General features: G+C 64.0%; 77 protein-coding genes and 1 pseudogene (1 of these 78 only partly in view). 58 read left to right on the top strand and 20 right to left on the bottom strand.

All coding sequences use genetic code 11. The annotated features are described in order from the left end of the window. From P9228_RS19285 to P9228_RS19245, 9 genes are all read left to right on the top strand, one after another. A partial coding sequence (locus P9228_RS19285) for a VCBS domain-containing protein (protein WP_278054929.1) occupies window positions 1-2,484 on the top strand: 2,484 nt, incomplete at its 5' end. Between the two features lie 79 nt (window positions 2,485-2,563). Further along, on the top strand, window positions 2,564-4,258 hold the full coding sequence (locus tag P9228_RS19280; RefSeq protein WP_278054927.1) for a type I secretion system permease/ATPase: 1,695 nt from the start codon (window positions 2,564-2,566) through the stop codon (window positions 4,256-4,258). Beyond that, window positions 4,255-5,595, top strand: coding sequence for an HlyD family type I secretion periplasmic adaptor subunit (locus P9228_RS19275; protein WP_095801169.1), 1,341 nt, complete (start codon window positions 4,255-4,257; stop codon window positions 5,593-5,595). The genes P9228_RS19280 and P9228_RS19275 overlap by 4 nt, the downstream gene beginning before the upstream one ends. A gap of 493 nt (window positions 5,596-6,088) precedes the next feature. Next, on the top strand, window positions 6,089-8,530 hold the full coding sequence (locus P9228_RS19270) for an ATP-binding protein (protein WP_278054924.1): 2,442 nt from the start codon (window positions 6,089-6,091) through the stop codon (window positions 8,528-8,530). Between the two features lie 5 nt (window positions 8,531-8,535). After that, window positions 8,536-8,922, top strand: coding sequence for a response regulator (locus P9228_RS19265; protein ID WP_082980640.1), 387 nt, complete (start codon window positions 8,536-8,538; stop codon window positions 8,920-8,922). Window positions 8,923-9,105: 183 nt separating this feature from the next. Next, entirely contained in the window at window positions 9,106-9,498 is a 393-nt protein-coding gene (locus tag P9228_RS19260) for a response regulator (RefSeq protein WP_127215110.1), read from the top strand. Then, window positions 9,498-11,246: a YaiO family outer membrane beta-barrel protein gene (locus P9228_RS19255; RefSeq protein WP_278054921.1), complete on the top strand. Its 1,749-nt coding sequence runs from the start codon at window positions 9,498-9,500 to the stop codon at window positions 11,244-11,246. The genes P9228_RS19260 and P9228_RS19255 overlap by 1 nt, the downstream gene beginning before the upstream one ends. A gap of 2 nt (window positions 11,247-11,248) precedes the next feature. Beyond that, window positions 11,249-12,286, top strand: a complete 1,038-nt coding sequence (locus P9228_RS19250) for a HEAT repeat domain-containing protein (RefSeq protein WP_278054920.1) — start codon at window positions 11,249-11,251, stop codon at window positions 12,284-12,286. Then, on the top strand, window positions 12,283-13,710 hold the full coding sequence (locus P9228_RS19245) for a glycosyltransferase family 2 protein (protein WP_278054919.1): 1,428 nt from the start codon (window positions 12,283-12,285) through the stop codon (window positions 13,708-13,710). The genes P9228_RS19250 and P9228_RS19245 overlap by 4 nt, the downstream gene beginning before the upstream one ends. A gap of 15 nt (window positions 13,711-13,725) precedes the next feature. Here P9228_RS19245 and P9228_RS19240 read toward each other — a convergent pair whose 3' ends face one another. Next, a complete protein-coding gene (locus P9228_RS19240) occupies window positions 13,726-14,001 on the bottom strand; it encodes an Hpt domain-containing protein (protein ID WP_278054966.1) in 276 nt (91 codons plus the stop codon). 92 nt (window positions 14,002-14,093) lie between these two features. Between P9228_RS19240 and P9228_RS19235 the strand changes: the two genes are divergently transcribed. Both P9228_RS19235 and P9228_RS19230 read left to right on the top strand, forming a co-directional pair. Continuing rightward, window positions 14,094-14,825, top strand: a complete 732-nt coding sequence (locus P9228_RS19235; RefSeq protein WP_278054918.1) for a class I SAM-dependent methyltransferase — start codon at window positions 14,094-14,096, stop codon at window positions 14,823-14,825. 156 nt (window positions 14,826-14,981) lie between these two features. Then, window positions 14,982-16,754, top strand: a complete 1,773-nt coding sequence (locus tag P9228_RS19230) for an SLC13 family permease (RefSeq protein ID WP_278054917.1) — start codon at window positions 14,982-14,984, stop codon at window positions 16,752-16,754. 51 nt (window positions 16,755-16,805) lie between these two features. Here the strand turns inward: P9228_RS19230 and P9228_RS19225 are convergent, their stop codons facing one another. Further along, a complete protein-coding gene (locus tag P9228_RS19225) occupies window positions 16,806-17,885 on the bottom strand; it encodes a mechanosensitive ion channel family protein (RefSeq protein WP_278054915.1) in 1,080 nt (359 codons plus the stop codon). 668 nt (window positions 17,886-18,553) lie between these two features. On the opposite strand from P9228_RS19225, the pseudogene P9228_RS19220 reads away from it, so the two are divergent. From P9228_RS19220 to P9228_RS19195, 6 genes and pseudogenes are all read left to right on the top strand, one after another. Beyond that, window positions 18,554-19,329: pseudogene (locus P9228_RS19220) on the top strand (amino acid ABC transporter ATP-binding protein). A 41-nt stretch (window positions 19,330-19,370) separates the two neighbouring features. Further along, on the top strand, window positions 19,371-20,189 hold the full coding sequence (locus P9228_RS19215) for a transporter substrate-binding domain-containing protein (RefSeq protein WP_278054965.1): 819 nt from the start codon (window positions 19,371-19,373) through the stop codon (window positions 20,187-20,189). Between the two features lie 54 nt (window positions 20,190-20,243). Next, on the top strand, window positions 20,244-20,957 hold the full coding sequence (locus P9228_RS19210; RefSeq protein ID WP_067329694.1) for an ABC transporter permease subunit: 714 nt from the start codon (window positions 20,244-20,246) through the stop codon (window positions 20,955-20,957). A 1-nt stretch (window position 20,958) separates the two neighbouring features. After that, the gene (locus tag P9228_RS19205) at window positions 20,959-21,678 is read left to right on the top strand and encodes an ABC transporter permease subunit (RefSeq protein ID WP_067329696.1); all 720 of its coding nucleotides are present in this window, start codon (window positions 20,959-20,961) and stop codon (window positions 21,676-21,678) included. Further along, window positions 21,666-22,019, top strand: a complete 354-nt coding sequence (locus tag P9228_RS19200) for a cupin domain-containing protein (RefSeq protein ID WP_095824814.1) — start codon at window positions 21,666-21,668, stop codon at window positions 22,017-22,019. The genes P9228_RS19205 and P9228_RS19200 overlap by 13 nt, the downstream gene beginning before the upstream one ends. Before the next feature lie 47 nt (window positions 22,020-22,066). Beyond that, on the top strand, window positions 22,067-23,398 hold the full coding sequence (locus tag P9228_RS19195) for an FAD-binding oxidoreductase (protein ID WP_278054911.1): 1,332 nt from the start codon (window positions 22,067-22,069) through the stop codon (window positions 23,396-23,398). A gap of 186 nt (window positions 23,399-23,584) precedes the next feature. Here P9228_RS19195 and P9228_RS19190 read toward each other — a convergent pair whose 3' ends face one another. Beyond that, a complete protein-coding gene (locus tag P9228_RS19190) occupies window positions 23,585-24,259 on the bottom strand; it encodes an FCD domain-containing protein (RefSeq protein WP_095783156.1) in 675 nt (224 codons plus the stop codon). A 137-nt stretch (window positions 24,260-24,396) separates the two neighbouring features. On the opposite strand from P9228_RS19190, the gene P9228_RS19185 reads away from it, so the two are divergent. The 6 genes from P9228_RS19185 (at window position 24,397) to P9228_RS19160 (ending at window position 32,789) form a co-directional block, all read left to right on the top strand. Continuing rightward, complete coding sequence (locus tag P9228_RS19185; protein WP_278054908.1) at window positions 24,397-25,893, top strand: NAD-dependent succinate-semialdehyde dehydrogenase; 1,497 nt, start codon at window positions 24,397-24,399, stop codon at window positions 25,891-25,893. Window positions 25,894-26,217: 324 nt separating this feature from the next. Next, on the top strand, window positions 26,218-27,273 hold the full coding sequence (locus P9228_RS19180; RefSeq protein WP_278054907.1) for a LacI family DNA-binding transcriptional regulator: 1,056 nt from the start codon (window positions 26,218-26,220) through the stop codon (window positions 27,271-27,273). A gap of 65 nt (window positions 27,274-27,338) precedes the next feature. Beyond that, entirely contained in the window at window positions 27,339-28,586 is a 1,248-nt protein-coding gene (locus P9228_RS19175; RefSeq protein ID WP_278054905.1) for a sugar ABC transporter substrate-binding protein, read from the top strand. Window positions 28,587-28,983: 397 nt separating this feature from the next. Next, window positions 28,984-29,907 (top strand): sugar ABC transporter permease, encoded by a 924-nt coding sequence (locus P9228_RS19170; RefSeq protein WP_067329718.1) that lies wholly within the window; start codon window positions 28,984-28,986, stop codon window positions 29,905-29,907. Continuing rightward, entirely contained in the window at window positions 29,907-30,764 is an 858-nt protein-coding gene (locus P9228_RS19165) for a carbohydrate ABC transporter permease (protein ID WP_067000383.1), read from the top strand. The genes P9228_RS19170 and P9228_RS19165 overlap by 1 nt, the downstream gene beginning before the upstream one ends. 27 nt (window positions 30,765-30,791) lie before the next feature. Then, on the top strand, window positions 30,792-32,789 hold the full coding sequence (locus P9228_RS19160; RefSeq protein WP_278054903.1) for a glycoside hydrolase family 127 protein: 1,998 nt from the start codon (window positions 30,792-30,794) through the stop codon (window positions 32,787-32,789). Window positions 32,790-32,803: 14 nt separating this feature from the next. On the opposite strand, the gene P9228_RS19155 is transcribed toward P9228_RS19160, so the two are convergent. Next, entirely contained in the window at window positions 32,804-33,604 is an 801-nt protein-coding gene (locus P9228_RS19155) for an endonuclease/exonuclease/phosphatase family protein (RefSeq protein ID WP_278054901.1), read from the bottom strand. 25 nt (window positions 33,605-33,629) lie between these two features. Beyond that, window positions 33,630-35,090 carry a phospholipase D-like domain-containing protein gene (locus P9228_RS19150; RefSeq protein ID WP_278054899.1) on the bottom strand — a complete coding sequence of 487 codons (1,461 nt, stop codon included), beginning with the start codon at window positions 35,088-35,090 and terminating at the stop codon, window positions 33,630-33,632. 276 nt (window positions 35,091-35,366) lie between these two features. Between P9228_RS19150 and P9228_RS19145 the strand changes: the two genes are divergently transcribed. Then, window positions 35,367-38,045 carry a PAS domain S-box protein gene (locus tag P9228_RS19145; RefSeq protein ID WP_278054898.1) on the top strand — a complete coding sequence of 893 codons (2,679 nt, stop codon included), beginning with the start codon at window positions 35,367-35,369 and terminating at the stop codon, window positions 38,043-38,045. Window positions 38,046-38,085: 40 nt separating this feature from the next. Continuing rightward, complete coding sequence (locus P9228_RS19140; RefSeq protein ID WP_082954105.1) at window positions 38,086-38,547, top strand: response regulator; 462 nt, start codon at window positions 38,086-38,088, stop codon at window positions 38,545-38,547. Here the strand turns inward: P9228_RS19140 and P9228_RS19135 are convergent. Both P9228_RS19135 and P9228_RS19130 read right to left on the bottom strand, forming a co-directional pair. Beyond that, a complete protein-coding gene (locus P9228_RS19135; RefSeq protein WP_245322385.1) occupies window positions 38,478-38,807 on the bottom strand; it encodes a hypothetical protein in 330 nt (109 codons plus the stop codon). The two genes, P9228_RS19140 and P9228_RS19135, sit on opposite strands and share 70 nt — an antisense overlap. 76 nt (window positions 38,808-38,883) lie before the next feature. Next, on the bottom strand, window positions 38,884-39,633 hold the full coding sequence (locus P9228_RS19130) for a DUF899 family protein (protein ID WP_067329733.1): 750 nt from the start codon (window positions 39,631-39,633) through the stop codon (window positions 38,884-38,886). Between the two features lie 134 nt (window positions 39,634-39,767). On the opposite strand from P9228_RS19130, the gene P9228_RS19125 reads away from it, so the two are divergent. From P9228_RS19125 to P9228_RS19115, 3 genes are all read left to right on the top strand, one after another. Further along, the gene (locus P9228_RS19125) at window positions 39,768-40,988 is read left to right on the top strand and encodes a helix-turn-helix domain-containing protein (RefSeq protein ID WP_278054895.1); all 1,221 of its coding nucleotides are present in this window, start codon (window positions 39,768-39,770) and stop codon (window positions 40,986-40,988) included. A 31-nt stretch (window positions 40,989-41,019) separates the two neighbouring features. After that, window positions 41,020-41,679 carry a DUF5074 domain-containing protein gene (locus P9228_RS19120; RefSeq protein ID WP_127246875.1) on the top strand — a complete coding sequence of 220 codons (660 nt, stop codon included), beginning with the start codon at window positions 41,020-41,022 and terminating at the stop codon, window positions 41,677-41,679. Between the two features lie 102 nt (window positions 41,680-41,781). Then, window positions 41,782-41,970: a DUF1059 domain-containing protein gene (locus P9228_RS19115; RefSeq protein WP_278054892.1), complete on the top strand. Its 189-nt coding sequence runs from the start codon at window positions 41,782-41,784 to the stop codon at window positions 41,968-41,970. Between the two features lie 13 nt (window positions 41,971-41,983). Here P9228_RS19115 and P9228_RS19110 read toward each other — a convergent pair whose 3' ends face one another. From P9228_RS19110 to P9228_RS19100, 3 genes are all read right to left on the bottom strand, one after another. Continuing rightward, the gene (locus P9228_RS19110; protein ID WP_278054891.1) at window positions 41,984-43,072 is read right to left on the bottom strand and encodes an acyltransferase family protein; all 1,089 of its coding nucleotides are present in this window, start codon (window positions 43,070-43,072) and stop codon (window positions 41,984-41,986) included. Between the two features lie 113 nt (window positions 43,073-43,185). Further along, window positions 43,186-44,427: an MFS transporter gene (locus P9228_RS19105; protein WP_278054964.1), complete on the bottom strand. Its 1,242-nt coding sequence runs from the start codon at window positions 44,425-44,427 to the stop codon at window positions 43,186-43,188. Further along, window positions 44,415-45,146 carry an MBL fold metallo-hydrolase gene (locus P9228_RS19100; protein ID WP_278054889.1) on the bottom strand — a complete coding sequence of 244 codons (732 nt, stop codon included), beginning with the start codon at window positions 45,144-45,146 and terminating at the stop codon, window positions 44,415-44,417. Before P9228_RS19100 ends, P9228_RS19105 begins: the two co-directional genes overlap by 13 nt. 99 nt (window positions 45,147-45,245) lie before the next feature. Between P9228_RS19100 and P9228_RS19095 the strand changes: the two genes are divergently transcribed. The 7 genes from P9228_RS19095 to P9228_RS19065 all read left to right on the top strand — a co-directional run bounded on the left by P9228_RS19095 (window position 45,246) and on the right by P9228_RS19065 (window position 53,240). Further along, the gene (locus tag P9228_RS19095) at window positions 45,246-45,911 is read left to right on the top strand and encodes a metalloregulator ArsR/SmtB family transcription factor (RefSeq protein ID WP_067329752.1); all 666 of its coding nucleotides are present in this window, start codon (window positions 45,246-45,248) and stop codon (window positions 45,909-45,911) included. A 530-nt stretch (window positions 45,912-46,441) separates the two neighbouring features. Further along, window positions 46,442-47,461 (top strand): ABC transporter substrate-binding protein, encoded by a 1,020-nt coding sequence (locus P9228_RS19090; protein WP_245307706.1) that lies wholly within the window; start codon window positions 46,442-46,444, stop codon window positions 47,459-47,461. A gap of 46 nt (window positions 47,462-47,507) precedes the next feature. After that, window positions 47,508-48,515 carry an ABC transporter substrate-binding protein gene (locus P9228_RS19085; protein ID WP_082954119.1) on the top strand — a complete coding sequence of 336 codons (1,008 nt, stop codon included), beginning with the start codon at window positions 47,508-47,510 and terminating at the stop codon, window positions 48,513-48,515. A 20-nt stretch (window positions 48,516-48,535) separates the two neighbouring features. Next, window positions 48,536-49,096: an SCO family protein gene (locus tag P9228_RS19080; RefSeq protein WP_278054885.1), complete on the top strand. Its 561-nt coding sequence runs from the start codon at window positions 48,536-48,538 to the stop codon at window positions 49,094-49,096. Beyond that, a complete protein-coding gene (locus P9228_RS19075; protein WP_278054883.1) occupies window positions 49,062-51,716 on the top strand; it encodes a GAF domain-containing protein in 2,655 nt (884 codons plus the stop codon). The genes P9228_RS19080 and P9228_RS19075 overlap by 35 nt, the downstream gene beginning before the upstream one ends. Further along, the gene (locus tag P9228_RS19070) at window positions 51,713-52,078 is read left to right on the top strand and encodes a response regulator (RefSeq protein WP_095783172.1); all 366 of its coding nucleotides are present in this window, start codon (window positions 51,713-51,715) and stop codon (window positions 52,076-52,078) included. The genes P9228_RS19075 and P9228_RS19070 overlap by 4 nt, the downstream gene beginning before the upstream one ends. Continuing rightward, window positions 51,996-53,240, top strand: a complete 1,245-nt coding sequence (locus tag P9228_RS19065) for a response regulator (RefSeq protein WP_278054880.1) — start codon at window positions 51,996-51,998, stop codon at window positions 53,238-53,240. Before P9228_RS19070 ends, P9228_RS19065 begins: the two co-directional genes overlap by 83 nt. Before the next feature lie 201 nt (window positions 53,241-53,441). Here P9228_RS19065 and efp read toward each other — a convergent pair whose 3' ends face one another. Then, window positions 53,442-54,011: an elongation factor P gene (gene efp / locus P9228_RS19060; protein WP_067000944.1), complete on the bottom strand. Its 570-nt coding sequence runs from the start codon at window positions 54,009-54,011 to the stop codon at window positions 53,442-53,444. Between the two features lie 129 nt (window positions 54,012-54,140). On the opposite strand from efp, the gene epmA reads away from it, so the two are divergent. The 7 genes from epmA to lpxK all read left to right on the top strand — a co-directional run bounded on the left by epmA (window position 54,141) and on the right by lpxK (window position 61,059). Next, window positions 54,141-55,184 carry an EF-P lysine aminoacylase EpmA gene (gene epmA / locus P9228_RS19055; protein ID WP_067329773.1) on the top strand — a complete coding sequence of 348 codons (1,044 nt, stop codon included), beginning with the start codon at window positions 54,141-54,143 and terminating at the stop codon, window positions 55,182-55,184. 219 nt (window positions 55,185-55,403) lie between these two features. Beyond that, the gene (locus P9228_RS19050) at window positions 55,404-56,747 is read left to right on the top strand and encodes a TldD/PmbA family protein (RefSeq protein ID WP_278054876.1); all 1,344 of its coding nucleotides are present in this window, start codon (window positions 55,404-55,406) and stop codon (window positions 56,745-56,747) included. A 1-nt stretch (window position 56,748) separates the two neighbouring features. After that, window positions 56,749-57,543 (top strand): 3'(2'),5'-bisphosphate nucleotidase CysQ, encoded by a 795-nt coding sequence (locus P9228_RS19045; protein ID WP_278054874.1) that lies wholly within the window; start codon window positions 56,749-56,751, stop codon window positions 57,541-57,543. Window positions 57,544-57,618: 75 nt separating this feature from the next. Continuing rightward, the gene (locus P9228_RS19040) at window positions 57,619-57,864 is read left to right on the top strand and encodes a DUF4170 domain-containing protein (RefSeq protein ID WP_040973997.1); all 246 of its coding nucleotides are present in this window, start codon (window positions 57,619-57,621) and stop codon (window positions 57,862-57,864) included. 5 nt (window positions 57,865-57,869) lie between these two features. Then, window positions 57,870-58,646 carry a lysophospholipid acyltransferase family protein gene (locus tag P9228_RS19035; RefSeq protein WP_067000444.1) on the top strand — a complete coding sequence of 259 codons (777 nt, stop codon included), beginning with the start codon at window positions 57,870-57,872 and terminating at the stop codon, window positions 58,644-58,646. Then, a complete protein-coding gene (gene waaA, locus P9228_RS19030) occupies window positions 58,643-59,959 on the top strand; it encodes a lipid IV(A) 3-deoxy-D-manno-octulosonic acid transferase (protein WP_127217314.1) in 1,317 nt (438 codons plus the stop codon). Before P9228_RS19035 ends, waaA begins: the two co-directional genes overlap by 4 nt. A gap of 62 nt (window positions 59,960-60,021) precedes the next feature. Continuing rightward, window positions 60,022-61,059, top strand: a complete 1,038-nt coding sequence (gene lpxK / locus P9228_RS19025) for a tetraacyldisaccharide 4'-kinase (RefSeq protein WP_278054870.1) — start codon at window positions 60,022-60,024, stop codon at window positions 61,057-61,059. 186 nt (window positions 61,060-61,245) lie between these two features. On the opposite strand, the gene P9228_RS19020 is transcribed toward lpxK, so the two are convergent. Next, window positions 61,246-61,479: a DUF2093 domain-containing protein gene (locus P9228_RS19020; protein ID WP_067000947.1), complete on the bottom strand. Its 234-nt coding sequence runs from the start codon at window positions 61,477-61,479 to the stop codon at window positions 61,246-61,248. 113 nt (window positions 61,480-61,592) lie between these two features. Here P9228_RS19020 and P9228_RS19015 point away from each other — a divergent pair, with 113 nt between their 5' ends. Then, window positions 61,593-62,177 carry a hypothetical protein gene (locus tag P9228_RS19015; RefSeq protein ID WP_278054866.1) on the top strand — a complete coding sequence of 195 codons (585 nt, stop codon included), beginning with the start codon at window positions 61,593-61,595 and terminating at the stop codon, window positions 62,175-62,177. Between the two features lie 10 nt (window positions 62,178-62,187). Here P9228_RS19015 and P9228_RS19010 read toward each other — a convergent pair whose 3' ends face one another. Continuing rightward, on the bottom strand, window positions 62,188-63,114 hold the full coding sequence (locus P9228_RS19010) for a LysR substrate-binding domain-containing protein (RefSeq protein ID WP_278054864.1): 927 nt from the start codon (window positions 63,112-63,114) through the stop codon (window positions 62,188-62,190). Window positions 63,115-63,204: 90 nt separating this feature from the next. On the opposite strand from P9228_RS19010, the gene P9228_RS19005 reads away from it, so the two are divergent. Further along, complete coding sequence (locus P9228_RS19005) at window positions 63,205-64,098, top strand: DMT family transporter (protein ID WP_278054862.1); 894 nt, start codon at window positions 63,205-63,207, stop codon at window positions 64,096-64,098. Between the two features lie 191 nt (window positions 64,099-64,289). Here the strand turns inward: P9228_RS19005 and mutL are convergent, their stop codons facing one another. Both mutL and P9228_RS18995 read right to left on the bottom strand, forming a co-directional pair. After that, on the bottom strand, window positions 64,290-66,167 hold the full coding sequence (gene mutL, locus P9228_RS19000; RefSeq protein ID WP_278054861.1) for a DNA mismatch repair endonuclease MutL: 1,878 nt from the start codon (window positions 66,165-66,167) through the stop codon (window positions 64,290-64,292). Window positions 66,168-66,212: 45 nt separating this feature from the next. Next, window positions 66,213-67,115, bottom strand: a complete 903-nt coding sequence (locus tag P9228_RS18995) for a LysR substrate-binding domain-containing protein (RefSeq protein WP_278054859.1) — start codon at window positions 67,113-67,115, stop codon at window positions 66,213-66,215. Between the two features lie 90 nt (window positions 67,116-67,205). On the opposite strand from P9228_RS18995, the gene P9228_RS18990 reads away from it, so the two are divergent. Further along, window positions 67,206-68,756, top strand: a complete 1,551-nt coding sequence (locus tag P9228_RS18990) for a trimethylamine methyltransferase family protein (protein WP_278054857.1) — start codon at window positions 67,206-67,208, stop codon at window positions 68,754-68,756. A gap of 51 nt (window positions 68,757-68,807) precedes the next feature. On the opposite strand, the gene P9228_RS18985 is transcribed toward P9228_RS18990, so the two are convergent. Next, window positions 68,808-69,491, bottom strand: coding sequence for a GntR family transcriptional regulator (locus tag P9228_RS18985; protein ID WP_278054855.1), 684 nt, complete (start codon window positions 69,489-69,491; stop codon window positions 68,808-68,810). Window positions 69,492-69,738: 247 nt separating this feature from the next. Between P9228_RS18985 and P9228_RS18980 the strand changes: the two genes are divergently transcribed. The 5 genes from P9228_RS18980 to P9228_RS18960 all read left to right on the top strand — a co-directional run bounded on the left by P9228_RS18980 (window position 69,739) and on the right by P9228_RS18960 (window position 74,702). Further along, window positions 69,739-70,779, top strand: coding sequence for a proline racemase family protein (locus P9228_RS18980; RefSeq protein ID WP_095831414.1), 1,041 nt, complete (start codon window positions 69,739-69,741; stop codon window positions 70,777-70,779). Window positions 70,780-70,997: 218 nt separating this feature from the next. Then, complete coding sequence (locus P9228_RS18975; RefSeq protein WP_278054854.1) at window positions 70,998-72,647, top strand: ABC transporter substrate-binding protein; 1,650 nt, start codon at window positions 70,998-71,000, stop codon at window positions 72,645-72,647. Between the two features lie 100 nt (window positions 72,648-72,747). Then, a complete protein-coding gene (locus tag P9228_RS18970) occupies window positions 72,748-73,221 on the top strand; it encodes a DUF3828 domain-containing protein (RefSeq protein WP_067000473.1) in 474 nt (157 codons plus the stop codon). Window positions 73,222-73,225: 4 nt separating this feature from the next. Then, window positions 73,226-73,813, top strand: a complete 588-nt coding sequence (locus P9228_RS18965) for a hypothetical protein (protein ID WP_127241729.1) — start codon at window positions 73,226-73,228, stop codon at window positions 73,811-73,813. A 124-nt stretch (window positions 73,814-73,937) separates the two neighbouring features. Further along, a complete protein-coding gene (locus tag P9228_RS18960) occupies window positions 73,938-74,702 on the top strand; it encodes an alpha/beta fold hydrolase (protein ID WP_170950312.1) in 765 nt (254 codons plus the stop codon). 16 nt (window positions 74,703-74,718) lie between these two features. On the opposite strand, the gene queF is transcribed toward P9228_RS18960, so the two are convergent. Beyond that, window positions 74,719-75,180, bottom strand: a complete 462-nt coding sequence (gene queF / locus P9228_RS18955; protein WP_067330169.1) for a preQ(1) synthase — start codon at window positions 75,178-75,180, stop codon at window positions 74,719-74,721. A gap of 199 nt (window positions 75,181-75,379) precedes the next feature. On the opposite strand from queF, the gene P9228_RS18950 reads away from it, so the two are divergent. Together P9228_RS18950 and P9228_RS18945 are read left to right on the top strand one after the other, a co-directional pair. Further along, window positions 75,380-77,425, top strand: coding sequence for an NADH:flavin oxidoreductase (locus P9228_RS18950; RefSeq protein WP_127403961.1), 2,046 nt, complete (start codon window positions 75,380-75,382; stop codon window positions 77,423-77,425). A gap of 104 nt (window positions 77,426-77,529) precedes the next feature. Next, window positions 77,530-78,267 carry an HD domain-containing protein gene (locus tag P9228_RS18945; RefSeq protein WP_127215363.1) on the top strand — a complete coding sequence of 246 codons (738 nt, stop codon included), beginning with the start codon at window positions 77,530-77,532 and terminating at the stop codon, window positions 78,265-78,267. A gap of 123 nt (window positions 78,268-78,390) precedes the next feature. On the opposite strand, the gene P9228_RS18940 is transcribed toward P9228_RS18945, so the two are convergent. Then, a complete protein-coding gene (locus tag P9228_RS18940) occupies window positions 78,391-78,798 on the bottom strand; it encodes a hypothetical protein (RefSeq protein ID WP_127215364.1) in 408 nt (135 codons plus the stop codon). Between the two features lie 169 nt (window positions 78,799-78,967). On the opposite strand from P9228_RS18940, the gene P9228_RS18935 reads away from it, so the two are divergent. Then, window positions 78,968-79,396 carry a MarR family winged helix-turn-helix transcriptional regulator gene (locus P9228_RS18935; RefSeq protein ID WP_095783187.1) on the top strand — a complete coding sequence of 143 codons (429 nt, stop codon included), beginning with the start codon at window positions 78,968-78,970 and terminating at the stop codon, window positions 79,394-79,396. Here the strand turns inward: P9228_RS18935 and P9228_RS18930 are convergent. Further along, a complete protein-coding gene (locus P9228_RS18930; protein WP_095801219.1) occupies window positions 79,393-81,462 on the bottom strand; it encodes an EAL domain-containing protein in 2,070 nt (689 codons plus the stop codon). The two genes, P9228_RS18935 and P9228_RS18930, sit on opposite strands and share 4 nt — an antisense overlap. 300 nt (window positions 81,463-81,762) lie before the next feature. Here P9228_RS18930 and P9228_RS18925 point away from each other — a divergent pair, with 300 nt between their 5' ends. The 3 genes from P9228_RS18925 to tdh are packed head-to-tail and all read left to right on the top strand — an operon-like array spanning window position 81,763 to window position 84,496. After that, window positions 81,763-82,950, top strand: a complete 1,188-nt coding sequence (locus tag P9228_RS18925; RefSeq protein WP_127215366.1) for a glycine C-acetyltransferase — start codon at window positions 81,763-81,765, stop codon at window positions 82,948-82,950. Between the two features lie 27 nt (window positions 82,951-82,977). Beyond that, complete coding sequence (locus P9228_RS18920) at window positions 82,978-83,421, top strand: SRPBCC family protein (protein ID WP_127215367.1); 444 nt, start codon at window positions 82,978-82,980, stop codon at window positions 83,419-83,421. A 40-nt stretch (window positions 83,422-83,461) separates the two neighbouring features. After that, window positions 83,462-84,496 carry an L-threonine 3-dehydrogenase gene (gene tdh, locus P9228_RS18915; protein ID WP_067000502.1) on the top strand — a complete coding sequence of 345 codons (1,035 nt, stop codon included), beginning with the start codon at window positions 83,462-83,464 and terminating at the stop codon, window positions 84,494-84,496. Window positions 84,497-84,578: 82 nt separating this feature from the next. On the opposite strand, the gene P9228_RS18910 is transcribed toward tdh, so the two are convergent. Beyond that, window positions 84,579-85,022, bottom strand: a complete 444-nt coding sequence (locus P9228_RS18910) for a MarR family transcriptional regulator (protein ID WP_164746692.1) — start codon at window positions 85,020-85,022, stop codon at window positions 84,579-84,581. A 135-nt stretch (window positions 85,023-85,157) separates the two neighbouring features. On the opposite strand from P9228_RS18910, the gene hmgA reads away from it, so the two are divergent. Both hmgA and P9228_RS18900 read left to right on the top strand, forming a co-directional pair. Next, window positions 85,158-86,471 carry a homogentisate 1,2-dioxygenase gene (gene hmgA / locus P9228_RS18905; protein WP_278054846.1) on the top strand — a complete coding sequence of 438 codons (1,314 nt, stop codon included), beginning with the start codon at window positions 85,158-85,160 and terminating at the stop codon, window positions 86,469-86,471. A 106-nt stretch (window positions 86,472-86,577) separates the two neighbouring features. After that, on the top strand, window positions 86,578-87,027 hold the beginning of the coding sequence (locus P9228_RS18900; protein WP_095824778.1) for a fumarylacetoacetate hydrolase family protein. It continues 576 nt past the right edge of the window; only the first 450 of its 1,026 coding nucleotides appear in the window; it begins with the start codon at window positions 86,578-86,580; its stop codon lies off the right edge, out of view.

Here is an 87,027-nt window from a genome sequence, read left to right as displayed (position 1 = left end):
TCGAAGTCGGTGACCGAGGGCAACACGGCAGCGGCGCTGAACGCCAGCGGCCAGCTGACGATCACCGACCCCGACACCGGCGAAGCGCATGTGGTGGCGCAGACCAATGCGGCCGGCGTCTATGGCGACTTCTCGATCGACGCCGACGGCGCCTGGACCTACACCGGCAACGACGCGCACAACGAACTGACCGCCGGCCAGGTGGTGAGCGACACCTTCACGGTGACGAGCCAGGACGGCACGGCGACGGGCACGGTGACGGTGACCATCACCGGCACCAACGACAACCCCGATATTCATCTTGTGGGAACCGGAACTCCCGATACTGCGTCGGCTACTTTGACGGAGACAAACGCCGGCCTGACGGCCAACGGTACCTTGACGGTAACCGACGCTGATGTTGCAGACACGGTCAATTCCTCGGTCACGGCTGTCGTGGCCTCGGGAACGACGGCCGGTCTCGGCCTGACCAACGCCCAGCTTCTGGCAATGCTGGCAGTCTCGCCAACATCAGGCTTGGCCGCCAACCCGACAGACATCCACAACCTCAGCTGGACTTTCAATTCTGGCACGCAGGCTTTCGATTACCTTGCTGCCGGCCAGTCCCTAACACTTACCTATACGGTCCAAAGCACGGACAACCACGGCGCATCGGACACTCAAACCGTCACGATTACGGTGAATGGCACCGCCGACGTCAGCTCAACGCTGATCTCCTCTGTCGTAGATGGCAAGCAGGGAAACAACTCAACGCCAAGTACCGTCACGATAACGTTCACCTCGGCAGTCAACGCAAATTTCGTGAACCTCTCCGACGTGATGCACGTTTCCGGCCTGGCCAATGTCAGCGTCATAGCCGGGTCGGGAAGCTTCAATGCAGCCCATACTCAATACACGTTCCAGGTGGACAAAGGCGCCGGGAGTAACAACGGCTCATCCTATACTCTTTTGATCGACAGCGGGGCTTTCTCGGATTCGGCTGGTAACACAAACGCCTCGACAACCAAAACCGGCCTCAAGCCCGCCGGCACCGCCGGCGAGCCGATCAACCTTGCACTCACCGACCCGTCGGATGGTCAGGCCGTCACTGTCATAGTGAAGGATCTGCCTTCCGGCTGGACCATCGACGGGGCCACGCAGAATGCCGACGGCTCCTGGACGGTGCAGTCCTCCGCCGTGCACGAGCTGACGGTAACAACGCCTGCCGATTTCGTGGGCGCGGCGGTGCTCGACGTCCAGATGACCTGGACCAATGCCGACGGCACCACGGGCAGCGTGTTCATCGCCGACAACGTCGAGGCCTACGCGCCAGGTTCGCCGATCTTTGCCTGGTCGGGCGACGACGTGCTCACCGGCTCGAGCGGCAACGATCTCTTCGTCTTCTCGCAGCCGATCGGCAACGATACCGTGCACAGCTTCGATGCTGCCGCCGACCAGATCGACCTCATCGGCTACTCCGGCTTCCAGACCTTCGCCGACGTCCAGGCGCATACCGCGGACAACGCGAGCGGCAATGCGGTGATCACGCTCGCCGACGGCCAGTCGATCACGCTGGAAGGCGTGCACTCCTCCGCGCTCGGCGCCGGCAATTTTGTCTTCGACCAGACACCGGGAGTGAACAACGCCGGCACCATGACGATTGGCGACGGCGCCCTGCTGCCGCTGAGCGGCACGGTCAACAACAGCGGCATCATTGCGCTGAACTCGACCGGCGCCGAGACCCTGCTGCAGATCATCCAGCATGGCGTGACCCTTGAGGGCGGCGGGCAGGTCGTCCTGTCCGACAGCGCGGCCAACGTCATCTCCGGCACCGGCCCGGACGTTACGCTCGTCAATGTCGACAACACGATCTCGGGTGCCGGCCAACTGGGCGATGGCATGCTCGGCCTCGACAACAGGGGCACCATCATCGCCTCTGGCTCGAATGCCCTGGTCATCGACACCGGCGGCAGCGTCGTCACCAACTCCGGCACGCTGGAAGCGACCGGTTCAGGCGGCCTGGTCGTCGCCGGCGGGCTGGCGAATTCCGGCATGCTGTCGGCCAATGGCGGCAACATCGTCATCCACGGCGAAGTCACTGGCGACGGCGATGCCACGATCGGCAACCTGTCGAAGCTGGAATTCGGCGCAGCCTCGTCGACGGATGTCACCTTTGCGCAGAATGCGGCCGGCACGCTGGAGCTCGACGACTCCTTCGACTACAGCGGACGGATCGGCGGCATCACCAACGACGACAAGCTGGACCTCAATGACATCCTATTCGGTGCCGGAACGACCGTCGCCTATCAGGCGAGCCAGGATGGCAGTGGCGGCACGTTGACGGTCTCGGACGGCGCACACAATGCCACGCTGCATTTGCTCGGCACCTACGATGCCAACGGCTTCAAACTCGCCGATGACGGCGAGGGCCATACGGTCGTGACCTACAATCCGGCGGAGTTCACGCTGACGGGCATCGGCAGCGGATCGAGCGAGCTGGTGTGAACCGACAGGCGGGCCGCCGGCAGCGGCGGCTCGCCCCTCTGAAAACTCGGCCTGAGGTGTATCGAGTGGGGTTTTGGAATTGAACGGCAAGCCTAAAATCATCAGGGAAGCGCTTCGCGCCTGCCGCCGCTATTTCCTGTTTGCGGCGGTGTTCAGCCTGGCCATCAACCTGCTTTACCTCGCATCGCCGCTCTACATGCTGCAGATTTACGACCGGGTGGTCACCAGCGGCAGCGAGACGACGCTGGTGATGCTGACGCTGGTGCTGCTTGCGGCGTTCCTGGCGCTCGCCGGTCTGGACCTCGTGCGCGCCGCGATCCTGACGCGCGCCAGCGCGCGGCTCGACCGGCTGCTTTCGGCCAGGATCCTGGCGGCTTCCGTCGAGACCCCGTCGCAGGGTGCCTCGCCAAGCCAGCCGATCCGCGATTTCGACACCTTCCGGCAGGTGATCACCGGCAGCGGTATCCATGCCCTGTTCGACCTGCCCTGGTCGCCGATCTATATCGGCATCATCTTCCTCCTGCATCCCTGGCTCGGCTTCTTCGCGTTGGGCTCCTCGCTGCTTCTCATCGCCATGGCGGTGCTCAACGAATATATCGTGCGGGCGCCGCTGAAGCAGGCCAACGACCTTGCCACGGCCAACTACAATTTCACCGAAATGAGCCTCAGGAACGCGGAAGTCATCCGCGCCATGGGCATGATCGACGGCCTCGTCCGGCGCTGGGGGCGCGATCGCGGCCTGGCGCTCGGCCAGCAGGGGCGGGCGAGCGACCGGGCAGCGGTCATGTCCGGGCTGATCCGCTTCCTGCGCCTCACCATGCAGTCGCTTATCCTCGGCCTCGGCGCCTATCTGGTGATCGAGCGACAGATCACCGGCGGCTCGATGTTTGCGGCCAGCCTGCTGCTGGGAAGGGGGCTGCAGCCGGTCGAGCAGATCGTCGGCCTCTGGCGCAGCCTGATCCTGGCGCGGGCCGCCCTTGGCAGGGTCGAGAGGCTGCTGGACGGCGGCGCGCAGGGCGAACGCTCGTTCAACCTGCCGAAGCCCTCCGGCAAGGTCGCCGTCGAGCAGTTGAGCTTCGCCATTCCCAGCCTGCAGAAGGTGCTGCTGCGCGATGTGTCGTTCCGGCTCGAAGCAGGCGAGGCGCTCGGCATCGTCGGCCCTTCCGGCGCCGGCAAGTCGACGCTGGCGCGTCACCTAGCCGGCATCATGCAGCCGAGCCGCGGCACGGTCAGGCTCGATGGCGCCGACATGACGCAGTGGGGAAGGGAGGCGCTCGGCGACCATATCGGCTACCTGCCGCAGGACATCGAGCTGTTTTCAGATACGGTGGCCGCCAATATCGGCCGCTTCAAGACCGATGTCGACCGCGAGGTGATCGAGGCGGCACGGCTCGCCGGCGTGCATGAGATGATTATCCGGCTGCCGCAAGGCTACGAGACGCAGATCGGCGAGGGCGGGGCGGTGCTGTCCGGCGGCTACCGGCAGCGCATCGCGCTTGCCCGCGCCGTCTTCGGCCTGCCGAACCTCATCGTGCTCGACGAGCCGAGCTCCAATCTCGATGCCGACGGCGATCGCGCCCTGGCCGAATGCGCGCTGGAGCTGAAGCGTCGCGGCAGCACGGTGATAATCGTCTCGCACCGGCCCTCGACTTTGGCCAATGTCGACAAGATCCTGCTCTTGCGGGATGGCGCGGTCGAAGCCTTCGGCATGAGAAACGAGATCGTGGCGCTGCTCAACCAGCGCGCGGCACCGATTACGATGGCGGCCCAATGACCGATATCGCCGCTTCCTATAGCAACCTCTCCGGCACCGAAGATGCGGGCGCCAATGCGGATTCGATCCGGGCACCGGTGTGGATCGGCCTGCTCATCATCGCTGCCTTCTTCGGCGTGTTCGGCGGCTGGGCCGCGGTCGCGCCGCTCAATGGCGCGGTGCTTGCCGATGCGGTGGTGAAGGTCGAGGGCAACCGCAAGAGCGTCCAGCATTTCGATGGCGGCACGGTGAAGGAAATCCGGGTCAAGGATGGCGACATCGTCAAGGCCGGCGATGTGCTGGTGCTGCTCGACGACACCCGCGCCCGGTCGGAATTCAACCTCTATTCCCAGCAATATGCGCTGCTGCGCGCCACCGATGCCCGCATCCGCGCCGAGCTCGACGGCCATGAGGCGGTTGCCTTCCCGAACGACATCACCGCCGAGCACCAGGCCTATCTGCAGGACGCCATGGCCAACCAGATTGCCGACCTCGAGAGCCAGCGCGCCTCGATGGCCGGCGCCAGGCAGATCCTGCAGAAGCGCATCGCCGAGCTCGACGAGCAGATCGATGGCAAGCAGGCGCGCGTCGAATCCTTTCGCGCGCAGCTCAAGTCGACGATCGACGAAAAGGCAAGCCTCAACAAGCTGCTGAAGGCGGGACTGACGACGAAGCCGCGTATCCTGGAGCTCGACCGCTCGGCCTCCGATCTGCAGGGCCTGATCGACCAGGCGCTCGGCGAGATCGCCGGAAATCGCCAGAGCAAGGCCGAACTCGAAAGCCAGATCGCGCAGCTCACCAACGAGCGTCGCGCAAAACTTTCGGCCATGCTGATCGACACCCAGTCGAACCTTGCCGATCTGGTGCCGAAGATGTTTGCCGCACAGGCCACGGTGGACCGCGCCGAAGTGCGCGCGCCCTATGACGGCCAGGTGATGGACTTGACCGTCTTTTCGACCGGCGCGATCGTCGCGCCCGGCCAGACCATTTTGGATATCGTGCCGACCAGGAATTCGCTGATCGTTCAAGCGCAGGTCAAGGTCGAGGACATATCCAGCCTGCGCGCCGATATGACTGCCGAGGTCCGCTTCACCTCGTACAAGCAGCGCACGACGCCGGTCATCCACGGCCGCGTCACCCGCGTCTCGGCGGATCGCGTCACCGATGCCAAGACCGGCTTTCCCTATTACGTTGCCGACGTGGCGGTGAATCAGCAGGAACTCGCCGCCGCGCCGCAGATCCAGCTCTATCCCGGCATGCCGGCGCAGGTCATGATCGTCACCGAGGAACGCACCGCGCTGGACTACATTCTGGGGCCGCTGACCACGTCGCTGCATACGGCCTTCCGGCAGAAGTAGCGCGCGGACTGAAATCCTCGGGTCAGCTCTTCGGCTCTGTGCGTCGGTACTCCAGCGCCACTACGCCGTTGCTGAACGGCACAGCAAAAACCAGCTTCAGTGCAAGCGGCTTGTAGACGGAAACAGCGGCTTGCCGCGGCCCGCAGCCGCAGGCCGTCGCCGAGGCCCGAATCTGCATGTCGTTGTGGCAGTTTGCCCGCTGATGTGGCCCACCTGGCAGCCGGCGGCAAGCTCACCGGCCTACTGCCCGAAGCGGTCGCCAGTGTAAAGCAACAAAACGTCGGCAACCTCGATGTGGAGCGCAGCTTGAGCATTGCCCGACAATGCTCGGCCACGGGCGATGCAGGCCAGACACGATCAGGCCACTTTGACGGTCGATCGCTGCCCTTCGCCAAGCGCTCACCACCCCGCAAACTAGGCCGGTTCCGCTCCCTCTTTAGACCTCGGATAGGTTTTGCCGGTATTTGTCGGAAAAAACCGAGCCGGAAAAGTCATGACCGAGATCTGGCACTCACTGCTGGCCAATCTTGCCCTGGTCTCCATCCTTATCGTCGCCTGGGACCTTGTGGCGGATTTCACCGGGCGTCTCTCGCGGCGGGCACAGTCGCTGCTTTTGGGCGTGGTCATGTGCGCGGGCGCGGTCATTTCCATGGCGACGGCCTTGTCCGTCTCCGGCTTCATCGTCGACCTGCGTGCCGCGTTTATCGGCGCGGCCGCGTTCTTCGGCGGATGGCCGGCGATGCTCATCGCCGCTGCCGGCTCCATCGCCTATCGTCTTCATCTGGGCGGTCAGGGCGCCGAAGTCGGCGTCATGAGCATCCTGATCACCGCCGTCGTCGGCCTGGCCTGGCACCACATCGTCGCGGTCCGTTCGCGCACCATGTTCGACATACTCGGCCTCGGCCTGTCGGTCGCGCTGGCCGGGCTGATCACGCTTCTTGTCATTCCCTCGCAGGTCGTGACCGGCTTCGTGCAGCAGAGCACGCTGCCGTCGCTCCTGTTCCGCTTCCTGAGCACCTTCATCATTGCCGTGCTGCTCGACCGGCAGCAGCGGCGACGCGATCTGGCCATGTCCAACATGATATTCCGTGCCATGGTTCGCGAGCTGCCGGACAGTCTCAACGTGAAGGATGCTCAGGGGCGCTTCATCGCGGCCAATCCAGCCACCGCCGAACTGGTGCGCGCCGCCTCCGTCGAGGACCTCATCGGAAAGACGGATTTCGATTTCTATCCCAAGGACGTGGCCGAGCGCTTCAGGCAGGATGAAATGGGCGCGCTGGAGGCCGGGCAGACGTTGCGCATCGATCAGCCCGCGCTCCTGCCTGACGGCAGGCAGGGCTGGCTTTACACGCTGAAGGCGCCGTTCCGCGACGAGGCCGGCAAGATCGTCGGCGTCATCACCTACAATCGCGACATCACCGAGCAGAAGCGAAACGCCCAGCTCAAGAACGACTTCATTTCCACGGTCAGCCACGAATTGCGAACGCCGCTGACATCCATCCGCGGCTCGCTTGGCCTGATCGCAGCCGGCGTCGCGGGCGAGCTGCCGCCCAAGGCCGCCAACCTCGTCAACATCGCCCACAACAACAGCGAAAGGCTGGTTCTTCTCATCAACGACATTCTCGACATGGAGAAGATCGAGTCGGGCGTCATCACCTTCAAAATCAAGCAGATGCCCGTGCGTGCGGTGCTGGAGCAGGCCATCGCCGCCAGTTCCAATTACATGGCCGATAGCGGGATCCGCATCGTCCTGGTCGACGATGCCCCGCGCGCCGAAGCCAATATCGACCCCGATCGCCTGCACCAGGTGATGGCGAACCTGCTGTCGAACGCGATCAAGTTCTCCGATCCCGGCGGCACTGTCATGGTGAAGCTCCAGCGTCGCGAGCGCGACATGCTGCGCATCTCCGTTATCGATGAAGGCGCCGGCATCCCGGAAGCATTCCGCAGCCGCATATTCGGCAAGTTCGAGCAGGCCGATGCCTCCAGCACCCGCAAGAAGGGGGGCACCGGACTGGGCCTGAGCATCGTCAAGACCATCGTCGAAAAGCTCGGCGGCGCCATTTCCTTCGAAAGCGAGGAAGGCAAGGGGACCTCGTTTCACGTCGATCTTGCCGAAGCGCAGAGAAGTGTCGAGAAGCCGGTTTTGGTCGAGCGCCGGTCGCGAAAGCGCGATGGCCGCCTGCGCGTCCTCATCTGCGAGGACGAGCCCGACATCGCTGCGGTGATCGCCGCACTTCTCGAGGCCGACGGCTTCTCCAGCGATGTCGCCCCCGATATCGGTACCGCAAAAGCGCTCCTGAACACCCGCGACTATGTGGCGCTGACGCTCGACATCAAGCTGGCCGGAGAATCCGGCATCAAGCTCTTCCACGACATCAGGCTCTCACCGGTGAATTCCGAGATTTCGGTCATCGTCATCTCCGCCATCGCCGACGAAGCCAGGCGCTCGCTGAACGGAACCGCCATCGGCATCGTCGACTGGCTGGAGAAGCCGGTGGATTCGGCGCGCCTTCACGCCGCTCTCGCCAAGATCCTCGCCAGCAAGGTCGAGCGGAGGCCGAGGATCCTCCACGTCGAGGACGACGAGGGCGTCCTTGCCGTGATGTCAGCTGGCTTGGGTCCAGGCGTCTTGATCGCTTCCGCCAAAACGCTGCAGGAGGCGCGGAAGGCGGTCGCAAAGCATCGCTTCGACCTGGTCATCCTGGACATACTGCTTCCCGACGGATCGGGACTGGATCTGCTCATCGATCTGCCGCTGGAAACCCAAGTCATCGTGTTCTCGGCGGCCGAGTTGGATCAGAACCTCGGTGACCGGGTGCAGGCGATGATGACCAAGACCAAGGCGTCGGAGATCGATGTCGCCAGGCTGGTCAGGAGCATGTTGGTCTCATCGCTCGATAGCGCCAGACCCGCCTCCAGTGCCAAGGAGTGATGATTATGCCGGCAAGGATCCTCTATGTGGACGACGAGGACGACATCCGCGAAATCGCCCAGATGTCGCTGGAACTTGAGCCGGAATTCGAGGTGCGGTCCAGCGCCTCGGGCATCGCAGCGCTGACCGATGCCGCCGATTGGCGCCCTGACCTCATCCTGCTCGACGTGATGATGCCGGACATGGACGGGCCGGAAACACTGAGGCGCCTGGCCGATTCGCCGCTGACCGCCGCGATTCCGGTGGCGTTCATCACGGCGCGCACCCAGACGCATGAGGTGGAGCGTTATCTCGCCATGGGAGCCGTGGGAGTGATCGCCAAGCCGTTCGACCCGCTGGCGCTTGCGGGCGAGGTGAGAAGGCTGCTTTCGGGGCGTTCCGGCCCGGTTTAGCCGGCGAGAAAGCCGCGCAAAAGATGCCGGTCGGCAAAGTCGGTTTTGCGTTTGCCGCTCCTATACCATGGCCCAATATTCATCTAGTGATTGTGTCGAAATGCGGCCGCCGCGAATCGGCTTTATCTAAGATCGCGCGGCGTCATCACTCCGGGGGGCGACGGAACCGGAGCAGGACTGGTGGTGGATGGAGCGAAGGCAAGAGTTCTGATTTGCGATGATGATCCCTTGTTGCTCGAGCTGATCGAATTCAGGCTAAGGGCGAAGGGATACGAGGTCATCAAAGCGGTGGACGGCGCCGAGGCGCTGGCGAAGGCGGAGCAGGACGGCCCCGACATCATCGTGCTCGACGCGATGATGCCCAAGGCCGACGGCATCGAGGTGCTGGCGCGCATCAAGGGCGACCCGGTGCTGTCGAAGACTCCGGTGGTGATGCTGACCGCCCGCAAGGCCGAGAAGGACATCGTTTCGGCGCTTGAGAAGGGCGCCGACGATTATCTGGTGAAGCCGTTCATTCCCGAGGAGCTACTGGCCCGGCTGGCGCGTCTCATCGCCCGCAAGGGCGGGAAGCGCTGATGCGGCGCGGCCGGCACTCAGCCTTTGCCGCATGCCTGATCCTGGCGATCGCCGCCGCTCCCGGCGCGGCGCTGGCGCAGACTGTCGACGAGCTCTACGCATCCGGCGTCAAGGCCAGGCAGGCGCAGCATTTCGACGATGCCGCCGATCTTTTCCGGCGCGCGCTGGCGTTGAAAGCTGACAATGCCGACGCTCTTGTGCAGCTTGGCTTCGCCGAGCTCGGCCGCAACGATCTGCCGGCGGCGCGCGACGCCTTTTCCAGGGCGCTTTCCCTTGCCCCGGCCTATCGCGATGCGAGCTTCGGCATGGCCCAGGTCGAATTCCGCTCCGGCAATCTGGATGCGGCGCTGCCGCTCGCCGAGAAGGTCGCTGAGGCAGAGCCCGGCAATGCCGACGCGGCAGCGCTTCTAGAGAACATCCGCAAGGCCAAGCAGGCCAGCCAGGCGAAGCCGGTTCCGGCTGCCGCGGCGCCGGCGAAGAAGCCGCCCCACCGGCGGCCCGATCCCGTCGCCATCCAGTTGGAGCAGGGCAGGCGGTTGCGGGCGGCGGGAAAGCTGCCCGAGGCCGAGACCGCCTATCGCCGCGCGCTCAAGCTGTCGCCCAGGAACACCGACACCCTGGTCGCGCTCGGCCTCGTTGTCGGCTCCACCCAGCGCTTCGACGAGGCCGGGCGGTTCTTCGACCGGGCGCTTGCGATCAGGCCCGGCCTTCTCGACGCGCGGTTGGGCAAGGTGCGCCTGGCGATCTGGCAGGGCGACGCGCCGCGCGCCCGCGCCCTGGTCGGTGATGTGCTGGCCTCGGCGCCGGACAATGTCGAGGCGCTCAGCCTTGATGCGAGAATCGCCTTGCTCGAGGCCGACTACCAGCGGGCCGGGCAATCGTTGCAGCGCGCGCTGGCGCTCGATCCGCGCAATGCCGAGGCGCTGGTCGGGCTCGGCGATGTGCGCCGTGCCGAGGGCGACGACGAGGCCGCGCGGCAGGCCTACGGCCAGGCGCTCGCCATCGAGCCGGCTTCGGCCGATATCGAGCAAAGGCTGGCCGCGCCGCCGCCGCGCAAATGGCGGCTCGACCTCGGCAGCGAGGTGAGCGATCTCACCGACGGGCTTGGCGACTGGACCGACAGTTCGGCCGGCCTTTCCTATCCGCTATCGCCCCAAACGACGATCTCCGGCCGCACGCGGCTCGCCACCCGCTTCGGCAACACCGACGTCCAGATCGAGGGCCGCGTCGACCAGGCCTTCTCGCCGGCCTTCTCCGCCTATGCGCTGGCCGCGGCGACGCCGGATGCCGACTTTCTGGCGCGCTATTCGCTGGGCGCCGGCGCTTCGTGGCAGGTCGTGGCGCCGGCGAAGGTCTTCGGCCCGCTGTCGCTCAATGTCGACGCCCGCTACGACAATTTCGCCGACGCCGACGTCACCAGCATCCAGCCCTGGCTGCAGGGCTATCTCCTTGACGGCCGTCTGGGGCTTTCCGCCCGCTGGGTGCATGCCGAGGACGATATCGGGACGCGCGCGGACGGCTATGTGCTTCGCGCCGACCTCGCGGTGACACCGCATGTCAATCTCTTCGGCGGCTATGCCGACGCCCCCGAAATCTCCGACGGCACGCTGGTGCCGACACGCACCGTCTTTGGCGGCTTCTCCGTCGACGTCAGCGATCCGCTGACGCTGCGCGCCAGCATCGCGCATGAACAACGCCCGACATTCGACCGAAGCATATTCGGGCTCGGGCTGACCGCGCGGTTCTGACCATGTGGTACGTGTGGAATCTCTCCATACTGCTCAGCGCGCTCTCCCTGGTGATCATGCTGTTTTTGATCGTGCGCCGTTTGTTGCGAGAGCGCCGGGACGCCGCCAGAGCCGGACAGCGGCGCCAGCTTCTGACGGCGCTGATCGCCTTCACCGAAGACCGCGACCGCCAGACGCTGAAAACGGCCATTCTTTCGGTGCCGCCGGGCGTGGCGATCGAGGCCGGCTTCGAGTTCGTTTCGCTGCTGCGCGGCGAGGAGCGTGATGACGTCCTTGTCGCCTTCAACGAATGCGGCCTGCCGGCCCTCGTCGGCAGGCAGCTGGAACGGGGCAATGTGGCCGAACGCATCCACGCGGCCGAGATGCTGGCGGCGCTGGGGTCGCAGAATGCGACGGCAAGCCTGCTTTCGGCGCTGGACCAGGACCGCTCGCGCGAAGTCAGGATCGCCGCCGCCATCGCGCTCTGCGATCTCGGCAGCCTGCCCCTGCTCGGCGTCGCGCTGGACAAGATCGGCGTGGCGGGACAGCGCTCGCGACGCCTGATCGAACTGTTCAGGCGCTTTCCGCGCACGCGCTTCAACGAGCTTGCGATCCATGCATCGCGCGTCGACGCCGTGCCCTTCATCAGGGCGGCCGCGATCGACGCGCTCGCCCGCGCCGGCGGCTTCGGCTTTGCCGCCTTCTTCGCCGGCTTGACCGGCGATGCCTCACCCGAGGTTGTCGCCGCGGCTCTGCGCGCGCTGGGCCTCACCGGACACGCCGATGCACCGGCGATCCTGACGAGCGCGATGGCAAACGACGACTGGGACGTGCGCGCCGCCGCCGCCGAGTCCGCGCGACGCCTCGGCCTTCCCGAACTTGCCCCGCCGCTGTCCAGGCTGCTGGACGACGAGGTCTGGAGCGTGCGCTATGCCGCCGCCAAAGCGCTGCGCTCCTTCGGCCAGCCGGGCGAGCGGCTGCTGCGCCAGATTGCCGACAGCGAGGTCTCGCGCAGCCAGCGCACCGCCTCGCTCATTCTTGCCGAGGGGCCGGCCGCATGATTGCCGATTGGAGCGACGAGATCGTCCTTGCCGCCACCATCCTGTCCTGGTTCATCATCGCGGCGGGGCTGGCGCAGACGACAATCTATCTGCTGCAGCTCGTCCTCGCCGGCTATGCGCTGTCCAAGCGCCCGCCGGTGGCGCGCTCGGCGCTGCTCTGGCAGCGCTACGGCGAGGTCGCGCCGCCAATCGCGCTTCTGGTGCCGGCCTATAACGAGGAAGTGAATGTGGTGGAGAGCGTCCATTCGATGCTGGCGCTCGAATATCCGAATTTCGAGGTCATCGTCGTCAATGACGGCTCGAAGGACCAGACCTTGCAACGCCTGATCGAGGGCTTCAAGCTGGTGAAGTTCCATCGTCCCTGCGAGGACGCGCTGGCGCACAAGCCGATCCGCGGGCTCTATTCCTCGCCGATGACCGAGCGGCTGTTCGTGGTCGACAAGGAGAATGGCGGCAAGGCGGACGCGCAGAATGCCGGCATCAATGTCTGCCGCGCGCCGCTCTTCTGTGTGATCGACGGCGATTCCATCCTCGAGCCCGACGCGCTGATGCGCGCCGCCCAGCCCTTCATCGACGATCCCGAGCGCACCATCGCCGTCGGAGGCACGATCCGCATCGCCAACGGCTCGAAGATCGAGGCCGGCAGGGTGCGCGAGGTCCATTTGCCGAGCCGCCTGCTGCCGCTCTTCCAGGTCGTCGAATATCTGCGCGCCTTCCTGATGGCCAGGCTTGCCTGGAGCAGCGTCAACACGCTGATGCTGGTTTCCGGCGCCTTCGGCATGTTCCGCCGTGCCGAAGTGGTGGCGGTGGGCGGCTTCACCAAGGGCTCGATGGGCGAGGACCTCGACCTTGTGATCAAGCTGCACCGCCACATGCGCGACAAGAAGCGCAAATACCGCGTTCAGTTCATTCCCGAGCCGGTGTGCTGGACCGAGGCGCCGGAAACGCTGAGCGTTCTGGCGAGGCAGCGCACGCGCTGGCAGCGCGGAGCGCTCGAATGCTTCTTCCGCTACCGCGCCATGTTCTTGAACCCGCGCTATGGCCGCGTCGGCTTCCTCGGCTTCGGCCACATCTTCATCGTCGATGTGATGGGGCCGGTGGCGGAGGTGCTGGGCTATATCCTGATCCCGGCCTTCTGGCTGCTCGGCATCCTGTCGGCCGAATATCTCCTGGCCTTCACCTCGCTGATCTTCACCTATGGCGTCTGTGTCAGCGTCTGCTCGCTCATCCTGGAAGAGGCCGAGCTGCAGCGCTTTCCGCGCGCCAGGGATCTCGCCGTGCTGACGGCGGCCGCCGTGGTCGAGAATTTCGGCTACCGCCAGCTCAACAATTTCTGGCGCGTGAAGGGCTGGTGGCAATTCTTGCGCGGCAACCAGGGCTGGGGCGAGATGACCAGGACCGGCCTCGGCGCCGCCAAGAAGTGAGCCCGGCGGGTGCCGTCAGGCCAGCGTCCGCTCGATCTCCCGGATTAAGGCATCGAGCGCCGCGCGGACATCGCCGCCTTCCGCCTGCTCGATGAGCAGCGTTTCCAGCTCTGAGGCCCGCACGCTGATCTCCGCAAAGCCGAAAGTGCCGGCCGCGCCGGCGAGCGAATGCGCGAGCTTGGTCACGTCGGAGCCGGGCAGCGCCTCGCGCGCCGCCTGCAGCTCCGCGAGCTGACCGGCGCAGCGGGTGAGGAAACGTTCGCGAAGAGGGGCGAAGGGATCGGTTGAGATGGAGATTCTCCCGAGAATGAGGAGATATTGAAACAGAAAGCGGGGCGAAGCGGAATGGCGAATGGGGCTTATCGCTCATCTGTCGCGCTTGCTTGGCTGCGTCGCCGGCCCCGCCGGTTACGCTGCGTTTAGCGCCGCCGTATAAGGAAAGGGGGAATCCGGAGGGCAGCACGCTGATGTTGGACAATTACGAGGTGGACCGATTTGGCGTGATCCATCAAATCGATTTCACGCCGATCAAATACGACAAGCAATATATCTCCTATTACGAGGACCTGAGCGACCGGACGATCAAGCTCGGATATCAGCGGCTTGGCTGGGTGCTGGGATTGACCGGCGCGATCCCCCGCTCGGTGCTGGAAATTGGATACGGCACCGGCACATTCATCGAAGCCGCGAAGATAACCGGGGTCGCCGATTGCGCCGGCTACGATATCGCCGAGTTCCCGCTGCCCGCGGGGGTCCGCTTTGTCGGTTGGGACGAGGCGCTGGCCAGTTCGTGGGATCTGGTCGCCATGTTCGACGTGCTCGAACACATCCCGGATCTGGGTTTCCTCGGCCGCCTGCAGACCCGGCACCTCGCCGTCGCCGTCCCTTATTGCCGCTGGCGCGAGCTCGGCGCCGACGGCGACGCCTGGTTCCGAACCTGGCGTATGCGTCTCCCCAACGAGCATTTGCACCACTTCGACCGCGACTCGCTGGTGGCGTTGCTCGCCCACAGCGGCTTCGAATGCGTGACGCTGAACTGCTTCGAGGACGGCATCAGGCTGCGGCCCGGCGAAGCCGGCCCGAACATTCTGTCCGGCTTCTTCAGCAAGCGATAGGCGAGGTTCCATCCGCGCGCGAGGTCAGAGCCGGGCGAGGGGCCGCTCCCATGCGCGATGGCCTTCAGCTCCGCCAGCAGCCCAAGACCGTCGGGCCAAAGCAACAAAGGAGCAGTCTGGGCGTTCTGATCAGCCGCTTGCGGAGCAGCCGAAGACATGACCATGCCGCAAATCCTGTCGTTTGCCGTCACCTTCGTGATGATGGCAGCGTTCGTATGGGGTCGCTATCGCTATGATCTCGTCGCTGCCGCGGCGCTGCTGCTCGCCCTCGCCGTTGGGATTGTGCCGTTCGACAAAGCCTTCAGCGGGTTTAGCGACGATATCGTGATCATTGTCGGCAGTGCTCTGCTGGTGAGCGCAGGCATAGCGCGATCGGGCATCATGGAACTCGCCATCGCGCGCTTTGCTCCCAAATTGTCGGGAGTTCGCTCGCAACTGGCGCTGCTGGTGATCGTGGTGACGTGCCTGTCTGCCTTCGTCAAGAATATCGGCGCGCTGGCGATCATGATCCCGATCGCCTTTCAGTTCGCCCGCCGGTCCGGCACCTCGCCATCGATATTTCTGATGCCCATGGCGTTCGGGTCATTGCTCGGCGGTCTCATGACGCAGGTGGGCACTTCCCCGAATATCGTTGTCTCCCGCGTGCGAGAGCAGCTGACCGGAACGGCGTTCACAATGTTCGACTTCGCGCCCGTCGGAGCGGCTGTCGCCGCCGCCGGAATGATCTTCCTGCTGTCCTTCTATTGGCTGTTGCCAGCGCGCGAAAAGCTCGGCGGGGCGCTGAATGAAGCCCTCGACATCAAGGACTACCTCACCGAGGCGCGCGTTGTCGGCGATTCCACCGTGCTTGGGAAAACCGTCGCCGACGTCATGAAGCTTGCCGGCGGCGATGCCGTCGTGACCTCGATCCTGCGCAATCGGACGATGCGGATGACGCCGCTGCCCGATGCTGTCCTGAAGGTGAACGACATCCTGTTGCTCGAAGGCGACCCGGCGGCGCTCGATCGCCTTGTCTCGCAAGGCAAGCTCAGCGTCACGGGCGATCGGGTGAATGAAGAGGTCACCACCAGCGAGATGGTCGCTATCGAGGCCGTCATTGGCGAAAGCTCGCCCTTGATCGGCTGGACGGCTCAGCGACTTGCCCTCTACGATCGCTTCAACGTCAACCTCCTGGCTGTCAGCCGTCGCGGCCAGCGCCTCGACCGCAGGCTCGCCAAGGTCGAGCTAAGGCTCGGCGACGTCGTCGTGTTGCAGGGCAATGCAACCACAATGCCCGAGACACTGCGCGGACTCGGCTGCCTGCCGCTGGCGGAAAGGCCTATCCTTCTTGGCAGCGTGCGCAAGGGTATCGTGCCCGTGGTAATCCTCGCCCTTGCCATGCTCACGACTGCCGTGGGTCTGCTCCCTGTTCCCGTCGCTTTCTTTGCGGCCGCGGTCGGGATCGTGCTGTTCAAGGTCATCCCGCTCCGCGACGTCTACCAGTCGCTGGATGGCCCAATCCTGGTGATGCTCGCCGTTCTCATCCCGGTGAGCGATTCGCTGCGCACTACGGGGGCGACCGCGCTGGTCGCCGCGGAGCTTGCCAGGTTCGGGACCGTTCTTCCGGCGCCCGGCGCCCTGACGCTGATCCTCGTTGCCGCCATGGCCGTGACGCCATTCCTCAACAATGCCGCGACCGTGCTAGTCATGGCGCCCGTCGCGTCGGAATTCGCCGCCGATCTGGGCTACAGGCCGGAAGCCTTTCTGATGGCTGTCGCCATTGGCGCCGGCTGCGACTTCCTCACGCCGATCGGGCACCAATGCAACACGCTTGTCATGGGGCCGGGAGGCTATCGTTTCAGCGACTATCCGCGTCTGGGGCTGCCGCTGTCGTTCCTTGTCGTCATTGTTGCCGTGCCGATGCTGGCGATCGTCTGGCCAATGAACTGACAAGCCATAGAGGGACGCGAACGACCTCGCTCTACCAAGCTGCCGGGATGTTCACCGCAAATTGCTCTTTGGAAACAGCACGCGATCGGGTTCTGCATTCATTCGCGCCAGCATTTCCTTGATCAAGCGTGTCTTGGTGCGGCCCGCTTCCTTCGGCGGCACGAGGTAGCGCACGATGGCTTCGAGCCAGGTATTTTCACTGACGCGAAAATGAACCACCGGATGCTCCTTCACTTGCAGCTCGTCCACCGGCGTTTTCGACAGGATGTCCTTATAGACCTTCACCTTCTGGCTCATGATGTCGCCGATCTGCTCGTCGACGACCTCCCGCATGGTTTTCGCCACGAATTCCAGATCGCTGTCGTAGGCGAGCTGGAACTTGATTTCGTTCCAGACATAAGGAAACAGCGGCCAGGAATAGTTGAAGACCGGCGTGTCGAACACGGTGGAGTTCGGGAACTTGATGACGCGTCCGCTCGGATGATCGGTCCAAAGATGTTCGCCGCCGAATTCCCACAACGTCGTGTCGAGATAGCTGACGTCGATGACATCGCCATGGGCATCGCCGATGCGAATCCGGTCGCCGACGCGATAAGGCGCCCTGGCCAGTATATAGATCCAGGCGATGAAACTGGAGATCGGCATCTGCAGCGCAAAGCCGAGCGTCAGCGAAATCAGGCCGAGCGAAACGACGGCGGCGTACCAGTTCACGAACAGAACCGAGATGGCCACGAAGACGACGGCGACCACGACGACCAACCGGAAAATTCGCTTCAGGTTGAAACGCGAAACGCGATTGGGAATTCGGCCGATGAGAAAGACTTCGACGATGTTCGCTATCGTCAGCATGACGAAAATGAGAAGGCCGCCCCAGACATAATTCAGCACGCGAGCGCGCAAAGGCGCCTCAAACCATTCCAAGTGCCAATTGATGAGAAGTTGGACGGCAAAGAGCAGCAAGGCAGCGGCAGCGAAGCCAGCCGTCAACCAGAGGTCTTCCTTGCGGAAGCTGAAGCGGAACTTTTCCGCGGGCTTTTTCGCCTGCTGCTGGATCGTTTTCGGATCGGCAGTCCGCTGCGCGGCCCGTTCCAGCCGGGAAAGGTTCTCCTGTTCCTTGTCGCGCCGTTCCATGGATTCGCCATCCGATGTCGCATCAACATCGAGCAGCGGCTAATCGTTCCGCAACGGCGGCGTTGGAATGAGGCGTTTGCCGGCGCGTGGGATCTCGTCGCTATGTGGACGTGCTCGAACCGGATCGGGTTCCCCGACCGCTGCCGACCCGTCACCTGGCCGCCGCCGTCCCTTATTGCCGCTGGCGCGGGCTCGGCGCCGGCGGCGACGCGTGGGCGGCCCGGCGGAGCGGGCCCGAACATTCTGCTTAGGAAGCGATAGGCGAGTCTATGTTCGCCTGAGGCCGGGCGAGGGGCGGCTTATCTGCGATGGTCTTTATTCCGCGAATTGGATCCGACGTGCCAAATGTAAGCTGTTCCTGCAGATTTTTCTCGCAACCAATTTGATCTATCTTGACACCGGTTGCGATACCAATGTCATATTGGTCCTAAGAATCCCGAGATTGGTTTCAAATAGTTGCTAGAGGCAGCGAGCCGATGAACGTGACTGACAGCAAGGGATATCGAACCGTTTCGAGGAGGAGCGCCATAGACGGCGCCGTCACCGACGAAAGTGGGAGCGATGGTCACAGTCGCCTAACACTTAACGAACTCGCGCAGACGATGGACAGCCGGGGCCAGCCCCATGTTGAGAAGGTGCGATCTGAATGGAACCGAAGACGCCATGACATGGCCCCGGTTCTAAAGGTCCATGAACTCAGTAAGAATTTCGGCGCGGTCAGGATCCTTAACGACGTCACTTTCCAGATGGCGGAAGGGGAGGTCATATCCCTTATCGGCGCGTCTGGCTCGGGAAAGAGCACGTTGTTGCGCTGCATAAATTTTCTGGAGACGCCGACCTCAGGGAGGATCGAGGTGATGGGCGACGCAATCTCCATCACCACCAATCGACCGGGCAAGAGCGAAATCACCAACCGCGCGAAGATCCGGCTCTTTCGCCAGCGGACTGGCATGGTGTTCCAGAACTTCAATCTCTGGCCGCACCGGACCGTGATCGGCAACGTGACAGAGGCGCTCGTCTACGTGCTCGGGAAAGGAAGGCGGGAGGCCGAGGATATGGCGCTTTCGGCGCTTTCCAAGGTGGGGATGGCCGAATTCCGCAACCGCTATCCCAGTCAGCTTTCAGGCGGTCAACAACAGCGCGTGGCGATCGCACGGGTGCTGGCGATGCGACCAAAGATCATGCTTTTTGACGAGCCCACATCCGCGCTCGATCCGGAACTCGTGGGCGAGGTGCTGAAGGTGATCCGCACGCTGGCCGAAGAGGGGCGACCATCCTTCTCGTCACCCATGAAATGCGGTTTGCGCGCGACGTGTCGAGCCGAATGATATTCCTGCGCAAAGGTATCCTTGAGCAGGACGATGCGCCGGAAGAGTTGTTTCGCAACCCTGCCTCGGAGGCGGTGAAACGGTTTCTCTCCAGCGTCATGCCAGCCGCCGCGTGATCGCGGTTTTCTTCAGCAGAACAAGAAAAGGGGTAACACTCATGCTTTCAGTTCAAACGTTTCGTTCGATTTTCGTATCCGGTTTCATGCTCGCCGCCGCAGCCGGTGCCGCGCGCGCCGAGGAAGGCGTCCTACGCGTCGGCACGGAAGGGGACGCGCCGCTGTTCAGCATGGCCGACGCCAACGGAAACGTCACCGGCTTCGACGCCGACGTTGCCAACGGTATCTGCGCCGAACTCAAGATGAAGTGCAAATTCGTGGTGCAGGCTTTCAGTTCGCTGGTTCCCTCCATGGATAGCGACCGCTTCGACGTGATCATTTCCGGCCTTGGCATCACTGCCGAGCGCCAGAAGAAGATCGACTACTCCATCCCGTACGCCACCACGCCGCTCTATTTCGTGGTCCCCAAAGATTCCGCTCTTGCCGGGCTCAAGAGTCTCGAGGAGATCGAAAAGGCGCTCGCGGGAAAGAGTGTCGGCGTCGTGACAGGCACGACCTATGCCAAATTCATCGGCAAGCGGGCGACCAGCGCCGATCTCAAGACTTATGATGCCACCACTCAGCAGACCGCTGATCTTGCGGCTGGCCGCCTGGATGCCGCTTTCGGCGACTCCCCGACCTGGATGGATTTCCTCGCTACGCCGGACGGCGCCAACTTCACGAAGATCGATGTGAAGATTACGGCGATGAGCGATCCTGAAACCCTCGGCCACGGCATGGGTGTCGGCATGCGCAAGGGGAATGCCGAACTCAAGGCTAAGGTAGATGCCGCGCTCTGCAACATGATCGATGGAGGTAAGATCAAGGAGTCTTCCCTCAAGTGGTTCAAGGACGACTACACCATTCCGTGCAAGAAGTGATCCTCTCGCAACAACTGGCCGTCGCAGCCCGCGGCGGCCCGACGGGTGTCATCCATGTTTGAAACTATCTGGTTGCTGGTTGTGGAGCAGGGCTGGGGACTCGCTTTGCTGCGCGGCGCCTTCGTGACGATCTGCATCGGGCTGGTCGGCATGATGATCGGGTTGATCGCAGCCGTCCCGTTTGCCATAGCGCGCTGGCAGCGGGTCCCGGTGCTGTCCCAGATGATCGATGTCTACAGCATCGTCGTCCGCGGCGTGCCGGGTCTTCTTGTGATCTATCTCCTGTTCTTTGGCTCTGTCGACTGGGTGCAGAAGATAGCCGTTGCCTTCGGCTACCGAGACATGGCTGAAAGTGCCTACCCGTCCATTATCGGCATCCTCGCCATCGCGACCATTTCCTGCGCCTATTCGATCGAGGTGATGCGAGGCGCTTTGGAAGCCGTTCCCAACGGTCTTCTTGAAGCCGCGAAATCTTTGGCGTTGCCTCGATCGGTCGCCTTTTTCAGAATCACGTTGCCGCTCGCGTTGAGACTTGCTCTCGGCGGGATCAACAATGTCTGGCAGATGACGATCAAGGATACTTCACTCGTTTCCATCGTCGGCATGCAGGAACTCATGCGTATGGCGGCTATCGCGGCGGGCATCACGCGCTCGCCACTTCTCTTTTACTGCATCGCTGCCTCGCTGTTCTTCGCCATGACAGCAGTCAGCCAGACCCTGTTCGGCCTGGCTGAGCGCCATATCAATCGCGGCTTCAGCGGAGGTTAGAATGGATTTCACCATTATTGCCTATGCGATTCCGTTCCTTCTCACCGGCGCAAAGACAACGCTTCTGATCTCGGTGTTCGGCGTGGGCTTAGGACTGCCATTCGGCATCCTGGTGGCGCTCGCGCGCACTTCGCGCAATCGCTTGGTTTGCACGGCGGCCGACGCCTATTGCGCCGTCTTTCGCGGCACGCCCATGCTGGTGCAGATATTCGTGATCTACTACGGATTAGGGCAGGTCGGGTTCTTTCGCTCCAACCCGGTGATTTGGTGGCTGATCGGCGACGGCCTGCACGCAGCCATTCTCGCGGTCCTGTTGAACACCGGTGCCTACACAGCCGAAATCTTTCGAACCGCGTTTTTATCCCTGCCGCGCGGGCTGATCGAGGCGGCGGAAGCCTGCGGCATGTCGCCTTGGATTATCTTGCGCCGGATCAAGTTCCCGCTGGCTTTGCGACAAGCGCTGCCATCCTACAGCAGTGAGGTTGCCATCATCGTCAAAGAATCCAGCCTCGCTTCGACCATCGCTGTGCTCGAAATCACCGGTTGGGCCAAACGCCTGATGAGCGAAACCTTCGCCATTATGGACATTTTCATCATCACCTCCGTCTTCTACCTCACCCTCAATGTCGTCGGACTGACTGCCTTGAAGCTTTTGGAGCGGCAACTTTGGTTCGAACGGCGTTCAACGCGCAGAAAGGCCACATCCCTATGTCCAAGTTGACGTTCATCGACCAGAATGTTCTTCCGCGCCCACGCGAAGGGCAGCCTCTGCCCGACCGCCTTGTGGAGGGCGATCCACGTTTTCTGAGCTGGGATATCGCCCAGACCGCAGACGGCGCCGTGAAGACAGGGGTCTGGGAGGTCACGCCTGGCGCCTATCGTTCGATTAAGGGCGAGACGTTCGAGTTCTGCTACATCCTTTCGGGTGTCTCCGAACTCACTGAGGATGGCTGCCCGCCGCGCCGCATCGCGGCTGGCGACGCCTTCGTCATGCATCCGGGATTCACCGGCGTATGGCGTGCCATCGAAACCACGCGCAAACTCTGGGTCTCACGCGATTGACCGGTTTGCGCTTGCCCGCCGATCCGACCAAAAGCTGGTATGTTCCCATGACCGCCGATTCCGCTGGCCCCTTCAAATCCACGCCCTATTGGTGGGAGGATTGCACCTTCTCTCCCCTCCCAGTCCGCCGGGTCGCCTCCAAATGCGACGTGGCGATCGTTGGGGGAGGCTATGCAGGACTTTCGGCGGCCATCGAGCTTGCTCGTGCCGGTCGCAGTGTTCAGCTTTTCGATCGCCAGTCGCTGGGGCAGGCGGCTTCCAGTCGTAATGGCGGCATGGCGAGCGGGAGCATTCGACCCGGGCGCAAGGAATTGATCAGAAGATTCGGCGAGGCCCGCGCCACCGAGATCCTGATGGAGGGAAAGGCCGCACGGGAAGACCTGTGGGCCTTTCTGAAGGAGGAGAAGGTGGAGTGTGACTTCCATCTCTCCGGCCTGTTCGTCGGCGCGATCAACGCTGATGAATGCGACGAACTCAGCCGCTCCGCCGATCTACTGCGGCGCTTTCTGGGCATCGAGGCTCATCCCGTTGGCCGGTTGGACGTGCCGACCTATATCGGGACGGATTTCTACACGAGTGGATTCGTGCGGATGGATACCGGTGGCCTGCATCCGGCCAAGCTGCTTGCGGGTATTATACGGGTGGCAATGGCAACCGGAGCGGTAATCCATGAGAACACAGCCGTTACGGGAACCATCGCCGAGGCCGGCGGGGTCCGTGTGAGAACGTCGCGCGGTGACGTTCTCGCCAGGAAGGTGCTGATCTGCACGGATGCCTATACCGACGGCTTCGATCCTTGGCTGCGACGCCGTATTGTGCCGGTGCGCAGCCGCATCATCGCTACCGAGCCATTGGCAGAAGGCGTCATGGACCGGTTGATGCCGAAGCGCATGATGTATGGCGATATGCGCCAGCTTAGCTATTACTATCGCCCTTCGGCGGACGGATCGCGCATCCTCTTCGGCGGCAGGGACGGCACCACGGCGGGTGACGCGCTGGCGCCGACCACCCATTTGCGCAGCGAACTTGGCCGAATTTTCCCCGAACTGAGGGGCGTCGGCCTGACGCATAGTTGGTTTGGCCAGGTCGCCATGCATCGCGACATGGTGCCTCGGATTTTCACCTCGGGTGATACGGTTTACGCCACCGGCTTCTGCGGCTCCGGAGTGGTCTGGGCCCGCTGGCTGGGCAAGAAGGCCGCCTTCAAGATCCTCGGCGAAACCGAAAAGGCGCAGTCCGCCTTCGATTTCGACCCCGCTCCGAAGGCGGTGCCGTTTTACCGCGGCAAGCCATGGTTCATCCCGCTTGTCTATTCCCTTTACGAATGGCGGGATAAGCGTGCGATGCGCCGTCGCCAGCCCGAAGCAAAGAGGCGATGACGTTGCTCTTCCTTGGGGACGGGCCCGCCGGGTACAGGAACCTCATCTTGTCTGGATGGCGCGCACCGCGTCCGTCGTGAAAACAGTGTCAGATGCCCCGCCTTGAATAGAACGACAGGCGATTAGCGTTCGAACGCGCCATTCCGCTCGGTTCGGCAATCTCAAAATTTTGGCGATGAGGCCTACTCACCCCATTGTCTCCGATCCGAGTATGTTGGCTCTCGCGGTCAAGATATGGCTATGCATTCTTTGTTCGGCCTGCCCACCATCGCGGTCAGTGATCGCCTGTAAGATCGCGCGATGATGAGCCGTATACTCCTGCATACGCTCTTTCGTCAGAGACAGCTCTTTCATGCGCCCCCAAAGACGCCCCGCCCGAAGCGAGTGAATACCTTCGTAGAGCGAGGCCAGCAATCCATTCCGGGCCGCGACCACTACCAGTTGATGGAACGCGGCGTCCCAACGCTCGAACTCCGCCAGCGTCGCGGCGGTACTGCCATGCTGGATGACCTTGTGCATCTCTTCAGTTTCATAGGGGGTCGCCCGCAACGCCGCGAGCGCCGCCACCTTCGGCTCGATGATTAATCGTGCTTCGAAGACCTCAGCGGGATAGGTCCACAGTTCCTTCCGGGAGGCGTCGTGTGCGCGATACGGAGCGCTGGCAGTTGCCCCTCGCTCGGCGACGAAAGTGCCACGCCCGACATGGCGAAGCAGGCGCCCCTCTTGCTCCATCTCGGCCAGCATGCGCCGGAGGGCCGTGCGGGGTAAACCTAGCTTGAGCGCCAGATCGCGCTCGGGTGGCAGCCGGTCGCCTGGCTGCAGTCCGGCCGCCTCGATGAAATCCCTCAAAACGACGGTCATGCGGCCACTCCACTAAGAAACGGGCGGATTTCTCCGCAACCAATTTGATCTATATTGACACCGGTTGCAATACCAATTTCATATTGGTTCCAGCGATCGACCGACTGGTTGCGCATGTTTTCTAAAGCCGCGAGAGGATGGGTGTGAGTCAGACAGCAAGGGATATCGAACCTTTTTGCGTGGATGCTGCGGCTATCATTGCAAGCGCTCCTGTGGATCTGCTGGTGGGCGGCAAATGGACAAGTGCAACCGGCGGCAATCGGTTTGATGTCGCCGATCCATCCAACGGGCGCACGATCGCATCTGTCGCAGACGGCGCAGTCGCCGACGCAATCCGGGCGATCGATGCTGCGGAGGCTTCTGCGACGATGTGGAGGCAAACACCCTCACGCCGGCGATCGGACATCCTGATGCGCTGCCACCAGCTCATGCGCGATCGTGCCGAATGGCTGGCGCAACTGATATCTCTGGAGAACGGCAAGGCCCTCCCGGACGCTCGCGCGGAGGTAACGTATGCCGCGGAGTTCTTCCGATGGTACGCCGAGGAGGGGGTGCGTACTCTCGGCGACATCGGCCACGCGCCGGGCGGTGCAAACCGAATCCTGGTTCAATACCAGCCGATTGGCATCGCCGTTCTCGTCACGCCCTGGAATTTCCCTGCGGCCATGGCGACCCGCAAAATCGCCCCGGCGCTCGCGGCGGGTTGCACGTGCGTACTGAAGCCGGCGGCTGAGACTCCACTGACCGCGTTGGCGATCGGTGCGATCCTCATGGAAGCCGGTTTGCCCGAAGGTGCCCTCAACATCGTGACGACCACGGCCGCGGGGCCTGTGGTGAGCGCGATGCTGCACGACAATCGGGTGCGCAAACTGTCATTCACGGGTTCGACCGCCGTTGGGCGCATCCTGTTGCGTGAGGCCGCCAACCGGGTCATCAGCTGTTCCATGGAACTCGGCGGCAACGCTCCTTTCATCGTGTTCGATGATGCGGATCTGGACGATGCCGTGGCCGGCGCCATGGTCGCCAAGATGCGCAACGGCGGAGAAGCCTGCACTGCGGCGAATCGCTTCTATGTGCAGCGCGGCATTTACGACGCTTTTGTCCGCCGGCTTACCCAGGAAATGTCGTCGCTTTCAGTGGGGCCGGGTCTTCAAGCGACGACCCAGCTCGGGCCCCTTATTACCGCGACGGCCGTGGAGAAGGTTGATCGCTTGCTGAAGGATGCCGTTGCCCGTGGGGCGCGTATCGAAACGGGCGGCAAACCGCGGCCTGGCGAGGGCTTCTTCTATCCTCCGACAGTCCTAGCTGACGTTTCCCCCGATTCCGACATCGCGAAGGAAGAGATCTTTGGGCCGGTCGCAGCGGTCACGCCGTTCGATACGGAAGACGAGGCTGTCCGGCTGGCGAACGACACGGAGTATGGCCTCATATCCTACGTCTACAGTAGTGATCTCAGACGCGCCCTGAGGGTCGCCGAACGCATCGAAAGTGGAATGGTCGGCGTCAATCGTGGCCTAGTTTCGGACCCGGCAGCGCCGTTCGGGGGGATGAAGCAAAGCGGGCTCGGCCGCGAGGGAGGGCATCACGGCCTGCTTGAATATCTCCAACCAAAATACATCGCGACCAACTGGTAAAACCGCAAAATCGCTTCTCCGCCGAGTTGCGCCACATATCGGTCGTGCAGGTTACGCTAGCTACTTCTGGGAAACCGACAAGCCTGCTTGCGGGCCCATCCGGTCCTTCGAGACTGGAACTTAAGATGTCCTCGCGCACGTCAACCATTAGGCGAAAAGCCGCGTCGCAGTTCCTGACCCCTTGCCAACCCCTCCCGCTTCCCCTAATCTCCCTTTTGAGAAAACCTTTTCCCAAATCGCCTCCCGGCTGCTGACCTCACCCGTCATCTTCGCGCAGGACGATAAGGGAAAACCTTTTCCCAACTTAGGGATGCGCCTCGAACTATGTCTTCCGACGCAGAGCCAGCGCCAGTTTCCGCCAAGCCGCCGGTGACGCTGCGCGAGGTGGCGGCTGCGGCCGGCGTCAGCGTGGCGACGGCGTCGAAGGCGCTGAACGGGCAGGGGCGGATGACCGCCGAGACGCGCGAGCGCATTCGTGAGGTGGCGCAGCGTCTCGGCTTCCGGCCGAACCACCTGGCGCAGAGCCTGCTGCGCAAGCGCTCCTTCACCGTCGGCCTGCTTACCAACGATACCTATGGCCGCTTCTCGCTGCCGCTGATGGCCGGCGTTTCGGATGCGCTGGTCGACAATGGCGTCTCGGTGTTCCTGTGCAATGTCGAGGACGACACGCGGCTCGGCCAGTTGCATGTCGAGGCCATGCTCGACAAGCGCGTCGACGGCATCATCGCCACGGGAAAGCGCATCGACCGCCATCTGCCGATCGATCTCTCCAATTTGCGTATTCCGGTCGTCTATGCCTTCACTCAGCCGGATGCCGGCGCGGTCGGCCTGGTCTCCGACGATGCCGGCGGCGCGCGGCTGGCGGTCGAGCATTTTTTGCGGCTCGGGCGCCGCCGCATCGCCCATGTCACCGGACCGGCGGGCTTCGCGGTGGTGCACGCGCGGGCCGAGGCTTACCGGGAAGTGCTCGAGGCGCATGGCCTGCCGGTCGGCGAGCCGCTGCTCGGCGCCTGGTCGGAAGGCTGGGGCCATGATGCGGTGGCGAAACTGTTCGGCAACGGCGGGGGCAGGGAAGGCTGGCCGGATGCCGTCTTTTGCGGCAACGACCAGATCGCCCGCGGCGTCATCGACGCGTTGCGCGAGCGCGGCATCCGCGTGCCCGACGATGTCGGCGTCATCGGCTTCGACAATTGGGAGATCGTGGCCGAGGCGACGCGCCCGCCGCTGACCTCGGTCGACATGAACCTTTCAGCGCTCGGCCGCGAGGCCGGGCTTGCTCTGCTTTCGCTCGTGGGCGGCCAGCCGGCCGCGCCGGGCATCAGGAAACTGCCGTGCCGGCTGGTGGTGCGTCAGTCATGCGGCCGTCTGCCGGGCGGCTGAGGCATCGAACGAAACGGCCGTCGCGCAACGGCCAAATTGGGAGGAGAACCATGAGGAGGAATACCGTGACAACCATGTTTGCCGAGCTGGCCTTGGCCGCGGCCGTGATCGGCAGCGGCCTGCAGGCGGCGTCCGCCGAGACCGCCAACATCTGGGTGCGCGCCGACGGCTCGAATTTCATGCCGCGCATCGTCGAGGCCTTCAACAAGGCGCATAAGGACCAGATCAAGCTCGACATCATCCCGAACGCCGAGATCATCCCGAAATATGGCGCCGCCGCCGCCGGCGGCACCGCGCCCGATGCGCTGTCGCTCGACCTGATCTACACCCCGTCCTTCGCCGCCGCCGGCCAGCTGGAAGACATCACCGACTGGGCGAAATCCTTGCCCTATTTTTCCAGCCTCTCGCCGGCGCATGTGAAGACCGGCACCTATAAGGGCCGCATCTACGGCCTGCCGTTCTCGGCCGATTCTTCGGTGCTGATCTGGAACAAGAAGCTGTTCAAGCAGGCCGGGCTCGATCCCGAAAAGGGGCCGAAGACCTGGGCCGAGATCGAGGCCGACGCCGAGAAGGTCAACGCGCTCGGCGGCGACATCAAGGGCTTCTACTTCTCCGGCAATTGCGGCGGCTGCAACATCTTCACCTTCACGCCGCTGGTCTGGGCGTCGGGCGGCGACATCCTCTCCGAGGACGGCTCGAAGGCGACGCTCGACAGCCCGCAGCTGCGCGGCGCGATCGACCTCTACCGCTCGATGGTCAAGAAAGGGCTGGTGCCCGAGGGCGCGCAGACCGACACCGGCGCCAACTTCTTCGCGGCCTTTGCCGGCGGCAAGATCGGCCTCTCGCCGTCCGGCGCCTTCGCCATCGGCGCGCTCAACACCCAGTATCCCGACATCGACTACGGCATCACCTTCCTGCCGGGCAAGGATGGCGGCTGGTCGTCCTTCGCCGGCGGCGACAATTTCGTCGTCACCAAGGGCACCAAGAAGATCGCCGTGGTGAAGGAGTTTTTGGACTTCGCCTACTCGCTCGAGGGCCAGACCATCCTCGCCAAATATGGTAGCCTTCCGGTGCGCGGCGACATCGCCAAGGAGGCGCTGAAGGACCTCGATCCGCGCTACCAGGTGGCGGCCGAGGCGATGGCCAAGGGCAAGACGCCCTATTCGGTGGTGTTCAACGACCTGATCAACTCAGCCAACGGGCCGTGGACGCAGATGGTCAACGAGGTCTTCTTCGGCGACGATGTCGACGGCGCGATTTCGAACGCGCAGGAGACCATGCAGTCGATCATCGACCAGGCGCCGCAGAAGTAAAGCGCGGCCCTAAACCTCCCCCTCGAGGGGAGGGCGGACCGCAGGTCCGGGTGGGGGTCGCCCGCGAAGTACGCCGACGCTATCTCCCGTAGGCGCACTTCATAGAGGACCTCACCCCCGGCCTTCGGCCGGACCCTCCCCTCAAGGGGGAGGGGGACGCCGCGCTAAATGGCAGGATTATCGCGTTGAGAAAGCTCACTCATCATCATCGCCAAGTTGAGGCGCCGCGAGGTTCGCTCCCTCTTCTCCTCTTGTGGGAGAAGGTGGATCGGCGCGCAGCGCCGAGACGGATGAGGGGTGTTCCAGGGAACACCAGCATCTCACTCCGCTGGAACACCCCGCATCCGTCGCCTTCGGCGACACCTTCTCCCACAAGGGGAGAAGGGGGAGCTCAGCCATGACCACCCTCACTGCAACCTCCGCGCCCGCCCGCGCCAGACGCATCGGCGTCAGCCGCCGGCAATGGGTGGGCCTGCTCTATGTCCTGCCGGCCGTCGCCTTCGTCACCGTCTTCTTCGTCATCCCGCTCGGCATGACGGCGTGGATGTCGCTGCACAACTGGCCGCTGATGGGCGAGCACGCTTTCATCGGCCTCGACAATTACTTTGCCATCCTGCGCGACACGCGCTTCTGGAACGCGCTCAAATTCACCTTCTACTACACGCTGATCGTCACCATCGCGATCTTCGCCGTCGCCTTCCCGCTGGCGATCTTCATCGAGCGGCCGCGCCCGCTCACCAATCTCTACCGCACAGCCTTCTTCATGCCGGCGGTGGTGGGCTTTGCTTCCGCAAGCCTGCTGTGGTCGTGGCTGCTGAACGTCGATTCCGGCCTGTTCAGCCCGGCCGCTTACGACCTCGGCCTGACCGAGAGGAAGGTCAATCTTCTCGCCACCTTCCAGCCGGCCTTCTGGTCGATCATCGCCATGGTGGTCTGGAAAGTGGCCGGCTTCACCATGATCATCCTGATGACCGGCCTGCAGTCGATCCCGCAGGACCTGCAGGAGGCCGCCGTCATCGATGGGGCAGGGCCGTTCGCCCGCTTCAGGGCGATCACCCTGCCGCTGATGCGCCGCACCTTGGCGCTGGCGCTGATCCTGTCGGTCGCGGGCTCGATCCTCGCCTTCGACCAGTTCTACATCATCCTGCGCGGCGGCCCGCGCAACCAGACGCTGACGGCGGTCTACTGGATCTTCAACCAGTCCTTCGTCTCGTTCAAGCTCGGCTACGGCGCGGCACTTTCCATGGTGCTGCTGGTCATCCTGGTGGCGCTCAGCCTCATCCAGCTCTGGCTGCTGCGCAAGCCCGAGGGGCTCGACTGATGGCCGAGGCGATGTCGCAGCACCGCAAGGCGGCCTTCAGCCTGGCCAGGCATTCCACCGGCATCATCGCCTCGGTGCTGTTTTTGGCGCCGATCGTGTGGACGGTGCTCTCCACCTTCAAGCCCGCGCAGGAAGCGCGCCAGCCGCCGCTGCCGCCCTGGCCGACCACCGGCTTCTCGGTCGAGAACTATCAGACGCTGAACACCTTCGGCGACGGGCTTTGGGCCTCGGCGCAGAACAGCATCTATGTCTCGGTGATGACGGTGTTGCTCTCGGTGCTGGTCAGCGTGCTCGCCGGCTACGGCTTCTCGCGTTTCCGCTTCCCGTTCCGGGACTTCTTCTTCATCCTCATCCTGTCGACGATCATGATCCCGTTCCAGTCGATCCTGACGCCGATCTTCCTGGTGCTGACGAAACTCGGTCTGCACAACACGCTGACCGGCCTGGTCTGCGTCTATGTCACGCTGCAGCTTCCCTTCTCGATCTTCATGATGCGCAACGCCTTCGACGCCGTGCCGCGCGAGATCGAGGAGGCGGCGCGCATGGATGGCGCCAACAATGTCACCATGCTGGTCAAGGTGATGCTGCCGCTGGTCTGGCCGGGCGTCGTCACCATCGCGCTTTTCGCCTTCCTCGGCGCCTGGAACGAGTTCCTGGCCGCGCTGGTGCTGATGACCGACCAGTCGAAATTCACCCTGCCGGTGATGATGACCGCGCTCCAGTCCGGCCGCTTCGGCGCCATCGATTGGGGCGCGGTGCAGGCGGGCGTCACGGTGATGATGGTGCCCTGCCTGATCTTGTTCCTCGCGCTGCAGCGCTTCTACATCCGCGGCCTGATGGCCGGGGCCGTCAAATGATTTCCCGCATTCGAATGGAGTGACGTTATGAACGCAGCACAATCCGCCACCGCAGCTCAGGCAGCCGCGACCGCGAAGCCGAAGCTTGCCTTCCGGCCGCTGCCCGTGCCGCAGGTCGAGGTCCGCGGCTTCTGGGGCGACCGTGTCGACGCGGTCGCCGCCAAGACCGCCGGCATCCTCTACGACCGCTGCGTCGAGGCGCGCATGCTGGAGCAGATCGATCACGACCGGCCGTCGCCCGGCGTCGTCATTCCGTTCCATTCGCCGTCGCCGGACGAGGCCGACGCGCAGGGCGCCGAGTTCACCGGCTCGACGGTGACGACCCAGATGTTCTGGGATTCCGACTGGGGCAAGACCATCGAGACGGCCGCCTACTCGCTCTACCGGCGCCGCAATCCGGAGCTGGAGAAGAAGATCGACGCGGTCATCGACATGTACGGCAAGCTGCAGCAGGAGGACGGTTATCTCTCCAGCTGGTACCAGCGCATCCAGCCGGGTCTCCGCTGGACCAACCTGCGCGACTGCCACGAGCTCTACTGCGCCGGCCATCTGATCGAGGGCGCCGTCGCCTACTTTCAGGCGACGGGCAAGCGCAAGCTGCTCGACATCATGAGCCGCTACGCCGACCACATCGCCTCGATGTTCGGCCCGGAGCCCGGCAAGAAAAAGGGCTATTGCGGCCATGAGGAGATCGAGCTGGCGCTGGTGAAGCTCGCGCGGGCGACGGGCGAGAAGAAGTACATGGATCTGGCGAAGTACTTCATCGACCAGCGCGGCCAGCAGCCGCATTATTTCGACGAGGAGGCGCGCGCCCGCGGCGCCGACCCGAAGGCCTATCATTTCAAGACCTACGAATACAATCAGTCGCACAAGCCGGTGCGCGAGCAGGACAAGGTCGTCGGCCACGCTGTGCGGGCGATGTACCTCTTCTCCGGCATGGCCGACATTGCCACCGAATATGGCGACGACAGCTTGCGCGCGGCGCTCGACAGGCTGTGGGACGATCTGACCACCAAGAGCCTCTATGTCACCGGCGGCCTCGGGCCGTCGGCTCACAATGAGGGTTTCACCAGCGACTACGACCTGCCCAACGAAACCGCCTATGCCGAGACCTGCGCCTCGGTCGGCCTGGTGTTCTGGGCGAGCCGGATGCTCGGCATGGGGCCGAACCGCCGCTATGCCGACATGATGGAGCGGGCGCTCTACAACGGCTCGATCTCGGGCCTGTCGCTCGACGGCTCGCTGTTCTTCTACGAGAACCCGCTGGAAAGCCGCGGCGGCCACCACCGCTGGAAATGGCACCGCTGCCCCTGCTGCCCGCCTAATATCGGCCGCATGGTGGCCTCCATCGGCAGCTATTTCTACGGCCTCGCCGACGATGCGCTGGCCGTGCATCTCTATGGCGACTCCACCGCACGCTTCGAGATCGCCGGCCGGCCGGTCAGCCTGGTCCAGACCAGCAATTATCCCTGGGACGGCGCGGTCTCGATCGAGTTCGAGGCACAGACCCCGGTCGAATTCACGCTTTACCTGCGCGTGCCCGCCTGGTGCCGCAACGCGGCGCTGAAGCTGAACGGCAACATGCTAGATCTCGATGCGGTCACGGTCGACGGCTATGCCGCGATCCGCCGCGAATGGCAAAAGGGCGACCGCGTCGAGCTCGACCTCGAAATGTCGATGGCGCGCCTCTTCGCCAATCCGGAAGTGCGGCAGGACATCGGCCGCGTCGCGCTGTCGCGCGGCCCGCTGCTCTACTGCGTCGAGGAAACCGACAATGGCGGTGGCCTGCACCGCATTGCGCTGCCGCGCACGGCCAGGCTGGAGGCGCACAAAGAGCCGAACCTGCTCGGCGGTATCGTCACGCTTTCGGCGATCGGCAGCCGGGCCGAGGCGAAGACCTGGGGCGGCGATCTCTACCGCCCCGAGCCGCCGGAAACCGAAGAGACGACGCTCAAGGCAATTCCTTACTTCGCCTGGGACAACCGCGATCCCGGCGAGATGCTGGTCTGGCTCAGGGAAGGGTAGGGCGATCGCTGGATCTACAGATGCACGAAGGCGGTCAGCGGCAGGTGGTCGGACGCCACGCGCGACAGCGGCGTGTCATGCGCTTCCACCGCCGACACCATGCCGTCGCGGTTGCCCATGATCCGGTCGAGCGCCAGTACCGGCAGGCCCGACGGAAAGGTGGGCACAGCGGGCAGCGAGGGGCCGAAGGTGGTGTGCAGCGTGTTGAGCGCGGAGCGGTTGCCCAGCCGCCATTCGTTGAGGTCGCCAAGCAGGAGCGTCGGCCTTTCGTCCGCGCTGCTCATGATATCGAGCACGACGCGCGCCTGTTCCGAGCGCGAGCGGCGCAACAGGCCGAGATGCGCCGCGATCACGCGCAGCGTCCGGTTCTCGTCGAGGTCGATCTCGGCGACCAGCGCCCCGCGCGGCTCCAGGCCGGGCAGCTTGATCTGGTGCACGTCGCGCACCGTGCCGCGCTTGAACAGAAGCACGTTGCCGCGCCAGCCATGTGCCTTGCCGTTTCCGGTGATCGGCACCGGGACCAGCCCTGTTTCGATTTCGAGGCGGTTGAGGTCGAGCAGGCCGGCGCGGTCGCCGAAGCGGTTGTCGGCCTCCTGCAGCGCGATCACATCGGGGCTGATCTCGCGGATGACGCGCGCGGTCCGCTCGGGGTCGAACTTGCGGTCGGTGCCGATGCATTTGTGGACGTTGTAGGAGGCGACCACCATCTCGGCGCCGCCGACCCGTTTCGGCGCCGTGGCTTTCGCTTTCCGCATCTTTCTGCCGCGGATCGACAGGAGCACGGTTTCGGGGAGGGTGCGTCCGTTTCTCTCCATGGTTCCTGCTGCTCGTCTTCCTTGCCTACAGATAGGGCGATCCCAGCCACAGCAATCGGTCGAGGACACGAATGACGAAGGCTCTGGCCCTCAGCATCTCGAGTGTCACCGGTTTCGCCGACGCGATCGCCGCGTCGATACGCGCCTCGATCGCCCGGGCGAAGTTGGCATCCAGGACCTCCATGTCGATCTCGAAATTCAGCCTGAGCGACCGGGCGTCGAGATTGGACGATCCGACATAAGCCCACGCGCCGTCGATTGCCATAAGTTTCGAGTGATCGAAGGGGCCTTGGTGGCGCCACACCCGGCAATAATGCTTCAGCACCTGGTCGAACTGTGCCGTCATGGCGCGGTCGACGAGGAAAAGGTTGTTCACCGCCGGCACCACGATGTCGATCTCGACACCGCGCGCGCCGGCCGTGGTCAGCGCGCTGATCAGCTCGCGGTCCGGCAGGAAATAGGGCGACATGATGCGGATCGATTTGCGGGCGACCGAAAACGCACCCATCAGCAGCTTGTGGTTGGTTTCGTTCGCGGCATCCGGTCCTGTCGCCACGGCTCTGACCAGCATCGGCTGGCCGGGCGGCGGGGCGGTTCGCTCGACCTGCCAGGCGTCGCCCTTCAGCGCCTCGTTGCTGGCGAAGCGCCAGTCCTCGGCGGCGACTGAGAACAGGTCGGCCACCACCGGCCCGGTGACCTCGAAATGCGTGTCCCTGGAGCTGTCGGAACCGGCGAATTCGGCCGAGAACCCCTTGCGGATGTTCATGCCTCCGGTAAACGCCACCGTCGCGTCGATGACCAGGACCTTCCTGTGGGTTCTGAGATTCGCATAAGGAAGTCTCAAGCCCATGACGATGTTGCCGTTGAAGAGATCGACGGCGACGTTGGCCTCCCTGAGCTGCTTCAGGATGCTGGGTACCGAATAGCGCACGCCGACGGCGTCGATCAGCACGCGCACGGCAACGCCGCGTTTGACCGCGGCGGAGAGCGACTGCACGAACATCTGTCCGACGGCGTCGTTGTCGAAGATGTAAGTTTCGAGAAGCACGCTCTTTTGCGCGCCGTCGATCGCCCGGCACATCGCCGTATAGGCCTCGTCGCCGGTCTCGAGCACGGCGATCGTGTTTCCCGAAGTCAGCGGACGCCGCGCCACCCTGTCGCCCAGTGTCTTCAATCCGACGAAGCGCTGGCCGAATTGGGCCTCGATCAAGGCTTCGACGGCGACGTCGCGATTGTGCCCGGCCTCATCCGCCGAACCGGCGCTGGGTCGCATGGCGCTGATCGTCGCGCGGCGGATGCGGTTGATGCCGGCGATGGCGTAGATGATCGCGCCGAGGAAGGGCGACAGAAGCATCACGCCGACCCACCCCGTGGCGGCGCGCACGTCTTCCTTCGTCATGATGGCATGGACGATGCCGACCGCCGCCATCGCCAACGACAGGAGAAGGATGAGCGTCTGCCAGTGACTCGCTACCGCCTCGAACATCGCCCCGACTATTGTGCGAGCCGGCGCGGAAGGCAATGCGCCAGGTCAAGGCGGCCCGGATTCGCATGCAGCTCTTCCACCGATTGCAGGAGCGGATCCCGCCAGGTGTGACCGGTCGTTCGGACGCTCGGCGCCTCTGTGCGAAAATGGGTCCAGCAGGCAGGGCGAAATCGCAGTTATGTCCGCACCCGCCTTGATGCCGAAGTGTCGGAGCTCACGCGGGAACCTTCGGCGATCCGATGCGTTTGGCTTTTCGTTGCCGAGCGGGAATGGGAGATGCGCATCGAAAGCCTTCAAGGAACCGAGGGGTTTATCCGTACCCCGCAGGACGCCGTCGCCCTGCAAATCCCGCCCGATTTCATCGAGACGCTGCCCATTGCGATCTACGCTTGCGACGCGCAAGGGCGATTGCTTTGGTTCAACAAGCGCGCTGCCGACATGTGGGGGCGAACGCCTTTGCTTGGCTCGGACACCGAACTTTTTTGCGGATCCCACAGGCTCTATCTCGATGGACGCGAGATCGCGCGCGCCCAAACCCCGATGGCCGCGGTGCTGCGAACCGGCATTCCCGTCAGGGGGGTTGAAGGAAAGCTCGAGCGGCCGGACGGCACGGCGATATGGGTGATGGTCCACATCGAACCGATCGAAGACGAGGACGGTCGGGTCGTCGGAGCCATCAACTGTTTCCATGACGTCACGGACCGGCGTCTGAGCGATGAGATCATTGGGCAACAGGAGCAGCGGCTCGCTGCAACTTACCAGCATGCGGCGATTGGCATCGCTGAAGTCAACGCGAAGGGCGAACTTGGGCGCGTCAACGGCTACCTGGCCGACCTGCTCGGCTATTCCGCCGATGAACTTGTCGGCAGGTCGGTGTTCGATGCCACTCTGGCGGAGAATGTCGATGCGGACCTGCGTCAGTTCCAGCGTCAGGTGCGAGGCGAGATCGACAGCTACCGGCACGAGAAGCGCTTCATCCGCAAGGACGGAGCAAGAGTCTGGGTCGCGGTCACGTCCTCGAGCGTAAGGGACTCCGAAGGCCGCTTCTTGTATGCGGTGCGCGTCCAGCAGGATATCACCGCGCGCAAGAAGGCCGAGGCCGCGCTCGTCCGGCATCTGGAGCAGCAGGCGGCGCTTTACGAATTCACGGACAGCCTTCAGCGCGCGGCGAACCTCGGCGAGGTCCACGAGATAGCCCTCAGCACCATCATTCGCGCATTGGGTGCGGACCGGGCCTCCATACTCTTCTTCGACAACACCGGCTTCCTCAGATTTGCTGCCTCGCGAGGCCTGTCGCAAGCTTACAGAACGGCCGTAGAAGGCCATTCCCCCTGGTCGCGAGACACACGCGATCCCGAACCGATCGCTATTGCCGACGTCGAGCAAAGCGGATTGCCGGACGACCTCAAGGCGGCTGTGCGGGACGAAGGCATTGCAGCGCTGGCTTTCATTCCGATCTCGGTGCGCGGTCAGCTGCTCGGCAAGTTCATGTCCTATTACGATCATCCGCACGATTTCGTGGAGTCCGAGCTTCGTTTTGCGCTGACAGTGGCCGGACAACTCGGCTTCGCGGTCGACCGCGTACGGCTCGAGACCGCCCGCCAGACGACGGAACGCGCGGCAAATCAGCTCGTGGCCATTGTTGAATCCTCTCACGACGCGATCATCAGCAAGGACCTCAACGGCATTATCGCCTCATGGAATGCCAGCGCGGAGCGGCTGTTCGGCTTCACGGCCGACGAGGCGATCGGCAGGCACATCACGATGATCATCCCCGATGACCGGCTGGGCGAGGAGCCGGAGATCATCAGGCGCATCAGCAGCGGCGAAAACGTCGATCACTTCGAAACGGTGCGTCGCCGTAAGGACGGCAGTCTCGTCGATATTTCCCTGACGATTTCGCCGATCCGCAACAGCCAGGGCCGCATCATCGGCGCCTCGAAGATTGCGCGCGACATTACCGACCAAAAGATGGCTGAAGCCAAGCTGCGGACGAGCGAGCGTCAGCTGCGCGACCTGCTGGCGGCAATTCCGGCGGCGATCTACACGACGGATGCCGACGGCACGATAACCTTTTTCAACGAGGCGGCCGTCGAGCTTTCCGGGCGCGTTCCGCAGATCGGCAAGGATAAGTGGTGCGTGACGTGGAAACTGTTCTGGCCGGACGGAAGCCCGCTTCCTCACGACCAGTGCCCGATGGCGGTCGCCCTGAAGGAGGGGCGTCCGATACGCAACGCTGAAGCCGTCGCCGAGCGCCCGGACGGCGTGCGCATTCCCTTCATCCCGTATCCGACGCCGCTGCGCGATGAAGATGGCAAGATCGTCGGCGGCATCAACATGCTGGTCGATATCAGCGAACGCAAACAGGCCGAAACACAGCAGCGGCTGCTCTTCAATGAGCTCAATCATCGTGTGAAGAACAACATGCAGATGCTGCAGTCACTGCTGAGCTTGGCGGGTCAACGGGCAGCGAACCCGCAAGCGCGAGAAATCTTGCGTGAAGCCGGCAACCGCGTCGCGGCCATGGCCGCTGCTCAGCAGGTCCTGTACGAGACGGTCGATTCGACGCAGTTCAACGCGAAGGGTTTCTTGCTTGCGGTTTGCGGGACAATAAAGCAGACCTTCCCGAAGGAAGTCGCGGTTGAGTTCGAGGCTGATGATGCAAAGCTTTCGAATGACGTTGCAATGCCGCTGGCGCTGATCCTGAACGAGCTTCTGACCAACGCCATAAAATATGGAACTCCCGACGGAGCCGGCACAATCCGGGTCGGGCTTCGGCGCGATGTCGACGGCTTCCAGGTATTCGTCGAAGACAGCGGTCCCGGCTTTGACCTGGCTTCGGTCCGCGACCGTTCGTCCGGATTGAAGCTGGTTCAGGGCTTGGCGCGGCAGCTGCACGGCAAGCTTGTCGTTACCAAGGAACCGAAGACGCGCTGCAGCATTCGGTTCTCATGAAGCTCTTGCCGGCTCTTCTTCAGTTCCTGGATGGCTCTCGATGACCGAGCTTGCTGCCCCACACGGACGCCGTCGGCCAATCCCAACGAAAGCCGCGTCGGCCGAACCTGTGGCCGCCGCATTGCCCACGCGGATCTTGGTCGTCGAGGACGATTTTCTCATCTCCCTCGAGATGGAGAGCACTCTGACCGCGGCCGGTTTCGAGGTCGTGGTCGTTGGCTCGGGCGAGGAAGCGCTCGATAGCGCAGCTGCGGACCGGCCTGATCTGGTTGTGATGGATATCCGGCTGTCCGGCGCCATGGATGGAATTCAAACTGCCCTGGAGTTGTTTCGAATTTACGGTTTGCGGTCGGTTTTTGCGACGGCGCATTCCGATTCCGACGTCCGCGCCCGGGCAGCGCCAGCGGAGCCGCTGGGCTGGCTGGTAAAGCCCTACACGCCGGCATCCCTGCTCTCAGCCATCCGCTCCGCGCTTAGGTCCGGCAGCTCGTCGGCAGGTTGAAACGCCGAATCCGCCGCCCCTCTGGCGAGCAGCCGCAGCCAGGGCGCGAGGTGGAAGGCAGCCATCAGGAAATACATCGGAGCCATGCCGCTGAGCACGGAGGCTCCGGGCCCGGACATGCACATCGCGTCCGGTCCGCTACCGGCGGCCGTGAGCAACGCCATGACGGCAAAGGTCGGCGCCGCCGCGAGACATAACCAGTCGGCCAGGCCGAATCCGCTCAGGCCTGCCGGGCGAGGGGTGGGATTGTCGATGCTCATGATCTCCACCTTCCAACTGCTCTCAGGAAAGTTCGGCTCTGGCGGCGCGGGCGACGCCGCCAGAGTCGCTTCGCGTTCAGGCGTTCTTGTTGCGAAACGCCGCTTCGCCGGCATCCGAGACCTCGACCCATCGCTGGTCGGGCGCGGCGCCTTCCTCATAGTTGTCGTGCCAGTTCCACCACTTGTAGGTCTGGGTCTGCGGATAGCCCTCGGGCGAATCCTCCCACACCTCCTGGCGGCCGAGCGGGGTGACGTCGAGATAGCTCCACACCGTGCCGAACGCCTCGTCGCCGCGGTTGTTGACGAAATAGGTGCGGAAGATACGGTTGCCGTCATGGATGAAGACGTTGTGGCCGTGCCATTCGTCGACGCCGAAATCCTTGTCCCAGCTGTCGGTGATGGTGTACCAGGGCATCTTCCAGTCCATCCGCTGCTTCAGACGCTGAATGTCGGCCTGCGGCGCTCGGGACGCATAGGCAAGCGTGGTGTCGCGGGCGTTGAGATGGGCGAGGTTGCCGACCATGTCGGCGCCGAGCGAGCAGCCGCGGCAGGCGTGCTCCGGCCAGCCATAGACGCCGGGCTCGAAGAAGGCGCGGTAGATGACCAACTGCCGGCGGCCTTCGAAGAGGTCGAGCAGGCTTGCCTTGCCGTTTGGGCCTTCGAACACATAGTCCTTCTCGACAGGCATCCACGGCATGCGGCGGCGTTCCGCAGCCAGCGCGTCGCGGGCGCGGGTGAGCGCCTTTTCCTTCACCAGCATTTCTTCATACGCGCCTTCCCAGGCTTCCGGCGAAACGACCGGTGGTGTCTTCATGTGTTGGGTCATTGCTCTTGTCCCGTTCTTGCGTTTGGTTGGGGTGACAAGGAAAACTTAGAGCCGGACGGCGCGATGGTGAGAGTTACAAGTGTGACGCGATTTTATCCGCCAGACCCGGAAGGGGGCATCGGGGCGGGCATTGCATGGACTCGCTGATCAATGCCGCCGGCCGCGCGCTCGCGACCGGTGATCCGCTGGGCGCCCTGAAGCGCGTCGCGTTGCGCGACGACGCCCCCGCGCTGGCGCTGCGCGGCATCGCGATGGCGCAGCTCGGCGATTTCGCCAAGGCCAAGGCGCTGCTGAAGAGCGCCGCCCGCGCCTTCAGCCCGAAAGAGGCGGTTGCGCGCGCCCGCTGCGTCGTCGCCGAGGCCGAGATCGCGCTGGTCTCGCGCGATCTCGGCTGGCCGGACAAAGCGTTGCGAGCCGCCCGCACGACGCTTCAAGCGCATGGAGATCGGGTCAACGCCGCCTATGCCGGCAGCCTCGAAGCGCGCCGCCTCATCCTGATCGGCCGGCTCGACGAAGCCGAGCGGCTGCTTGCCGGCTTCGATCCGGGGCCGTTGCCGCCGGTCGCGCGCGTCGCGCACGAGCTCGCGGCCGCGGGCATCGCGGTCAGGCGCCTGCGGACGAGGGCTGCGCGCGCCGCGCTTGGCCGAGCCGCTCTCGCGGCCTATGAAGCCAATATCCCGGCGCTGAAGGCGGAGGTCGAAAGCGCATCGCAGGTGCTGAACACGCCCGTCGCGCGGCTCGTATCGAACGGTTTGGAGACTCCGCTGCAGCTCGACGAGGTCGAGGCGCTGCTCACCTCAGGCGCCCTCGTCGTCGATGCCTGCCGCAATGTCGTGCGCAAAGCCGACACCGTAGTGTCGCTGGCGACGCGGCCGGTGCTGTTTGCGCTGGCGCGCACGCTGGCCGAGGCCTGGCCCGCGGATGCGTCGCGGGAGGCGCTGCTGACGCGCGCCTTCCGCGCCAGGCACGCCGATGAATCGCATCGTGCGCGGCTCAGGGTCGAGATGGGCCGGCTGCGCGCCGAAATGAACGCGCTGGCGGAAATCAACGCGACGGCCGCCGGTTTTGCGTTAACGCCGTTGACCGCAGCCGAGGTCGTGGTGCTGGCGCCGTCTGTCGAGGAGGAGCATGGCGCAGTGCTCGCCTTCCTCGCCGACGGCGAGTCCTGGTCGAGCTCGGCGCTGGCGATCGCGCTCGGCGCCAGCCCGCGCACCGTGCAGCGGGCGCTGGAAGCGCTTTCGGCCGACAACAAGGTGCAGGCGGTCGGCCGCGGCAGGGCGCGCCGCTGGATGAGGCCGCCGGTGACCGGATTCCCGACTGTCTTGTTACTCCCGGGTCCGCTGCCGAGCGACTAGTCTGCGGCCATTGTTCGAATGGAGATCGAAAATGAAACGAGCCGCTGCCGAGATCCTGCGCGAATACGGCCCCTTTCCGGATGCCGAGCGCATCAATGGCGTCACCTATGACGGCAAGAATGTCTGGTTCGCCACCGGCGACAAGCTGAAGGCGCTTGACCCGGAGAGCGGCGCGATCGTGCAGTCGATCGACGTTGCCTCCCATGCCGGGACCGCCTTCGACGGCGAGCATCTCTACCAGATCGGCGAGGACCGCATCCACAAGGTCGACCCGAAGACAGGCAAGGTCGTTGCCACCATTCCCGCCCCCGGCAATGGCGGCGACTCCGGGCTTGCCTGGGCCGAGGGCTCGCTCTGGGTCGGCGAATACAGGGCCCACAAGATCCATCAGATCGATCCTGCAACGGGCAAGGTGATCCGCACCATCGAGTCGAAGCGTGTCGTCACCGGCGTCACCTGGGTCGACGGCGAGCTTTGGCATGCCACCTGGGAAGGGGAGGAGGGTGATCTCCTGCGCATCGACCCCCAGACGGGCGATGTGCTGCAGGAGCTGGCGATGCCCTCCGGCGTGTCGGGACTGGAATCTGACGGTGGCGGCTGCTTCTTCTGCGGAGGCGGCAGCAGCGGCAAGATCAAGGCCGTGCGCCGTCCTGGGTACAACCATGACAAGGACACGACAGTCGGCAAATAGCCGGCTCCAGTCAGGCTTTGCACGGCGGTGGTCTTCAGTCTAAGACCTGACAAAGGTCTCGCCCCATCGCTCCATTAGGCGTTCCTAAAAAGGGAGGCAGCGATGGCGTATACGTATCGGTGCAAGGACTATCCGGGAATGGAAGCCTGTCCCGGGAGCTTCACGGCAGAAAACGCGGAAGAGGTAATGAAGCACATTGAGCTTCATGCCCGGTCCGCGCATGGTGAAGACCCGAGCCAATGGTCCCAAGAGGACCGGAAGCAGCTAGAGGCGATGATAATCGGAAGCTAGGCGCGCTTCTGCATCAAGCCGCCTCGCGCGCCGGCCGGGCAACGCCCTTGTTTGAGATCTGGCCGGCAGTCGGTCTGTCGACATGCGCCCAGGCCGGTCGCTCGAACAGGAAGGTTCCGAAGCCGGTGCGCTTGACGATGAAGTAGAGAATGACCGGGCTAATGACCGAGACGAGCAGCACCGCGAGGCTGAGCATGCCGGTATCGGTCAGAAGGCCGCTTGCCAGCATGATCCCGCGGAAGATCGACATCGGGATGGTGAAGGCGACATAGACGACCAGCGAATGCTCGCCGAGCCAGCGCAGCCATTCCATCGCGGCGAATTTCGACAGGAAGCTGCCGGCGACGCAGAGCGCCACCGCGCCGGCGACGGCCAGCGTAAGATGCAGCGGCGGCCATGCCGCCAGGCCCATCTGCATGCCGACCGGCTCGACGGCGTAGCCCGGCGAGTAGACGAGCAGGCCGTTGACGATGGCCCACACGATCAGCCCGGCAGCGGCGATCGCCGGACGAGCTTGCGTCCACGCGACCAGCCGGAACACCAGCGGCGCCATGACGAAGCCGAGATAGAAGAACACGAAATAGGCGGCGAATTGGGTGAGCGCATAGCTGTCCGAATGCGGTGCCCACATCTGCAGCGCGGCGGCAGCCGAGATGACGATCCAGTGCGGCACGCCTAGCTCGCGCAGGATGCGCGCCACGAGGCCGAACACGGCCAGCATGTAGATGAACCACAGCACGCCATAGGGCTGGACGACAGCCACGGCGAGGTCATGCAGCATGCCGGCGGGATCGCGGCTGAAGATGCCGATCTTCAGCCCGATCGAGATGACCGCCCACAGGACATAGAAATAGAGGTAGTGGACGACGCGCCGGTCGATATAGCGCCGCCAAGGCCGGTCGATCACCTGCGACAGGAAGAGCCCCGAGATCAGGAAGAATTCCGGCATCCGGAACGGGGTCGCGAAGCCGATGACATAATGCAGGAAGCCGACGCCGCCGGTATATTCACCGGTGTTGTAGGCGGAATACATCATCACCACCAGGATGATCGAAAGACCTTTTGCCGTGTCCACCCACGGCATGCGCGTCGAAATGTTCATGAAAGACCCCGCAAAGGCACCCAGCGCCATAGTACCGGACAGGCGCGTCTCTAGCAGCATGAAGCTTCGGATATCGTAAACGCGGCGCTGTCGGGCTGGAGCTCGGTGCCGGGTCAGCGGCTGGTCTCTCCCATCGCCACCGCCACGATTGCGCCCGAGAGGAAGGTCAGCGCCGCGATCGCCGCGATCGCCGCGACGAAGCCGAAGAAGTCGGCGATGAGGCCCGCCGACAGCGCTCCGATTGCGTAGCCGAGATCGCGCCAGAAGCGATAGACGCTGAGTGAGCGCGCCCGCCATGACGGATGCGATGCGTCCGATACCGCCGCGATCAGGCTTGGATAGACCATCGCCGTGCCAAGGCCGAGCAGGAGGCTCGCCAGCACCCACCAGCCGAAGTCGCGCGTCATGGCGGTGAGAAGAAGGCCGGCAGCCTGCACCCACATGCCGGCGACGATCAGGCCCTTGCGGCCCCAACGGTCGCTCAATGGCCCGGTTGCGACCTGTAAGACGCCCCAGACGGCGGGATAGACCGCCTTGAGGATGCCGATGCGCTCGACGCCGAGCCCGTTAGCGACGAAGAAGAGCGGAAACAGCCCCCAGCTCATGCCGTCGTTGAGATTGTTAACCAGGCCCGCCTGCGAGGCCGCGAACAAATTGCGGTCCCGGAAAGAGGTCAGCATGAAGATCTCGCGAAAGCCGAGCGGGGAGACAGCTTTCGGATCGTTGGCCAGTTCCAGCCGCACATGCTCGCGCGTGTCGCGCACCAGAAGGATCGACAGCGCGGCACCCAGGATCGCATAGCCGATGCCGAGATAGATCGGCACCGGGCGCAGCCCGTAGCGGCTGGCCAGATAGCCGGTCAGAAATGCGGTGACGCCGACGGCGAGGTAGCCGGCGAACTCGTTGAGGCCGACGGCGAGCCCGCGCGATTTCGGCCCGACCAGATCGACCTTCATGATGACGGTCATCGACCAGGCAAGTCCCTGGTTGATGCCGAGCAGCGCGTTGGCGGCAATGATCCACCCCCAACTCGGCGCCCAGATGATCATGAAGGGCACCGGGAGGCCGAACAGCCAGCCGAGGATCAGCACGCGCTTGCGACCCCATGTGTCGGCAAGCTGGCCGGAGACGAGATTGGCGCAGGCCTTAACCACGCCGAAGCTCACGATGAACGAGGTGACGAGCGTCGTGGAAGCAACGTGGAATTCCTCCGCGCCGATCAGCGGCACGACGGTTCGCTCGATGCCGACCATGCCGCCGACAAAGGCGTTGATCAGCACCAGCAGCGCGAACTGTTTCCAGTTGGCCTTGAGGCCGAGCGCGACGGCAGGCGCCGTTGCGCTCACGATCGCGATCCGGCGTTGGCGGCGCGGGTCCGGGCCGCGTCCGGCGGCGGGGGAGGGATGTCGGCGGTCATGGCGGCGATGAACTGGTCGACGTCCTCGATGCGGAAGGCCTTGTTGAAGCGCCGCTCAAAGCCGATGGTCGATGTCGGCTTGCCGCTGAGCGAGCGGCCGCACACCGAGCCGGAATAGGCGCCCGGCAGCACCTCGATGTGATCGGGCAATTCCTTCAGCCGGCGCACGCTGGCATAGAGCGCGCGGGCTCCGTCCTCGGCGCTCGAAGCAAGCTCGGTGCGACCGAGATCGCCAACCATCAGCGTGTGACCGGTGAGCACGAACCAGGGCTCGGTCGACCGCGTTCGGTCGGTGACTAAAAGGCTCAGATGCTCCGGCGTGTGGCCGGGCGTGTGCATCACGGTCGCCGTCACATTGCCGAGCTCCAGCACCTCGCCGTCCTTCACGTGGCGGAACGGGAAGCCCGCCTCGGCGCCTTCGAACAGCACGTATTCGGCGCCCGTCGCTGCTGCGAGCGCACGGCCTGCCGATATATGGTCGGCGTGGATATGCGTGTCGACGACATAGAGGATGCGCATGCCTGTCGCGCGCGCCGCCTCGATATAGGGCGCGATCTCGCCGACCGGATCGACGACGGCAGCAGACGCCTTGCCGCCGCAGCCGAACAAATAGGACGCGGCGACCGGGTCGGTATGCAGGAACTGCCTGAGAATCATCGCTTTCCCTCCGGGCAACTGCGGGTCGCTTGGCTTGACGGCAGGTCGAAACCATCATTCAATAATTACATTGAATGACGATGGGTCGCAGAAAGGTCGATGTCAATCCGCAATCCGAAGCTGGCGCTGTACGAACAGTTCGCGATCGTCGCCAAGGCGCTCGGCAATCCGCTGCGCCTGGAACTGATCGAGCATTTGGCGCAAGGCTCGCGCAGCGTCGAGGCGCTTGCTGCGAAGCTCGGCCAGCCGATCGCCAACATCTCCCAGCATCTGCAGGCGCTGCGCCGCGCCGGCATCGTCTCGGCCGAACGCGACGGCAAATACGTGCGCTATTCGCTGAGCGATGCGAGCGTGCTGTCGGCCTTTGCCGCGGTGCGCGGCATTGCCGAGCGGCAGCTTGCTGAGGTCGATCGCATTGTGCGCGACTGTTTCGAGGCACGTGACGACATACAGCCGGTCACGCGCGGCGAGCTTCAGGCGCTGATGCGCGACGGGCTGGTGACGCTGATCGACGTCCGCCCGCCAGACGAGTTTGCGCTTGGCCACGTGCCCGGCGCGGTCAATGTTCCCCTCGGAGAAGTAAAGGCCTGGTCCCACGGTGCCGACCCCGGCCGGGAAATCGTCGCCTACTGCCGCGGCCCCTGGTGCGTGATGTCCTTCGAGGCGGTGGCCGCGCTGCGCTCGCTTGGCCATTCCGCGCGCCGCCTCGAGGACGGCATGCCGGAATGGAAAGCCGCTGGCCTGCCGGTGGAAATGGCGGCCTGACGGTGTCGCTAAGAAATGCATGTCGCCCAGAAATGGGCAGCGGTTCTGCGACAAGGGGCGGCGAGCAAGTTTTGGGCTCGCAGCCAACGCAAATTGGGCGTATCGTGACATATCGTCGGTTGCTAATAAATGAGCCGGCGACTGAGAGCGCAAGACTCCCGCATCGGACTGGGCGCTAGCATCCACAACCACTCGTCGCGCCCACAAGACCACCTGCCTCTGTCGAAACCTCTTTTGCTCGGTTCCGGCCAGAATTGCCCTTCGCAATTCGGAATGGGAGCGTTCTGATGCAGCAGATCACGCAAACCCCCCGACGTTTCCTAGCCGGTGCTGCCCTGGCAGGCGCTGCCGGTGTCGTCGTCCTTCCGAGGTCACTCCATGCGGAACCGCCGCTGGAGCGAGAGCTGAAGATGTGAGCAAGCGGCAAGCCCAGAGCCCGCCATGCAGGTACGGCCGACTGTGCACAACACAGCATCCACGGGTCAGTGTTCTCAGTGTCGCACTGGCCACCATCTGGAAAGGAGGTTCCCATGCATACCGTATATCCCGGACGGTTCAGCCGACGGAGGTTCCTGCGTGGGATGACGCTGGCGGGGACGGCGGGGCTTCTGGGCTGGCACCCCAGGCGCGCCGCTGCGGAGCCACCGCCTGAGACGACGCGGATCCGGCTCGTCCGGGTTCCCAGCATCTGTCAGGCCCCCCAGTATGTAGCCGAAGAACTGTTGCGCAGCGAAGGGTTCACCGAGGTGCACTACCTCCAAAGAGAGGGGACGGCAGACATCGCGCCGGCCCTCGCCTCCGGTGAAGCCGACCTCAGTGCGCATTTCGCCGCCCCGCTCCTTCTCCGCCTGGAGGCGGGGGATCCCATCGTCATCCTGGCAGGCCTCCACGTCGGCTGCTTTGAACTGTTCGGGACCGATCGCATCCAGTCGATCCGCGATCTCAAGGGGAAGACCGTGGCCGTGCCAGCGCTAGATTCCAGCCGATACGTCTTTCTCGCCACTATGACGGCGTATGTCGGCCTGGACCTCCATAAGGACATACACTTCGTCATGCATCCGGGACCCGAGTCCATCCGGCTCCTGAGTGAGGGGAAGATCGATGCCTATTTGGGCTTTCCCCCCGAACCGCAGGAGATGCGGGAGCAGCAGATCGGCCATGTGGTGATCAGCAGCACCGTGGACCGGCCCTGGTCGCAATACTTCTGTTGTATGTTGGCGGGGGAGCGGGAGTTCGTCCGTACGCATCCGGTGGCCACCAAACGCGCCCTCCGCGCCATCTTGAAAGCGGCGGATTTCTGCGCCAGCGAGCCCGAGCAGTCCGCCCAGTTCTTGGTGCAGCAGGGTTATACTAAGCGCTATGACCATGCCCTCCAGGTCATGAAGGCGATCCCCTACGGTTGGCGTGAGTATAGCGCTGAGGACACCCTGCGCTTCTACGCCCTGCGTCTCCACGAGGTCGGGATGCTGAGGAGCACCCCCCAGAAGCTGTTGGCCCAAGGCACCGACTGGCGTTTCTTCAACGAACTGAAGCACGAGCTGAAGACCTGACTAGGCGGCCAGCCGCGTGCCCATTTACCACGCGAGGGAGAACCCCATGCAAATCATCCAGAACCGTCGCCACTTCATGGCCGGAGCTGCGGCAGCAGGCGCTTCAGCTCTCATCGGCACAACGACTGACGCTTGGGCCGAGGCACTCCCTGAAACGACCTCCGTTCGCTTGCCGCGGTGGATCGATGGTGCCTACTGCTGGGCAGGCATGTACCTGGCCGGAGAGTTCCTCAAAGCGGAGGGCTTCACCGACGTCCGCTACGTGCAGGGCGACGAAAAAGTCGATCAGGCGGTGTGGATTGCGCGCGGCGACACGGATTTCAGCATGAACTACGCGCCGGTCCATGTCGCGTCGATCGACGCGGGCGTGCCAATCAGGGTGCTTGGCGGTCTGCATTCCGGGTGCCTCGAGCTGATCGCCAACGACAGCATCCAAGGCATCCCGGACCTCAAGGGCAAACGGGTAGGCATGCATGACATCCATGCGCCGTCGCGCGTGCTGGTCGCCCTGATGGCCGCCTATATTGGACTGGATCCCGTCAACGACATCGAATGGATCGAGGAAAGCAAGCCGGTGGAAGCCTTCGCCGACGGAAAGTTCGATGCATATCTCTTCACGCCGCCGGAGACGCAGCAACTGCGCGCAAAGAAAATCGGTCACACGATCCTCAACACGACCCTCGATCGCCCTTGGTCGCAGCACTTCTGCTGCATGACCTCGGCCGCTGCGGACTACGTGAACAGATACCCGGTGGCGACCAAGCGCGTGCTCAGGGCCATCCTCAAGGGCGCCGACCTATGCATTTCGGATCCCGCATGGAGTGCAGCGCAAATGGTCGATCGAGGTTTCGTCCCCAGCTACGAAATCGCGCTGCAAACGCTGAGCGACACGCGATACGGCGTATGGCGGGACTACGATGCCGAAGCCTCGATGCGCTTCTACGCGTTGCGCATGCAGGAGACGGGCATGATCAAGTCGAGCCCACAGCAGATCATCGCCGAGGGAACAGACTGGCGATTCCTGGAGCAGCTGAAGCGTGAGCTCAAGACGTGAGCGGGTTGGCGGCCCGCATCTTGCTGCTGGCGCTGATGGCCGGGCCAGCGCAGGCGCATGACGCGCAGCACGATGAGCGATTGCCGGCAATCGGACCGGCTCCAGACTTTACGCTGACATCGCAGGACCGGGAGCGCGTCTCGCTGCACGACTTTCGCGGCAAGGTGATCGCCATCGCATTCATCTATACGTACTGTGCCGACGTCTGTCCCATGCTGACCGCCCAGATGGCCAGCGTGCAGGAAAAGTTGGGCAGTGCGTTCGGACCCAAGATCGCCTTCATTTCGATCACCGTCGACCCGGAGCGCGATACGTCCGATGTTTTGAAGCAATATGCGCAGAATTTTGGCGCCGATCTGAAGGGCTGGTCGTTTCTTACCGGCGATCCGGCGATTGTCCATGAGGTTGGACGGAAATACGGGGTCTTCGCGAAGAAGGCGGCGAACGGTGAAGTCGACCATACCTTGTTGACCTCGCTCGTAGACCCGAATGGCATCTTGCGAGTACAATATCTTGGCGTCCGGTTCGACTTGGAGGAGTTCCGGGGTGACCTTCTCGGCCTCTTGGACGAAACCAAATAGCATAACGAACTGGCTCGTTGGCTGGGTTGCCCGGCTGCCGGCGCGCGTCCAGACCAAGCTCTTGATCGCGTTCCTGTCGATCGTCGGCCTGCTCATCGTGCTCGGTGCCGTCGGGTTGCAGGTGCTGAGTGGGGTCAACGATCAGACCAACGAGCTGATCAAGCTGCAGCGCAGGATCGCGGCCTACCGCCAAGTACAGCACGATACGACCACCCAGCTCTACGGTATCTCCACCGCCCTGTTGCTACAGGATAACCGGATGCTGGATACGGCGCTGCGCCAGCTCAATCAGTTCGGCTACGACCTCGAGCGCATGGAGTTCGTCGCCAAAGCCGAGGTGGAAGTGCTTGGCCAGGTCAGGCAAGAGTACGAAAAACTGACGGCCGGGGTGACGCACGTGGCAGAGCTTGTCCGCGCGGGCCGTACCGAGGAGGCGCGCAAGGTTCAGCTTGATGAAATCATACCGTCGGCTGATCGCCTCGAGCGGCTGACAAACCAGCTGGTCAACATGGCCGAAGCCGACATGGTGGCGGCCATCGAAACGACCGAGGGTGCGTACGGCACGTCCAGACTGATCGTGGTTTCGTTTGCCGTGGGCAGTATCCTGCTAGCGTTGGGGCTCGGTTACATCATCTCCTGGTCGTTGATCGAACCGGTCAAGAAGATCGAGACGCGTCTCAGCCAGATAGCGGCCGGCGACTTCGCCCAACGGGTTGCCGTCGCCAATCGCGACGAACTTGGAGTGCTCGCTGCTAACGTCAACCAGACCTCCGACCAGCTGGGCCGCCTGTATCAGGAGATTGAGACACGCACGCAGCAGCTCGACGAAGCCCTTCAGCAGCAGACAGCCACTGCAGACGTTCTGAAGGTCATCAGCCGCTCTACCTTCGATTTACAGGTGGTGCTCGATACGTTGGTGGAATCGGCTGTCAGGCTCTGTCGCGCCGACAAGGGTGGCATCGTGCAGTTGCTTGATGGCGTATTCCGCTATGTGTCGACGCTTGGCTACCCGCCCAGTTTCCGTGCCTATGTCGACGCCAATCCACTTCCAGCGCTTGCCGCTGGGCGAGGCTCCGCCGTAGGGCGCGTAATCGAAGAACGGCGGATCGTGCAAATCGAAGACGTGACCGCTGATCCGGACTACCGCGTCGCCTTGATCGCTGAGGCAGGCGGATTCCGCACCGTCCTCGCTGCCCCGCTGTTGCGGGAAGGTGATCTCGTTGGCGTATTCGTCATGACGAGGGCTGAACCGCAACCTTTCAGTCCCAAGGAGATCGCGCTCGTCGAGACATTCGCCGACCAGGCCGTGATCGCCATCGAAAATGCGCGGCTCTTCGAGGCGGTGCAGGCACGGACGCGCGAGCTTGCGGCGTCGGTCCGTGAGCTCGAGGCGCTTGGCGAAGTGAGCAAGGCGGTCAATTCGACGCTGGATCTCGACACGGTGCTGAAGACGATCGTTGCCAAGGCGGTCCAGTTGTCGGCGACGGATGCTGGCACCATCTACGTGTTCAGCAGCACGCGGCAGCAATTCCGTCCGCGAGCAAACTTTGGGATGAGCGATGAGCTTATCGCGGCAGTCTCGCAGCAGACGATCGGGCTGGCCGATATGGGTATTGGCGACGCGCCCGGACGGTGCATGCCGGTGCAGTTTCCCGACCTCGGCAAGGAAACCTCATCCTTCCTTGTGAGAAAGACGATCCTCGACGCCGGATATCGCGGCATCCTGATCGTTCCGCTGCTGAGGCCCAACAAGATCGTCGGTGCATTGGTCGTCAGGCGCCACAAGCCAGGCGCCTTCGATGAGCAAGTTGTTCACCTGTTGGAGACCTTCGCAGCCCAATCGGTGGTCGCGATCCAGAATGCCAAGCTGTTCCGCGAGATCGAGGAGAAAGGCGAGGAGCTGGAAGCAGCCAGCCGCCACAAGTCCCAGTTCCTGGCGAATATGAGCCACGAACTCAGGACACCGCTCAATTCAGTTCTGGGCTTCACAGAACTGCTGGTCGACGGCATCTATGGCGAACTCCCGGACAAGGCAAAGGCGACCGTCGCGCGTGTGCAGGCAAACGGCCGTCACCTCCTCGGGCTCATCAACGACGTGCTCGACCTGTCCAAGATCGAAGCCGGCCAGCTCACGCTGGCGATCGAGGACTACTCCGTCGCGCAGATTGTCCGATCGACCCTTACGGCGGTCGAGCCGCTGGCACGGGCGAAGGGTCTTGAGCTTTCAGCGACTGTTGCCGAGAACCTTCCAATCGGCCGTGGGGACGAACGCCGTTTGACGCAGATTCTGCTCAATCTCGCAGGCAATGCCGTCAAGTTCACCGAAACAGGTGCAGTCGACATTCTTGCCGATGCGGTCGGTGGGAACTTCGAGATCACCGTCCGAGACACCGGTCCCGGCATTGCGTCCAAAGACCAGGCTCTCATCTTCGAAGAATTCCAGCAAGTCGACAACAGCAGCACCAGGCAGAAAGGTGGCACAGGTCTTGGCCTGGCGATCTCGAAGCGCATCGCCGAAATGCATGGCGGAACCTTAGACGTCGAGTCCGTGATCGGGTCAGGGTCGACATTCCGTCTGAAGGTCCCGATCAGGATGAATGAGGACGTGAGGGCCGCATGAGCAAACGAATCCTGATGGTCGAAGACACCGAGGACAACCGCCAAATCATCCGCGATCTCATTGCCACCACCGAGTACGAACTGATCGAGGCGGCGGACGGTGCCGCCGGCATCGCTGCAGCCGCAGCACACAGGCCAGACCTGATCCTTATGGACATTCAGCTCCCGGTGATCGACGGGTATGAAGCGGCCCGCCGCATCAAGGCCGACCCGGCGCTCCGGCACATTCCGATCATCGCCGTCACCTCGTACGCGTTGTCGGGCGACAAGGCGAAAGCCCTTGCTGCTGGGTGCGATGGTTACATTGCCAAGCCATTCAGTCCACGCCAGCTGCTTTCCGAGATTCGCGGTTTCCTTTCTTGAGGGAGGCAACACCTTGCACGATCCGCCTCGCATTCTCGCGGTCGACGATACTCCGGAAAACCTCGAGATCCTGCGCATGCGTCTCGAGGCGAATGGCTATGAAGTTGTAACCGCCGCCGATGGTGAAGAGGGGCTTGCGAAAGCCCGCGAACTCACGCCGGATCTGATCCTGCTCGACATCATGATGCCGAAGCTCGACGGCATCAGTGTGGTCCGCATGCTCAAGCAGGATCAATCGCTGCGATCGATCCCCGTCATTCTGGTCACCGCGAAAGCCGACACGCGCGACGTGGTCGAGGGGCTGGACGCCGGTGGCGACGACTATCTGACAAAGCCCTTCGAGCACAGGGCGCTGCTGGCGCGGGTGCGCTCGATGTTGCGCCAGAAGGCGCTTCACGACACTGTCGCGAGCCAAGCCAAACGCCTCGAGGACCAAGCCGCGCAACTTTCCGACTGGAACCGCTCGCTCGAGCAAACCGTGGCCGGCCAGGTGACGGAGCTCGAGCGAATGGCGCGGCTCAGGCGGTTCCTGCCCGAACAGGTCGCCGACCTCATCGTTGCGGCGGGCAATGGAGATGCGCTCTTGCAGAGCCACCGCCGCGAGGTGACGGTTGTCTTTTGCGATTTGCGCGGCTTCACGGCGTTCGCAGAGACCGCCGAACCCGAAGAAGTCATGACAGTTCTGGCCGAGTATCATTCCTGTCTTGGCGAACAAATCGTCCGTCACGAGGGGACGCTCGAGCGGTTCGTGGGCGACGGTATCGTCGTGGTTTTCAACGATCCAATGCCATGTGCCGACCACAGCGAGAGAGCTGTCTCGATGGCTGCCGCAATGCGCGAAGCGATTGACGAGCATTCCGAGCGATGGCGCAAGCGGGACTATTTGCTTGGCTTTGGGATCGGCATTGCCAGGGGCCACGCAACCATCGGGCGCATCGGTTTTGATCAGCGCTCGGACTATGCCGTCATCGGCACTGTGTCGAACCATGCCGCCCGTTTATGCGAGGAGGCCAAATCGCGCCAGATTCTTGTTAGCCAACGGGTCCTCGGAGCTGTCGAGTCGCTGGTCGAATCCGTTCCTGTTGGCGAACTGACGCTGAAGGGCTTTCGCCGCCCGATGCCTGCCTATGAAATCGTGCGGTGGATCGGGCGGCCAATCTAGCGTTGGGCGCACTCCGGCTTCGTTCGGGCGATGCGGTGCGTCGAACCACCGGCGCTGCGGCGCAGATTTGCCGTCCACGTCGCGGCAACTTGTAAATCCGCTTCGGGTCAGGGCCTCACACCCAGACGGCGGACAAACCGTGCTGACGATAGGCCCGCCTGGCCGCAGATGAGCCGTGTCAGCTGGGGTGCTGTGGAAACCTCAGTCCTTGGCGCGCTCGACATAGGAGCCGTCGGCGGTCATCACCACTACGCGCGTCCCGGTGGTGATGTGCGGCGGCACGGCGGTGCGCACGCCGTTGGAGAGCACGGCCGGCTTGTAGGACGAGGACGCCGTCTGGCCCTTGGTGACCGGCTCGGTATCGACCACCTCGAAGACGGCGCGCTGCGGCAGCGTCAGCGAGATCGGCGCGCCGTTGAACTGCGCCAGCTGCACCGCCATGCCTTCCTGCAGGTAGGGCGCCATGTCGCCGACCACGCTTTCTGAGGCCACGACCTGGTCGTAGCTTTCCGGGTTCATGAAATGGAAGCCTTCGCCGTCGGAATAGAGGAAGGTGTGCTCGCGCTCCTCGACATAGGCGCGCTCGACCATCTCGGTCGTGCGGTAGCGCTCCGAGATCTTCACCCCGTCGCCGATGCGGCGCATGTCGAGCTGCGTCACCGGCGTGCCCTTGCCAGGGTGGATGTTTTCGGCAAAGAGGATGACATAGAGCTTGCCGTCCTTATCGACGACGTTGCCTTTGCGTAAGGAACTGGCGATGACCTTGACCACGATATTCAATCCCAATCGAGTTTTTCGGCCTGCAAGCGTCTTTGCCCACGAAGCGGCGACGGCGGCCATCGCGTGCGCCGTAGCGCATCTTGCGTCGAACCGCCAGCCTCCTCGGCGATTTTCCCGCCCATGACCACCGCTTCGCCCTGGTGGACGCCGCATGTTCATGCCGACCGCCGGCCAAGGCTGATGGCGCGCAACGCCATTGCCGCCGCCTTGCGCGGTTGGTTCGCGGAGCGCGATTTCGTTGAGGTGACGACGGCCGCCCTGCAGGTTTCGCCCGGCAACGAAGCGCACCTTGCGGCCTTCGCCACCGAGGCGATCGCGCCGGACGCGTCGCGCCAGCCGTTATACTTTCACACCTCGCCGGAATTCGCCTGCAAGAAGCTGCTTGCCGCCGGCGAGAAGCGCATCTTCAGCCTGGGCTCCGTTTACCGAAACCGCGAGCGTGGGCCGCTGCATCATCCCGAATTCACCATGCTCGAATGGTACCGCGTCGGCGAGGCCTATGAGCGCCTGATGGCCGACTGCGCCGAATTTCTGGCGCTCGCCGCGGAGAAGGCCGGGGCCAAAAGCTTTCGGTTTCGTGGCCGCGAGGCCGATCCCTTCGCCGAGCCGGAGCGGCTGAGCGTGGCGGAAGCATTCATGCGCCATGCCGGCATCGATCTTCTGGCGACCGTCGGCGCCGACGGCAGCACCGACCGCGAAGCGCTCCACCAGGGCCTGGTCCGCGCCGGCCTGCGCACCGCGCCCGACGACAATTGGGCCGACCTGTTCAGCCGCGTGATGGTGGAAAAGGTCGAGCCGGCGCTGGGGCAGGGACGGGCGACAATCCTCTATGGCTATCCAGTCTCCGAGGCGGCCCTTGCCCGGCCGAGCGCGGAGGACCCGCGCGTCGCCGAACGCTTCGAGCTCTACTGCTGCGGCGTCGAGCTCGCCAATGCGTTTGGCGAGCTCACCGATCCGGCCGAGCAGCGCCGCCGCTTCGTCGCCGAGATGGACGAGAAGGAGCGCATCTATGGCGAGCGCTATCCGCTGGACGAGGATTTCCTCACCGCGCTTGCCATCATGCCGCAGGCGAGCGGCTCGGCCCTCGGCTTCGACCGGCTGGTGATGCTGGCAACCGGCGCCGCCAGGATTGAAGATGTGATCTGGGCGCCGGTGGCCGGCTAATCCGCACTGTTCACGCGGTTACGGCGGGGCAGTGCGCTGCGAAGGGCCGCGATTGCCTTGAGATTGCCGCATCCGCCATTGCACAAGCGCTGGTGGAACAATAGATGGTGCAGCAGCATCCAAGACGATGTGCGGGCTTCCAGAGATGGCGGCCCGGCATCCATGGATGTGCGGTAGCATCTGCCCTCCCGCACAGCTTGAACAAACAGGACCAACCGCATGACCGACACGCTCGACGCAGGGAAACTGACCGGCCGCGTCGCGGCGCTCGTCGAGGCGGCCAAGCGCGCCGGGGCGGACGCCGCCGACGCGGTCGCCGTGCGCGGCCGTTCGGCCGGCGTGTCGGTGCGGCTGGGCAAGGTCGAAGGCACCGAATCGTCGGAAAGCGAGGACGTGTCCCTGCGCGTCTTCGTCGGCCAGCGCGTGGCGAGCGTCTCGGCCACCGCCGCCTCCGACCCGAAGGCGCTTGCCGAGCGCGCCGTCGCCATGGCGAGAGTCTCCCCCGAGGATCCGTTCCAGGGCCTTGCCGACCCGGCGCTGCTCGCCCGCAATTTGCGTGATCTCGACCTCTTCGATCCGACCGAGGTGTCGGTTGATCAGCTCAAGGAGGCGGCGCTGGCAGCGGAAGCGGCGGCCCTTGCCGTCAAGGGCGTCACCAATTCCTCCGGCAGCAGCGCCAGCGCCGGCCTTGGCGGCCTGGTGCTTGCGACCTCGCATGGCTTTGTCGGCCAATATGTCGCGTCGCGCTTTTCGCGCTCGACCAGCGTCATTGCAGGCCAAGGCACGGCGATGGAACGCGACTATGAATTCTCCTCGCGCCAGCATTTCGCCGATCTCGACGCGCCGGAGGAGATCGGCCGCAAGGCCGGCGAACGCGCCGTGCGTCGCCTCGGCGCCCGCAAGGCGGCGACCGGCCCGGTCGACGTCGTGTTCGACCCGCGTGTGGCGCGCGGCATTGCCGGCCATCTCGCCGGCGCCATCAACGGCGCCGCGGTGGCGCGCAAGACCAGCTTCCTGCGCGACATGATGGGAAAGCAGGTAGCCTCAAGCGCGATCACCGTCACCGACGAGCCGCTGCGGCGTCGCGGCCAGGCGTCGCGGCCCTTCGACGGCGAAGGCGTCGAGGGCGACAAGCTGTTGATGGTCGACAGAGGCGTGCTCAACCACTGGTTCCTGTCGACCTCGGCCGCGCGCGAGCTTGGTCTCGTCACCAACGGCCGTGGCTCGCGCGGCGGCTCTTCGGTTTCGCCGTCCTCGACCAATCTGGCCATCGAGCCCGGCGATCGCGCGCCGGAGGAGCTGATCGCCTCGCTGCAGCGCGGCTTCTACGTCACCGAGGTCTTCGGCCAGGGCGTCGACATGGTGACCGGCGAATACAGCCGTGGCGCCTCCGGCTTCTGGATCGAGAACGGCGCGCTTGCCTATCCGGTGGCCGAGGTGACGATCGCCTCCAATTTGAAGACCATGTTCCTCAACATGGTGCCGGCGAGCGATCTCGACCGCAATTTCGGCACTGCCGCGCCGACGCTGCTGATCGAGGGGATGACCCTTGCCGGCGCCTGACATGGTCATCTCAGCCGAGACGCACGAAGACCTCGCTCTGCTGCGCGACGCCGCCCGGGAGGCGGGCACCATCGCCATGCGCTACTTCGGTCAAAACCCCCAGGTGTGGATGAAGGGCGGGACCTCGCCGGTCAGCGAAGCCGACCATGCGGCCGACGCCTATCTGCGCGAGACCCTGCTCAAGGCGCGGCCGAATTATGGCTGGCTGTCCGAAGAAACCGCCGACGATCATGCCAGGCTGTCGGCCCGCCGCACTTTCGTCGTCGACCCTATCGATGGCACGCGCGGCTTTCTCGATGGCCTGCATTCCTGGTGCGTCAGCGTCGCCGTGGTCGAGGATGGCCGCTCGCTGGCCGGCGTGCTCGAATGTCCGGCCAAGCGCGAGACCTACTGGGCGCTGCCGGGCGAGGGCGCGTTCCTCAACGGCAAGCGCATCCAGGTGCGCCAACTCGGCGATACGGTCGAGATCGGCGGGCCGAAGCCGCTGGTCGACCGCATGCCCGCTTCCTGGCAAGCCCGGATGCGCCGCGTCGCTTACATCCCCTCGCTCGCTTACCGGCTGGCGATGATCGCCAACGGCAAGCTCGACGCGACCTTCGTCAAGCCCAACGCCCATGACTGGGACATCGCCGCCGCCGACCTTATCCTCCGCGAGGCGGGCGGCGCCTTGCTCGACCGCACCGGCAAGCCGCCGCGCTATGCCGGCGAGGTGATCAACCATGGCGCGCTCGCCGCCGGCAGCGGCGAACTGCTGGGGGTCCTGGCCGGCGTCATTGCCGGAGCTGACCAAGGGTGAGTCGGCCCACGGTTTCAAAATCGGCGGCTTTGGTCTAAACGTTTCACAAAATTCATGAATCTGCGAAGGATCGGCATGGCCGTGGAAGACGGAAAGAAACAGCTTTTGCACCTGGTGTTCGGCGGCGAGCTGAAAAAGCTGGGTGGAACCGAGTTCCGTGATCTGGATGCGCTCGACATCGTCGGCATCTACCCCGACTATCAATCGGCGCACGCCGCGTGGAAGGCGAAGGCGCAGGCCAGCGTCGACAATGCCCATATGCGCTATTTCGTCGTTCACCTGCACCGGTTGCTCGATCCGGAAACAAAGGCAGCCGGTTGACATCGATGGAGCATGAAGCGGTGAAAGGAGCGACGGGGCGCGCCGCCGGGCGGGGCGGGACTCGCACGCTGTGGCGCCGCATCCGAGAGCCGCTCGCCCAGTCGCGATTCGTCAAGAATTTCATCGCCAGCCTGTTCGCCTGGTTCGTGCGGCTGATTCGCATCACCAGCCCGCTGGTGAAAGGGTCGACGCAGGTCGCCGGCGGCGCCTATGCGCATCTCGAACCGGGCATCATCGCGCTGTGGCATGGCCAGCATCTCTTGACGCCGGCTTATTATCCCAAGGGCCGGCCGCTGGTCGCCATGGTCTCGCGCAGTGCCGACGCCGAGCTCAACGCGCTGATGCTGAACAGATTCGGCATCGAGGCGGTGCGCGGCTCGGGTGGCCGCGACAGTTCGAGGCATCTCGACAAAGGCGGCGCCAAAGCCTTGATTGCGCTCAAGAAAGCGCTGGTCGCCGGCAAGAATGTCGCGATGATCGCCGACATTCCGCATGGCACGCCGCGCGACGCGGGGCTGGGCATCGTGCTTTTGGCCAGGCTTTCCGGGCGCCCGATCCTCCCCTCGGCGATCGCCACCAGCCGCCGCAAGGTGCTGGAAAAGAGCTGGGACAAGACCACCATCAACCTGCCGTTCGGCCGCTCCGCCGTTGTCGTCGGGCAGCCGGTGTTCGTGCCGTCCAACGCCGACGACGCCGAGATGGAGCGAAAGCGCCAGGAGGTCACCGCCTCGCTCAACGCCGCGACCGCCGAGGCCTACCGCCTCGTGGACGGCGACAAATGAGCGAGCGCTGGGCGCGCGCGGCCCTGACCGCCTACCGCTACGCCGGGGCCGTCGCCTATCCGCTGATCGGACCCTATGTCGCCTGGCGAGCCTCGCGCGGCAAGGAAGACCGCGTTCGCCGTCGCGAGCGCTACGGCGTCGCCGGCCGTCCGCGTCCGGAAGGACCGGTCATCTGGATTCACGCCGCGAGCGTCGGCGAGACGATCGCCGTCGTGCCGCTGGTCGAAAGCATCCTCGATTACGGCGTCAACATCGTGCTGACGACCGGCACCGTGACCTCGGCCAAGGTCGCCGACGAGCGGCTTGGCAGCCGCATCATCCACCAATATGTGCCGCTCGACCTCAAGCCCGCTGTAAGCCGCTTCCTCGATCACTGGCTGCCGGAGCTGGCCATCATAGCCGAATCGGAGATCTGGCCGATGACCATCCTGGAACTCGGCGCGCGCAACGTGCCGCAGGTTCTGGTCAACGGGCGGCTGTCGGACCGTTCGTTCCGGTCGTGGAAGAAGCGCGCCGGCGTCGCCGAGGCGCTGTTCGAGAATCTTGCCCATGTCGTTGCCCAGTCGGATGTCGACGGCGAGCGGTTCCGCGTCCTCGGCGCCCGGCCGGTGACCGTTTCCGGCAACCTCAAGGTGGACACCAACCCGCCGCCGGTCGACGAGCGGGCGCTGGCGATCCTGCAGCGCCAGATCGGCTTACGCCCGACCTGGGCGGCGATCTCGACCCATGACGGGGAGGAGGTCGCCGCGGCGGAAGTCCATGCGACCTTGCACAAGCGCCACCCTGGACTGCTGACCATCGTCGTGCCCCGCCATCCCGACCGCGCGGACGCGCTGGCCGCGCAGATCTCCGGCATGGGGCTGAAAGTGGCGCGCCGCAGCAAGGGCGACCGCATCACGCCCGACACCGATATCCTGCTCGGCGACACGATCGGCGAGATGGGACTTTATCTCAGGCTGACCGAGATCGCGTTCGTGGGCCGCTCGCTGACCTCCGAGGGCGGCCAGAACCCGCTGGAGCCGGCGATGCTCGACACGGCGGTGCTGGCCGGCCGCAACGTGCAGAATTTCCGCGAAGCCTATCAGCGCCTGCTCGATCGCGGCGGCGCCAAGCTGGTGCGCGACCGCGACATGCTGGCCGGCGCCGTCAATTTCCTTTTGACCAACGAGGCGGTGCGCCACGAGATGATGGCGGCGGGCGCGGCGACCGTCGACGAGATGCGCGGCGCGCTTCAGCGCACGCTGAAGTCGCTCGAACCCTACATCCAGCCGCTGGTCGTCAAGGCGCGCCTGAAAGGCGCCAACGGGCGCTAGCGCATGGCCCAAAAATTCGGATCCGATCTTTGGAAAGGGTCATGCGCCATGGAAGTCGCGCCATGACCAGCGAAGCGCCTCCCTTCTGGTGGGAAAAGCCGGACTGGCGCGTGCTGGCGCTTTCGCCGGTGTCCGCGATGTATGGAATGGTGGCTGGGCGCCGCATGCGGCGCGCGCCGCGCGAGAAGGTCGCGGCACCTGTGCTGTGCGTCGGCAACTTCACCGTTGGCGGCAGCGGCAAGACGCCGGTCGCCATCGCGCTGGCGAAACAGGCAAAGCGCATGCAGCTCACGCCCGGCTTCCTGTCGCGCGGCCATGGCGGATCCTTCGCCAAGCCGCATGTCGTCGATGCGCATCACGACGCGGCCAAGCATGTCGGCGACGAGCCGCTGCTGCTTGCCGAACATGCGCCGGTCGCGGTGACGGCCAACCGCGCCGCCGGCGCCAAACTGCTGATGGCAGAGCATGGCTGCGACTTCCTGATCATGGATGACGGTTTCCAGTCGGCGCGCATCCACATCGACTACGCGCTGGTCGTGGTCGACGCGCGTTTCGGCATCGGCAATGGCCGAGTCATTCCGGGCGGCCCGCTCCGGGCCAAGATCGTCGATCAGCTGGTGTTCACCGGCGGCTTGCTGAAGATGGGCGAGGGGAGCGCCGCCGATACGGTGGTGCGCCAGGCGGCGCGCGCCGGCCGGCCGATCTTTTTGGCCCATGTCGAGCCGGCGAACCCGGCGCGCTTCGCCGGCGGGCGCTTCCTTGCCTTTGCAGGCATCGGCCATCCGGAAAAATTCTTTGATACGCTGCGCGGCGCCGGCGGCGAGGTCGCGCTGTCGCGCGCTTTTCCCGATCATCATTTCTACGCCGCGGACGAGCTTGCCGATCTGGCGGCGCTTGCCAAGCGCGAGGGGCTTCGGCTTGTCACCACGGCAAAGGATGCCGCGCGGCTTCGCCACGGCGCCGCACCCGCCGGCTTCCTGGAGCAGCTCGACGTGCTTGAGATCGACGCCGTGTTCGAGATCGACCACGTGCCGGAGCGCATCATCAATGAGACGCTGGATGCATGGCGGCAGCGCAAGATGAGACCGTCCTTAGCCTAGCGCGACGCGAAGCGGAGCGCAGGCCATAGGATCCAAGCCGCAGTCGGCGAAGTGCAGCAAAGCCAAGAGGTACGCGATCGCGGTAAGCGATTCTCAGCCGTCGGAGCACTGCTGCGCGCTCACGGCCCATGATCTCCGCGACGCCGCTTCGCTCCTGCTCCGACCTGGGATGACGAAGCGGGGGTTCTACCCCCGCTTGCGCAGTTCCGGATGCGCCTCGATCTCACGCCGCAGCGACGCTGCCGCGTTCACATATGGCTCCTGCCTGGCGACGCTCCAGTATTTGAGCTCGTCCAGCGGGATGCTCTCGCCGGTCACCGCGCAGCGCACGAACGCGCCGGGGCTCGTCACCTGGAAGTCGCCGTCGAGATAGCGGATGCGCGCTTCCTTGCCGCCGGGGCCTTCAAAACGGTTCATCATGGAATGGCGCATAGGTTCATAGGGGTTCAATCGCCACAAATCGAAGGCAAGGTCAAGCTTGGCGCAATGCTCATGTAGTATGCCGGTTGGCACAATGGTTGTCGGGAAGCGCCATGGACATCACCAACGCCAGCGTGGCGTCGCTGCTGAAAGAGGCGCTGGCGCCGCAGCCGGTGCCGTCGCCCAAGGCCGAACCTGCGACCGCGGCGCTGGTCAAGGCGCTCGTCCAGTCGCCGGCGCCGTCCGTCGTGTCCTCCGCACAGGTGGCCGCGCAGGCGCTGAACGGCACGTTGCCGGCCGCTCGACCAACTCAGCGTCTGTCCTCGGCCGAGATCGAGAACGCCTACAGAGCCGTCCTGCAATCCGATGCCGGCCCTGATGGCGCCTCGACGAAGTCTCCGGTTGGCAGGTCGGCGGCTGACGCCGATCAGCTTTCGCGGGCGCTGCCCCAGGTTCCACCGCCGGCCGCCGATGGCACCGCAAGGGTCGTGGCGGCGGCGCCCTCTTTGTTCTCGCCGGCGCTTGCGTCCGGAGTGCTGCTAGCGGCCAACGCCAATGCGCCGCCGCGCGGCGGCGTTCGCAGCCCCGGCCATGCCCCGCGATCCGAACCCGGCCAGACGCCGCTGTGGATGATATCGATCGTGACGGCCGTCGTCTCGGCTGCGACGACCACGATCGTGCTGATGCTGCTTCGCTGATCCGGGCGATCTAGCCCTCGTCCTGCAGGAAGGCTTCGAGCTTCTCCGGCGCCAGCCCCGCCTGTTCGGCGATGCGTCGGGCGAGATCGGCGGCGGCCGCGCGCGGCCGGCCGACCGGGCGGTCGAGCCAGTAGGACACCGGATTGAGCGCGACCCGCTCGTCAACGGGAACAATCCGGCCCGACTTCAACTGGTCTGCCGTCAGCGGCGGCCGCGCCAGCGCGATGCCGAGCCCATGCGCCGCCGCGTCGAGCACCAGATTGTAGTCCTCGAAACGCCGGTCCTGCGGGCGCGGGCGATAATCGACCTCCTGTGCCGCGAACCAGGCGCGCCAGGCGGACGCGTCGGAATCGTTGATCAGCGGGAATTTGAGCAGCCGAGCCGGGTCGCCTTGCCCGATCTCCTTCGCCAGCTCCGGCGAGGCGATCGGGAAAATGTGCTCCTCGAAAAGCTGCACCGAGACGCGGCCCGGGATGCGGCCGCGCCCGCAGCGCACCGAAAGGTCGATGCCTTCGTCGGCAAGGTCGGCCTGGCGGTTGTCGACGTCGAGCACGATGCGCAGCCGCGTCGGGTTGTTTTCGAGCGCCGCCATGCGCGGCATCAGCCAAAGGCCGCTGACCGAAGGGATCGAAGCCAGCCGCACCACCGCGGTGCCGCGCGGCTCGACCCAGCGATCGGAATTGACCGAGATCAGCGCGAAGGCCTCGGTGGTGCGCAGGTGCAGCCGGTTGCCCTCATTGGTCAGCGTGACGCCGCGCGCGTTGCGCTCGAACACCTTGAGCCCGAGCCAGTCCTCCAGCTTGGCGATCTGACGGCTGATCGCGCCATGGGTGAGGTTGAGCCTTTCGGCCGCCGCGGAAAAGCTTCCGGTCCGCGCCGCCGCGTCGAAGGCGCGCAAAGTCTCGAGCGGCAATAGCTGGTCAGAGCTGTGAGGCATGCTCACAGCTGACCCTCGAATTGCTCGTTTGTCAATCGGCGGGCAATGGCGTTTTCTCTCTCTATGGCACTGAGAGACGAGGATTCGGCAATGAGCGCTTACACCGGCACGTTGAATGAGACACAGCGCATGGACACCACTGCCGCGATCGCGGTGGCGCTGACGGTGGTCGGCTGGGCGTCTGCCTTCCCGGCGATCCGCGCTGGCCTCGCCGCCTTCCAGCCGCTGGAGCTCGGGGCGCTGCGCTTCGCCATCGCGGCCGTGCCGGCAGCGATCTTCCTTGCGGTCAAGCGTCCGGCGGTGCCGAGGATCGATGAGCTGTGGCGTTTCGGCTTCGGCGGTGCCATCTTCGTCGCGCTCTACACCGCCATGCTCAATTTCGGCGAGCTCACCGTCTCGGCGGGCGCCGCCGGCTTCATCATCAATGTCAGCCCGATCTTCACGGCCATCATGGCCATGGCGCTGCTCGGCGAGCGCTTTTCCGGCATGGCCTGGTTCGGCACGGTGATCTCGTTTGCCGGCATCGGCATCATCGCGGTGGCGGACGGCCATGGCCTGCATTTCAACACCGGCGCGCTGCTGGTGCTGGGCTCCGCCCTTTGCTCGGCCGTCAACACCATCGTCCAGAAGCCGCTCTTTGCCCGCCATCATCCGCTGACGATCGCCGCTTCCAACATGGTGCTCGGCGCGCTCTGCCTGTCGCCCTTCCTGGCGGAAGCGTTTTCGCAGGCCGCGGTCGCCGACATCGCCGGCCTCGGCGCCGTCATCTATCTGGGCATCGTGCCCAGCCTGATCGCCTACGCCGCCTGGGCCACCGCGCTGTCGCGCCTGCCGGCCGCGCGCGCCTCGAACTTCCTCTATCTGGTCTCGCCGACCTCCGCTCTGATCGGTTTCTTCTGGCTCGGCGAAGTACCGACTCTCCTCGGCATGCTCGGCGGCGCGCTGGCGCTCGGCGGTGTGATCGTGGTGAATTTGAAGCGGTAAGTCAAAGGGTTGAGGCCGGTTCCTGACTCGAGAAAAGCGCCGCCTCGAGCGACCCTTTTCTTGCCCCCTCATCCGGCCGCTACGTGCCACCGCCCAGACGGGGAGAAGAGGCTGGTGCTGAAAGTCTCCTATCCCCATCGGGAAGAGGTCCAGCCGAGCGAAGCGGAGGCTGGGTGAGGGCTTTGGTGCGCTCACCTTCGCCCGAACAATCTTTCAATGTCGGCGAGTTTCAGCTCGATATAGGTCGGCCTGCCATGGTTGCAGGTGCCGGAGCCGGGCGTCGCCTCCATTTGGCGCAGCAGCGCGTTCATCTCCTCGGCCTTGAGCAGGCGGCCCGAGCGCACCGAGCCGTGGCAGGCCATGGTCGCGGCTATTCTGTCCAGCCGTTCCTTCAGCGTCTCGACCGTGTCGTTGTCGGCGATCTCGTCGGCGAGGTCACGCACCAGTTGCTGCACATTGGTTTCGCCGAGCATCGACGGCGTCTCGCGCACCGCCACCGCGCCCGGGCCGAAGCGCTCCAGGCCGAGGCCGAATTTGGCCAGTGTCTCGGAATGCATCGCCAGCCGTTCGGCATCCTCTTCCGGAAGGTCGACGATCTCGGGCAAAAGCAGCATCTGCGAAGGCACGGCGCGAGAGTGCAGCGCGTTCTTCAAGGCCTCGTAGACCAGGCGCTCATGTGCGGCATGCTGGTCGACGATGATGAGCGAATCCCGGGTTTGGGCGACGATATAGTTCTCATGCACCTGAGCGCGCGCCGCGCCCAGCACCGTGCCGAGCAGCGCCTCGGCCGGCTCGGCGATGCCCGCCCGCGCGTCGGCGCTTGCCAGCGGCCTGGTGTCGAAGGCAGCCTGATCGTTCTCGGCGAAGCCGCCTCGCGCCGGCCGCGCTTCGCCCATGTCGAGCGGCCGCTGCGGCGAGCGCGCCAAATTCGAACCGTGGTCGAAGCTGGAGCCGGAGGCGCGAAAAGCGGCCTCATAGCTGCGGTGGCCATTGGCCGGTCCGGGATGCGAATAGGACGCCGCGCCGGGCCGGAAAGCCGCCATCATGCCGGCCGCGCCGGTGGTCGCGGCCCGGATGCCGGCGCCGGCCATCGCCTCGCGGATGGCGCCGACAATCAACCCGCGCACCAGGCCCGGATCGCGGAAGCGCACATCGGCCTTGGCCGGGTGGACATTGACGTCGACGGTTGCCGGATCGAGCGAAAGGAACAGCACGGTCACCGCATGCCGGTCGCGCGGCAGCACGTCGGCGAAGGCGCCGCGGATCGCGCCGGCGATCAGCTTGTCGCGCACCGGCCGGCCGTTGACATAGGCATATTGCTGCAGCGCGTTGGCGCGGGAGTAGGAAGGGATCGAGACGTGGCCGGCAAGATGCACGCCGTCGCGCATTGCATGGATGGCAATGGCATTGTCGGGAAAGTCGGCGCCCATCACTTGCGCGACGCGGGCGAGCCGGCCCTCTGGCGTGTCGCCGGTCGCCGGCAGCTCCAGCGTCGAGCGGTCGGATCCGGCAAGCGTGAAGCGCACGGCGGGGAAGGCAATGGCGATGCGCTTCACCACGTCGCCGGTGGCCGAGCTTTCGGCGCGCTCGCCTTTCATGAATTTGAGCCGTGCCGGCGTGGCGAAGAACAGGTCGCGCACTTCCACGGTGGTGCCGCGGTTCGCCGCCGCCGGCTTGACGGCCGACACCCGGCCGCCCTCGATGCTGATCTCGGCCGCGCTGTCGCCGGCGGCCGTGCGCGAGCGGATCGAAAGCCTGGCCACCGAGCCGATCGACGGCAACGCCTCGCCGCGGAATCCGAGCGAGCGGATGTCGTGGATGTCGTCCGACAGCTTCGACGTGCAGTGTCGGGCAACTGCCAGCGCCAGTTCGCGCTCGGGAATGCCCGAGCCGTCATCGGTGACGCGGATGAGCGAGAGCCCGCCGCCGGCGGTGACGATCTCGACGCGCGACGCGCCGGCGTCGAGCGCATTCTCGACCAACTCCTTCACCACGCTTGCGGGACGCTCGATGACCTCGCCGGCGGCGATCTGGTTGATCATCGTTTCGGAAAGCTGGCGAATGGGCATCCGAGGATTATAGGCGGATTCGAACGGTGTGGGGGAGGGGCTACTTCATGCCTGCGCCACCAGCCAGTCCCTGACCTTGCGCGCGTTGTCGCTGAGCTCGCGGTTCTTCGGCCAGATGACGTGGAAGCCGATGCCGGTCCTCATCACATGGTCGGTCACCGGCACCAGCAGCCCTGATGCGACCAGCCGCTCGACCAGATGCCGCCAGCCAAGCGATATGCCTTGCCCTTCCATCACCGCCTGGATCACCAGGGCATAGTCGTTGATGCGCAGGCCGCGCTCGGCATTGCGCAGGCTGGTTCCGGCCGACGCGAACCATTCGTCCCAGTTCGGCGCCTCGCGATAGGGCTCCTCGAGATGGATCAGCCGGTGCGTGGCCAGTTCCTCGACCGTCTTCGGCATGCCGAATTTGGCCAGATAGCTCGGTCCCGCGACGGGGAAGATCTCTTCGTCGGACAGCGACAGCCAGTGATAGTCCGGCCAGTCGCGCGGCACACCGCCGCGCACGCCGAGCGGAATACCCTCGGCAATGATGTCGAGGTCGCGGTCGGCGGTCTGGATGCGCAGATCGATGCCCGGCAGTTGGTCGCGGAACTGCTGCAGGCGCGGCATCATCCAGAACGAGCCGAAAGCGGTCGAGGCCGCAAGGGTGACATGGCCGCCGGTCGCCTGCAGGCGAAGGTCCTCGGCAGATTTGCGGATATGCGACAGCCCCAGCGAGACGTCCGCGTGGAAGCGCTCGCCGGCCTCGGTCAGGAGCACCTGGCGGTGGCGGCGCTGAAACAGCTTGGCGCCGAGCTGTTCCTCCAGTCCGCGCACCGCATAGGAGACGGCCGCCTGGGTCATGCCGAGCTCGCGCCCGGCCGCGGTGAAGCTCGACAGCCGGCCTGCCGCCTCGAAGACGACGAGGCTGCCGGCCGAGGGCAGGAGGTGGCGCAGGCTTCGCATAAGCGCAGCTTATACAAGAGATCAGGATTTTCCAGCGTCACATCCATATTTCGTGTCGCTAACTTGGTCGGGCGGGATGAAGGAGACAACATGAACGCACCGGCCGCTGAATTGACTGAGCCGACCCACCGTCGCGGCGGCGGCCGCCTTGGGCGCAAGGCGCTGAGAAGCGCGCCGGTCGCGTCTTTCCCGACGCTCGTTCGCCAGATTCCGGCCTATGAGATCGTGCCCGACGAGGCTGTGGAGCTGATCCACGAAGAGTCGCTCAAAATCCTCGAGGAGGTTGGCTGCGAGTTTCGCGACGACGAGGCGATCGCGCTCTGGAAGGCTGCGGGCGCCGACGTCAAGGACACACGCGTCCGCATCGATCGCGCGCTGCTGATGGAGCTCGTCTCGAAGGTCCCGCCGGAATTCACGCTCAATGCGCGCAACCCCGAGCGTACGGTTCGCGTCGGCGGCAAGAACTCGATCTTCGTGCCGATGTATGGCGCGCCCTATGTGCGCGACCTCGACAACAAGCGGCGCTACGGCACGCTGAACGACCTCAACAATTTCCACAAGCTCGCCTACATGGCGCCGGCGCTGCATTCGTCGAGCTCGATCATCTGCGAGCCGATGGAGATCCCGGTGCCGAAGCGGCACCTCCACATCATTCATTCGGCGCTCAAGCACTCCGACAAGCCGTTCATGGGCATCGTGACGTCGAAGGAGCGGGCCGAAGACACGATGGCGATGGCTGCGATCGTGTTCGGCGAGGAGTTCGTGCGCGACAATCCGGTGCTGGTGGCGATCACCAATTGCAATTCGCCGCTGGTGTGGGACGCCACCATGCTCGACGCCATGCGGGTCTATGCCCGCCACAACCAGCCGCTGATCCTGGCACCGTTCGCGCTCTGCGGCGCCTCGACCTCGGCCTCCGCCGTCGGCGCGGTCGCGCAGGTGAATGCCGAGGCGCTCGCCGGTGTGGCCTTCACCCAGCTCATCCGTCCCGGCTCGCCGCAGATCTATGGCCAGTTCATGGTGACGGTGGACATGAAGACCGGCGCCCCGATGGGGGGCACGCCGGAGGCCGCGCAGATGATGTATCTGATGGGCGCGCTGGCGCGGAAATACAAACTGCCGTGGCGCACCTCGGGCTTCCACGTCGGCTCCAAGCTCAACGACGCCCAGGCCGGCTACGAGGCGAACATGCTTATGCATGCCGCGATCCTCGCCGGCGCCAATTACATCTGGCACTCCGCCGGCTGGCTTGAAGCCGGCCTTACCTGCGGCTATTCGAAATTCGCCACCGACTGCGAGCAACTCGTCGGTTGGTACAAATATGCCGGCGGCGTCCCCTTCGACGATTTCAAGGAAGCCATGGCGGCGATCCGCGAGGTCGGCCCGCAAGGGCATTTTCTCGGCACGCAGCACACGCTCGAGCATTTCGAGCGCGCCTTCTTCATGCCGAGCATCATGGATTTCAACTCCTTCGAGCAATGGAGCGCCGAAGGCGCTAAGGATCACGACACGCGCGGCCTCGAAAAGGCGCGCAACATGCTCGCCGACTATCAGGAGCCGAAGCTCGACGAAGGCATCGCCGAAGGTCTCAAGGATTTGATCGCGCGGCGCGAGGAAAAGCTGCCTGATACCGTTAGTTGACAAAAATGGGCAAAGGCCGTCGGCAATCGTGACTGACAGCAAGCCAATGGCTCAGCCAGCGCGCACCTTGCCGTTCGCCAGGTGTTTCTGAAGCGATTGACAGGCGTTCATAATATGATCGTAGACCAACTTTGCGGCCTGTTCGGTCTCGCCAGCGCGGCAGGCGGCCAGGATTTCGCGATGTTCTCGATCCGCAAGCTCATGACCGCCGGAAATCGTCAGCTGAACTCGCAGATAGCGTTCGATCCGATCGTTAACCGACCGGATCATGCGGAGCAGATATGGTCGCCCGGCGTCTAGATAAAGACCGGAATGGAACTCCCAATTTAGTTCCGCCCAGCGGCCGACGTCGGTTTCCTTCGCAAAGGAGTCGCAACTTGCTTGCGCTTTATCGAAGGTCTTCTCGTTCATGTGGGGGAGGGAAAGCCGAATTGCGTTCGATTCCAGCATGGCTCGGACCTCGAAAATCTGCACGATCTCCGGTTCCGACATGCTGGCGACAATTGCGCCCTTGTTTCGCTGAAATGCCACGAATCCCTCTGCCTCGAGCCGCTTCAAAGCTTCGCGCACCGGAATCTTGCTGATGTTGAACATGCGGGCGACGTCGTCTTGCCTGATCGGTTCGCCCTCATCAAGCGACCCGGATATGATTGCTCCGCGGATGAACTTCAAAACCACGTCGGAAGCGGTGGGGGCGGCACCCAAATCGGGAATGTCGGCAAATGCAAATGGCACGTGTAGAGTCTCCGCACGGAGCGTCAGATCTGCAAACATAGATATCGTAGACGATGTTCGCGATCAAATACGCTCGCGATTCTGCTCAATCCGAGTGTCTGCGTGGCCTGAGATGCCGTCCGGCGTGGGCTCTTTTGAGCCCGGCCGATCAGCAGCGACTGGCGCATTTCCCTTCAATCGAGCCTTGACGAGAGCCGAAGATCGTATACGATATCCAATCGGAAGCCGCGGCTCTGGGGACTCCCGAATGCGAAGCACGAAAGTCATCCATGTTGTTTCCTGCCACGCGGAGGGCGAAGTCGGGGATGTCATCGTTGGCGGGGTGTCTCCTCCGCCGGGAGACACCGTCTGGGACCAGCGCAAATGGATTGCAGAAGACAACGGACTTCGTAACTTCGTTCTTAACGAACCGCGCGGCGGCGTCTTCCGGCACGTCAACCTTCTGGTCCCTCCCAAGCATCCCGACGCGCAGATGGCTTGGATCATAATGGAGCCGGAGGATACGCCCCCGATGTCCGGCTCCAATTCGATTTGCGTCTCGACGGTAATTCTGGACACCGGGATCATCCCCATGCAGGAGCCGGTAACCGAAATGGTGCTCGAGGCGCCGGGCGGTCTGGTACGCGTGCGGGCCGAGTGTGCCGGAGGAAAAGCCCAGCGCATCACCGTCGAAAACGTACCATCATTCGCCAGCAGGGTCGGTGTGCCGCTTGAGGTCGATGGCCTCGGTACCATCACGGTCGACACGGCCTATGGAGGCGACAGTTTCGTCGTCGTCGACGCACCTGCCCTTGGGTTAGCGCTTGAAACCGACGAGGCTCGTGATCTCGCCGAACTTGGGGTGCGCATCACCGATGCGGCCAATCGACAAATGGCGTTCTCCCACCCTGAGCGTCCCGATTGGCGCCACCATTCGTTCTGTCTTTTTGCCGGCGCCATCACCCAGGATGGCAACCGCCTCCGCGCAAAATCGGTCGTTTCGATAAAACCTGGCAAGCTCGACCGATCGCCGACCGGAACGGCGGTGTCGGCCCGCATGGCGCTCTTGCACGCGAAGGGTCAAATGACAGCCGAGGATTGGTTCACCGGTGTGTCCATCATCGGGTCAGAATTTCACGGCAAGATTCTCGGCACCACGCAGGTTGTCGATATGCCCGCAATACGCCCCCAGATCAGCGGTCGCGGTTGGATCACCGGCATCCATCAGCACATGCTGGATCCTGAAGATCCTTGGCCGGCGGGCTATCGCGTGGCGGACACCTGGCCGATGAAGCGTGCGAAGGTGTGAAGGTGGTTCTTCGCCCGGCATCTTTCTCCAGCTCATGCCCCAAGAAGCTTGACGCTCAACAAGGCTCGTATACGATATTCGAAATGCCGCAGGATGGAGCGAGTTCTCACTATCTCAGGCAAGGCAGCGTCTGGACGCACGCTCACGCTGCAGGCGCCATCTACAGCTGAAAAAAAGTGCACCAGGATGGCCAATGTTTCGCAACATGGGAGGAAAAAATGACAATCTTCAAAAGCAACGGTGATCGCGTTCCTGCCGCCATCGAGGCGATGGCTAAAGAAGCGCGCGCGGGCCGCGTGGACCGGCGCGAATTCCTGGCGCTGGCAAGCGCCTTCGGCGCGTCGACGGCGTTCGCCTATGGCATGATTGGCCTTGCCGCGCCGACAAAAGCCCTGGCGCAAGAGCCGAAGAAAGGCGGAACGCTGCATGTCGCGATGTCGGTCAAGGCGCAGAAGGACCCGCGCACCTATGACTGGACGGAGATGGCGAACGTCACCCGCACCTGGCTGGAGCCGCTCGTGCGCTACACGCACCAGTTCACCTTCGAGCCGGTGCTGCTCGAAAGCTGGGACGTCAACGACGACGCCACCGAATACACGCTGCATCTGCGCAAAGGCGTCACCTGGAACAACGGCGATGCCTTCAACGCCGATGACGTCGTCTTCAACCTCAATCGCTGGTGCGAGAAGGGGGCTTCCGGCAATTCCATGGCCGCCCGCGTCGGCGCGCTGGTCGACGCCAAGACCGGCAAGGCAAGGGATGGCGCGATCACCAAGGTCGATGACCATACGGTCAAGCTGAAGCTGTCCGAAGCCGATATCGCGATCATCCCGGGCTTCACCGACTATCCGGCGCTGGTCGTGCATCGCAACTTCGACAAGGATGGCGCCGATCCGATCAAGAAGCCGATCGGCACCGGGGCTTTCGAGCTGGTGTCTTACGATGTCGGCCAGAAAGCCGTGGTCAAGCGCCGCGAGAACGGCAAGTGGTGGGGCGGCGAAGCGCCGCTCGACGGGGTCGAGTTCATCGACTACGGCACCGACTTCAACGCCACGCTGAATGCCTTCGATTCCGGCGAGATCGACCTCGATTTCGAGACCCCGGCCGACTTCATCGACCCCCTCGACAAGATGGAGCTGGTGAAATCGGAAGTCGCGACGGCGACCACGCTCGTTGCGCGCACCAACATCACGCACAAACCTTACGATGACAAACGGGTGCGCAATGCGCTGCAGATGGCCGTCGACAACAACCAGGTCATGCAGCTCGGCTACGCCGGCCGCGGCACGGTCGGCGAAAACCATCATGTCAGCCCGATCCATCCGGAATATTACCCGCTGCCGAAGAAGGAACGGGACGCGGCGGGCGCCAAGAAGCTGATGGCCGACGCCGGGCAGGCCGACTTCGAGCACGAGCTGATCACGGTCGAGGACGAATGGCAGAAGAACACCGGCGACGCGATCGCCGGCCAGTTGCGCGATGCCGGCATCAAGGTGAAGCGCACGGTGCTGCCCGGTTCGACCTTCTGGAACGACTGGACGAAATATCCTTATTCCATGACCATCTGGTACATGCGCCCGCTCGGCGTGCAGGTGCTGGCGCTGGGCTACCGTACCGGCGAGGCCTGGAACGAGACCGCGTTCTCGAACCCGGATTTCGACGCCAAGCTCAAGGAGGCGCTGTCGCAGATCGACGTCACCAAGCGCAAGGAGGTGATGAAGGACGTCGAGCAGATCCTGCAGGACTCCGGCGTCATCATCCAGCCGTTCTGGCAGAAGCTCTACTGCCACATGAACAAGAAGGTGAAGAACTACGCCATGCACCAGACCTATCAAATGGACTTCCAGAACGTCTGGCTGGAAGCTTAAGGCGCGCAGCGCAAGGACTTCATGCGCCGTGAAAAAGCCGATATGCAGGATGCGTGGTGGTGATCGTGCCACCACGCCGCCGACCATCCGGAGATCCTGCATGAGACCGATGATGCTGGCAGTTGCCATCTCGATCGCCTTGCCTGCCGCGGCACTCGCCGGGCCGGCTTCCAACGCCGTGAAGTTCTTCTATGTGCCTGAAGTGAAGTTCGAGGCGGACGCGAAATACCGCGACCGCTTCACCGAGCCGGTCACCAAGCTCTTCGAAGCCAACGACAAGGCCCGCAAGGAGAAGCCCGACGAGGTATCCTGCATCGACTTCGACCCAGGCCTCGACGCCCAGGATTTCGACCAGAAGACCGTGTCGAAGACGCTGAAGCTTGCCGAGGCCGTCAATGGCGACACCGCCGAGGTGACGGCAAGCTTCAATCTTTTCCCGGAAGGCGATGACTCCAAACGCGAAATGGTGTGGTCGCTGAAGAAAGTGGACGGCAAGTGGAAGATCGCCGACATCACCTCCAAAACCAGCGACTGGACGCTCAGCGCGCTGGAATGCGGCTCCTCGACGGAGTGACGCCGTGCTTCGGCGTCTGGTCCTCGCGCTGTCGAGCTTGTCGATGCTGACCGCGGGGCTGAACGGCGGCGCCTACGGGCAAGGACTGTTCGGCTCGCCGCCGCCGAACGCGTCCTCTGGCGACAATGCGCCGGCGATCGAGAAGTCGGCGCCGGCCACAACGCCTGAAAGCAAGCTGGCCGAACCGGCGCCAGCTGCGCCCGTCCTGCCCGGATCGCCGACGGCGGTGGTGAAGCCCTTCTACGAGCATCTCGGGCTGGAATTGGACCCCAGCCAGCGCAAGAACTTCAGCGATCCGGCGAAGAGCGTACTCGACAAAGCCGACGCGCTGCGCGCCTCGGGTCAGGGCGAGTGCCTCGATCCCAACATGGCGCTCGACAATGCCGATTACGACAAGCTCGCCATCGACAAGAGCCTGCGCACCATCGAAGCGATCAATGGTGACGAGGCCAAGGTGGTGGTCGTCTTCGTCGTCGAAGGCCACCAGCACCGTCTCGAATGGAAGCTGAAGAAGGTCGGCGGCGACTGGAAGATCTCCGACCTCCTGTCGGTCACCGGCGAATGGGCGCTCAGCCAGTACCAGTGCGAATGATGAAGTCGCGGTCAGGGCATCACAGATGAAACTCCGTGCTATCCTTGCGGCGGCGATTATCGGACTTTGCGCGGCCGACTGGGCGGCTGGAACAACGCTGATCGCCCGCGGGCTCCGTCAGAACTTGACGGCGCCGAGCGAGGTGCCCGTCGAGCGCGTCGTGCTCAACCAGGCTGGTGCGCCCGAACTTGTCGGTTGGGTGATTGGTCGAAAGGACAGTTGCGGTGCGATCGTCCTGTTGCACGGGCGCGGCGCCAACAGGCTAGCGATGCTGCAACGCGCAAAACTGCTATCCGATAGCGGCTATTCGGTTGCCCTGTTCGATCTGTCGGGGCACGGCGAGAGCGGCGGAACCGTACAAGGCTTCGGCTACATTGAAGGGCAGGACGCTGTCCGCATCCTGACATATGCCCGACAGCGCTTCCCCGGGCAAAAGATCGGCGCCGTGGGATCCTCGCTGGGAGCGGCAGCCTTTGTCTTTGCTGCACCGAAGGCGATCGCCGATGCCTACGTGCTGGAACAGCTCTACGCGACATTGCGCGAGACGACGGCTCGTCGAATGCCGTTCAGCATGCTGCGTAGCCTCCAAGCGGATGTCCTTCTGGCGCAGATGCCGCTTCGGCTCGGAATAAGCGCCGACGATGTCAGGCCGGTCGACCGCCTCGGCGAAATCGGCAAGCCGTTACTCTTGCTCGCCGGCGGCGAGGATCCCTTTATAGACCACGGGCAGGTAATGGCGCTGAAAAAAGCCGCTGCCTCGCAATTGGTCTGGTTCAACGGCGCCGGTCATGTCGATCTGTTGCGCCACGACCAGCAACGCTATCGCATTTCGGTCGTTCCGTTTCTTGCTACCAACCTGTGCCGAACCAATGCGGCCGGCCATGTCTGATGGCCGCTCGATAAACTCACCCGCGCCCGCGATATGGCGCGACCCCGGTGTCGGGCAGCCAGGCGCCTTCGGGCGGCGCGCCGGTCTGCCAGAAGACGTCGATGGGGATGCCGCCCCGCGGGAACCAGTAGCCGCCGACGCGCAGCCAGAGCGGCTTGGTCGCTTCGACGATGCGGCGGCCGATCATGACGGTGCATTCCTCGTGAAAGGCGCCATGGTTGCGGAACGAGGTCATGAACAGCTTCAGCGACTTCGATTCCACCAGCGTCTTGTCGGGCGCGTAGTCGATGACGATGTGGGCGAAGTCGGGCTGGCCGGTGACCGGGCAGAGCGAGGTGAATTCCGGGCAGGTGAAGCGCACGATCGCGGGCGGGCCGTCGCCTCGCTCGAACGGCACGGTTTCCAGGACTGCCTGTTCGGGACTCTGCGGCGTCTCGACGTGTTTGCCGAGCTGGGTCAGGTTTTTGGCGTCGGTCATCGATGGCTCCTCGCTGCCGCCGATGATTGCAAGGGCGGCAGGTGCAATCAGTTGAAAGTGCGCCGCGATCGAACGGACCCGGCGTGTTTGGCGGCTCATTAGCATTGGAGCGAAAGCCGCGCAGCGGTTTTCGGATGAATCCGATGCGTGAAATGGAAGCGGGAGCAGCGCCCGCGCAATTTGATACGGCAGGAAGACGATGACCAGCAACGACCCGCTTCTCCAACCTTATCCGCTCAAGCACCTGACGCTGAAGAACCGGGTGATGTCGACCAGCCATGAGCCGGCTTATTCCGAGGACGGCATGCCGAAGGAGCGCTACCGGCTCTACCACGCCGAGAAGGCCAAGGGCGGCATGGCGCTGACGATGACAGCGGGCTCTGCCATCGTGTCACGCGACAGCCCGGCCGCCTTCGGCAACCTGCATGTCTATGACGACGCCATCGTGCCGTGGCTCGCCGAACTTGCGGATGCCTGTCATGAGCATGACTGCAAGGTCATGATCCAGATCACCCATCTCGGTCGCCGCACCGGCTGGAACAAGGCCGACTGGCTGCCGGTGCTTTCCGCCTCGCCGGTGCGCGAGCCGGCGCATCGCGCCTTTCCCAAGACCATCGAGGACTGGGACATCGAGCGCATCGTTGCCGATTATGCTTCCGCCGCCCAGCGCTGCCAGGCGGCCGGCCTCGACGGCATCGAATTCGAATCCTACGGCCATCTGATGGACGGCTTCTGGTCGCCCGCCACCAACCATCGCGACGATGATTTCGGCGGCTCGCTCGACAACCGGCTGCGCTTCACCAACATGGTGCTGGATGCGGTTCGCGCCGCGGTCGGCGAGAAATTCGTCGTCGGCATCCGCATGGTCGCCGACGAGGATTTCGAAAAAGGCCTGTCGAAGGAGGAGGGCGTCGAGATCGCGAAACGTCTGGCTGGCTCCGGCAAGGTCGATTTCCTCAACATCATCCGCGGCTCGATCGAGACCGACGCGGCGCTGACCAAGGTCATCCCGGTGACCGGCATGCGCTCGTCGCCGCATCTCGATTTCGCCGGCGAGGTGAGGGCGGCGACGAAATTCCCGACTTTCCACGCGGCGCGGATCTCCGATGTCGCGACCGCGCGTCATGCGATCGCCTCCGGCAAGCTCGACATGGTCGGCATGACGCGCGCCCATATCGCCGATCCGCATATCATCAGGAAAGTGATGGAAGGGCGCGAGCACGAGATCCGGCCTTGCGTCGGCGCCACCTACTGCCTCGATCGCATCTATGAAGGCGGTGAGGCGCTCTGCGTCCACAACGCCGCCACCGGCCGCGAAGCGACGATCCCGCATGTCATCGCGAAAAGCGAAGGGCCGAAGAGGCGGGTGGTGGTCGTCGGAGCCGGGGCGGGCGGTCTGGAAGCCGCGCGTGTCGCCGCCGAACGGGGCCATCAGGTGGTGGTCCTCGAAGCGTCCAGCCAGGCCGGCGGCCAGGTGCGGCTCGCGACGCAAAATCCCCGCCGCAAGGAACTGATCGGCATCATCGACTGGCGGCTTGCCGAGCTCGATCGCCTCGGCGTCGAGATCCGCTACGACACATGGGCCGAAAAGGACGATGTCCTGGCACTGGCGCCGGATGTGGTGATTGTCGCCACCGGCGGCCTGCCGCAGAACCCGCCGCTGGCAGCGGGCGACAATCTCGTCACCTCGAGCTGGGACATTATGGCCGGCAGTGTCAAGCCGGCCGAGAACGTGCTGCTCTATGACGACAATGGCGGCCATCAGGGCATGGGCGCGGCGGAATTGATTGCCAACAGCGGCTCGAAGCTCGAACTGGTCTCACCGGAGCGCTTCTTCGCGCCGGAAATGGGCGGCCTGAACCACGTGCCCTATATGCGCGCTTTCCATGAGAAAGGCGTCACCGTCACCATCAACACCCGTCTGCGCTCGGTGCGACGCGAGGGTAACCAGCTCATCGCCGAGTTGGCGTCGGACTTCGCCGATGGCTGGCGCGGCGAGCGGCGCGTCGACCAGGTGGTCGTCGAGCATGGCACCGCGCCGCTCGACGATCTCTACCTCGCGCTGAAGCCGCTGTCGAAGAATGGCGGCGCGGTCGACTACGAGCGGCTGGTAAGCGGCGGCGACATTTTTCCGCCACGCAATCCGGAAGGCGGCTTTGTTCTGTTCCGCATCGGCGACGCAGTCGCCTCGCGCAACATCCACGCCGCCATCTATGACGGCATCAGGTTCGGCATCCGGATCTGAACCTCGGTCCTCCAATGGCCAGGCTAGACCTGACAGATCTTATTTGCAATTTTCGGGCGCGGATTCGGAGGGCTGCAACCCGGGTCGCATAGTCGGGGGCTTGCTTGACCGGAAAAGATCTGTTCGTTCCGCGCCAGACCAATACGGCGCTCTATATCCAATTGCACGAGTCCGGGCACTCGTTGGGCGATCTTCTACGCGTGCAGAAGGCCTATCGCGTGGCGTGCGCGATGTTCAACGGCCGCTATCGAAAGTCGGGACGGCCCTTCATCTGCCATGCGATAGGCGCCGCCTCGTCGGTGGCGCATTTCGAACGGGATCTCGACTTCGTCCTCGCGGCGATGTTCCACGCTGCCTATGACAGCGGCCAGTATCCGGACGGCAGGTCCAGCAGGCGCAGCGAGGCGCACCGGAAATGGCTGGAGGCGCGGATCGGGCCGAGGGCTGAAGGCCTCGTCGCCCGCGTCGGCGCCATGAAATTCGACACCGGCGACCCCGAGCGCCTTCTGCAGGAGGGCGTGCCGGCCGGCGATGAGGACATCCTGTTCCTGCAGCTTGCGCACGAGGTCGACGACCTCGCCGACGGCGGCTTGGCATTCGCACCCAAATATGGCCGCTCGATCGAAACGCGGGTCGCGGCCTGCGCCATCCTGGCCAGGCAACTGGGCCGCGAGGATCTCGCCGCGACGATCGAAACATATGGCGGCCGTTATGAAGCGCTTGGCTGGGCGGCAGCGCTTCAGGACGTCAGGCTGGAAGGTTTTCGCATCGCGCCGAATATGCGGACCTATATAAAGCTGCGACGGGAAAAACTACGCGGCGGTTCCGTTGAGGTGATCTGATGCCCGGTGACGGCCGCACCACGGAAACGCACCGGACCTGCAAGGAGAGCCACCTGCCGCGTTGGTCCGGTGCGCCGCGCGCGGCCGCCGGCCTGCACCGGTACCGCGCGAGCCGTTGAGGGGTCAGAACATCCTGGCCGTGGCCATGCACAATACGGTGATGACCAGCAGCCCGCCGGCGAGGCGTTCGCTTTTGGTCATTTTCGCGCGCAACTGCGTTTGCGTCGCCGCATCGGCACCGGCCAATCGCCTGCTGGAAGAGGCGACCAGGGCGCCCTGCACGCCGGCGGCGATCAGCGCCGTCGCAATGCCCAGCGCCAGCACTATTTCCATCGGGCCGAAAGCGCCTTCGTGGAAGAAATACCAGAGCAGCAGACCGGTCAAGAAGACCATGCCGGAGGCGCCGAGTTGCGGCCGGATAAAGCGCTCCGCCTTGATCTCCGGATCACGGGCAACCGCAATGGTCGTGCCGGCCCAGAAGACGCCGGCCATAACATGCAGGCCGATGACGACGATGTAGACATATTGCATGACTGCATTCCTCTCGTTCGCCCCGCCACCGGTGTGACGCTTTGCCTGTCGGGTTTGCCTATCGGCTGGGTCCGACAACGTTAATAAGACAAAGTTAGATATCTAACAGTTAGATGTCAACGCTTCATGCGAAGTTTCGCCAACCCGTTGCTTGTTTTAGGGTCCAGCCATGACGCCATTTGATCGCCCGCCCATCGGCATGAATCTCGCGCGCACCGCCAAACTGGTGGCGCAGGCCTTTGACGCTGCCTTGGTGGAGGTCGGCGGAACGCTGCCGGTCTGGGTGACCTTGCTCTCGGTCAAGTCGAAGGAACTGGCCAACCAGCGCGAGCTTGCCGGCATGATCGGCATCCAGGGCGCGACGCTGACGCATCACCTCAACGCCATGGAGGCGCAAGGGCTGCTGACGCGCCGCCGCGATCCGCAGAACCGCAGGGTGCATCAGGTGGCGCTGACCGAAACCGGCGAAGCGCTGTTCGAGAAGTTGCGCCTCGAGGCCGTCGCCTTCGACAAAAGGCTGAGAGCTGGGCTGCCGGACGACCGGCTTGCGGAATTCGCCGAGGTGCTGGCGGCGCTTCGGGCGAATGTGGGAGGTTAGGCCCGGCTGCCCTGCAGCACCTTGAGCTTCGCCTTCTTCGGGCTGCGCGCGGTAAGCCATTCGCGCGCCTTGTCCTGCGGCATCGGGAAGGCGATCGAATAGCCCTGCACCTGGTCGCAGCCGATCGCCATCAGCGAGTCGAGCTCGGCCTCCGTTTCCGCGCCCTCGGCGACGATCGAGATGCCGAGCCCGCGGGCAAGCTCGGTGATGGCGCGCACGATCTTGGTGTTGTCGCCGTTCTCGTTGATGTTCTGGACGAAGCGGCGGTCAATCTTCAGCCGATCGATCTCGTTCGGGTTGACATGGCTGAGTGAAGCATAGCCCGTGCCGAAATCGTCGAGCTCGAGATGGACGCCCGCCGCGCGGATATGCCTGAGCTTGGCGGCGATGCCGGTCTTCTCGTCGTCGAGGATGACGGATTCAACGATTTCCAGCGACAGCTTCTGCGGCGCAAGCCCGGCTCGCTCCAGCGTTCCGAACAGGAAATTGTCGAAATCCGGCTCGCGCAGCTCGGTGCCCGAGACATTGACGGCGATGCGTCCGAAATCGATGCCGGCGCGATCCCATTCGGCGGCTTCGTTGATCGCCTTGCTGATGACGATGCGGCCGATATCCGGCATGAAGCCGCACTTCTCCGCCACCGGGATGAATTCGCCGGGCGAGATCATGCCGCGCGTGGCGTGCTTCCAGCGCACCAGTGCTTCGATACCGCTGATCTTGCCGCTGGTGAGCGACACTTGCGGCTGGAAATAGACCTCGAAGGTCTTTTCCGCGATCGCCGTGCGGATGTCCTGCTCGAGCTGCTTGCGGTAGTCGAGCTCGCGCCGCAGCTCTTCGGAGAAGAAGGAGAAGCTGCCGCCGCCGAGCTTCTTGGCTGAATAGAGGGCGAGATCGGCATGGACGAGCAGGTCCTGCGCGTTGTCGGCGTCGACTGGATAGACGGCGATGCCTGCGCTGGCGCCAGGCATTATGGTCGTGCCCTGGAAGGTGATCGGCTCGTTGATGTTGGCGATGATGCGCTTGGCCAGTGCATGGATGTCCTCGGTGCTGCCGGCGCCGTTGAGGATCATCACGAACTCGTCGCCGCCGAGACGGGCGCAAAGATCCGATGCGCGGCAGGAATCGCGCATGCGTTGCGCGGTGACGACAAGCACATAGTCGCCCGCCGCGTGCCCCAGCGTGTCGTTGATCTGCTTGAAGCGGTCGAGGTCGAGTTGGATCACCGCCAGCCGCTCGCGGCGGCGATGCGCGCCCTTGATCAGCGTGTCGAAATGATCGGTGAGGAAGGTGCGGTTGTGCAGGCCGGTCAGGCCGTCATGCACGGCGATGAAGGCCATCGAATTGCGGGCGTCGACCAGTTCATGCGTCTTGCGCAGGATGGCCTTGGACATCGGCCGAAAAATGAATAGCGCGACCAGCACGATGACGCCGATGGTGGCAAAGAACAGCGTGCGGTGCAGGCTGAGCATCTCATCCGACCGCTCGGTGGCGAAGGCGCTGATGCGCTGGCCGAGCGCGGCATAGCCGGACAAAGTCGCATTGGCGACTGAGGCGTCGAGGCCGACGCGCTCGCCGCCGCCCTTATAGCCGTCGCTTTGCATGCCAAGCTGGGATGCAAATGATGAAACCAGTCGATCGCCGTTGGCGATAAGGCCGACCGAGAAATAGTCGAGATGGAACGGCTTGCTAAACAGCACATATTCGATCGATTGCGGATCGTTGCGCGACGGCGATAGCGGATCGGCGCCGGTCTCCTTGAGCAGCCGGTCGTAATTGGTCTCGAACTCGCCCGTTGCCTGCTTGAGCGCGGTGACCAGCGCCGGCTGCTTGTCGCGCGGGGCGGCACCGGTCGCGCTGGCCAGGAAGACGATGCGCTGCGACAGCGCCTTCTGCGTGGAGACGATGTTGAGCAGCGCGTCGTTGTGCTGCTGCTGCGCCATCAACTGCTGCAGCAGGATGAAGGAAGCCATCACCATGGCGGCGATGATCAGCAAGGCCAGCCAGTAGCCGCTCTTGATCAGCAGAATCAGCTTGCGCGAAACGCTGTGCACCGGCTGCTGCGACATAACTGAGTGACCCCTCCCGATCGACGGATTCCTGCCATGAATATGCGGCGCCAGAACCCTTGACGTGAAAGGGTTAACAGCTCGGCAAACCGGCACGGTGCCGGAGCCGGCGGCGCGACAAAGCTGACAGGATGGTTATTATGTCCTTTCGCAGATCGTCGCATTTGAACACATCCTTGTCCGGCTGCGCTGAAGGAGCTGCGGCGCGGCTTGCACAACGCCACCGAAGCGGTCGTTTTTGCGATGGATTTTTCTTGTCCGCAGCGCGACAGTCCGCATCAAACAAAATAGGGCCATACGATGAGCGCAGCGTTTCTCTCCCACATCTACAGCGAGCTTGAAGGCCTGAAATCGGCCGGGCTCTACAAGTCCGAGCGGGTGATTTCCTCCACGCAGTCGGCCCTGATCGAGGTTGCCGGCCAGAAGGTGCTGAATTTCTGCGCCAACAACTATCTCGGCCTCGCCGACAGCCCCGAGCTGCGCGATGCGGCGAAGCAGGCGCTCGACCGCTACGGCTACGGCATGGCGTCGGTGCGCTTCATCTGCGGCACCCAGGAAGAACACAAAGAGCTCGAAGCCACCATCTCATCCTTCCTTGGCATGGACGACACCATTCTCTACGGCTCCTGCTTCGACGCCAATGGCGGCCTGTTCGAGACGCTGCTCGGCGAGGAGGACGCCGTCATCTCGGACGCGCTGAACCACGCCTCGATCATCGACGGGGTGCGGCTCTCCAAGGCCAAGCGCTTCCGCTACGCCAACAACGACATGGCCGACCTCGAGGCGCGGCTGAAGGAGGCGAAGGACCGCCGCTTCCGGCTGATCGCCACCGACGGCGTGTTCTCGATGGACGGCATCATCGCCAACCTGCAAGGAGTCTGCGACCTCGCCGAGAAATACGACGCCATGGTCATGGTCGACGACAGCCATGCCGTTGGCTTCGTCGGCAAGAACGGCCGCGGCTCGGCCGAGCACTGCGGCGTCGAGGGCAGGGTGGACATCATCACAGGCACGCTCGGCAAGGCGCTGGGCGGCGCGTCCGGCGGCTATACTGCGGGGAAGAAACAGGTGGTCGACTGGCTGCGCCAGCGCTCGCGGCCCTATCTTTTCTCAAACACGCTGATGCCGGCGATCGCCGGCGCCTCGCTGAAAGTCTTCGAGCTGATCCGCAATGGCGATGCGCTGCGCCGCCGCCTATATACCAATGCGGAACGCTTTCGGTCTCAAATGGGCAAGCTCGGCTTTACGCTTGCCGGCGCCGATCATCCGATAATCCCGGTGATGCTGGGCGACGCCGCTCTTGCGCAGGAGATGGCGGCCCGCATGCTGAAGCGCGGCATCTACGTCATCGGTTTTTCGTTCCCGGTGGTGCCGAAAGGCCAGGCGCGCATTCGCACCCAGATGTCGGCGGCGCACTCCGGCGCCGATATCGATCGCGCCGTCGAGGCGTTCGGCGAGGTCGGGAAGGAACTGGGTGTAATCGCTTGACGCTACCGCCGGCAATGGAAGTGGGCCATGGCGATCGATGTGACGAGCAGTATCGAGATCGCCAGGCCGCGCGCGGACGTCGCCGCCTTTTCTTCCGCTCCGGACAATGTTCCGCGCTGGTACGTCAACATCAAGTCGGTGGAATGGAAGACGCCGCGGCCGCCCAGGGTGGGCTCGAGAATTGCCTTCGTAGCCCAGTTCCTTGGGCGACGGCTTGTCTACACCTACGAAATTGTCGAATTCGTGCAGGGCGAACGGCTTGTAATGCGAACCGCCGAAGGGCCTTTTCCGATGGAGACGAGTTACACATGGCGGGATTCCGGCGAGGGCCGCACGCATATGACGCTTCGGAATCGCGGCTCGCCGGCCGGCTTTTCCCGTCTCATGACCCCGCTCATAGCCGTGGCTGTCCGGCGTTCGACCGACCGCGATCTGCTGCGGCTGAAGAACATCCTGGAAGCGGCAGGTTGATGATCCGTCAGGACGGGGAAGATTTTCTGGGGAGTGTTCGATGTCCAACATGATGAAGGCGCTGGTGAAGGCCAAGGCCGAGCCGGGCATCTGGATGGAAGAAGTGCCGGTGCCGGAAATCGGCCCCAACGACGTGCTGATCAAGGTCAGGAAGACCGCGATCTGCGGCACCGACGTCCACATCTACAATTGGGACCAGTGGGCGCAGAAGACCGTGCCGGTGCCGATGGTGACCGGCCATGAATTCGTCGGCACCGTCGCGGATTTCGGCGCGGCCGTCACCGAATACAAGGTCGGACAGCGCGTCTCGGGCGAGGGCCACATCGTCTGCGGCCACTGCCGCAACTGCCGCGCGGGGCGAGGGCATCTCTGCCGCAATACGCTCGGCGTCGGTGTCAACCGGCCCGGCGCCTTTGGCGAGTATGTAGCGATCCCGCAGCACAATGTCGTGCCGATCCCCGACGACGTGCCGGACGAGATCGCAGCGATCTTCGATCCATTAGGCAACGCCGTCCACACCGCACTGTCCTTCGACCTGGTCGGCGAGGATGTGCTGGTCACCGGCGCCGGCCCGATCGGCATCATGGGCGCGCTGGTCGCGCAATGCGTCGGCGCGCGGAAAGTCGTCATCACCGACATCAACCCGGTCCGGCTGGAACTGGCGCGCAAGCTCGGCGTCCAGCATGTGGTCGACGCCTCGAAGGAGAAGCTGCGCGACGTGATGCCGGCACTCGGCATGACCGAAGGTTTCGACGTCGGGCTGGAGATGTCGGGCGCCGCGCCAGCCTTCCGCGACATGATTGACACCATGAACAATGGCGGCAAGATCGCCATCCTCGGCATCGCTCCCACCGGCTTCGAGATCGACTGGAACAAGGTCATCTTCAAGATGCTGCATCTCAAAGGCATCTACGGCCGCGAGATGTTCGAGACCTGGTACAAGATGATCGCCCTGGTGCAGGGGCCGCTGGATGTCTCGGGTCTGATCACGCATCGCATCGGCATCGACGATTTCCAGGTTGGGTTCGATGCGATGCGCAGCGGCAGTTCCGGCAAAGTGGTGATGGACTGGTAGGGTTTGGTTGAAGCAGCATCCTGGCAATGCTGCGGGACAGCTCCCTCTTTGGCCTGCCGGACAGAGGGGGTGTGAAGGATCGCTACGAAGAAGATAAAGCCTCTTCCAGTGCTGCCACCCCCCTGACAATCGCCGCTCTCTCTTCCTCGCTCAGCCTCGCCAGCAGCTCCCTTTCAAACGCCTTCGCCAGCGGCACCATTTCCCGGTAAGCGGCGAGCCCCGCCTTGGTCAGCGTCAGATGCTCGACGCGGCGGTCGTTCTCGTCCGGCGCTCTTGTCAGCCAGCGCCGGCGTTCGAGCTCGGCGACCGCGCGCGACACCTTGGTCTTGTGCATGGCCGACTGCTCGCCGAGTTCCGTCGCCGTCATCATCCCGCGCTGCCCGAGGCCTGAGAGCGTGCGCCATTCCGGCCGCGTCAGACCGTGGCGCTCCTTGTAGATGCGCGAGAATTCGCGGCTCACGGTGTCGGCCAGCCGGTAGAGCCGGTAGGGCAGGAAGTTTTCTAGCTCGAGAATTTCTGGTTTCATTTGGCGCACCATCGGTGCGGGGTTCGGCGTTGATAGTTACATTTTCGATGGTTACAAATGAAACCAGTTTGGTCAACATCACCGGAAAGCCTTCCTCAACGCTGAGGGCGGCAGCCCGGGATCAGGGAGGATCGGATGGCCTTTTCCTATATGCCGGGCTTCGGCAATGATTTTGAGACCGAGACGCTGCCGGGATCGCTGCCGCAGGGCCGCAACTCGCCGCAGCGGCCGGCCTACGGGCTCTATGCCGAGCAGCTTTCGGGCTCGCCCTTCACCGCGCCGCGCGGCACCAACGAGCGCTCCTGGCTTTACCGCATCCGTCCCAGCGTGAAACACACCGGCCGCTTCAAGGGCGCGAGCTATCCCATGTGGAAGACGGCGCCCAACGTCGGCGACCACGAGCTGGCGCTCGGCCAATACCGATGGAACCCTGTTCCGATCCCGACCGAGCCGACCGACTTCATCTCCGGCATGCGCACCATGACCACCGCCGGCGACGCCGTCGGCCAGTCCGGCATGGCGGCGCATGTCTATGTCGCCAACCGCTCGATGGTCGACGACCATTTCTTCAATGCCGACGGCGAACTCATGATCGTGCCGCAGGTCGGCACGCTGCGCTTTGTCACCGAGATGGGCGTCATCGAGCTTCGCCCCGGCGAGATCGCGGTGCTGCCGCGCGGCCTCGTCTTCAAGGTCGAGCTCGCCGACAAGGAGGCGCGCGGCTATGTCTGCGAGAACTACGGGGCAAAATTCACCATGCCCGACCGCGGCCCGATCGGCGCCAATTGCCTAGCCAATCCGCGCGACTTCAAGACTCCCTGCGCCTGGTTCCAGGAGAAGGAGACGCCATGTCGGCTGATCGTCAAATGGTGCGGCACTTTCCACGTCACCGAGCTTGGCCATTCGCCGCTCGACGTCGTCGCCTGGCACGGCAACTACGCGCCCTATAAATATGATCTGGCGACGTTTTCGCCGGTCGGCGCCATCCTGTTCGATCACCCTGACCCGTCGATCTTCACCGTGCTGACGGCGCCGAGCGGCGAGGAGGGCACCGCCAATGTCGACTTCGTCATCTTCCCGCCGCGCTGGCTGGTGGCGGAAAACACTTTTCGGCCGCCCTGGTACCACCGCAACATCATGAGCGAGTTCATGGGCCTGATCCACGGCCAGTACGATGCCAAGGAGGAAGGTTTTGTCCCCGGCGGCATCAGCCTGCATAACCAGATGCTGGCGCACGGACCCGACGCCTCCGGCTTTGAGAAGGCCTCCCGCGCCGACCTGAAACCGGTCAAGCTCGACAACACCATGGCCTTCATGTTCGAGACGCGCTTTCCGCAGATGCTGACGCGCTACGCCGCCGAGCTCGAAACCTTGCAGGAGAACTACATCGACTGCTGGGCCGACCTGAAGAAGCGCTTCAATGGCACGCCGGAAGGCGACTGGCCCTGATTGGTGAGGTCAGAGTCAGGAAAACATCGGCGGGTGGCTTGACGATCACTCGCCACGGCCTTGTTGTGGGACGAGCGGCACGAAGCCCGCGAGGAGAGGAAACCGCATGAAGCTTGCCACTTTGAAGAACGGGACGCGCGACGGAAAACTGGTCGTGGTCTCGCGCGATCTGACGCGGTTCACCGACGCTTCTTTCCTGGTGCCGACGCTGCAGGCTGCGCTCGACAATTGGGAGCGCTTGGCGCCGCATCTGGCGGCGATGGCGGAATCGCTCGAGACCAACGCGGTGCCCTCGGCCCGCTTTCACGAGCATGACGCCCATTCGCCGCTGCCGCGCGCCTATCAATGGGCGGACGGCTCCGCCTATGTGAACCATGTCGAGCTGGTGCGGAAGGCACGCGGCGCCGAGATGCCGGCGAGTTTCTGGACCGATCCGCTGATCTACCAGGGCGGCTCGGACTCCTTCCTTGCGCCGCGCGATCCGATCCGCATGGCCGACGAAGCCTTCGGCATCGACATGGAGGCGGAAGTTGCCGTCATCGTTGGCGATGTGCCG

It is taken from the genome of Mesorhizobium sp. WSM4898, assembly GCF_029625845.1.
Lineage (GTDB): Bacteria > Pseudomonadota > Alphaproteobacteria > Rhizobiales > Rhizobiaceae > Mesorhizobium.
This window is presented reverse-complemented; position numbering and strand designations above follow the sequence as displayed.

Coding starts and splice junctions, on each gene's coding strand:
- P9228_RS19275 (WP_095801169.1), top strand. CDS start 4,255: ATGACCGATATCGCCGCTTCCTATAGCAACCTCTCCGGCACCGAAGAT.
- P9228_RS19270 (WP_278054924.1), top strand. CDS start 6,089: ATGACCGAGATCTGGCACTCACTGCTGGCCAATCTTGCCCTGGTCTCC.
- P9228_RS19265 (WP_082980640.1), top strand. CDS start 8,536: ATGCCGGCAAGGATCCTCTATGTGGACGACGAGGACGACATCCGCGAA.
- P9228_RS19255 (WP_278054921.1), top strand. CDS start 9,498: ATGCGGCGCGGCCGGCACTCAGCCTTTGCCGCATGCCTGATCCTGGCG.
- P9228_RS19250 (WP_278054920.1), top strand. CDS start 11,249: ATGTGGTACGTGTGGAATCTCTCCATACTGCTCAGCGCGCTCTCCCTG.
- P9228_RS19245 (WP_278054919.1), top strand. CDS start 12,283: ATGATTGCCGATTGGAGCGACGAGATCGTCCTTGCCGCCACCATCCTG.
- P9228_RS19230 (WP_278054917.1), top strand. CDS start 14,982: ATGACCATGCCGCAAATCCTGTCGTTTGCCGTCACCTTCGTGATGATG.
- P9228_RS19225 (WP_278054915.1), bottom strand. CDS start 17,885: ATGGAACGGCGCGACAAGGAACAGGAGAACCTTTCCCGGCTGGAACGG.
- P9228_RS19215 (WP_278054965.1), top strand. CDS start 19,371: ATGCTTTCAGTTCAAACGTTTCGTTCGATTTTCGTATCCGGTTTCATG.
- P9228_RS19210 (WP_067329694.1), top strand. CDS start 20,244: ATGTTTGAAACTATCTGGTTGCTGGTTGTGGAGCAGGGCTGGGGACTC.
- P9228_RS19205 (WP_067329696.1), top strand. CDS start 20,959: ATGGATTTCACCATTATTGCCTATGCGATTCCGTTCCTTCTCACCGGC.
- P9228_RS19200 (WP_095824814.1), top strand. CDS start 21,666: ATGTCCAAGTTGACGTTCATCGACCAGAATGTTCTTCCGCGCCCACGC.
- P9228_RS19195 (WP_278054911.1), top strand. CDS start 22,067: ATGACCGCCGATTCCGCTGGCCCCTTCAAATCCACGCCCTATTGGTGG.
- P9228_RS19190 (WP_095783156.1), bottom strand. CDS start 24,259: ATGACCGTCGTTTTGAGGGATTTCATCGAGGCGGCCGGACTGCAGCCA.
- P9228_RS19185 (WP_278054908.1), top strand. CDS start 24,397: ATGGGTGTGAGTCAGACAGCAAGGGATATCGAACCTTTTTGCGTGGAT.
- P9228_RS19180 (WP_278054907.1), top strand. CDS start 26,218: ATGTCTTCCGACGCAGAGCCAGCGCCAGTTTCCGCCAAGCCGCCGGTG.
- P9228_RS19170 (WP_067329718.1), top strand. CDS start 28,984: ATGACCACCCTCACTGCAACCTCCGCGCCCGCCCGCGCCAGACGCATC.
- P9228_RS19165 (WP_067000383.1), top strand. CDS start 29,907: ATGGCCGAGGCGATGTCGCAGCACCGCAAGGCGGCCTTCAGCCTGGCC.
- P9228_RS19160 (WP_278054903.1), top strand. CDS start 30,792: ATGAACGCAGCACAATCCGCCACCGCAGCTCAGGCAGCCGCGACCGCG.
- P9228_RS19155 (WP_278054901.1), bottom strand. CDS start 33,604: ATGGAGAGAAACGGACGCACCCTCCCCGAAACCGTGCTCCTGTCGATC.
- P9228_RS19150 (WP_278054899.1), bottom strand. CDS start 35,090: ATGTTCGAGGCGGTAGCGAGTCACTGGCAGACGCTCATCCTTCTCCTG.
- P9228_RS19145 (WP_278054898.1), top strand. CDS start 35,367: ATGCGCATCGAAAGCCTTCAAGGAACCGAGGGGTTTATCCGTACCCCG.
- P9228_RS19140 (WP_082954105.1), top strand. CDS start 38,086: ATGACCGAGCTTGCTGCCCCACACGGACGCCGTCGGCCAATCCCAACG.
- P9228_RS19135 (WP_245322385.1), bottom strand. CDS start 38,807: ATGAGCATCGACAATCCCACCCCTCGCCCGGCAGGCCTGAGCGGATTC.
- P9228_RS19130 (WP_067329733.1), bottom strand. CDS start 39,633: ATGACCCAACACATGAAGACACCACCGGTCGTTTCGCCGGAAGCCTGG.
- P9228_RS19125 (WP_278054895.1), top strand. CDS start 39,768: ATGGACTCGCTGATCAATGCCGCCGGCCGCGCGCTCGCGACCGGTGAT.
- P9228_RS19120 (WP_127246875.1), top strand. CDS start 41,020: ATGAAACGAGCCGCTGCCGAGATCCTGCGCGAATACGGCCCCTTTCCG.
- P9228_RS19115 (WP_278054892.1), top strand. CDS start 41,782: ATGGCGTATACGTATCGGTGCAAGGACTATCCGGGAATGGAAGCCTGT.
- P9228_RS19110 (WP_278054891.1), bottom strand. CDS start 43,072: ATGAACATTTCGACGCGCATGCCGTGGGTGGACACGGCAAAAGGTCTT.
- P9228_RS19100 (WP_278054889.1), bottom strand. CDS start 45,146: ATGATTCTCAGGCAGTTCCTGCATACCGACCCGGTCGCCGCGTCCTAT.
- P9228_RS19095 (WP_067329752.1), top strand. CDS start 45,246: ATGTCAATCCGCAATCCGAAGCTGGCGCTGTACGAACAGTTCGCGATC.
- P9228_RS19090 (WP_245307706.1), top strand. CDS start 46,442: ATGCATACCGTATATCCCGGACGGTTCAGCCGACGGAGGTTCCTGCGT.
- P9228_RS19085 (WP_082954119.1), top strand. CDS start 47,508: ATGCAAATCATCCAGAACCGTCGCCACTTCATGGCCGGAGCTGCGGCA.
- P9228_RS19070 (WP_095783172.1), top strand. CDS start 51,713: ATGAGCAAACGAATCCTGATGGTCGAAGACACCGAGGACAACCGCCAA.
- epmA (WP_067329773.1), top strand. CDS start 54,141: ATGACCACCGCTTCGCCCTGGTGGACGCCGCATGTTCATGCCGACCGC.
- P9228_RS19050 (WP_278054876.1), top strand. CDS start 55,404: ATGACCGACACGCTCGACGCAGGGAAACTGACCGGCCGCGTCGCGGCG.
- P9228_RS19045 (WP_278054874.1), top strand. CDS start 56,749: ATGGTCATCTCAGCCGAGACGCACGAAGACCTCGCTCTGCTGCGCGAC.
- P9228_RS19040 (WP_040973997.1), top strand. CDS start 57,619: ATGGCCGTGGAAGACGGAAAGAAACAGCTTTTGCACCTGGTGTTCGGC.
- P9228_RS19035 (WP_067000444.1), top strand. CDS start 57,870: ATGGAGCATGAAGCGGTGAAAGGAGCGACGGGGCGCGCCGCCGGGCGG.
- waaA (WP_127217314.1), top strand. CDS start 58,643: ATGAGCGAGCGCTGGGCGCGCGCGGCCCTGACCGCCTACCGCTACGCC.
- lpxK (WP_278054870.1), top strand. CDS start 60,022: ATGACCAGCGAAGCGCCTCCCTTCTGGTGGGAAAAGCCGGACTGGCGC.
- P9228_RS19020 (WP_067000947.1), bottom strand. CDS start 61,479: ATGATGAACCGTTTTGAAGGCCCCGGCGGCAAGGAAGCGCGCATCCGC.
- P9228_RS19015 (WP_278054866.1), top strand. CDS start 61,593: ATGGACATCACCAACGCCAGCGTGGCGTCGCTGCTGAAAGAGGCGCTG.
- P9228_RS19010 (WP_278054864.1), bottom strand. CDS start 63,114: ATGCCTCACAGCTCTGACCAGCTATTGCCGCTCGAGACTTTGCGCGCC.
- P9228_RS19005 (WP_278054862.1), top strand. CDS start 63,205: ATGAGCGCTTACACCGGCACGTTGAATGAGACACAGCGCATGGACACC.
- mutL (WP_278054861.1), bottom strand. CDS start 66,167: ATGCCCATTCGCCAGCTTTCCGAAACGATGATCAACCAGATCGCCGCC.
- P9228_RS18995 (WP_278054859.1), bottom strand. CDS start 67,115: ATGCGAAGCCTGCGCCACCTCCTGCCCTCGGCCGGCAGCCTCGTCGTC.
- P9228_RS18990 (WP_278054857.1), top strand. CDS start 67,206: ATGAACGCACCGGCCGCTGAATTGACTGAGCCGACCCACCGTCGCGGC.
- P9228_RS18980 (WP_095831414.1), top strand. CDS start 69,739: ATGCGAAGCACGAAAGTCATCCATGTTGTTTCCTGCCACGCGGAGGGC.
- P9228_RS18975 (WP_278054854.1), top strand. CDS start 70,998: ATGACAATCTTCAAAAGCAACGGTGATCGCGTTCCTGCCGCCATCGAG.
- P9228_RS18970 (WP_067000473.1), top strand. CDS start 72,748: ATGAGACCGATGATGCTGGCAGTTGCCATCTCGATCGCCTTGCCTGCC.
- queF (WP_067330169.1), bottom strand. CDS start 75,180: ATGACCGACGCCAAAAACCTGACCCAGCTCGGCAAACACGTCGAGACG.
- P9228_RS18950 (WP_127403961.1), top strand. CDS start 75,380: ATGACCAGCAACGACCCGCTTCTCCAACCTTATCCGCTCAAGCACCTG.
- P9228_RS18940 (WP_127215364.1), bottom strand. CDS start 78,798: ATGCAATATGTCTACATCGTCGTCATCGGCCTGCATGTTATGGCCGGC.
- P9228_RS18935 (WP_095783187.1), top strand. CDS start 78,968: ATGACGCCATTTGATCGCCCGCCCATCGGCATGAATCTCGCGCGCACC.
- P9228_RS18930 (WP_095801219.1), bottom strand. CDS start 81,462: ATGTCGCAGCAGCCGGTGCACAGCGTTTCGCGCAAGCTGATTCTGCTG.
- P9228_RS18925 (WP_127215366.1), top strand. CDS start 81,763: ATGAGCGCAGCGTTTCTCTCCCACATCTACAGCGAGCTTGAAGGCCTG.
- P9228_RS18920 (WP_127215367.1), top strand. CDS start 82,978: ATGGCGATCGATGTGACGAGCAGTATCGAGATCGCCAGGCCGCGCGCG.
- tdh (WP_067000502.1), top strand. CDS start 83,462: ATGTCCAACATGATGAAGGCGCTGGTGAAGGCCAAGGCCGAGCCGGGC.
- P9228_RS18910 (WP_164746692.1), bottom strand. CDS start 85,022: ATGAAACCAGAAATTCTCGAGCTAGAAAACTTCCTGCCCTACCGGCTC.
- hmgA (WP_278054846.1), top strand. CDS start 85,158: ATGGCCTTTTCCTATATGCCGGGCTTCGGCAATGATTTTGAGACCGAG.